This window comes from Pseudoalteromonas sp. M58 (genome assembly GCF_042604605.1).
GTDB lineage: Bacteria > Pseudomonadota > Gammaproteobacteria > Enterobacterales > Alteromonadaceae > Pseudoalteromonas > Pseudoalteromonas tetraodonis.
This window is the reverse complement of sequence record NZ_CP152390.1, coordinates 979410-1094752: the sequence shown is the minus strand read 5'-3', so window position 1 is coordinate 1094752 and position 115343 is coordinate 979410. Positions and strand designations below refer to the sequence as shown.

Below are 115343 nucleotides of genomic sequence, written 5' to 3'. Positions count from 1 at the left end.
TTTATTAATAATTCATTTGATTGCTTTAATACCTCATGCTCTTCAAATACAAGCTGTTTCTCTTCTGATTTGAGCATTAATGCAGCCGCACAAATACCTGCAACTAAACAAATGCCAGAGATCAACAGTGATAACTTGACACTGAGTGAGTTTATTCCAAATCGAGATGGAGGGCGTCGATACACAAAAGGCCAACCTTATTTATAATTATTATTTTTGCGAGTAGTAGAAATATACCAGATCTCAAATCAGAATTATAAATTATTTGTAAAGTTTTTAAAAAACAATATGTTTTGTATATATATCAGGTAAAAAACCTATTTAATATAAGTGCTTGTTGACATTAGAGGTTACTCTTCATACATTAAGGGCATGAATATAAAATACTCGCTTACTTTCTTATCTTTTTTTAGCTTCTTTATATAGAAGAGGCTTCCCTGTTTGTGAGATAAAATCAATCGAATAGTAAAGCCTCCCAACTGGGAGGCTTTTTTGTTTACGCTGTTAAATACAGTGACATTTTTGGAATGAGGAAAACCAAATGAGCAATGATGTTTTAGACACGCTTAGGCACGATATAAATGAAATCGATTCTGACCTACTTGTGTTATTAGCGAAGCGACGCCGTATTAGCCATGGTGTTGTTGAATATAAGATAGCGAATAATAAACCAATTCGTGATGAAGCACGTGAATTAGCATTACTCGAAAAATTAATCGGTTATGGTAAATCTCTTGGTTTAGATGCCTACTATGTAAATAATGTTTTTCAAACCATATTAGAAGACTCAGTATTACATCAACAAGCTATGCTGCAAAAAAACCTCAACCCTGATGCGCTAAGTGAAACCCATCGGGTGACCTATTTAGGCGGACAAGGATCTTACAGTCAACTTGCGTGTCATAAGTACTTTAGTCGCCGACCAGGCAAATTAATTGAAATTGGCTGTAGTTCTTTTGATGAGATCACCGGTAAAGTAGAAAATGGCCAAGCCGACTTTGGCTTGTTACCTATTGAAAATACCAGCTCAGGCAGTATTAATGAAGTATTTGATTTACTCCAGCACGCGCAAGTCTCTATTGTCGGCGAAGTCACTCACAGCGTAGAGCATTGTTTATTAGCCGCCCCAGACACAGAACTTAACCAATTAACCAAAGTGTTTGCTCACCCGCAACCGTTTGCTCAATGTAGCCGTTTTTTACAAGGGCTTGGCGATTTGCAGCATGAGACCTGCGATTCAACATCGAGTGCATTAAAATCAGCACTTGAAACACCTAACAGTGCGGCTATTGGCTCTGCACAAGCAGGTAAAAATGTAGGGCTTGAAGTCATTAAGGCCAATCTTGCTAATCAAAAAGAAAACCATAGTCGCTTCATTGTGGTTGCACGTAAACCGCTACATGTATCTAAACAAATCCCCACTAAAACCAGTTTAATTATGGCAACTAAGCAACAAGCAGGCTCACTCGCCGATGCGCTGATGATTTTTAAACAGCATAATATAAATCTAGTAAAATTAGAGTCTCGCCCTGTACCAGGAAATCCATGGGAAGAAGTATTCTATGTGGATTTAGAAGCGAACCTTGCTGATAGCCAAGTGAAACATGCGTTAGAAGAGCTTAAAGAGCATACCCAGTACGTACGCGTATTAGGCTGTTATCAAAGCGAATCACTGCAAGCGGTGAGTGTACAAAGCTAGCCTAAAGCAACATTAAAAAAGGGCCTGCGGGCCCTTTTTCGTTTTAATTAATCTGTCACGTTTAATCGAGTACTTTGGCGTCGTTCGCTTTATTTAATAAACTGCGACTTTGTGTCAAAAAGTGCGCTGTGGAGTCAGAAAAGTAGGCTTTTGCATCAGCAAAGGCATCGATTAAGGCTGGCTTATCCCCTGCTTTTAACTTTTTAAGCGTCTCTGAGAACAAACACTGATACTGCGCTAATAAGCTTTCTACATTATCAAATTGCGCCAGCATAATATCAGTATACAACTCTGGCGATTGCGCAAAGAGACGACCGACCATCATCAGCTCTAACTGATAAATAGGTGATGAGCAACTACGCAGCTCTGCCAGTGTATGTCCTTGTTTTGCTAAAAACTGACCGTACACAAAGGTGGTTAAATGGCGCATAACCTGAATGATTTGCATCGCTTCATCGTGTTTTTTAGCATCAAGTTCTACTAACTGACAGCCCCAAATTTGTAGCTGCTTTAATAAACCTTGTGCCACTTCAGGATTACGCCCTTCACATACCACCACGGTTTGTTTCACCCAATGAGAAATATCAGGACCAAACATGGGGTGTAAGCCAACAACAGCGCCATTGTGAACTTTTTTGAGCACATTTAACGGCGCTTGTTTAACCGATGTAATATCAACCAGCAAACAATCATCATCGAGTTTAGGTAACGCGTTAACAACCGTTTCGAGGGCATTAATTGGCACACTGATCATCACCAGTTTTGCGCCTTTTAAAATCTCTGCTGCCTGTGATTGCTGGGCTTTATCTAAAACTTTAACTTCGTAACCCGAGCGCTGAAATTGTTTTGCAAATAGCTGCCCCATTGCCCCTTCACCACCAACAATGACAATCGGAGATAGTTGTGAGTCGGCACAAGCTAATTTGGCCTGTTGATTTTGATAAGCTTCACGCATCATGCGCCTGAGAATGTCTTCGACTAAATCAGGGTTTACACCTTGATTAATTGCCTCTTGGCGTCGTGCAGCTAATAAATCAGCTTCTCTATCGGGTGCATGTAGTGGCGCGCCAGTTTGTTGTTTTATTGCGCCAATTTGTTGAGTAATACCATTGCGCTTTGCAAGTAAGGCAACCAGTTGCGCATCGCATTCATCTATACCTTTTCTTAGCTGCGCTAAATCACTTATCTCTGCCACGTTCTCATTCCATCCAAAAAAAGCAAAATCGTAAATTAATAATTACAAAAAAGTAAACTAATCAATACGATAAATACTAACAGGATACGTTAGGGGTTAAAAGGCTAATTAGTGAAAAGATCAGTATGAGTCACTCAACTGCGACCAAGGTAGGATAATTAAATGAATAGAACACAGCTTGCGTAAAGTGAATTAAAAAGCATATAAAAATGTAAGTCTATGCCGAGTTTAAACAATGAAAATTAAAGTGGCTTAATAGCCACTTTAATTAGCACTTTTTATCTAATATTCCAATGCCATAGTCGCAAGCGACATAACACTTTCAAATGATTCTGCACCGGCGATAAATAGGCCATTATGGCAAAACATAGCATCATCTATACCGGTCACTGCTTGAAATTCACTATCAGATAATCCAGCCCACGGTGCAGGTAATGGCTTTCGGTCTTCAAACGAGCCTAGCTCTGCAGGTACCGTTTGCACTATCCACTTACCAGAATGCGATGGATACACTACATATAGCGCCTCTTCTGATAAGCTATGTACGGTTTTTTTCCACGGCGTATAACGCTCTAGTACGATTAATCGTGGATCGTCTGCCTGTTTAATTGCTTGAGCAACAATCTTTTTAGCATTTAAACCACCCTGCGCTGAGGCAACAAAACGAAGCAGCAAAGTGTGTGCAAATTCAACCGCTTGATCAAAAGCAGCATCAAAATTACTTTCCTCTTCCCATGTTGGGTTAAACATAGAAATTGTTTGGCTTAAACTAATTCCTGTGGCAACACCTTCAACATGACCACAATCAATGGCATCAATAGTTGATACAAGCCCTGCATCAACTGCATTCGCCACATCTTGATTATCATCACATATTGCTAAGCCATATTTTTTCCACACCAAGCCAAATGACGAAAAAGGAATCCCATTTTCGCGAGCACCGGCACCGCCGCGCTGATGATGATCAAACCGGTCAGTTTCTGGGTCATATTGGCCGCCAACATCAATAACCACATCAGCGTCATTAATAATCGCATTATCGCGTGTGCGGATCAGGGTAAAAGAAGGGAAAATAATTTTAAGCGCAGCGATACTAAAAACATCATCTGCATGAAAATTGCCGTTGTGCGTAACTATCGTTTTATCATTCATTTTTGTACATCATTTTTTGCAAGAAGTGAGAAGATATTGTGCTTTGAAGTGAACCACACTTTAACGCATGCTGGTTAAGGTGTGTATTGGTTTTTAAATGTAGCGATATAAAAATTGCAATAGCATTAAAACCAAAACGGGTTGCAACCCAAAGGTTGCAACCCGTTTTTTTGCGTTGATAAACAGCGCGTATTAGTTAAGTTTTTCTCTAATACGTGCAGATTTACCAGAACGCTCACGTAGATAGTAAAGCTTAGCACGACGAACCGCACCGCGACGCTTAACTGTTACGCTATCAATAAGAGGGCTGTGCGTTTGGAATACACGCTCAACACCTTCACCGTTCGAGATTTTACGAACTGTGAATGCTGAGTGAAGACCACGATTACGCTTAGCGATTACAACACCTTCAAAGGCCTGTAGACGCTCTTTAGCACCTTCTTTTACTTTTACCTGTACAACTACTGTATCACCAGCGCCGAATGCAGGTACGTCTGTTTTAAGCTGCTCATCTTCAAGCGCTTTAATAATATTTTGGTTTACTTTTGCCATTATGTTTCTCACTTTCCTAGGTGTAACTGTCTTCTAGCCACAAGCTTTTTGGTACTCTTGCTGAAATTTCGCGAGTAATACCGCTTGCTCCTCAGTCAGAGCTAGGTTATGCAACAAGTCAGGACGGCGAAGCCAAGTTCTACCTAATGACTGCATAAGCCGCCATTTTGCTATCTCTTGGTGGTTTCCGCTGAGTAATACAGCAGGCACCTGTTTGTCGTCCAATGTTTCTGGCCGTGTATAGTGAGGACAATCTAGCAAGCCATCCGAAAATGAATCTTGCTCTGCTGACTGGTTGTGTCCTAACACCCCTGGCACTAATCGCGCAACTGCGTCAATTAATGTCATGGCAGGTAGTTCACCCCCACTCAAAATAAAATCACCAATTGACCATTCTTCGTCAACGTACGACTCTATTATTCTCTCGTCTATACCTTCATAGCGACCGGCAATTAAAATCAGTTTTTCAGAGTTTGCGAGTTCGCTAGCCCCTTGCTGATCTAATTTGCGCCCTTGTGGCGACATATAAATTACTTTTGCACCATCACCTGCAGCCTGTTTGGCTTCAAGAATGGCTTGTTTTAATGGTTCAACCATCATTAACATGCCTGGCCCGCCCCCGTAAGGACGATCATCTACGGTTCTATGCTTATCAGTTGCATAGTCACGTGGATTCCAGCAGTTAAAATCGATTAAGCCATTTTTAACAGCACGACCGGTTACACCTTGCGTTGTAATTGCATCAAACATATCCGGGAAAAGGCTGATAACCCCTACCCACAACGAACTTGTTTGACTCATTAAAAGCTTGGATCCCAATCTACAGTAATTTCTTTCGCATCATATTTAACTTCTTGAATAACTGAATCAGTTAAAAAAGGAATTAAACGTTCTGCTTGGCCAAATGCATCTTTACTGTTTGCTTTCACAACCAGTACATCATTTGAGCCTGTCTCCATAAGGTCATCAACAATGCCTAAGTTATAACCTTTATCAGTTACAACCGACATGCCGATGAGATCTCGCCAATAGAATTCACCTTGCGGTAATTCTGGTAGCTGCGCTGAATCAACAGAAATTTCTACATTGGTATAAGCCATTGCTTGGTCTCTGTCATTTACTTGCGCAAACTTAGCGATAAAGCCTTTGTTGTGGCGACGCCAGTCGACCACTTCTAAGGATTGCCATTTACCTTGCTGCCCTATCAACCACGGGCTGAAATCGAAGATCCCTTGGGGATCATCAGTAAATGAATGCACCTTAAGCCAGCCCTTTATACCATATGGGGCGCCGAGCTTTCCTACGACAATTATTGATGAGGTGTTCTCTTGACTCATGGTTACACTTACGCCTATTAAGCCGCTTTACGAGCGTCTTTAACTAATTTAGCTACACGATCTGAAAGACCTGCGCCTTGACCTAACCAGTGTTCAACACGTGGTAAATCTAAACGAAGTTTTTCTTCTTGACCTGAAGCAATTGGGTTAAAGAAACCTACTTTCTCGATGAAGCGACCGTCACGCGAGAAACGGCTATCCGCAACCACAATTTGATAGAAAGGGCGTTTTTTAGCGCCACCACGTTGCAAACGAATAGTTACCATACCGTCCTCTAAATAGATTGACTGTTTTCATTAATAAGATTTACTCCCCAGTATGGGGAGCCGGTGAATTGTACGAGTTTTTAGCAACAATGCAAGTAAGAAGTGATGCAAAAAGGCAGTTTAGTAGATTAAACCGTGATCCAAGAAGGAAAAGCATGTGAACAAGCTATTCTTTGCATAGTTTATTCAACAATAAAGAGGCAATTTGCCTCTTTATTGATTGCTTTTTATCTTGTATCGGAGATATTAAAGGTTAAATTATTAAAATTTCGGGCCACCGCCGCCCATCATTCCCGGTGGTAACATCCCTTTCATGCCACGCATCATTTTTTGCATGCCACCTTTGCCTTTCATTTTTTTCATCATTTTTTGCATTTGGGTAAACTGCTTAAGCAGTTTATTGATCTCTTGTACTTGAGTACCAGAGCCCGCAGCAATACGCTTTTTACGCGAACCTTTGATGATCTCTGGGCGTGCACGTTCTTTTTTCGTCATAGAGCTAATAATTGCTTCCATTTGAATAAAGGTTTTATCACCCATTTGCCCTTTAACCGCATCTGGGATGTTTTGCATGCCAGGCAGTTTATCGAGCATCGACATCATGCCACCCATGTTTTTCATTTGCTTTAGTTGATCAGCAAAGTCATCCAGCGTAAAGCCATCACCTTTAAATACTTTTTGTGCTACTTTTGCCGCTTGTTCTTTGTCTACTTTCATCTCGACTTCTTCGATTAATGAAAGTACATCACCCATGCCTAAAATACGTGAAGCAATTCGGTCTGGGTGGAAAGGCTCAAGGGCATCAGTGCGCTCACCCACACCCATAAACTTAATTGGCTTACCAGTAATATGACGAATAGATAAAGCAGCACCACCTCGGGCATCACCATCTGTTTTAGTCAGTATCACACCGGTCAGCGGTAAAGCTTCGTCAAATGCTTTTGCTGTATTTGCCGCATCTTGACCTGTCATTGCATCAACAACGAATAGCGTTTCGATTGGATTAATTGCATGATGCAAGGCTTTAATTTCATCCATCATGTCGCTATCAACATGCAAACGACCCGCAGTATCGACTAATACAACATCAATAAATTTCTTTTTCGCATGAGAAATGGCGGCAGTTGCAATATCAACTGGTTTTTGCGAAATATCACTTGGGAAAAATTCTACATCAACTTCTGTTGCTAAGGTTTCTAATTGCTTAATTGCCGCTGGACGATACACATCGGCACTTACCACTAGCACAGACTTTTTCTTGCGCTCTTTTAAAAACTTAGCCAGCTTACCCACACTGGTGGTTTTACCCGCACCTTGAAGACCAGCCATCATCACTACCGCCGGTGGCTGTGCGTTAAGGCTTAGCTCTTCGTTGGCTTCACCCATGGCTTTTTCAAGTTCTTCACGAACAATTTTTATAAATACTTGGCCAGGGCTCAAGCTTTTGGTGACTTCAACACCAACCGCACGCTCTTTAACTTGCTTTACAAACTCGCGAACAACAGGCAACGCCACATCGGCTTCTAAAAATGCCATTCGCACTTCACGAAGTGTATCTTTAATGTTGTCTTCAGTTAAGCGACCACGGCCACTAATATTTTTTAGGGTTTTACCTAATCGTTCTTGGAGGTTCTCAAACATGTAACGGTTCCGAAAAGACGTTTATATCAACTCTATTAATAAGGTCGATGTTATTAAAATTCAATTGAAAATAGTATACCGTAAATGGTGGCATACAATACAGTGTTGAAGTGCTGCTTATTGAGTTTCTTTTTACAGGGTCTATGCATTTGCGTTGCTATAAAATACAATGACCAGATAACGAACACGAATTATTTGACTTCAATTAAGTGGCCAAAGCAAAATGCTGATTATTAGTTTAACTATTATTGCCAGTTTATTTTATGTGTTAGCAACGTCTCACGTGCTTTCGCGATTGTTTCATCGTCAGGGACCAAGCCAAAAAATTACCATAATACTGAGCACTGTCGCTATTTTGGCGCATATGCTGCTTTTAGTAAACTCGGTGTTTAGAGCCGATGGCCAAGATTTAAGTATTGTTAATGTTGCATTACTGACTTGTTGGGTAATAGTGCTTTGTGTCACCACCGTCTCTTTGAAGTTCCCTGCGACACTGCTATTACCTGTTGTATACGGCTTTGCTGCCCTGTTAACTATTGCTAGCCTGTTTATTCCTCATCACGTTTTACTTCATAGCATTAATGTAGAGCTTGCGTTAGTTGCGCATATTTCACTGTCGTTATTAGCCTACTGTATCTTAATTATTGCCACCCTTTACGGCGTACAATTTTACTTTATTGATAAACGTTTGAAACGTAAAGATTTAGCAATAGTACATAGCCATTTACCGCCACTAATGGTGGTAGAGCGTCAACTTTATCAACTATTAAATTTAGGCACAGTATTATTAAGCGTGGCGCTGATTACAGGGTTTGTATTTCTTGATGGCATGTTTGCCAAAGAGTTTATTCATAAAACAATCTTATCTTTAGTTGCTTGGGCTATTTTTGCCACGATTGCCGTTGGCCATGTAAAACGAGGTTGGCGAGGGAAAATGGTGGTAGTGAGTATTATGATTGCCGCATTTACACTCACACTCGCTTATTTTGGCAGCCGTTTTATACAAGAAGTGGTTCTAAATAAGTTTTAACTTGACTCTGAAAGCTCACTCTAGCTTAATACGCATTGGTTTATAAAAAAAGGATCCATCGTTGGACGACATATCGACAAGTACGCTGTTTATCATTTTAGGTTTATTGGTACTTTTTTCTGCTTACTTCTCCGGGTCAGAAACCGGAATCATGTCAATCAACCGTATTCGTTTACGACACCTCGCTAAAGAGAATCATCGTGCTGCGAAACGCGTTAGTAAATTACTCAGTCGACCTGACAGGTTGATAGGTCTTATCCTTATTGGTAATAACCTTGTCAATATTGCGGCTGCCCAAGTTGCCACCATTATTGGTATTCGTTTGTATGGTGATTTAGGTATTGCTATAGCAACAGGTGCATTAACACTTGTGGTGCTGATTTTCGCTGAAGTAACGCCAAAAACACTGGCCGCCCTCTATCCTGAGCGAGTCGCTTTTCCAAGTTCGGTGATACTCAAAGGGTTACTAAAAATTCTCTTCCCATTTGTTGTCGTTGTTAACTGGATGACCAATGGTATATTGCGCTTATTTGGTATTAGCGCTGCACAAATAGATGAGCACAGCATGAGTAAAGAAGAATTAAAAACCGTGCTAAATGAATCGGGGGCGCTGATCCCCGCTCGTCACCAAAGTATGTTGACCTCTATTTTAGATTTAGAGCAAGTTACCGTTGAAGATATTATGATCCCTCGCAATGAAATTGTGGCGATTGATATTAATGACGATTGGAAAATAATCAGTAAACAACTTACTCACGCTCAACATACTCGGGTGCTTTTATACCGCGACAATATTGATGATGCTGTTGGCTTTATTCACTCTCGTGATGCGCTTCGCCTTTTAACTAAAGAGCAGTTTGATAAGCCTTCGCTATTGCGTGCGGTACGTGAAATTTACTTTATCCCTGAGGGCACCTCGCTTAACACTCAGCTACTAAAATTTCAGTTATCAAAAGAACGTATTGGTATTGTTGTTGATGAATATGGCGACATTCAGGGCTTAGTCACTCTTGAAGATATTCTTGAAGAAGTTGTGGGTGATTTTACTACCACTCAAACTCGGACACCGAGTGAAGAAGTAACCACACAAAACGATGGCTCTTACATTGTCGACGGCGGTGCTAACGTTCGCGACTTAAATAAAGAAATGGGCTGGGAATTCCCATTAGACGGCCCTAAAACATTGAGTGGCTTGATTGTTGAGTACTTAGAAGATATCCCCGATGCTAATTTAAGTATTCGTATTGCAGGCTATCCGGTTGAAGTACTTGAGGTAAAAGAAAACATGATTAAACAAGTTAAAATTCAACCAAACAAACGTAAAAAATAAACCAATAAAAAAGGAGCCTGCTGGCTCCTTTTTAATCTAATCTAAAAGAACAATCGCTCTAACCAACCTTTATCTAAATCATCTTCGCAGCGTCTTAGCTGTGCGCCATAACGGCTTGCCCGATGTTTTACTTTATTGGCAACGCTCATTAGCCATTTTTTCTTACGATAGGTGCCTCGTTTATAACCGCCCCATCCCTCATGATAATTTAAATACTGTGCGTAGGCGTCCCACTTAGACACACCATTAACTTTATGGGTTTTATAAACAAACCACGCCATAAAATCAATCGCATCTTCAAATTCGTCTCTGTCGGCGCCACTGTTACCTGTTTCACGAATATAATCAGACCAAGTAGGCGTTTTAGCTTGAGAATAGCCATAGGCATCGCTTGCACGACCAGTAGGGATTATCCATAAGAAGTATTCCATAGGCGGTGCTGCATCGTGGCGAAAAGAACTTTCTTGATACATCATGCTCATTAACACATGTTTTGGGGAGCCCCACTTTTCCTGCGCGTCTTTGGCATCAAAATACCAGTCAGATTTCTCTTCGAAAATTTTACAAATATCTTCTGGTTGCTTTGGGGGAGCTGTTGCACACCCAGCTATAGTGAGCAGCAAAGATAAGGTAATAATATTTTTTTTCATTTTTTAAGATCTCACTGAACTTTTTAAAAAAGTGTGGGTCTGAATCTATGAATGCAGCAGTACAGCATTGTTTCATCCCTAAAGAATATTTACGCAGCTACTATGAGCTGCGTTTTTTTTTGCCTGCTACTTACTTGGGTCTGTTGACCTTTCAAGGTTGCATTTGCAGCAGTTTGTTTGGTATTTAGGCAAGGCAAAGCCTATGTGGTGTGGTTATTCCCCATAAATAGGCGATAACGCAGCATCAATGCCAAACAGGTGCTGCCCTTCGGGTTCTGCCTAGGAGCGATTTACTCTTTGTTGCTCGGTTTTTACTTAGCCCACTAGGTTACAAACCTCGCGCCGCGATTAAACCGCTCCTAGTTTGAACAAATTGTAATCCGCAAAGGTCAACAGACCCTGAAATACGTATCTAAAAATGCGGTAAATGATTGTTTATCAGCGTGTTCAATTGCCTTTTGGGCTTGGTACGACTCTGCAGCTTGTTGCTCTAGCCACGATTTTGAAAATTCAGTATAACTTGCTGTTTCATGGCTTTGTTTGTACTTCTGAGCAAGTGACAGTGCAAAGTGGCCATTATCTAACCCTGATGCTTTTAACTGCTCAACATAACGACCAGAATACGTTAATGCCGGATCATGAATCCAAGTCGCCATGCGCTTAATGGTGTTTGAGTAGTAGTCAACATCGTAAGCAATATCCATCCACTGAGCAACATCACTCAACTGACTAAATATTTCATCACCCCAAAGATTCTAGGCTGCGCTGCTCATTATTAAAATTAAGCATCAAGCCTTGTTCTCTACCTTGGTTAACCACAGTATCAAGATTTTCAGTGCTACGAGTTTGCTCTTGCCAATCCATAGGCGCTGAATCTTTTAATAAACAATAAGTTAAAAACACATCTAAAAAGTGTATTTGCTCTAAGTCAATGCCAACTTCACTAAACGGGTTAACATCCAATGCACGAATTTCAATATATTCTATACCCGCTCTTAGCAATGCATCGGTGGGCGTTTCACCATTTTTTGCATTACGTTTAGGACGAATTGGCGAGTAAAACTCGTTCTCTATTTGCAAAATGTTTTTATTTAATTGCTTTGGCGTAGCACTGGTGTAATCGTCAATACTGCCGTAAATATCTGAAGGCGTATTTATGGCTTTTTTAAGTCCTGCGACATATTCATCTAATGAGTTATACATTACTCGTAATGACGATTGTGCGCTATTGGTATAGCCTAAGTTGCCTAAACGTAATGCGGTGCCCACTTCCAAATATAAAGTGCCTTTACCGAGTTTTTTAAACGGTAAGTCGCTTTTACGCCCTTGTAAAAAAGAGCTACATAATGCCGGTGATGCGCCAAACATGTAGCTAATTAACCACAGTTCGCGTTTAAAGTTACGAATTAACGCCAAGTAACTATCCGATATAAAATCTTCAAGTTTCGCGTCACTTTGCTTTAATGAGTGCAGTGACTGCCATAGCGTTTGTGGAAAAGAAATATTGAAATGCACGCCAGCAATCGCTTGCATCATACTGCCGTAACGATTCTTCAAGCCTTCGCGATATAGGGTTTTCATTTTACCGACGTTAGAGTCGCCAAATTGTGCCAATACAATATCGTCTTGATGATTTATAAAGCACGGCATACTAATTGGCCACAATAATTCATCGCCCATATGTTCTAGGGTGAACTTTTGTAAATCTTTTAGCTGCTGTAAGGTTTGCGTTGATGACTCGCTAACCGGTGTAATGAACTCAAGTAAAGACTCAGAAAAATCAGTGGTAATATGCCCATTGGTGAGCGCGCAGCCCACCCCTTGAGGATGAGCCTGTTTTGAAATGGAACCATCGTGATTAATTCTTAATGATTCTCTCTCAATACCGCGCATAATGCCTTTAATAGCCTGTTGATTATCTGCATTAGATAGCGCGTTGAGCGTGTTCTTTAAATTATAAGTTGTCAAAAAAAAGTTTCCTCGAGCCAAGTGGCTTAATCATAAGGTTATGGGGTCTTTTTACCTTTACTCAAGATTAAACGATGAAAAAACTATATGAATTTATTAGATATAGTTTTTACTGGATTTTAAACACGCTTTGTTTCACGCTATAAAAGATAATCTTGCCATTGCCACTACGAATATACAATTTCTTTTACATATTATTTGCCATAACCCCCCGCTGACAACATGGCGTTTTAAAACACTTTGATAAGATAGAGTTAAACCCTAAAAGTTTGTCATAACTGAAAAATTCAATTACGCTTAATATTGATAAAGATCATATAAATATCAAAAAAAATGTCTTATTCCTGCTATTTTACACATATCACTAACGTACATTAGTTTTAGTAATTACAATAGCCGCCATAATAAAGAATGATAAAGAGTCACTATGCGTCGTAATCAAAGCTTAATAGATGAAGAAGTTAACTTCGAAGAACACCAAGAGTTGGTTTCAACCACTGACTTACGCGGTGTTATTACTTATGCCAATCATGAGTTTTGTAGTATCGCAGGCTACGAGATGGATGAACTGATCAATAAAAATCACAATATCGTTCGCCACCCTGATATGCCAAAAGCTGCATTTAAAGAAATGTGGGACACTTTAAAACAAGGCCATTCGTGGCGTGGCGCGGTAAAAAACTTATGTAAGGACGGCCGCTATTATTGGGTTGATGCATTTGTAACGCCTATTTTTGAGCATGGCCAACTTATTGGTTATCAGTCTGTACGAATAAAATTAGAGCAACGCGCAAAACGCAGAGCGCAAAAGCTCTATGCCAAAATTAACGCTAATAAATCATTATTCAGCTGGCGCGAACGCACATCATTGAGACAAGGTTTGAGCATTGCGGGTATTTTAATTTGGTTAGCCAGTGTCGCAATGTGGGGCTCTCTTTCGCTTGCCGCGATTAACTTATTAGTATGTATTGTTATTTTAGTTTTAAATTATGATGAGCTGGTAATCACACCTGCAACCCTCAAACAACAAAAAAACCAAGCAGACTCTGTATCTCGTTATGTGTTTAGTGGCTCGCACCCACACAGCATTAGTGAGTATAGAGAGCAGATGCTCAGTGCTAAATTAAGAACGGTACTAGGGCGGGTAAAAGATTCAACCTTGAGTTTTAATACGATTGCCCAAGGGTTAGATCAACAATCGACGTTGACCGAGCAAGGTATTTCTTCTCAAGGCACTCAGCTAGAACAAATTGCTTCAGCCATGTCACAAATGAGTACCACGATTGGTGAAATCTCTAACAATACCAATAACACGGCTGATAAAGTGGGCATTACTTATCAAAGCTGCTCTGATATCAAGAATCATATTGCAGATAACAGTAAAATGGTGTCTGACTTAGCTGTACAAGTTGAGCAAGCGGCCGCCACAGCAACGGGGCTTGCCTCTGAAGCGGATAAAATTGGCCAAGTCATGAGTGAAATAGAAGGGATTGCTGAACAAACTAACTTATTGGCACTCAATGCGGCTATTGAAGCGGCACGCGCCGGTGAGCATGGGCGTGGTTTTGCAGTCGTTGCCGATGAAGTAAGAGCGCTGTCGTCACGAACTCAAAACGCCACAGCACAAATTCATAGCTCAATTAAAGAAATTCAAGATACCTTGTTTAGCTGGTCTAAAATCATGCAGAGCACAAAACAACAAGCCGATGACTGTGTTAATACAACAGGACAAACACAACAAGAGCTTGATAGTATTTTTATTCAAATTAGTGAAATTTCACAGCTCGCCACGGATATTTCAGCCGCAGCAGAACAGCAGCAGGTTGTAAGTAAAGACATTGGTAGTAATGTTGAAAAGATTAAAGGCTTAGGGGATGACAATTTACAATTGAGTTTTAGCGTAGCGCACGGTGCGGCTGAACTAGTTGAAGGCTCAAGAAAAGTGAATGACTTATTACTGACTTTTAAAGTTTAACAAACGCCCTAAAATAGAAACAAAAAAGCCGCTGTAAACAGCGGCTTTTTGCTGTGCTCAGATTATCGACTCGTAAACACTAAGCCGTCTTCGTTAGCATCAATGACAATGATACAACCTGGTTGAAATTCATTATTAAGCAGTTTTTGTGCTAATGGATTTTCAATGGTTTGCTGTATTGCCCGTTTAAGTGGACGAGCGCCATAGACAGGATCAAAGCCACTGGCAGCAATTCGCTCAAGAGCAGCATCTGTCAACTCAAGTAAATACCCCATCTCTGTCAATCGTTGACGTAATTTGCTTAACTGAATATCTGCAATTTCTTTAATATGACTATGTGAAAGTGAGTGAAATACCACAGTTTCATCAATACGGTTAATGAACTCGGGTCTAAATTCATTATGTAAAACACCCATGACTTTTGCTTTAAGCTCGTCATAGTCATTACTTCCCGCTTGCTCTTGAATGATATCTGAGCCCAAGTTGGAGGTCATAATGATAACCGTATTTTTAAAATCAACCGTACGCCCTTGGCCATCCGTTAAACGCCCGTCATCAAGGACTTGTAATAAAATATTAAACACATCTGGATGCGCTTTTTCTATTTCATCAAGCAAAATAACCGAATAAGGTTTACGACGAACAGCTTCGGTTAAATAACCACCTTCTTCGTAACCTACGTACCCTGGAGGCGCACCGACTAAACGTGCGACTGAGTGTTTTTCCATAAACTCAGACATATCTATACGCACCATGGCACTTTCGGTATCAAACATATAGCCTGCTAGTGCCTTGGTAAGTTCTGTTTTACCAACCCCTGTAGGCCCTAAAAATAAGAACGAGCCAATTGGACGATTGGGATCAGCAAGCCCTGCACGCGAACGACGAATGGCATTAGCCACCGCAACGACGGCCTCATCTTGACCAATGACTTTGTTATGTAACTGCTCTTCCATTTGTAATAGTTTTTCACGTTCACCTTGGAGCATACGCGCCACTGGGATCCCGGTCCAACGTGATAAAATTTCTGCAATTTCATCTTCGCCTACCTGATTTTTAAGCAAGCTCATTTCTTGCATTTCTGCTTGTGATGCTAAATCGAGTTTGCGCTCAAGCTCAGGTATACGTCCATATTGCAGTTCAGACATACGCTGCAAGTCACTTGCTCTGCGAGCCACTTCTAAATCAAGTCGTGCCTGCTCTAGCTCAGCTTTAATAACCTGCGTGCCTTGTAATGACGCTTTTTCTGCATTCCATACTTCATCTAGTTCACGGTATTGCCCTTCAAGCTCAGTGATCAGCTCGACCATTTCTGTACGGCGCTTTTGACTTGCTTCATCTTTCTCTTTGGCCAATGCGTTATCTTCAATTTTTAATTGGATAATGCGACGCTCTAATTTATCTAAAGCTTCTGGCTTTGAATCAATTTGCAAGCGAATAGAAGAGCCCGCTTCGTCAATTAAATCGATTGCTTTATCAGGTAATTGGCGATCACTAATATAACGATGCGATAACTGCGCTGCGGCAACGATTGCAGGGTCGGTGATCTCCACTGAATGGTGTAATTCGTAACGCTCTTTCAAGCCACGCAGAATAGCAATGGTGTCTTCTACTGAAGGCTCTTCTATTAATACCTTTTGGAAACGGCGCTCAAGCGCAGCATCTTTTTCAATGTACTTACGGTATTCATCTAAAGTGGTTGCGCCTACGCAATGGAGTTCACCGCGTGCTAAGGCAGGTTTTAACATGTTACCCGCATCCATAGCGCCATCACTTTTACCCGCTCCAACAATGGTATGAATTTCATCAATAAATAAAATAACTTGGCCTTCTTCTTTAGCCAACTCATTAAGTACTGATTTTAAACGCTCTTCAAATTCACCTCGGTATTTTGCACCAGCAACTAATGCGCCTAAATCAAGTGATAATACGCGCTTGTTTTTTAAGCCCTCAGGCACTTCACCATTAATAATACGCTGTGCAAGCCCTTCAGCTATGGCTGTTTTACCCACCCCTGGCTCACCAATTAACACAGGGTTATTTTTGGTACGGCGTTGTAATACTTGAATAGTGCGGCGAATTTCATCATCACGACCGATTACAGGGTCAAGCTTACCTTGCTCTGCACGCTCAGTTAAATCGATGGTGTACTTTTCAAGTGCTTGACGTGTTTCTTCCGCATTAGGATCGTCAACTTTTTGGCCACCACGAATCGCTTCAATTGCCGTTTCAACCTTACTCGCCGTAATGTTAAGTGCTTTAAAAACACTGCCAAGCGGGCCTTTATCTTCACACGCAACTAATAATACAAACAACAACTCACTTGAAATGTATTTATCTTTACGTTTTTGGGCGTATTTATCACATAGGTTTATCAGTGAAACCATGTTATTTGACAACTGTACATCGCCACCAACACCTTCCACTTTAAATAACTTTTCTATCTCTTGTGATAATTTAGTGTTGAGTTCATCAACGCTGATGCTCATTTGTGCAAATAGTGCACGTACACTTGAGCCACTTTGTTTTAACAAAGCGTACATTAGATGCACAGGTTCAATAAATTGATGATCGCGACCTAGCGCTAATGATTGCGCATCTGAAAGCGCAGACTGAAATTTACTTGTAAATCTATCTAAACGCATGGGGGTTTACCTATAAAAAAACGAATTACTTAATAGATGGGTATGTTAGCGGGTTTGTTCAAGGTATTGTGGGAAAAATAATCACCTAATGATTATTTACTTGCGCCAGATCAAACTTGCCATACGACCGGTTTGGCCATCGCGCCGATAAGAAAAAAACAAGGTAGCTTGAGTTACAGTGCAATATTCACCCCCGCTAATGTTTATAACGCCCTGTTGATTAAGTAAAATAGTTGCTATTAGATAGATATCAGCTAAATACTTTTCATTATTTTGAGCTTTGAACGCGCTGTGCATTAGTGGGTTATTTGCTGTAAATAACTCGACCACCTCTTGGCCTACTTGAAATTGATTAGCCCCTATTGCAGGACCTAACCAAGCATGTATATTCTCCGAGGCATTTTTAAAACATGCCAGCGTATTGTTGATCACCCCTTGCTCTAACCCTCGCCAACCAGCATGAATTGCGGCCACTTCTTGCCCGTCACTCGATGAGAGTAAAATAGGTAAACAATCAGCGGTCATTATGGCTAAAGGTTGATTGCGTAATTGCGTATATAGCGCATCGGCTGTGAGTGTTTGGTTGGGGTCAAATCGCTCATCCACTGTAATTACATCAGCGCTATGAACCTGATTTAACCAAATTGCCGGTTTAGGCAAATGAGCATTTACACGTGCTCTGTTATTTAATACATCTTGGCTGTTATCACCTACATGCAACCCTAAATTCAAACTATCGAATGGAGGCTTAGATACGCCCCCTTCACGTGTAGTACTCAATGTATCTACACCATGAAGAGATTGCCATGTAGCTGATAAGCCAAACATTGTTAAACTCGCTATATCAGGGTTTGCTTTTGTGTCTTCACGCAGTGCTTGAGTCATTTGGACCATATCATCAGGGATAGGCGCTTGCCAGGTCATCATTTCACCGGTGATTGGATGCGCAATACTTAATTTAACGGCATGAAGCGCTTGGCGTTTAAAGCTACGCAGTAACTCAAATAACTCAGGCGTTGCCCCTTTTGGTGGACGAGGACGACCGCCATAAGATTGATCGCCAATTAATGGGTGGTTTAAGTACGCCATATGCACACGAATTTGGTGTGTACGACCTGTTTCAAGACGTAAACGCAAACGAGTATGGGCGCGGAATTTTTCGGCAACACGGTAATGCGTAATAGCTGGTTTACCCATTTCATGAACTGCCATATGCGTACGCTGCGTAGCATGACGACCAATTGGTTTTTCAACCATACCACCGGCTGTCATAGTGCCATTACATAACGCTTCATATTCACGTGTGAAGTTTTCGCGCTTTTGCAGTGCTTTAACTAAATGTGTTTGTGCCTGAATCGTTTTAGCAACAACCATTAAACCTGTTGTGTCTTTGTCTAAACGATGCACAATACCCGCTCGTGGTACGTTAATAATTTCTGGGTAGTAGTGTAGTAAAGCATTTAACACCGTACCATCAGGGTTACCTGCGCCAGGATGAACCACTAATCCCATTGGTTTGTTGATCACTAAAATATCATCGTCTTCATAAACGATGTTTAATTTGATATCTTGTGCTTCGTATTCACGAGGTGCTTCTATTGTTGTTTCAACAGCTACAACTTCACCACCGAGTAGTTTTTCACGCGGGGTGTTGAAAATTTCACATCAACGGTGATTTTATCATCTAAAATCCACGTTTTTATCCGTGATCGTGAATAATCAGGGAACAATTGTGCTAATACTTGGTCTAGACGTTTACCACCTAAGTCTGTTGGGACCTCGGCTTGGAGAGATATTTGCTCTGACATTAGTAACTTTACCCAATTTACCAGTGCAAGCTTTGCTTGACTGGGTTAGAATCGCTTTTAATAAAAGCATAACATAATACGCATAGTTTACTCGGTTTTACCCACTTGGCCTAGCCGAAGACATCGAAGGTAACAAATAAAATGATAAATAAAATAGGGAAACGTGCATTCGCCATTGTTTTTTCAGTTTCAGTGCTTAGTTTAGGGGCCTGCTCGTCTGCACCTGACCAAGAAGATATTCAACGCGTACCCAACAGATCGGCACAAGCACTATACGAAGATGCAAAACAAACGCTTGATTCTGGTTTATACGCTCGTGCAATTGAATTATTAACGGCAATTGATTCTCGCTACCCGTTTGGTCCGTTTTCAAAACAAGTCCAAATGGATTTAGTGTATGCACATTACCAATCAGGTAATACAGAGCAAGCGCTTGCTACAATCGACCGTTTTATTCGCTTAAACCCAAACCACAAAGATTTAGATTACATGTACTACATGCGTGGCTTGGTTAATATTAAGGCGGATAAAAATGCTTTCCAAGAATACTTTGGCGTAGACAGAGCCGACAGAGATGCTAAACGCACCCGTGTTGCTTATACCGACTTATCAACTTTGGTTAAACGTTTTCCAGAAAGTGATTATGCGCCAGAAGCAAAACGTCGTTTAGTTTGGTTATTAAACCGCATGGCACGTTATGAGCTAAAAGTGGCAACTTACTATTACGAACGTGAAGCCTATTTAGCAGCCGCAAATCGCGGTAAATATGTGGTAGAGCACTACTCACAAAGTAGTTATCTTGATGCGGCACTCGCCATGATGGAAAAAAGTTACGAGAAGCTTGGCTTGACTGAACTAAGTCAGCATGCAGAGCAAACGCGTAAATTTAATAGCAGAAATAAATAACACGAAAAAGGCGCTAGTTATAAAATTAGCGCCTTTTTTTACGAGGTTTACTCGACTATATAGCCTCTTCATCCTCTTCTGCAGTACGAATTCGAACCACACGTTCTACGTCAGTGACAAATATTTTACCATCACCAATTTTGCCAGTTTGTGCTGTTTTAACAATAACATCAATAGCACGTTCTACGTCTTCATCACCGAGCACAATATCTAGTTTTACTTTAGGTAAAAAGTCAACCATGTACTCAGCACCACGGTATAGCTCTGTGTGGCCTTTTTGACGCCCAAACCCTTTTACTTCACTTACTGTCATACCCGTAATGCCTACATCAGATAATGCTTCACGCACATCATCGAGCTTAAACGGTTTAATGATTGCTTCTATTTTTTTCATAGTAATTACTTTTGAAAGCTTCAGTTGCCTCGATTTTAGACAATCATGAGGTTCATAGCAAACAAAGAGATTGAATAGCACCGGTGAAAAATAATCATGGTATGATTATTTTAATAAAAATAACTATACTAAAACATCACCGAGTTAATGAGATTTATATGAAAACTAAGCACCGTGGATTTACCTTATTAGAGTTAATGGTCACCGTGGCCATTGTTGGCATTATAGCCACTATTGCGTTGTGGAACAGTAGCGATATGCTGGAAGAAAACCGAGGTGAAAATTTTTTATTAGAACTTAAACGTAATATTAGCTTTGCACGCTCACAAGCGGCTAGTACCGATGAGATCGTAATTGTGTGCGCTGCTCCAGGTACAAAAGTAAAAAGTAGTGATAAAACCCTAACTTGCTCAAGTAAATGGGATGTTGATCAAGTAATTATTACCTTTATAGATGCTAATAATAATGGCCAATATAATAATGAAACAGATAGCTTGATCAGAGTCATGGAGGAAATTAGTCCTAATGATCGCGTTTCATTTACAGATACCCGTATACGATTTAATACCAGCGGACGTATAACTACAAATCCTGGGAACTTCATATTTTGTCCTAACGGCGACAACAAAAACCAAAAAGCGTTAACATTAACGCAATCAGGCACCGCTTTTTATTTAGGGGATACCACAGAGAGCTGTGGTTAAAAGCCATTTCATACTTTGTCGTTTTTTTGATTGTTTACTAAACTAATATAATGGACTGTTCAATGAAAGGCTTCAGGGATGAAGTTAATTATAAGTGTTCACAAAAATGGTGGCGTTACATTATTAGAATTACTAGTAACCATTTCAGTTATAGCGATACTAAGCCAACTTTCTTTATGGTTTTTTCCTGATTTCTTGGCGCTCAATCGCGCAGATAACCAGATTAATCTATTACACAGAAACATTAATTATGCACGTCTTTATGCAATAGAAAATAATAGCTACGTCACTCTATGTGCCTTGAAAAATAATGAGTGTTTAGAAGATGATTGGGACAATCAGGTGTCACTTTTTATTGATAACGACAAGTCAACCTCTTTGGATGATGACGAGCGCCTTATTAGTACCTTTGAACATACCCATCCCTCTGATAGCTTAGAGTATCCTCGGGATGCCATCACTTTTAGACCCGACGGCTCTTTAAACGGCTTTCAAAACGGTACTTTTATCTATTGCCCAAATAACGAAAAAGCAAGCCTTGAGGGGCTTGCTCTGTCAATAAGTCAAACTGGGCGAATACGAATAAAATCTACCAACAAATGCCAAAAATAACTAATGTTATCTACCCCAGCAATAGTTGATGTCGGTATTGCCTTTACTACCCGTTGCTCCTTTTAAGCCAACGTCATTAATGGTTAATGACGTGCAATCAGCATCCCCTTTCACGGCACCAGCAATGGGTTTAGCAGTGATTGTAAATTCATTGCTATTAACCACATTAATTGTTAGCTCAAAATGACCGTTTTCAGTTTTACTTTGAATACCTAAGTCGCTAAACGAAGTTGAATATGCTCGGTTATCCACAAAGTATTGCTCTTGCTTGTTTGCCGCATCTAAAAGCGCAGAAGCGGCTTCTGCGCGTGATGCCCTTTTTATATATTCACTGTAATTAGGCACTGCAATGGCGGCAATGATGCCAACAATCGCAACGGTGATCATTAACTCAATTAATGTAAATCCTTGTTGTGTCTTATTCATATACAGCCCTTAATTGTTGATCTCATCGTTTTCTTCACGCTTATAAATATATGTTTGCTGCGTTTTAAAACCAAAGCCAATGGGTTGTTTATCATTCACTAGCTTAATTTTACCATCTACCACTTTTAAGCCAGGTCCTGTAATTTCTATTGGCTTAAGTGGATTTTCAGCTTGTTCCCCTTTGATCCCAGGGCCAATTAGAAAAAACTGGCTCTCTTCGATAACATCTTCCTCTGGATTATCATCACATTTTCCATCATTGTTAGAATCAGCACAGGAATTAGTCGCACCAAAATAAAGCTGTGGTGTATCTGGCACATCATAACTGGTTGCAAATTTTAGTTGTTCATACACTTTAGTACCGTAATGCAAATGAAAAGCATAAAGTGCGCCGCCACCGCCACTTAAAGAACATTGATTCTCTACAACTTCATCAGATGCTGGCGTGAAAGAGGTAAAATAAGCAACCCCACCAACAACGGTAGCTGCAGCTAATGACTTTTCACCTTTCGCTAGCTCATAACGCCACCCTTTCTTTTTCGCCAGTTCAGCTTCAACAAGGGTGAAACCATCTAAGTCATCTAAAGTATTACCAAAGGGGTCACTATTCATCACCATTAAATCTGCAGGCACAATTGGCGCAGGAGCATTAGTTTTAAATGAACGCGTCAGAGTATTCTCATCACGGATCATAAACAATTGATCTTGCTCGTTTGTATTCGTTGGTTTTGAACGGTTACCGCTGCCAATAACAACTGCATCATAAGGAGTATCTAAACGAGTAATGACTTTATTACCATTAACCGTGGTCTCTGTTACTTTACTAAACAAAGTACGCGCAACCAATGGTTTATAAAAGAAGCGTCTATCTTGAGTATCTTGATTACTACCTAGCTCTGCAAGTTTGAAATGGCTAAACTCACTGCTATCTTCTCCAGGCATATCAATTCGCCAAATATTACCACCGGTATCTGAGGCATAAATTCTGTCAATATAGCCATCATAATCTGAATCAAGCGTAGTTAAATCAGCAGCAATACTGTGTTTACCTTTAAAGCCATTACTGTCTGGGGTTAACGCCCAAACTAAGCTGCCTGTTTTTGCCTCAACAATATAAATACCACGCCCTTTTGAGTCCTCTGCTCTTATTGCCGCATCTTTATTTGTATCGTAACCCGCGCCAAACACAAGCAAAGGCTTATTACCAAAAGCTTTAATATAAGCTATTTGTGGCTTTGACCACGTTTGTGCCAATTCAGTAAAGTCGCCTTTACCCCCTTCAATTGGTTTGCTCCAAAGACGTTTTGGCTGATTAGGATTTGTAATATCTAAACCATAGTAGTTTTTACCACCACGGCGCATTCCTGCAAAAGCCCATACCTCGTCTCCTTTGCTAGCATCTATAATACCGTCATTCAAACCTTCACTATTTAAGCTTTTATTACTAAAGTAGACACTGATAGGGCCATCCATACCATATACTTTACTATCTGCTTGTTTATTTCTAAGTGGTTTAATAATGTCAAACAGTGCTGAAGGTATAAATGCCCAACTTTCACTTACAGTCTCACCGGCATCTTTAAACATATGTAAGAAGCCAGCATTTGTCCCTATGAGGATGCGAATATCATCATTACCATAATCAATTGCAATTGGTTTTGAATGCAAAGGATCACCAAATATATCAGCGCGTTGGTCTTGTGATGAGCCATCTTTGTCCTCATCATCAACATCTACTCCTCTTGCCCAATTAACATCTTGAGTGGATAAGGTCAGCGGGTTATTAACAATGCCACTGAGAATGTCACTAACACCGAAGTATCAAAACTAACAATCGAGCCTTGATTCTCCGTAAATAAATTACGAGCAAGCGGATCTATCGTGCTTAAATAATGATTCACACCACCTTGTGCAACCGCATTACCATCAGCGGGTTGGCCCGCAGGTAACCAAAATGTTTTTGCATCTTTTGAAATTAAACCTTCGCTATTAAGAGCAGGCTTGTTAGTTGCGTCAACAATCTGACTACCTGAAACTTTTAACTTTTTTAGGTTGCCACGCCAGCGCGCACCTGTTTCTGGATAAAACATTGCAAAATAAATAGCATCGCGGCTTCGAGTTTGATCTACGTTATTACTGGCCACTGATGGCGATGAAAAACTATCGTTTACTTCACGAATACGAGAAATCGTATTTTTAAGTGCATCAGATAGTTGCGCAGCTGTATTCGCATGTAAGTATTGCCCACCACCGTAATCTGCAGTCTCAGTAAGTAAGTTTTTACCTGAGTCACTCATACCCGTACCAAAACCGATAGGAAATACACGTCCTATATCAAGTACGTTCTTAGTTTTGCTATACAAATCAACTTTTACATCATCTGTACCGTGAATAATTTTTGCTAGCGCCGCCAAATAGCTGTTACTAACAGCAGGCGGATTACCAGAGAAATAACTATTATGAAGGTTGTATATATCATTATTTCTATTTGAATCGTTGGTTGGATCGCCGTCTGTCATTAAAATAATATTAATACTGTTATCACACCTAAGTGGCTCGCCAGTAACAGGCGCAAAGGGTGATTTATATATCCCTGATGACTCTGCTGTAAAATCTCGTTCATTAGTATTTCCCCCGTAATATACGTTTTGTCCCGTGATATACAGGTAGGCTTCCCAGAGTGTTTCTGTTAATGGAGTTGAACCACTTGCAGGTAACTCTTCTACTTTATTTAGTAAAAATGACTTTTCAGCCCCTACTCTGGCTAAAACATACCCACCATTACTACCATTAAAGCGCATTAAACCAAATTCAATATCATCGTTATCGTTCACTAATTGGGTGATAGCATTTTGCGCAACTCTTAAGCGGCTATCACTACATGTGGGTTCATAATTGTAGTAACTAGTTCTTTTATAACATTGCTCATTTCGTTTATAACTGTCTTTACTTTCAAAGCAATCAACCTCGTAATAACTATTACCGCTTCTTTTATAACAGGCATCACCATCATTTACATCCCATGCCATACTTCCCGATGTATCAAAAATCATGATTACGCGAGGCTTTTCATTGGTTTGTACATTATGATTAACATACAGCTCTATATCTTCAGCGCCTGCTGACATGCTAAGCATTATTCCTATTAAAGAAATGAGTGCTTTATTTAGTATCAGTTTCATTTTAAATCCCCTTGCTTAGGCTAGCCATCTCTTGGGCTACGCCTGTCACAATTGTTAGTTGGTGCTTACTTTTAGAGCCATACTCAATAGTTGTTGAAACTTGTACCATGTTGCATGAGATCCCAGCTGTAAAACTAAAACGACGAGGACATTCTAAATCAAGCACGCCTTTATTTAAGTTAATCATTCTACTTTGCATATCATTATGTTCGGCTATAACCATGCCTTTTTCATTGCCAGACGCCATGGTAGTTACTTCCTCTGGCGTTAAGAAAAATTGATTTGTTGCACCATTGCTCGCTTCATCGGCAATCATGCGCTGCACTTCGCCGATAAGTTCATTTTCGGCAACTTCTCGCTCTTGTGCTGAATTAGTAATTTTAATATCTATACTACTGCTACTCATTAACGTCACTGCAATACCTGTAACGGCTATGACCATTATTAGTGCAGTGATAAGCACCACACCTTGCTGTTTATTTTTCATCGGGATTAAATACGCCATAAATTTGCTCCCACGTTATTTAAACGGATAGTTGTTGTGAATACAGTACGTCTAAAGTTATCTGAAAAAGTAAGGGTGCGTTTATTAGCATCTTCCCCTAATACATAGGTTTGGTTTTTGAGTGTAATACCTGGGTCCGGTTGCAGTGCTCTAATCAATAAAAAAACTTGTACCGTTAAAATACCTTTGCGGTTTTCCCAGTCTGTGGCTGTCATGTTATTAATGCTTTTATAGGTATCCACGCGACTGTCGGTGGTGGTATCTAAACCAAACACAAAACGCATATTCTCCACGCCTTCCATTATAGTTTCTGTATTCATAGAACCAGCTACTAAACGTTTTCGCATGAGTGCGGGTACAGTAATACTTTTATTATTGACTGTATAAGTTTGCTCAGCAATATAATAACTATGATGGCTATAAGGCCAAACACTGGCATTAACATTTAAACTATCAGGGTCGATAACACCTCGAACAAAGCGTGCATTTTCTTGCTCAGCAATAAAGTAATTCTCATCACTTTGCGTTTCATTAACACCTGCGGCATCAACTTCTAGTTGGTGACCTTGTAAAAACTTAACCTGTAAAATATCAGTACCCGCTAAAGGGTTATTAACACAATTAAGTTCACTTGAACTTGCCGCTGTTTTTGCATAAAGGGTTTTAAAATTACTGCTGCTGGTTAAATCAGGAAAGCTGCCATTGTTGAGACCTTCAAAGCAATCACCCGTAGGATTTGTTAATGATGATGTATTTATTGCAGTAAACGAATCATCATAAAATGTTCCCCAAAAGCCTACTTGTTCTATATCGCGTTGCATAATATTAATGGCTAATCGACCAGACTCTTGCAGCTCACCTATTGTCATCGTATCGCGGGTCGTCACTTTCATACCAATATAGGTAAACATTACGCCACCCAAAATTAATCCCCCTATAAATAAAGAGATCATCATTTCAATGAGTGTAAAACCGGCTTGCTTCATCTTAGCTCCTAACGTAAATATAGCTAGTAAGTACAACTAAACGGCGCCTTTTATCTGCTACACCACAGCTAATTTTGCCTGTTGCCTCACTCGCCTTAAATTCTTGACGACCCTGCCAAGAAACAATGACCTCAATATTAAACGCCTTACCGCCAGAGCCTGCTACCGACTCTGGATTAATACATACGGTGGCACCATCAAGTGATCCCGTATTTTCGCGGGCACGAATAGCACGCTTCCACTGCTCTATATCTAAACTCGCAATTTGTGCATTACTGCATGAACTTGTAAAACAGGTTGTAGAGGAATTAATACTTGTCTCGCTGGTAAACTCAAGGTCGTATAATGTAGCTAGTTGCGATGTATCGTTAGCCCGAATACGTTGGATAATATCATTACCAAGCGCAACAGCAGCAGCACGTTGCATTGAATCAAAGCTTGCTTGTTTTGCTTTTGCTTGCAGGGCTACAGCCCCCAATAAACCAAAGCTAAGAATAATAAACGCAATCAGGACCTCAATAAGGGTAAAACCTTTTTGCAATTTAAACGTGCTCAAAGACATAGTAAAACCAAATAATAATTATCTGATACTAAGTGTATGCAATAAAAAAATAGATTCAACTAGGACCACGACCAACGGTTAATTATGTTGATAAGCGGTTAATAGGTCGGTGTGCTAAAGTACGCTTTTTACGCTTTTGAGCGCTCGACGACTAACAGCTAAAAAAGGTGAACACCCTTTGAGTTCAATAACATGTTGATGGTTTTTAAGTGTATGGAGTGCCAAAATTTTATTTTTATTCACTAAGGTATTTCGATGAATTCGCAATAAGTGACGAGGATATTGCATTTCAAGTTGCTTTAAACTGTCTTCAATTAGAGCCTCCCCACCATCGAACACGACTTTGGTATACTTTTCCTGTGCATAAAAATAAAAAACATTTTCTATTTTTATACTTCTTACGGTGCCTGCTAATTGATAGGTTATTTTTTCTGTTTGTTGTTGTTGCAGGTGTACTCTGTTTAAACGTCCTAGCTGTTGTAATGCATGTTGCAAACTTTTTTCTGATATAGGTTTTACCAAATATCCGGCTGCATTTAACTGCATCGCATCAAGTGCATGCTCAGGATGAGCGGTTATAAAAATAATCGCCGGAGGTACCGCTAGATCATTGAGTTGATTGGCCACTTCGATGCCATTTAAGCCTGGCATATCAATATCTAAAAACACTAAATCAGGCTGCTGCTTTTTCATTTGTGTTAAAGCGTCATTGCCATTACTAGCCTCTCCTTGCACATGAATGGATGTATGGTTCTCAGCGAGTAAACGCTTCAATCGTGCCCTTGCTAAGGGTTCATCATCTACAATCAATACATTCATAACGTATTCTCTGCTTGTTTTGGGATGACTACTTTGACTCTAAATTGATTATCTTTGTTGGTTATTGTCAGTTGCGCCCGACCTTTATAATAAATACTTAAACGAGAACGAATATTATCAAGAGCCATACCGTTATGCTCTCTAGTATTTTCAGTTTCAGTAGGTACAGGATTAGTTACAATTAAGGTTAAATAATGTGTTGTCACATGCAGTTCAATACTTATAGTAGCACCACTTTGGCTTGGCTCAATGCCATGACATACTGCGTTCTCTACCAAAGGTTGTAATGTTAGATATGGAATATATAGCGCAGGGAGATGTTCTGGTAATAACCACTCAACCTTTAAGCGCTCTGCAAAGCGCCATGATTCAAGCGCAATATACTGTTTAGTTAATGTTATTTCATCACTGAGTAATACACTTTGACCTGAACGCATTGCAGCTTGAGACAGCGCTGCTAGTGCTAAAATTGCATGCTCTGCAGCCTCAACGTCATGATGCGTTAATTCTGCCGCCGTATTCAAGCTATTATATAAAAAGTGGGGTCGGATCCGTGCCTGTAAAGCATCAAGTTCTGCACGAGAAAGTGCTTTGGTTTGCTGCTCTTTTTCAAAATGAATAAGCAAAAATTGTACAAACAGTAAGGTAAGCAAAAATACAATAATGCAATTACGCAGCACAAAAAACGTCAGTTGTTTTTCGTTTTCAATATCAAAAGCAATATGAGAAAACACCAGACTAAATACAGCAGTACTGAGACTATATGAAGCAATAAAAAAACTGATCTGAATAAACTGAGTCTGTTTTGCGAGTAATCGACGACAAAGATATAAAAAAGAGGTACTGACCAGCACAGTTACATGGAGAAACAAACTGATCGCCCCCAAATGCAGCCATATGTCATCGCCAGCATTAGGAGCAAAAGCTAATATAATAGCCACAACCTGTGTTACTACGAGGGATGCAAGCACACCACGCTCATTAAAAAGGGCCGAAAAAAGTAACGCATCTGGTGACAGTTGCTTACCCATTCGACCCTCCTTTTATGATTTATCTCTAAATTAACGCAGCTCTACTGGTACAGCAAAAACAATGTTTTCTTCTTCACCAGGGTTTTCTGTTACTTGGTTACCACCGAGCTCTTTTAAGCGGGTAATCACTTGCTGCACTAGCACTTCAGGTGCTGACGCGCCTGCGGTAACCCCCACACTATTGATACCATCAAACCATGACGCTTCAACATTGCTGGCATCGTCAATTAAGTACGCACGCGTGCCCATTTTATCAGCTAGTTCTCGTAAACGATTGGAGTTAGAGCTATTTTTAGCGCCTACAACCAATAGCACATCGACTTTGTCTGCTAAATCACGAACCGCATCTTGACGGTTTTGAGTTGCATAACAAATATCATCTTTACGCGGACCATCAATAGCAGGAAACTTGCTGCGTAAGGCATCAATCACATCCGCAGTATCATCTACCGATAAGGTTGTTTGGCTGCAATAAAAAAGATTATCTGCATTCTTAACATCAAGCTTTAACACGTCATCAACGGTTTCAACTAGGTAAATGCCACCTTGTTGATTGTCGTATTGACCCATAGTGCCCTCAACCTCGGGGTGTCCATGGTGACCAATTAAAATGCATTCAATGCCTTTTCTGCTGGCACGGGTAACTTCCATATGCACTTTAGTCACTAACGGGCAGGTTGCATCAAATACTTTAAGCTCACGGCGTTTTGCTTCACTGCGTACAGCCTGTGATACACCATGAGCACTAAATATAACAATACTGTCATCCGGTACCTGATCAAGCTCTTCAACAAACACGGCGCCGCGATTTTTTAAGCCATCAACCACATAACGATTGTGTACCACTTCATGGCGCACATAGATTGGTTTTTCAAAAATATCTAAAGCGCGCTCAACAATGCTAATTGCGCGGTCAACACCGGCGCAAAAGCCTCGTGGATTAGCTAATAATATTTCCATTAACCTTGCACCTCAATAATATCAACTTCAAACGTTAAGCGCTGGCCCGCTAATGGGTGATTAAAATCGATAGTAACTGACTCGCCTTGCACTTCACGAACCAAACCCGGAAGCTCGGTGCCATCAGGTTGAGTAAACGCAATAATAGCGCCTACTTTAGCCGGCGTTTCTACACCAAACTTACTACGGTCCACATAATAAATATTATCTGGGTTTGGTTGACCAAAGGCATCTTCCGGCTCAAGTTCAAATGTTTTGCTCTCACCGGCCGTTAGGCCAAGTAAACATTTTTCAAAATTAGCGGTTAAGCTGCCATCACCCATAGTGAGCTTAGCAGGCTTGTTATGCACTTTCGTTGAGTCAGCGGCAGAGCCATCTTCTAGTTTAATAGAAAAATGAAAAATAACGTCTGAGTTTTTACCAATTACAGCTTGGCTCATGCTTTATGCTCCTTTGGATTTTCGCCGGTAAAGGCGTCAAATAGTAATAATGCAGCACCAATACAAATAGCGCAGTCTGCAATATTAAATACGGGAAAATGTGAGTCTTCGTAAAACACATGTAAAAAATCAATAACGTAACCATAAGCAATGCGGTCGTACAAGTTACCAATAGCACCGGCTAAAACTAACGAGTAAGCACCACATAATACTTTATTAGACGCTGGAAGACGTTTTAACCACCACACCAACAAACAACTAATCGCGATTGCTATTGCACTTAAAAACCAACGCTGCCAGCCACCCGCTTCGCTTAAAAAGCTATAGGCTGCACCGTAGTTATGCACATAAGTAATGCTAAAAACAGGCAGTAAATTAATTGACTCACCATACGCAATGGTGTTTACAACCAGTGTTTTACTGGCAAAGTCTATTACAAGCAGTAATAGACTCAACCAAAGCCACACTAAACCACTTTTTTGGGTTAGTTTGCTCACTAAAAACAACTCCTAAGCGAATTGACGCTTTTCACCTTCACCGTCAACGTTACTTACACAACGACCACAAATTTCAGGATGAGCAGGCTCAACACCTACATCTTCACTGTAATGCCAACAACGCTCACACTTTTTAGCATCTGTTGCTGATACGCTAATGTATAAACCATCAATTTCAGTAGTTTGTGAATCTGCAGGTTGACTGTCTACCTCGGTAACGTTAACCGCAGAGGTTAACAACACAAAACGTAGCTCATCGCCTAACGCCGCAAGTTTTGCTGCAAGCTCTTTGCTGGCAAACAGGTTTACGGTTGCTTGTAATGTTGCGCCAATCACTTCTTCTTTACGTGCAGCTTCTAACAGACGGTTCACTTCGTCACGCACATTTAAAATAGCTTGCCAGTCTTCATTACTAAACTTGGTCGTTGTTGGTGCTTGTAATCCCTCATACCATGTTGAAGTAAATACATAGTCACTGCGCTCACCCGGCAGTGCTTCCCAAATTTCTTGCGCTGTAAAGCTCATGATTGGTGCCATCCAACGCGTCATTGCTTCAGCAATATGATAAAGCGCTGTTTGACAAGAACGACGTGCATGGCTGTCGCTTTTTGCCGTGTACTGACGGTCTTTTATAACGTCTAAGTAGAACGAACCAAGCTCACCGGTACAGAAGTTCATTAGCTTTTGCGTTACTAATAGCATTTGGTAGCTATCGTAAGCCGCTAAAATATCATCTTGTAACTGTGCTGCGCGCCCTACAATCCACTTATCAAGCTCAACCATATCATCAACAGCAACTTGATCCGTTTTTGGATCAAAACCACTTAGGTTAGCAAGTAAGTAACGGCTGGTGTTACGAATACGACGGTAACGATCTGCCGAACGTTTGAATATTTCATCGGATACAGTCATTTTCTGCCGTGTAATCAGTTGATGCTACCCATAAACGTAAAATATCAGCGCCCAGTTTATTCATCACATTTTGTGGCGAAATAACATTGCCTAATGACTTAGACATTTTTGCGGCCGTTTTCATCAACCGTAAAGCCATGCGTAAGCACTTGCTTGTATGGTGCATGACCATTAATTGCCACTGAAGTCATCATTGATGACATAAACCAACCACGGTGTTGATCAGAACCTTCAAGGTATAAATCTGCAGGACCAACTAAATCTTCACGCGCATCAACAACACAGGCATGAGTCACACCTGAGTCAAACCACACATCTAGCGTGTCTTGTACTTTCATGTACTGTTTAGCGTCTTCTTCACCTAGCAAAGTAGCAGGCTCTAGGTCATACCATGCTTGAATACCTGATTTTTCCACAAGTACTGCAGCTTGTTCAATCAGCTCTTGAGTATTTGGGTGTAATGCACCCGTGTCTTTATCAACAAACAATGCAATAGGTACACCCCACGTACGTTGACGCGAAATACACCAATCAGGGCGGCCTTCAACCATGTTGGCAATACGGCTTTCGCCCCATTCAGGTAACCATTGAGTATTTTTAATTTCAGCCAGTGAATCTTTGCGTAAGTTAGCCTGCTCCATGCTAACAAACCATTGTGGTGTGGCACGGAAGATAATAGGCGTTTTATGGCGCCAACAATGTGGGTAGCTGTGAGTTAATGCATGATGATGCATTAGGGCATTATTTTCTTTTAATACCTCAATTACACTCACATTGGCTTTAAACACATGCTGACCGGCAAATAATTCAGTGTCAGGTAAGTACACTCCGTTTGCGCCAACTGGGTTAGCTACTTCAAGATTATACTCAAGGCCTGCCACGAAATCTTCTTGACCATGACCAGGTGCAGTATGTACAACACCCGTACCAGAATCTGTGGTTACGTGTTCAGCTACAATAACCGGTACGTTAAAGTCATAAAATGGGTGTGCAACGTTTAAGTTTTCAAGTGCTGCACCTTTAACATAGCCAAGGATATGGAAGTGGTTAAAGCCAAAACGATCCATCGCATCTTTAACAAGCTCAGAACCTAAAATCAGACGCTGCTGAGCACCTTCATCGTCTACTTGTACTAGCGCGTATTCTAAATCAGCATGCACAGCAACCGCACGGTTAGCTGGCAAAGTCCACGTGTCGTAGTCCAAATAACAGTCCCTACACTGCCAGTGCCTTGATGACCATCAGCTAAGTTAAACGCATTTACTACTGCGTCTTGATCAGCAAAAGTTAAAACGTACATCGATAGCTGGCGATTGTTTGTCTTGATATTCAACTTCTGCTTCTGCTAATGCAGAGCCACAATCTGTACACCAATGCACAGGTTTTGCGCCTTTGTGTAGATGGCCATTTTTTTATAATGCGACCTAGTACACGAATTGCATTGGCTTCAAAGTCAAAGTTCATGGTTAGGTAAGGCTTATCCCAATCACCAAAAACGCCTTTATTACTACCGGTGCTAATTTATTAGCATCAAGTAGTGATAGCGCAAAGTTAGATGCTCAAGTACTACTGCTTAATATTTTACAAAAGCCACGTAGTTATTTATTTACTTGGCCAGAAAAACAATTAACGATGAGCAATCACAAGCGTTTGAGCGTGCATGTGAGCGTCGTTTAAACGGCGAGCCTGTTTCGCACATTACAGGGTATCGTGAGTTTTGGAGTTTACAGCTTGAAGTAAATCCAACAACACTCATTCCTCGCCCTGATACAGAAACCTTAGTTGAGCTTGCGCTTGCATGTAATGTACCAAATGACGCCAAAGTGCTCGATTTGGGCACAGGCACTGGAGCAATTGCACTTGCGCTTGGAAGTGAAATGCCTACATGGGATATTATTGCCGTTGATCGTATTGATGATGCGGTGGCACTGGCCAAACGTAATCAAAAACGATTAGCGATAAATAATGTGTGTGTTGAACAAAGCAATTGGTTTAGCGCGTTAAATAATAAAAAATTTGATCTAATTGTAACCAACCCTCCCTATATAGAATATAACGATAAACACTTGCACCAAGGTGATGTGCGCTTTGAGCCTTTGTCTGCATTGGTTGCAGATGATGCTGGATTAGCTGATATTAAACAAATAATTACACAATCACGTGACTATTTACATTCTAATGGCTATCTTTTAATTGAACACGGATTTGAGCAAAGTGCAGCTGTTCGCCATATATTCAACCAAATGGCGTTTATAAATGTAAGCACAGTGAAAGATCTTGGTAATAACGACCGCGTAACTTTCGGACAATGGCCTTAACTTATTAAAAATAGCCCCGTTGTTTGTTTGCATATGTTTTAAGGAACTCTTTGTGATGGAAGATTTTTTATTTTCAAATGAACAACCACCTGAAGTAAAAGTTCTAATTGTTGATGATGAACCCGAGGTTCATGCTGTTACGCGTTTAGCGTTGAGTGATTTTAAGTTTCAAGATAGACGCTTGGAGTTTATTAGTGCTTATTCAGGCGCAGAAGCGAAAAAGTTGATTGATGATCATCCTGATGCGGCCATCATCCTACTCGATGTTGTTATGGAAACAGACGATGCGGGTTTGCAAGTAGCAAAATACATTCGTGATACCGTTAAAAATAATTATATTCGCATTATTCTACGAACCGGGCAGCCAGGCCAAGCACCCGAGCGCCAAGTAATCGTAAATTACGATATTAATGACTATAAATCTAAAACAGAACTTACCGCACAAAAACTATTCACCGTTATGATGGCAAGTCTTCGCTCGTATCGCGATATTATTTCGATTGAGCAATCGCGTGAGGGGCTAGAAAAAATAATCACCGCTTCGCGCAATATTTTTGCAACCCATTCAATGGATAACTTTATTGAAGGCGTGATGCAGCAGCTTACTTCTTTACTAAACGTTGCTGATGAAGCCATGTATGCCACCACCTTAGTTGCACAAAATCCGTCAGAGGAGATGAATAAAAAACTGATTGTTTGCTCTGGTACCGGCGATTTTGCTAAGCGCGAGGGAGAAGAGCTAGAAACCGTACTAGCAGAAGATCAATTACAAGCGTGCCAAGAGGCCCTTGCTAACAAAGCAATTGTGTACAGAGATGATTATTTGTTTGCTTATTGCAGCAGTAAATTTAACCATAATTCAATGTTGTTTGTATCAGGTGTGCCGTCAAAGTTGACGGATACACAACGAAACCTAATTGAAATCTTTTCTCAAAATGTGCAGTTGGCATTTGAAAATGTGCAGTTACATACTGAAGTTGAAGCCACACAACAAGAGCTTGTTTATCGTTTAAGTGAAGCCGTTGAACAGCGCTCGTGCGAAACGGGTAATCATGTAAAACGGGTTGCTTATATTTGCTATGAATTAGCATTAGCCTACGGGTTATCTGAAGAGCAAGCGAATTTAATTCGCTTTGCATCGCCTTTACATGATGTGGGTAAAATAGGTATTCCGGATGCAATTTTAAATAAGCCTGGCAAGTTAAATAGCGAAGAGTGGGAAGTTATGAAAACTCATGCTGGAAAAGGCTATGCTATTTTGAAAGATTCACCGCGTAAAATAGTCAGCGCAGGGGCATTAATCGCACAGCAGCACCACGAAAAGTGGGATGGTTCTGGTTACCCTAGTGGATTAAAGGGGGAGAGTATTGATATTTTTGCCAGAATAGTGGCATTGGCTGATGTGTATGATGCACTGCGCCATAAACGTTGCTATAAAGGTGCGTGGACACTTGAAGAAGCGGTTGCGGAGATCAACGCAAATAAAGGAACGCATTTTGATCCTAAACTTGTTGATGTATTTAATGATAAACTTGAAGACCTCGAAGCGGTACTTTTACGCTTTCCTGACAAAACACATAACTAAACAGAAGTAACAATACATATGGATTATTTAGCATTAAAACACTCACACATGGCCATTGCGCTAGTGAGTATTATTTTATTTTACGTACGTTCTTTTTCTCGCATGGGCAGTGGCAGCCTTGCCAAAAATAAATTGGTTTTTATTGGTAGCCACAGTATAGACACTTTATTAATTGTCTCAGCCATCGGCTTAATGGCAATGGCTAAAATAAACCCATTAGAGCAGCTTTGGTTATTAGAAAAAATTATTCTAGTTATCGTTTATATTGTTGTGGGTATTATTAGCGCTAAACAAACGACAACCGTTCCAAAAGTCGTATTTTTAGTACTTAACACCGCTGTTATTTTAGCTATTGGTTACTTAGCAACAGCGAAAGCACCGCTGTTGTTATAATTAACAATGCCTATTTAAGCTTTGCACACCAAAGGTGTAAAGCTTACCTCTTCAATTCATTTCTGATTATTGGTATCTAGCTTTAAAATTAGGTAAACTACGTCCTCGTTTTCTAGAATGTTGTAGTATGAATGACCACCCTCGGGTTTGATGAACACGATGAATCTTATATAGAAGATGCTTACGATGATTTTTTGCCGCCGGCTATATATCGTTGTATAAAAGCGGAAGCTAAATGGGACCCTCAAATAGACTTAACACCAAGTCTTGAAATACTCACTGCGTTTGAGCAGCAAATAGAGTCTATTTGTCAGCAGATGCCGGACGAACACGATCGCCTAGATAAACTACTTGATAGCTTTTATAGTGAGTGGCTATTTAGTGCATCAAGCTTGAAAGTTCCTGAGTATAAGTTAAATAGCATCAGCTACACCTTGTCTATGCGCAGTGGCACACCGACAACCTTAGCTATTTTGTTATGCCACTTTTTACAGCATGCTAAACTCGATGCCAGTGTAAGCATAACTCAAGGCGAAGTGGGCATTCACGTCGCAATGAGTGATGAAGAGGGTTATCTTGTCGACCCTAGCAGTGGCCAACAAAGTTGGTACATCATTCCTGAAAATATTGATGAAGAAAACCCTCAAGAACAAGAGCCTTTAGAGCTTATTTTTGAAGACGAAGTGTATAAATTATTTTTAGCGCAGCAAAAATGGTCTTTCATTAGTGAAAATAAATTTGGTCATGCATTAACTTGCGTCGATTTATTAATGGAAATGTTAGGTGATGATCCCTATGAGCGACGCGACAGAGGTTATTTACTAAATCAGCTTGGCTGCCCTAAAATGGCACGAGATGATTTACAGTTTTTTGTTGATGAATGTCCTGATGATCCTGCTATTGAAATCATTCTACATCAAATTGAAGAACTTGAAGACAATCATAAAACTCACCACTAAGAATAAAAAATAGGAAATGTTATGGCTGATCCCCAAACTGCATTAATTACCAATGATGCCGTTGTACTTGGTTTATTGGCGATTATTTTAGGGTTTATTTTCAAAACCTCAAATAGTCAACGCCCAGGTCTTGTGGCATTTTATAAATATGTACCGGCATTATTGCTGTGTTATTTTTTGCCGTCATTGTTAAATACCTTTGGTATTGTTGATGGTTCTCAATCTAACGTATATTACGTCGCTTCGCGATATTTACTGCCAGCGTGTTTAATTTTGCTTACTATCAGTATTGATTTAAAAGCGATTATTAATTTAGGTCCTAAAGCATTAATTATGTTTTTAACCGGCACCGCAGGTATTGTGATTGGCGGCCCATTAGCTATTTTAATAATGAGTGCTGTTTATCCAGAAGCGGTAGGGGGACATGGCCCTGACGCTGTTTGGCGTGGTATGACAACCATTGCAGGTAGCTGGATTGGTGGCGGTGCAAACCAAGCATCTATGAAAGAAATGTTTGAAGTGGGTGGCGATATTTTCTCAGCCATGGTCACCGTGGATGTGATAGTGGCTAATTTATGGATGGCAGTATTATTATTAATGGCAGCTAATCATAAAGCGATTGACGCTAAAGCCGGTGCAGATACCACCGCGATTGAAGACTTAAAGCAACGTGTTGAAAAATACCATGCAGAGCATGCGCGTATGCCAACGCTAAATGATTACATGATGATTATTGCTATTGCCTTTGGTATTACCGGTTTAGCGCACTTTTGTGCAGATATTTTAGGGCCCTTCTTTGCCAATAATTATGCGTGGGCAAAAGAATACAGTTTAAACAGTAAGTTCTTTTGGCTTATTGTTATATCAACGACGATAGGTATTTGCTTATCGTTTACCAAAGTACGCCATATTGAGGCGTTTGGTTCATCGAAAGTGGCGTCAGCCTTTTTGTATATTTTAGTGGCATCGATTGGCCTGCATATGAATGTAATGGCGATTTTTGATTCACCGATGTATTTTGTTATTGGTGCAATTTGGATGTTAACTCACGCAAGCTTAATGCTCATTGTGGCTAAATTAATTAAAGCGCCGTTATTTTATATGGCTGTTGGCTCACAGGCCAATGTAGGTGGCGCAGCGTCTGCCCCTGTTGTGGCTGCTGCGTTTCATCCGTCACTGGCACCGGTCGGCGTATTATTAGCTGTACTTGGCTATGGTGTAGGTACATATATGGCGTATATTTGTGGATTAATGATGCAAGCAGTTGCACCATAAGGAATTAAAATGAATAACCAAGTTATTAATATCAATGAAATAGAACTGGCAAATAATAAACCTTTTGTTTTATTTGGTGGCATGAATGTGCTTGAATCACGCGACTTAGCGATGCGTATTGCCGAGCATTATGTTGAAGTGACCACTAAATTAAATATTCCTTATGTATTCAAGGCGTCATTTGATAAAGCCAATCGCTCGTCCATCAATTCTTACCGTGGTCCAGGCATGGAAGAAGGCTTAAAGATATTTGAAGAGATTAAAAATACCTTTAATATTCCGCTTATCACCGATGTACATGAACCTCATCAAGCAGCACCGGTTGCAGAGGTTGTTGATGTTATTCAGCTACCGGCGTTTTTGGCTCGTCAAACAGACTTGGTGGTTGCAATGGCTAAAACAGGCGCGATTATTAATGTGAAAAAGCCACAGTTTTTAGCTCCGCATGAAATGCGTCATATCATTACTAAATTTAATGAAGCCGGAAATAATAATGTGGCCTTATGTGAACGTGGTTCAAGCTTTGGCTATAATAACCTAGTGGTTGATATGCTAGGTATGGATGATATGAAAACCATGGCTCCCGTTATATTTGATGCAACTCATGCATTGCAGCGTCCTGGCGGTCGAGCTGACTCAGCCGATGGTCGTCGTGCTCAAGCTGCCGAACTTGCTCGTAGCGGCATGGCATTGGGTATTGCAGGCTTATTTATTGAAGCGCACCCCAATCCAAATGAAGCAAAATGTGATGGCCCCTGTGCATTAGCATTGAGCAAGTTAGAAGGGTACTTATCGCAAATGAAAGCGGTTGATGATTTAATCAAGAGCTTTGCCCCTCTTGATACCAGTGCTAGCGATTTATAAAGTTGATTAGCACTTTAAAAAGCGACTTAGGTCGCTTTTTTTATGGCTTGAATATACTCTTTCCTAGCATAGGTATATAATTCACCGCATAAGAAAAACTAATTCTAAGCTTGGTTGCCATGTCAAGACGAGTTCCTCCATTAAACGCGCTGAAAGCTTTTGAAGCTGCAGCACGTCATTTAAGCTTTACTAAAGCCGCAGAAGAGTTGTATGTCACGCAAGCTGCGGTGAGTCATCAAATAAAAACGCTTGAAGAGCATTTAGGCTTAAAGCTGTTTTTACGTAAAAATCGCTCGTTATTATTAACCGAAGAAGGCCAAGGTTACTTTTTAGATATTAAAGAGATTTTTACTCAGCTAATAGATGCAACTGAAAAGCTATTAGCTCGTGGTGCCAAAGGCTCGTTAACCGTAAGTTTAACCCCCAGTTTTGCGATTCAATGGCTCATTCCTCGATTGAGCTTATTTAACGAATTACACCCAGAAATTGATGTGCGAATTAAAGCCCAAGATCAGGATGAAAACTCGTTAACAGACGATGTTGATATCTCAATTTATTATGGTCGCGGTCATTGGAGTGGGGTGCAAGCCTATAAACTGCACACTGAGTATTTAGTGCCGTTATGTAGCCCGTTACTGTTAAATGGCCCCAGAGCGCTTAACCAACCCAGTGATTTAGCAAACCATACCTTGCTACATGACACCACCCGTAAAAACTGGAAAACCTGGATGAAAACCGCCGGCGTACGTAATGTACAAGTTAACCAAGGACCTATATTTAGTCATTCTTCTATGGTGTTACAAGCTGCGGTACATGGCCAAGGTGTTGCAATTGGTAACAGCGTACTAGCAAAACCAGATATTGATGCAGGACGTTTAGTGATCCCGTTCAATCACAGTTTAGAGAGTAAAAATGCCTATTACTTAGTGATCCGTGAGTCACAAAATGAGTTAGGCAAAATTGTATCGTTTAAAGACTGGATGTTAAGTTTAGTTGAGCAGGAGCAAGAATATTAATGAGCATCGAATGGGTTAGAAGTAGTCAGCAACCGGCAATCGCACAGTTTATATTTGCTCATGGCGCAGGGGCTGGCAGTGATTCTGAGTTTATGCAAATCATGGCTAAACAACTTAGTGAGTACAGTATTGACGTTGGCTTGTTTGATTTTGAATATATGCAAATTGCTAAACAAACTAACAAACGTCGCCCACCAGAGCGAGCGCCTAAACTACTTACTTATTTTGAACATATAGTGACTCAAGCTGATGCAAATTTACCGCTATTTATAGGGGGTAAATCAATGGGCGGGCGCATGGCATCGATGCTTGCCTGTTCGACCTCTCATCCTGTTTTAGGTGTGCTTGCGTTTGGTTATCCGTTTCATCCTCCGGGCAAGCCAGAAAAACTGCGTACAGATCATTTTGCAGAAATACCGTGTCCTTTTTTAGTATTACAGGGGGAAAGGGATACCTTTGGCACCCGCGAAGAGCTTGCCACAATGGCCATGCCAAAGCAGCCAAAGTATGTATGGTTAACGGATGGTGACCACTCACTAAAACCGCGTAAAAAAAGTGGCGTGACTGAGCAGGAAAACCTGAATGCTGCGGCAATACAGGCAGCAAGCTTTATAAAGAATACGCTTGAAAATTTAAAAGAGGATAAACATGATTAAACTATTTTTATTAGCAGGCAGCTTTTTTTGCATGCTTTCAGTGATACTGGGCGCATTTGCTGCTCATGGTCTGAAAAATCGTTTATCAGAGTACTCCATTGGTATTTTTAAAACCGCCGCTGAATATCAAATGGTGCATGGGCTGGCGTTAATTGCAGTGGCTATTTTAATTAAGTGGGGTATGCACCTCAGTATGGCGGGTGGTTTTTTTATTGCCGGTACATTGTTATTTAGTGGCAGCTTATACTTATTGGCCTTAACAGGGTTGAAGTGGCTGGGCCCAATTACCCCATTGGGTGGGCTGTGCTTTATTATTGGTTGGATAGTTATTTTAGTGCAAGTTGCACGATTTAAGTTTTAAAGAGTTTAAGGGTTAATATGTCTAGTGTTGTGATTTACTGTCGTAGTGGTTTTGAAAACGATGCCGCTGCTGAAATAACGTTTCACGCTGCCGAACAAGGATTTGCTGGGTATGTAAAAGCAAAACCAAATACCGGTTATGTTATTTATGAATGTTTTGAAGCGCAGCACAGCGACGAAATAATCAAAAAAGTTGATTTTAAAAATATGGTGTTTGCACGCCAATGGTTTGCCGGTAACCTAATTGAAAATATGCCCGTAGAAGATAGAGTAGGCGCTATTGTAGATGCCGCAAAAGATTTTACTTTGTGTTCTGAGCTTCGTGTCGAAACACCCGATACCAACGAGGGCAAAGAGTTACTGACTTTTTGTAAAAAAATATCGACCCCGCTTAAAAAAGCCCTCGAGAAACAAAACACTGTATTGCGTGAGCCAAAAGCAAATCGCCCAGTAATGCATGTGCTGTTTTTAGCTAATAATACTGCGTATGTGGGTTACTCATATAGTTATAACAACTCTCCTTTTTTTATGGGGATCTTACGTTTACGTATGCCAAGCGATGGCCCAAGTCGTTCAACGCTTAAGTTAGATGAAGCGTTTAATGTGTTTATTCCTGAGCAACAGCGTGAGTCACGCGTACAAGCTGGGATGCGCAGCGTTGATTTAGGTGCATGCCCAGGTGGCTGGACTTATCAGTTAGTTCGCCGTGGTATGTTTGTTAGCGCGATAGATAACGGCCCAATGAACGAAAGTTTAATGGAAACGGGTCAGGTAAAGCATTTTAGAGAAGATGGTTTTAAATACCGTCCAGAAAAAAGAAATATCACTTGGTTGGTTTGCGATATGGTAGAAAAGCCGACTAAAGTGACTAACTTGATGATTGACTGGGCAGTAAATGCTTATGCAAAAGAGCTTATTTTTAATCTGAAATTACCGATGAAAAAACGCTTTGATAGTGTGTATGAATGTTTAAAAATGATCAGAGAAGAAATGGCGAAGTACGGCATAAGCTATGAACTTCAAGCTAAGCATTTATACCATGATCGTGAAGAAATAACGGTGCACTTAAATGTCACTAAAGTGCCACAGAGCTTATATAGTTAATCTATTAGCGAGTATAAAAAATGGGCCAAGTGGCCCATTTTTTATTTTAACTACGGTATTGTGGTCGGTAATTTTCAACCCATAATCGTGTGGCACCACATACCGCCACAGGCATAACAATTAAATTTACAAATGGGATAGCGGTTAGCAGCATCACGGCAAAGCCAAACCCATAAGATAACCCTTGTTTGCTTTTTAAATCATTTTTCATTTGTGTAAAGCTAATTTTGTGATTATCAAAAGCATAATCTTTATATTGCACCGCATACATCCAGCAGGTAAAAAGCACCCATAGCACTTGGCCTATTACAGGTAGTACCCACAATAAAATAAAAAAGCCGATAGCGCGTGGGAGGTAGTAGCAAAGCTTAGTCCATTCCCGGCCCAGCATTCGCGGAACATCTTTAACTAAATCAGCTAATCCGTCGTCGTTAATTTTTTGACCAGTTAAGTAAAGCTCTACCTTTTCACTTAGTAAGCCATTAAAAGGTGCGGCGATAAAGTTAGTAATAACGGTAAATAACATACTGTAACTAAACAGCACCACCAGCACAGCAATTGGCCACATTAACCATTCGAGCCAACTTAGCCATTCTGGGAGCATGGCGTTTACGGCATTAAAGCCATCACTAAGCCAGCCAAATAAAAAGAATAAGGAGCTACCAAATAATAAAATATTAATAAGTAGGGGTATAAGTACAAAGCGTTTTAGCCCTTTTTGACTAATTAACTTAAACCCTGAAATAAAATATTCCATACCTTGTGTTATTTGCACACTAACCTCATCGATTATTACTATTTTAGCTATTATAAATAGCTTGATGATTTTAAACAGTACTTTTAAGTAACAAAGTATTTAATAAAGGGTATTTACAGATGGTATGTAAATAAATGATTTGTTGATAAGTACATTTCAAATCGCCACCTTGTATTGAATGGCAAACGCTCGTGAAATAGACGAAAATAGCATAGATGCTGATTTCAATATTATGTATAGTCAAAAGACTATAATAAATTATTATAAACAGGCCCTAAAATAGAGCGACGCATTTAGCGTTAGTGATTGTTGAGGAATATAATTTGATTGAAATAATGAGAGTCAGAAAGCTGCTTTCTCAGCAACAAAGTATATTATCGAAAATAGCACTCGGTGCGCCACTTGATGAGGTACTGGAAAATATTTGTTTATCTATTGAGGAGCTTATTGAAGACTCCTCTGCAAAGTGCTCTATATTAACGCTCAAAGGAGAGCAGCTATTTCATAGCGCGGCACCTAATATTGCACAGGGTTACTGCCAAGCAATTAATGGTGTGAAAATAGGGCCAACTGTCGGTTCATGCGGTACTGCAGCCTATGAAAAAAAACGCATTATAGCCGCAGATATTTCAACATCGCCATTATGGGATGATTATAGAGTATTGGCGTTAAGTTATGGTTTAAGGTCATGTTGGTCTACCCCCATTATTTCAACAAAATCAGACATATTAGGCACTTTTGCAATTTATCATGACAGCGCAAAGTCACCGACACCACAAGATTTAGAATTAATAGATTTTTTTGTTGATTTCACCAGTATTGCTCTTGAAAAGCACACCGAGTCACTAAGATTAAACGCGTTGCTTTTTGAATTACAGCAAAGTAATGAAAAGTTTAAAGCCTTTACAAAAGTGCTTCCTGATCTAACCCTCATTTTGAGTGAAGAGGGGGAGTATACCAATGTTTACGGCACAGCTAATGAAAGTTTATATTTAAGCCAAGAGCACGTTAAAATCAAAATGTCAGAGATATTATGCCTCCTGAAGATGCAAATCCTATTCTGGCGGTGATTGACAAAACGTTGCAAACTAATGAAGTTCAAGTGTTTGAATATCAGCTCAATATAAAAGGTAAGCAGCTTACATTTGAAGGGCGAACAGCTCCCCTTGAAAGTTACCAGCCTAATAACCCGTCACTGAGACATGTGGTGTGGATGGCCAGAGATATCTCTAATCGCAAAGCTGCCGAAGAAGAAGTACAACGGTTAGCATTTTTCGATCCGCTCACTAACCTTCCTAATCGCAGAATGCTCAATGATAGGCTCAGTATGTATGTGGAGCGAATTAAGCAGTCTGATCATTCTGGCGCACTCTTATTTTTAGATTTAGATAATTTTAAACGCATAAATGACTCACTAGGTCATAATGCAGGCGATGAAATACTGGTTGAGTTATCACAACGATTAACAGCTATTTTGAACCCGGCAGATACCCTCGCACGAGTCGGTGGTGATGAATTTATTATTCTTATCGAGCATGTCGGTGATAGCCACATGCAAGCTAATAGTGAATCTGAGTTGATTGCTAAAAAAGTACAAAGTGTCTTTTATGAAAAATTTGAAGTGGGCGATTTAGCGTTTCAGGTCAGTTGTAGTATTGGTATTTGTTTGATTAACACGAGCAATGCCATAACCGCTAATATTTTAAAATTTGCAGATACCGCTATGTATCGCTCTAAAATGAAAGGCGGTAATAGTAGTAGCTTTTACGACCCCGCACTGCAAACCTTACTGGAAAATCAAACTGAGCTTGAAACTGACATTGTTAGGGCTATCGCGTGCGATGAGTTTTGTGCTTATTTTCAGCCACAATTAGCAATTGATGGAACCCTTGTGGGTGCTGAGGCATTAATAAGGTGGAATCATCCAACCAAAGGACTTATCCCCCCTAATGCATTTATTCCAATTGCCGAGCAATTTGGCTTAATTCAAAAGTTACAAAATATTGTATTAAGAGATATTTGTATTTTACTTGAAACACTTCGAGATAATAACTTACTCGATGACAGTTTTAGCGTATCAATTAACATTAGCCAGTGTCAGTTTAATTCTTCCACTTTAAAAGGTGAGCTATTTAAAGCAATTGAAGCGTTTGACGTCTCGCCAACTCGAATTAAATTAGAGATCACTGAATCAATGTTAGCGGGTGACTTGATGGGGACCGTAAAGCAAATGGAAGAATTAAAATCGCAGGGATTTGTGTTTTCAATTGATGACTTTGGTACGGGCTACTCGTGTTTAAAACATTTAAGCGTTTTTCCTATTGATGAGTTAAAAATTGATAAAAGCTTTATTGATAAAGTGCTCAATAGCGCATCGGGTCAAAGTATTGTGCAATCTATTATTGGCTTAGGTCATAGCTTAAATATTAACATTGTGGCCGAAGGGGTCGAAAGTGCTGAGCAACTAACAATATTAAAGTCGATGGGCGTGAATGCAGTGCAGGGTTATTTATTTGCAAAACCATTAACGTACAGCAACTATTTAACATGGCATAAACAGCATCAATAACCCTGTATTTATCACTAACAGAGCGACAGGTTTAGTTGCCCTAATCGATAAGCCGCGTTGTTTGCGTACCCACTGCGCAGCAACGTTTAATAACGTACCGCGCTTTTGCTAAAGCAAAAATGTATATTTTTTGTTTGTTTGATACCGTGATGTAATTTATCTTTTATTATTGTGTAACTACTACACAAATCATTCCTGAGGCATTGGTTTAGCGTTTTTAACGCGTTAAACTAGTCAGGAATTGGCAATAAGTCTACTTGTTGTGACATTACCTAAACGTGAACATGACAAGTACTTAAAACTCGCTTTTGAGTTGCTTTGTCGTTTGTTGAAACTAGGGTTTAGTGTGATGTCATGGTGTGTCGCTATGTCGGTAACTTTAAAGAACCATTAGGAGCGATAAATGAATACCACTAAAGCAACTTTAAAGTCGGGTGAAACACATTCTTCCCGAGTTAAGTTTCTTGATGGGGTTGATATACCCGTATTTTTAATCAGTGGCGGTATATTAGTTTTATTTGCCGCGCTGGCCCTTTACGACATTAAACTGATGTCTGATTGGATAAATACGGCCTTTGCCTTCTCAACCAAAATATTTGGCGCCTTTTGGCAAGTCCTACTTTTATTAACCTTTGTGATTGGCATTTTCTTAGCTATCGGCCGCACTGGCTCAGTGGTACTGGGTGGCTTAAAAACCCTGAAATTTCTACCTTTAAGTGGATAAGTATTATTATGTGTACTTTGCTTGCTGGTGGCGGCGTATTTTGGGCCGCAGCAGAGCCAATGGCACATTTTATTTCTCCGCCACCGCTATTTGGTGGTGAAACAGGCACTAACGATGCCGCTTATAACGCACTTGCACAAAGCTTTATGCACTGGGGATTTTAGCCTGGGCTATATTAGGCAGCTTAACGGGCATTGTTTATATGCATCTTCATTACGAAAAAGGCTTACCGCTTAAACCTCGTACTTTGCTTTATCCCGTATTTGGCGATCGTGTTATGAAAGGGGCGCTTGGTACAATTGTTGATGCATGTTGTGTACTCGCTGTGGTTGCTGGCACTGTAGGTCCAATTGGTTTTTTAGGCTTACAGGTGAGTTTTGGCCTAGATAAATTGTTTGGTATTCCTGACACCTACACCACACAAGTAGTTATTTTATTTAGTTTAATTGGCATTTACACACTTTCAGCGGTAAGTGGCGTTACTAAAGGTATTCAGCTGTTAAGTCGTTTTAATGTTGTTTTGGCTGTAGTGCTGATGTTGTTTATATTACTGATGGGGCCCACTGCGTTTATTATTGATAGCTACATCCAATCGTTTGGCTTGTACTTAGATAACTTTATTCCTATGGCTACGTTTCGTGCCGATAAACCATGGTTAGACTGGTGGACCGTATTCTTTTGGGGCTGGTTTTTAGGTTATGGCCCTTTAATGGCGATGTTTGTTGCGCGTATATCGCGTGGCCGAACTATCCGTGAAATGATTTTACTCATCTCTGTGGTTGCGCCAGTGATCACCTGCTTTTGGTTTACCATTGTGGGTGGCTCAGGCATATTTTTTGAGTTAAATAATCCAGGTGTTATATCAGAACCTTTCGCAGGGCTTAATTTACCAGCGGCATTGTTAGCCATTACTGAGCAGTTACCCATGGGGTTTGTTGTGTCGGTATTATTTTTAGTGCTGACCACTATTTTTGTGGCAACAACCGGTGACTCAATGACGTACTCGGTATCTATGGTGATGACCGGTACCGATCATCCGCAAACATCAATTCGTGTGTTTTGGGGAGTTATGATGGGGGTAATGGCTGCATTACTCATCTCAATTGGCGAGGGCGGAATTTCAGCGCTACAGTCCTTTATTGTGGTGACCGCGGTGCCAGTTTCCTTTGTGTTACTACCGTCACTGTGGACAGCACCACAAATAGTTAAAAAAATGGCAGATGAGCAAGGGCTCTAATAGCACATAAAAAAGGCGCTCGTTAGCGCCTTTTTCTATTTTATACATCGCTTAAATTTTAACAAAAAACAGCCACATTTCTTCAGGCCACACAGACTCTACCGGATTAAAATAATTCACTAACAAACAGTTTAATTTGTTGATTGAGCAAAAACGTTTAAAGTCTACTTTTTGGCCTTCCACTTGCTTTTTAGCATAGGCACGACATTTTTCGCGAAATTCTGCAGCAGTTACCTTAACACCGGGTTTACCGACTTTTTTCTCAACCATTAACTCAATTGGTAAACCATGACAGTCCCAACCCGGTACGTATGGCGCATCGAAGTCTGATAAGGTTTTAGACTTAACAATAATATCTTTTAATATTTTATTTACTGAATGGCCTAAATGGATATCGCCGTTTGCATACGGAGGGCCGTCATGCAAAATGAAAGTTTTTTTACCTTTCTTTGCGCTGCGAATTTGACCATACAGGTCGTCTTCATACCATGCTTTAAGCATTTTTGGTTCACGTTGTGCCAAATTGCCACGCATTGGAAACATTGTTTCCGGTAAATTCAAAGTATGTTTGTAGTCGCTCATTAATCCTACTTTCCGTCTCTATCGGCTACCTAATTTAAACCAAAACACTGCTTAGCGGCGGCAACATCGGTTGCTATTTGTGCCGTCAGTTGTGTTAATGTCTCGAATTTTTTCTCGTTGCGGAGTTTTTCAATCAACTCCACATGCATAAATTGTCCATAAATATCTTGTGCAAAATCAAAAAGGTGTACTTCTAATAAGGCACGAGTTCCATTAAATGTGGGTTTGTTTCCAATGTTAGCTACCCCAAAAACGTGTTTCCCAGCGATCATTACTTGAACCGCAAATACGCCATTAACCGGACAAACTTGACGCTTTAGCGCAATATTTGCCGTTCTAAAGCCTAGTTCCCGGCCTTTTTTCCAGCCGTGAATAACTCGCCCAGATATCGCATAATTATGCCCAAGCATGACTTTTGCACTAACCAAGTCACCCTCGGCAAGCGCTTCTCGTATTAAGGTACTGCTTACTCTAGCATTTAATTGCCTAAAGCTGGCAGTGCTTTTAACACTCATTCCCGCTTGAGTACCCATATTAGCCAATAGGCTAAAATTTCCTTGGCGCTGTTTACCAAATCTAAAATCATCGCCAACCGTTAATGCTTTAACGCCCAGCTTTTTAATTAAAATATCGCTCACAAACTGCTCTGCATGCATATTTGCAAACGCTTGATTAAAGCTAATACAAATAACGCGCTCAATCCCCAAGTTACTCAATAGACGAAGTTTATCACGCAGTCGAGTAAGCCTAGCCGGGGCATTGTTTTTTGCAAAAAACTCTTGTGGCTGAGGCTCAAATAACATTACAGTGCTGGGTAAATTATTTTCTTTGGCATCCGCTAACAGCCCTTTTAATACGGCAGCATGACCCAAATGAACACCATCAAAATTACCAATGGTTAGCACACAACCAAAGTGTTGTGGGCGTATATTGTGTATACCTCTAATTAACTCCATGCCACCTAATGCCTTTTTCAGCGAGCGATAAAATGCGACCTTGGGTCGCAGAGTGTCCGATTATAATCTTTTTTTTAATTTGATTCAGTAATTGCTACACTTTTTATCGTATTTAGTCTAACGCCCATCAAAAACAACATAAAAAAGTAACTAACAACCGCAATAATTAATAACACAACCAACAACATAACTTGTTCACTAAAGTGCCAGCTAGCCCAATCATAGTGTCTACTGGTAAACCACACTAGTGCACCCATCGTCACACTCGCCAGCAAACACTTCAAAGTGAAGTAGCCACTCATGCTGGAAAACTGATAAACATTCTCTTTTTTAAGCTGTCGGTACAGTAAGTAGGCATTACAACTAGCCGACATAGAGGTTGCCAGGGCTAAGCCTAAATAGCCAATAAAGGGCGCCAGCATAATATTAAACACCATGTTAAGCACCAAAGTGACAATACCAATGCGCACCGGTGTTTTCGTATCTTGGCGAGAATAAAACCCAGGCGCCAACACTTTAATTAACATAAAGCTGACTAATCCCACCGAGTAGGCAATCACCCCTAAGCTCACAGCCTTAACGTGATCAATACCAGCCTCTTTAAACGCGCCGTGATCAAACAGCACAGTAATAATCAGCGGGCTTATAATCATCAACCCTATCATGGCAGGGAGCCCTAAAAAAATCACAAATCGCACTCCCCAATCTAGGGTATGTTGAAAGTCGCTACTTTTTTTACTGCTGTGTAATTTTGATAGCGCAGGTAAAATAACCGTCGCAATACCAATACCAAATAAACCAAGTGGGAATTCAATCAGTCTATCTGAGTAATACAGCCAAGCGATAGAGCCTGTCATCAATAATGAAGCTATTACCGTATCGAGTAATAAGTTAATTTGACTAATTGATACACCAAATAACGCTGGGAGCATTAATTTACGCACTTTTTTAACATTTTCGTCTTGCCAACCCCATCGCGGGCGGGCCAACATTTTTGCTTTATATAAAAACGGCAGTTGAAATAATAGCTGTACCACGCCCCCTAAAAATACGCCTATTGCTAATGCATATGCACCAACAGAAAATTTGTCATGCAATAAAATGGCACAACCAATAATAGAAACATTAAGTAATACAGGAGTAAATGCGGCAACTGCAAAACGGTTGTACACATTCATTACTGCGCCACTAAGCGCCACTAAGCTTACAAAAAATAAATAAGGAAAGGTCAGCTTTAATAGTGAACTGGCAAGCTCAAACTTTTCTGCGTCAGGGCCACCTTGCCACCAATCAATAAACCAACCAGTACCAAATAAAGCGGCGATAACGGGGGATGCCACAACACCAAAAAGCGTAACGAGTAGTAAAATTGTGCCGAGTGTACCTGCCGCCTGTGCAACAAATATTCTGACTTTATCATCGCCTTGTTGTTCTTTGATTTCACTTAATACAGGTACAAACGCCTGTGCAAAAGCCCCTTCAGCAAATAAACGGCGTAAAAAATTAGGAATACGGTTTGCAAATAAAAACACATCGGCAGCAGCCCCTGCCCCCAACAAGTTAGCAACAACAGCATCACGCACTAGCCCTAAAATACGCGAGATCATTGTCATTGCACTTACAATCATCCCGGAACGAAACAAACCTTTTGACACTATAAATCCATATTAAAAATCAGCAATTAAGTTAATTATGCCATAGTCTTTTTTATAAATCGCTTTAAAGCACTAGGCTCGAACCCCTTGCTTTGTTACAATAGCGGCATTAACTGCTAAAGCGGCAAATTGATGTTCGTTATAAGGAGCAGTTTTTCTTGGATTGTTAAAATTAAATTGACATTCATGATAAAAACAGGCATATTCCACGGCCTTTAATTTAAGCTTTATTTAAGATTGTTAGGAGCAAACCTTGGCTAACATCAAGTCTGCAAAAAAACGCGCTATCACAAGCGAAAAAAACCGTCAGCACAACGCAAGCCGTCGTTCAATGATGCGTACTTACTTCAAAAAAGTAATCGTAGCTATTGAAGCTGGCGATAAAGAAGCTGCACAGCAAGCTTTTTCTGTTGCTACACCTATCCTAGACCGTTACGCAACTAAGGGTCTAATCCACAAAAACAAAGCTGCTCGTCATAAGAGCCGTTTAGCTGCTAAAATTAAAGCGCTATAATTTGTTTTTGCAAGATTAAAAAAACCGGCTTTTGCCGGTTTTTTTTTACCCAAAATAAATACGCTTTTTAAACGTTATCGAGCTCTGGATAAAACTTTTTCAGCATCGCCGCAATTTTCTTCGGTGAAAATGGCTTAACCACAAATCCTTTTGCCCCTCTATCTATTGCATCCTTCACATTTTCAACGCCTGAATGCGCCGACACCATCACCACGTTTGTCTCTGGTGATAACTCATTTATCTGCGCAATAAGCTCTTTACCATCGCCGTCAGGTAGCTCTATATCTAAAAATATAATGTTAAAGTTTGCTGCACGGCATTCACTTATGCACTGCGCGGCCGTAGACGCTTCTTTTACATTCTCTATCCCTAAATGCATCAATGTTTGACTTAGAAAGCTACGCACCGTGCTAACATCATCAACTATTAAAATAGATAGCTGCGTATTCATATATAATCCTTATAGGCTAAAAGCCGTGTCTGCGAAATTGGTGATTTGCTTAAAATACAAATATTTACTTTATTATAGAGAGCTAAGCCAAAAAGGCCAGATTTGCTTTATGTCGAAAAATACAAAAAAGAGTCGTCGCAAAAAAAATAAAGCGGCCTATGTTAAACCAATACTTAGTAACAAGCCTGCAAACCTTGGCTCACAATCAAACCCGCGCGTAGTAAGTGTAAAACGTGGCGCCAAACTAACCGCATTTTTTATTTTCACGATATTATTACTTATATTTGTTTTAGCGCCAAAGCCTAGTTTACTCACCTATAAAAAATCAGCCATGGTTAGCAAAAGTATTTATTGGCCAGGGCTATTTGCCAATAAACCAAAGCTACTGGATTCAACGCTGCACCCTAGACTAGATAAGCATCGCAGAACACTATACCTCTGTGTAGATCTTCAGCAACCACAAAGCTGCCAAAAATATCATGTTATTGCTGAAGAGGGATTATTTTCGGTATTAATGACCTACTTTTAGCATTAAAAAAACTAATCTGAAAATTTAAAATTACTTGGTTGAAAGCTGTGCAAAAGATCAACATAATGGCGCTCCTTTTTTCAACAACTGAACTATTGAAACGACCATGCTAAACGAGCTAGATTGGCTTTTAAATACATTACTACTTGCACTAGGTTTAGGTGCATTCTTTATCAACCAACTGACACTGCTTCGCGTTGCTGCGATTAGTGCGTGTGGTTTGTTATTCCTATCATTTAGCTTAGATCTTATGTCGTCGAGTATTATTTCAAATATGAGTTTAGTGTTGATCAACACATTTTACTTGTTCAAAGTTTATACGTTTGGGCAATTTAGCGTATCTCAGCATTAATTACTTCCCCTTAGAATATTTTATAGCCCAGTTTTTCTGGGCTTTTTTATATCTCACTGTTAAAAATCTTGGGTCTGGGTTTGAACTAAGTTAAAATTTATCTCGTAATAGGGTCTGTTGACCTTTCAAGGTTAAATTTGCAGCAGTCTGTTTGGTATTTAGGCAAGGCTGAGCCTATGTGGTGTGGTTATTCCCCATAGATAGGTGATAACGCAGCATCAATGCCAAACAGGCGCTGCCCTTTGGGTTCTACCTAGGGGCGATTTACTCTTTGTTGCTCGGTTTTTACTTAGCCCACTAGGTTACAAACCTCGCGCCGCGATTAAACCGCCCCTAGCTTGAACAAATTTTAATCCGCAAAGGTCAACAGACCCTTGCCTAATTTGAGATAAGCCCATGCCGTTGTCAGATTTCGATTTATTCTTATCCTCTATGGAAGATGTTACCCCCATAACGCATGACACTGTGACCTTACCATCTAAAAGCCATAAAACGGTCATCGCCCAGCAAGAAAAAAACAAAGCTGCACAATTAAACTTAAACAGTGAACAATTTAATCCGTTAGATGAACCACTTGAATTACTCGATCCACTTGCCATATTAAGCTTTAAAAAAGAGGGCGTACAAAGCGCGGTTTTTAAAAATGTAAGATTAGCGAAATATCAGCTTGATGCGACGCTTGATTTACATGGGCAACTTTTAAAAAATGCACACGCATCATTATTAGCCTTTGTTCAAGACTGCCATCAGCGAAATATAAGAATGGTACTCGTTCGCCATGGCATAGGTATTAAAAATAAAACCAAGCCAGGGATATTAAAAAGTTACGTAAATCAGTGGTTACAAACAATTCCATGCGTTTTAGCGTTTCATACTGCACTTAGGCAGCATGGAGGAAGTGGTGCGACGTATGTTTTATTGAAGAAAAGTGATGATAAAAAGCATCAAAACAGAGAAATACACAGCAAGCGTAGCTAAATCTTGCTGTGAAAATAAGGGTCAGATCAGCAGCGCTGCCGCATTGGCTTGATTAAACCAGGCAGATATTCCTAATATAATGATAGATACAACCACGATGCTAATTTTTGCGCCCCCTTGATTGGGTTTCATAATTCATCCTATTTTTTTATTATTGTTAGAACTGTTTTTAACAATAATAAAAATTACAAATGTTAACAAGCTGTTTCTGTTAAAAATTAAATAAATTTTAATCCTTGAAGGCCAACAACTGCCAATTAATAACCTTGCTGCTTATCAATGCAATTTATTAATGGCTGTTTCGCTTTTAAACGCAAAATGTTTTCTGCTATTTGTTCAATAACACTATCCAGATCTGACAACGCAGCACAGTGCGGTGTTAAAGTAATACCTGGATGCAACCAATAAGGGTGTTCGCTTGGTAGTGGTTCACTGGCAAACACATCAAGCGTTGCTGCGCGTATACGTGTATTGTTAAGTGCATCAAGTAAATCAGCTTCTACTATATGCCCACCTCTGGCCACATTAATCACCACAGCATGTTCAGGCAGTTGCTCAAGTAACTGTTTATTAATAATGCCTTGGGTACTGCTGGTAAGCGGTAATAAACATACTAAATAACCGGTTTGCGCAAGCATCTGTGTTAAGCCGTCATCACCATGATAGAGTGTCGCAATGTTTGATGTTTTAGGGCTTCGGCTCCAAGCATTTACGTTAAAACCGTTATTAACCAGCCTATGTGCACATGCTTGACCTAGTTCGCCAAACCCTAAAATGCTTACTTGATTATGTTTATGCGCTCTTTTAGGTTTCCATATACTTTGCTGTTGCTTTATTGCATATTCTTTTAATCGCAATTTTTGTGCTAATACATGGGTAAGTACGTATTCAGCCATATCGTTGGCTAACTGTTTATCAACAATACGCACGACCTCTACATCCGCAGGTAATAAACTTAAATCAATGCTATCAACGCCAGCGCCAAATGATGACACAGCCTTTAGGTTTGGTAACGTGGGCCACAGTGATGCAGGCGCATTCCACGCTAAAACGAACTCTACACTCTCTAAATTTTGGCAATCATCAAGTTCTTCAATTCGAATACTAGGCAATCGTGATTGCATTTTTGCTATTAATTTTGTGTTGTCTCGGCCTGTTATAGCCACCAAAACTGACATGATGATTCCTTAAAAAGTAACCCTGAATAGTAGTACTGATATGGTTCAATTCAATAGTATGTAAACGGTTTTAAAAAGTCACACAACTGACCGCGTATTGTCATATCCGCACTCTAAGCTAAACATATTGGCTTTAGCCTAGTATAAAAAAGAGGTGCGTATGATCAGTGTAGATAAAGTAATTGCGACTAACTTACCACAGTTAACTAACTCATTTAAAATAAAAAAACTGGTAAAAAAGAGCCTTAGCTACTTATTACATGAACAAGAGTTTACAAACTTTGCAACAACTTATCCCCATCTTCAAGGAATAGAATTTGTCGAGCAAGTACTTGATGAACTTGATTTTGACACTCGATACAAAGCAAAACAAATAGAAAATATTCCCAGTGAAGGGAAAATTGTCATTATTGCTAATCATCCAATTGGATCCTTAGATGCGCTTGCATTAATTAATGTGTTATCGACGGTGCGTGCCGATTTAAAAGTCGTGGCTAACCGAATGCTAATGACCGTTGATGCAATGCATTCATTATTACTACCCGTTGATAATTTGTCGGGGCAAAGTAAAAAACAAGAGCTTAGTAATATCCACCAGCATTTAAAAAATGAAGGAGCATTACTTATTTTCCCTGCGGGTGAAGTTTCTCGACTTCGACCAACAGGGATCAAAGACTGTAAATGGAACAGCGGGTTTTTACGTATCGCTAAAAAAGCCAATAGCCCAATTTTACCCATACATATAAAAGCCAGAAACAGCCCGCTTTTTTACGGTGCCTCTATGCTATATAAACCGCTTGCCAGTTTATTACTAGTCAAAGAAATGTTTAAACAGCGCCAAAAATCGCTCGAATTTGAAATAGGCGCCTCCATTGCTCCTGAATCTTATTTAATACCCGATTTAAAAGACAAGGAAGTGGTCGAGCTTATACGAAAACAGCTGTACCGTTTAACCACTAAAAAAACACTGCCACTAAAAACTCATGCCCCTATTGCCTCACCAGAGTGTAAAAAAGAATTAAAAAAAGCCATCGAAAGCTGTGAACATTTAGGTAAAACCAGTGATGGCATGGTTATTTATTTATACCAATACCAAGGCAGCTCACCGTTATTTCGTGAACTGGGTCGCTTACGGGAAATTGCCTTTCGTGCAGTAGGTGAAGGCAGTGGCAATCGCCGTGATATAGACAAATACGACATGCATTATCAACACTTAGTCTTATGGGATGCACAATCACTCGAACTAGTTGGCGCTTACAGATTAGCCTGCGCGCAGGATGTGATTGAACAGCACTCTCAACGTGGGCTTTATACCGATAGCTTATTTAATTATACCCAAGAGATGACGCCATACTTCAAGCAAGGCATAGAATTAGGCCGTAGTTTTGTACAACCCAAATACTGGGGCAGAAAAAGCCTCGACTATTTATGGTATGGCATTGGTGCTTTTATTAATCGCTACCCTCAGTATCGTTACTTATTTGGTGCAGTGAGTGTGTCAAACGCACTGCCAGAGCAAGCAAAATCCTTACTGGTGCATTATTATCAGCACTATTATGGCTCTGAAAAGTCACTCGCAACGCCTAACAATGCTTTTCGTCATACCCGTGAGCAGCAGATTCAATGCACTAATTTGTTTATGGGTAACAACATCAAAGAAGACTTTGTAGAACTTAAACACATACTGGCTAATATGGGCACCCATGTACCCACACTATTTAAACAATACACCGAGCTATGTGAGCCAAATGGGGTAACGTTTTTAAGTTTTAGTATTGATCCGCAATTTAATAATTGTATTGATGGATTGGTATTGGTCGACCTTGAGAAAGTAAAACCGAGTAAAGCAAAACGCTATTTGGGAGCGCAAGACACCGCCTCAATAAACTGAGTTTTGCCGTTAAAATATTAACTTAAGCGCCTAAGCTTGGGCGCTTAAACTTAAATACTTAAACTTAGGCAATTTCATATTTATCAAATCCCCTGATTATTAGACTGGCTAAATATATGTACTAATAGTTGGGTGTATATTTTCTCTATTTGTAACAAGTCGCTAATGGGCACATGTTCATTAACTTGATGAATGGTCTGGTTTAAAACCCCGCACTCTATCACTTGCGTGTTTTTACTTGCAAAAAACCGCCCATCTGAAGTCCCGCCGCTGGTACTAAGTACTGGATAGCTTCCGGTCACGTTAAATATTGCCTGCTCTAGCTGGGCGAGTAAGCAGCGCTCTGCCCTATGGCTTGTATAATAAGGCTCACATGGGCGCTCCCATTGCACCGTTAAATATTCGTTTAAATCATTCAGTGCAGTAAGTACCAGCTGTTTCACATCTGTACTTTTATACCCATGGCTGTAGCGAATATTAAACGTAATATCACATTGAGCAGGCACTAAATTATCAAGCACGTTATCAATATTAATACCGGTAACTTGCAAGCTTGTTTTTGAGCTTGGCTCATCTAAAAGCCAATCAATTTGGGTTAATCTATTCACTACTTCAGCGCTGATATGCGCAGCATTGATGGTATTTTCAGGATAGGCCACGTGTCCTGCTTTTCCTTGAATGGTTAAACGTGCTGACAGCGCGCCACGTCGGCCATTTTTTATGGTGTCGCCCACTTGCAAATGACTTGTAGGCTCACCAACAATACAGCCATCAAGTACAACACCTTGTTGTGCTAGGCGTTTCGCAATCAACACTGAGCCATGCTCTGCCTCACCTTCTTCATCAGAGGTGATCAACCAATACAAGGTGCCCTGCTTTTGCTGCGCACTATGTATTAGCGACTGCGTTGCGCTAAGCATGGCTGCAATGCCTCCTTTCATATCGGCGGCACCACGCCCATAAATCGCATCATTAATTATTTTTCCATCAAACGGATCAGCTAACCAGCCACCTTGCGCAGCAGGGACCACATCAATATGACCAGAAAATGCCACCACAGGGCCTGCTCCAAAAGATATTTTAGCAATTAAATTAGTGACATTATGGGCACTAAACTGCTCAATGCTAAAACCTAAATCAGTTAGCTGATGTGCCAGCCACTCAATACCACCAGCGGAATTAGGCGTAATTGACTTAAATTGGATCAGCGTTTGTAAGTGACTGAGCGTTTTTAACTGTGCAATAGTTAAGTACGGCGCGGGTACTTTTTTGTTGATAGCTTTTGTCATAATAAACACACCTCGTTTTAGCAGTGTATTTATTACAACGACTTTTTATGACCGCATTATGAAAGTACAGGCTAACGTGTGCCCTCTTCTATTAATGTTTCTCGTGTCACCTGCACAATGTGTTTATCTTCTTTGGTTAATCTGGTTTTTTTCCATGCGCCACGCATAAACCAAGCGAACGCTATCAGTGCGATGGTTATGTTCGTAATTGCAAACGAATACCATATTCCCTGATCGCCAAGCAAAGTGTGATTAGAAAGAATATAAGCGGCAGGAAACTGCACCACGCATTGTGATAATAACGCGATAATCATGGCATTAAGCATATTCCCAGAGGCACGAAAAGCAGCAACAATACAAAGCTGAACACCAATTCCCCCCCAGCTTAAACACATCACTTGAACAAACTGCGCGCCTTTATTTATTACACTGTTATCTTCGGGAATAAAAAATGCCACCAGCGTATCAGCATACAAGTAAGCAATGCCCCCAACAAAAGAAAGGCCTATTAATCCCCACATACTGGCAAGCTTCGTTATTTGCTCAGCCCGTTTAATATTTCCGGCGCCCATATTTTGCCCCACCAAGGTTGATACCGCCATTGATAAACCCATGGCAGGGATCATCACCATTTGCAAAATATTAGAGCCCACGCCATAAGCCGCAATGGTAACGGTTCCAAAGCTTGCCACTAAAAATGACATGATGATCAAGCCAAAAGCACGTGTTGATAATTCAATAGAGCCAGGCGCCCCTAAGAAAAAAGCCCGTTTCATATATTGCCAATCGGGATAAAAACTTTTTAGCTGTAATTGAATGCCATGGCGACCGCGTAAAAATATAATAATTCCCGCAAGCGCCGCTAAACTTTGTGTAACCAAAGTCGCCAGCGCAGCGCCCATAACGCCAAGCCCTTCAAAACGGCCATAACCAAAAATAAATAGCGGGTCGAGTATAAAATTAAGCAATACAGTGGTGCTAACTATGATTAAAGGCACTTTAGTTTGCCCAATACCCCGCATTAGCGATTGAAACATGGCGTAAATAAACACAAAAATAACGCCAATAAAGGACACATGCATAAACTTAAGCGCATCACTGTAAACCGCCTGCTCAACGCCTAGCAGTTTTAAAAAGTATGGGGAAAGTACATAACCTAAGAGCCCTAACACTAAGGCGGTAAATGCAACCATTAACACCGTTTGCGCTGCAACATGGTTCACTTTATCTTGCTGACCTGCCCCCATGTATTGCGCCGATAAAATAGCACCGGCCATTGCAAGCCCAGAGCCTATAGCAATGACTAAAAAAGTGATCGGGGTACTAATAGACACTGCAGCGACTTGAGTTGCTCCTAATCGCCCAACCCAAAATGCATCCGTAAGCTGATAAGCCGACTGCAATATATTAATGAGGATAATAGGAATACCTAATTTCAACAGCGCTTTAGCAATGGAGCCTTGAAGAAATAGTTGACCAGAGGGATTCATGAGGTCGCTTACTTTTATTAAACCGTGAATATAGCCTTAGTTTAACAAAACTAGCTGATTATATTCTGAATACTTCGTTTGCGGCTTGTATTTAAGTGATCAGTCAATAACTTTTAAGCACTAATTAAGTAAAAGTTTAATCTAAATCAATAAATAGAGGCTCTTTACTCATCCGCTTTTGAAACTTTGATCTAGAACAGGTTTTTATTTTTAACCTCGAGCAATAATAGCCTCAATCAACAAATAGTCACACAGTAGTTCACGGAGAACAACATGAAAACTAAACTAAGCATTGCAATACTTACTTCTTTACTGGCTCTTTCTCCTGCAGCACACGCTAACTTTAGTGTTAATGTTGGCGCAATTAATGTTAATCCAGATAACGATGGTTCAAAAATCAACGAAGCACCCACTCTAGGCTTAAAAGGCGACTCAGATACTCAGTTAGGTATTACTGTAGATTACGCATTTAACGACCAATGGGTATTAGAGCTTATTGCAGCAACGCCGTTTTCTCATGATGTAGAAGGTACTGGTGGTTTAGCTGGTAATAAAATTGCTGATATTAAACATTTACCACCATCACTGGTTGCACAGTACCACTTTTTAGATAGCAGCTATGCACTTCGTCCGTTTGTAGGTGTGGGAATTAACTATACGACGTTCTTTGACGAACAGCCTTCTGCAGCACTTAAAGCAACGTTAGGAACTAACGATGTAGAAGTAAAACTAGATGATTCATTTGGTTTTGTTGCTCAAGTAGGTGCTAACTACAAGATTGATGAAAAATGGGGCCTACACGCTATGGTATCTATCATGGATATTGATACTGATGCGACTGTTTATGCTAATGGCGCAAAAGCATTAACATCAACCGTGTCACTTGACCCTGTTGTTGCCATGTTTGGTCTTAAATACTCGTTTTAATAACGTTTATGTGTGTGTTAAAAAGGCCGTTAGGCCTTTTTTTTTGCCTGTGTTTAGCGAGGTAAGTTATTTACTTTTTTTTGCTCAAGCATTTCTTTCCAGTGAATTATTTCAGCCGGTAAAATGGGGGCAACCCCGTCAAAGCCTGCAACCTCGAGCATATGCTCAACACTGACCACCCCTTTCTTACTTTTAAACACGCCGCGCACATAAGCAATGGCATGTAAGCCACGCTCTGAATGAAACTTTTGTTCAATGTAAAAGTATTTATGATCCCAGCCAACCAAACGCGTACTAATAGTAAAACGTTGCATTGGCTTAATATCGCGGATGTAGGTAATAGCTGTCGCATTAACAATAGGAAACCAACGACGTTTCATTATTTGCTTAAGCAAACCAACCCGTTCAGTCATCCAGGTACGCGATAAATCCATCATCGCTAAATAGCGTGAATTGGTTAAATGCAAATTAATATCGCAGTCACTTGGTAATGCTTTGTAGTCTATATCAACCGTATCTAACAACGATTGATAGTCACGATTACGTTTAATTTTAAAAAATAACAGCAGTAGTCTAAAATATAAGTTCACAGTAGAGGTCTTACCAGTTGAGTTTTTATCAGTGTATCATAGCGATTGACTCCTTTGGTTGTTTTTGAACCAAGGAATCAATCACTAAATGAGGATGTTTGGGTATCTATCTTTAAACTTTAACCGTTTTGCGGTTAATGCCGTAATCACGCAATTTATTAGCCACAGCAGTATGACTCAGTCCCAAGCGTTTAGCTAACTGACGAGAGCTAGGATAGGCAGGATAAAGCTTACGCAGTAAGGTGGCTTCAAAACGCTTAACCGCTTGATCAAGCGAGCCCTCAAAATCAGACTCTAAATAGCCTAAATCATGGGTAAACGTAGGTAACTGTAAATGTTCAACGCGCAGTTCACTGTCTTCTAACAACGATACCGCACGGTAAATCGCATTTTCTAATTGGCGTACATTGCCAGGCCATGGGTAATCTTGTAAAAACGTTAAACATTCTTCAGATAACTCGGGGACTGTATGGCCATTTTGCTGCGCATATTTTTGAATAAAGTGTTCAGCAAGTGGCCCAACATCCGCTTTACGATCTCTAAGCGGCGCAATTTCCAGTGTTAATACATTAATTCGGTAGTATAAATCTTCTCTAAATACGCCCTCTTGAACCATTGCTGGTAAATCTTTTTGCGTGGCAGCAATAATACGCACGTTCACTTTAACTTCGTTTTCGTCGCCAACTTTTCTAAATGTACCGTCTTGTAAAAAACGTAGCAATTTAGTTTGTAGCTGCGTCGACATTTCACCTACTTCATCTAAAAATACCGTTCCACCATCCGCTTGTTCGAGTACACCACGTTTAGGCGCTGCGTTTTCTTCATACCCGGCATAACCGAATAGTTCGGACTCAGCAACATCATCTGGTAACGAGGCACACGATAAAGCAATAAATGGTTTTACTGAGCGGTTAGATGCATAGTGACAAGCTCGTGCTAGCAACTCTTTACCCGTCCCCGTTTCACCCGTAATAAGAATGGGAGCTTCAAGTTGCGCCATTTTTCGCGCTTCGCGAACCACACGGCGCATCGCCGTGCTAAAGTTATGAATAGTCGCGAAGCTTTCTTGGCCATAACGCCTAAAAGCACTCACTTGCTGACCTAAACGGCTTTGCGATTTTATATTAATTACCGCACCCGCTAATACATCGCCTTCGCTGCCTTGAGGGACCGCAATAGGCAGAATATCAGCAATAAAATCTTCACCAGCTACTTCAACACGCGTGGTTTGCCCCAGTACTTCTTTGCCCTCTAACCAACGGGTAAAGTTAAAGCCTTTGAGCAAATTATTAATATTAGCACCGGTGACTTCTTTTTCTGTTAATTGTAAATCTTTGCAGGCTGCGTCGTTACACAGGCGTACCCACCCTTTAGCATCAATAGATATAACGCCATCAGGAAGTGCTCTTAATAAGGTGTTAAGTTCGTTGTGCTCACGTTCAGACGGTAAAAACGCGGTTGTGCGTACATCATGTACACCATCGATTAAGCGAATAGACGGCATGATTTTTTGAAATTGTTCAAATTCAATCTCAGGAAAACTCACATACATACGACAATTTACTGAGTCGACTTCAATCCCTTTTAAGTCAACATTGTAGCTAACTAAAATATTAAGAATCTCTTGAGCAATACCAACTCGGTCTGCACAGTGAATATCTAAACGCATACACCCTCAGGTAAGGAAAAACTAGTTGGCGTGAATAATACGCTAACTCTGTTTACGAGCATAGTTTATTGTAAAGAAATTTGGACGAAAAAATGTTTTTTTACTAACTAGAGGGCTTTTTCAAGCACTTAACGAATTCAAGCTTGGCTGTTCACTAAAAGTCGGGGTTATTGCAACTCAATTTAGTCAAGCTGGCCTTGTATAAATTATATACTGAAATGAGCGAATCATTACTGTCCATACGCCAATATTCGCTCATGTTTAATCTAAGCGGTGATTATTAAATTAAAGTAGTAAAGGTTAACTATTATTGAAAAATTTGGTAGCTGTAACTACCCGTAAAACAAAGCTTTTATTTGTTTTTTAAGGCGTGTTCAAACAATATAAAAGGTAACTTTGCAATGACAATGTTACCTATGATGTTAAAGATATTTTTTGATAAGTTTAGGTGTTTACTGCAGCAAATAGGGGTTCACACACTGGTATTTAACAATTACATAACCGATGTATGATAGCGCGCTCAACGCTTCCCCTCGCACAAAGGTCTATGTATACTTAGGCGCAATTGTAACTAGGATAAGGGTGTGACTCTTACCTAAACGTATAGCTGCGTTTAGCAAACCATTACCTTAGCTGCATAAAAACACTGATGATCGAGCATTTATTATACTTTTTATGAGTAAAAATTTAGCTAAATAAAAAACCACAAGGTCATCAAAACAATAATGAATTAGGAAGTAAATATGAGTTCAAATTCTGACAGTGGCTGGTTTGGTCACCCTAAAGGACTTTCAACCCTGTTTTTCACAGAAATGTGGGAACGAATGAGTTACTACGGTATGCGAGCGATGCTCGTATTATTTATGACAGCAAGTTTACAACAAGAAGGCCTAGGATTTACCGTTGCTTCTGCTGCTGCAATTTATGGCTTATACACAGGTTCAGTATACTTTTTAGGTTTACCTGGTGGTTGGTTAGCAGATAGATTATTTGGTGGTCAAAAAGCAGTATGGTATGGCGGTATTATTATCATGTGTGGCCATATTATTTTAGCCGTGCCACATGAATATTCATTTTTCATTGGTTTGATCTTTGTTGCAACAGGTACTGGTTTACTAAAACCTAATATCAGTGCCATGGTTGGTCAGCTTTATACTGACGAAGATGAGCGCCGTGATGGTGGTTTCGCTATTTACTACATGGGTATTAACTTAGGTTCTTTAATTGGTTACTACGTGTGTGGTTACTTTATGGAAAACGTAGGTTGGCACTGGGCATTTGGTGCCGCGGCTGTCGGTATGGGTATTGGTTTAATTCAATACAAGCGTACACTTAAAAACTTACCAGATCACAGCGCCTTACCTGCTAACCCATTAAGTCCTAAAGGTACTTCGCGCGCATGGGGTGGTATTGCTGCATTTGTTATCGCGACCGCCGGTGTTACCGCTGCTGCGATGACGGGTGCTATTGTCATTAACCCATCGATTGTTGCAGGATACACCGCAGTTATATTTACTGTTATCTTTTTCGTTTACTTTGGCCTTATATACTTCAAAGGCAAACTAACCGATGCTGAAAAACAAAGAATGTGGGCGCTATTTTTAGTCTGTGTCGCTTCAGCCTGTTTTTGGTCTGGCTTTGAACAAGCCGGTTCTTCATTAAATCTGTTTGCTCGTGACTATACAGACCGTCTGGTTGGCACATTTGAAATTCCAACGACCTGGTTCCAATCTCTAAATTCATTGTTCATTATTGCGCTATCACCATTCTTTGCCGCTTTTTGGATTAATTTATCTAAAAAAATGGTCTCGCCTACTTACAGCGTAAAATGTGCGTTGGGCCTCGTTATTATGGCTTCAGGCTTTTTAGTAATGTTTATGGCAGCACACTATGCCGCTGAAGGCTTAAAAGTAGCACCTTATTGGCTTGTTACTACGTATTTCTTACACACAGTGGGTGAGCTTTGTTTAAGCCCAGTTGCATTGAGCGCTGTAAGTAAGTTATCGCCTCGCCGCTTTACTGGTCAAATGATGGGGGTATTCGTACTTACATACTCTATCGGTAACGTTATTTCAGGATTACTTGCTGGTAACTTTGATCCTAACAATGTTGAAGAAATCCCGAACCTTTACCTACAAATTGCCTTATTTAGTATCGGTGTAGGTATCATCTTAGTACTGATGAGTTTTAAAGCTAAAATATGGGAAAAACAAGGTTTAGAACAAACCGCACCAACACAATAATTTAGATTTATCACACGCATAATTATGAGCTTTGATAAATGATATCAAATACCTCCTGTAGTTAACTGCAGGGGGTATTTTTATGGCCGCTAGATTAAACCACACAATTTTTACATTCAGCCGTTTATTATTTATACCTCATCACTGTGCACAAACGAGTTTATAGCAGCAAACCATCAATACTCTTTGATTTTATATATATCGCAGCTAACCAAACTCATTAAAAGTGTAAATAATAAAATACAAAAACCGCACTTTTTTTAGCGCAAAAAAACTAAAAACACATATAAATAAATTAAATTAAACTATTAATAATCAAAAACTTAATAAGAAAACCTGTACTTTTATCTCGCTACCTAATTTTTACTTTCACCTGCTCGTATGTAAATAACCAACATACTTTGATAACCGTCTCGTAAAATTTACACACGCGCTATTTACTAAATAACAACACCCTCTTCCCCAAAACACCAATCTGGTTAATCATGCAGGCAATACGATAACTAATAATCGCAGTGCTTAATTGCGGGAGTAATTATAATGAGTGAAGTAAATAACCCTTTAGGTTTGGTTGGTATTGAATTTACCGAGTACGCAACACCCGATGCCGATTACATGGATAAAGTGTTTACCGATTTTGGTTTTTCAAAGTTAAAAAAATTCAAAGGTAAAGACATTGTTTATTACAACCAAAACGATATTCATTTTTTACTAAATAATGAACGCGATGGTTTTTCAGCTGAATTTGCTAAAAATCATGGCCCAGCAATTTGTTCTATGGGTTGGCGCGTAGAGAACGCTCAAGCGGCGTTTGAAGCAGCGGTGGAGCGTGGCGCTAAGCCTGCTACTGATGCAGCAAATAAAGACTTACCGTACCCTGCCATTTACGGCATTGGCGACAGCTTAATATACTTTATTGAACAGTTTGGCGATAAAGGCTCTATCTACGCAAACGACTTTGAAGATTTAGCTGAGCAAAACGTCGTTAATGATAAAGGGTTCTTACGTATCGACCACTTAACTAACAACGTTTATAAAGGCACAATGGAAACATGGGCTAACTTTTATAAAGACGTGTTTGGTTTTACCGAAGTGCGCTACTTTGATATTAAAGGCCAAAAAACAGCCTTACTCTCTTATGCATTAAAATCACCTTGTGGCACTTTCTCTATTCCAATCAATGAAGGTAAAGGTAACGACAATAACCAAATTGATGAATACCTAGGCGAATACAATGGCCCAGGTGTACAGCATTTAGCCTTTTTAACTGATGACTTAGTGAGCTCACTTGATAAGTTAGATAAATCAACTATCGCCACTTTAGATATTATCCCTGAGTACTACGATACTATTTTTGACCGTGTACCATGGGTTAAAGAAGACAAAGAAAAGATTCGTGAGCATCAAATCCTGGTTGATAGCCAAAGCGAAGATTGCTACTTATTGCAAATTTTCTCTAAAAACTTATTTGGCCCTATCTTCATTGAGATGATTCAACGTGTTGACGATGGTGGCTTTGGTGAAGGTAACTTCCAAGCGCTGTTCGAATCAATCGAGCGAGATCAAGAACGCCGCGGCGTTTTATAATTAAAATTATGACTCTAAAAAGCAGCGTATTTCGCTGCTTTTTGTCGTTTAATCGTAACTAAGAGAGCTTATCTCTCTTTGCGTGTTTAAATCGCGCTTTTCATCACCATATAACTAGTAGATATTTAAAATTTGCTGGTGCTATGTTCTTATCTAATAAATTGATATGCGCGACCAACTAAACCAAAGGAAATGTAATGAGTTTAATTAACGAAACCCATGATATAAATTTAACTAGCTGGGTTGCATCAGCAAATGATGCACAATGTGACTTCCCTATCCAAAATCTACCTTTTGCCGAAGTACGTCGCAAAAATAGCAACGAAGCTTTCCGAGGCGCGGTTGCCATTGGCGATCAGGTTATTGATTTAGCAAAAGTAAATGAACTCGCTATTTTTAGTGGCGATGCTCAAGTCGCCATTGCTGCAGCAAGTAAACCTACACTAAATGAGTTTATGGGTCTGGGTGAGCAATATTGGTCAGCCCTACGTTTAGCATTATCGAAAGCATTACGTGAAGGTTCTGAGCATCAAGAACAACTTACACACGCACTTATTGCGCAAAGCGAGATTGAATTTGCTCTGCCGTGTCGCATTGGCGATTACACCGACTTTTACACCTCGATTTATCATGCTACGGCCGTAGGTAGTTTATTCCGCCCTGATAACCCACTGCTACCGAATTACAAGTGGGTACCGATTGGTTATCACGGTCGTTCGTCATCTATTGGCGTATCTGGTCAGCAGTTCCATCGCCCTAAAGGACAAACTAAAGCGCCAGACGCAGAAGTACCTTCATTTGGTCCGTGTAAGCGTCTTGATTACGAGCTTGAACTGGGTATTTACTTGGGTAAGGGTAATGAGCTGGGTGATGCTATTGCCATTGAAAATGCTGAAAAACATGTGTTTGGCTTTTGTGTTTTCAACGATTGGTCAGCACGTGATTTACAAGCATGGGAATACCAACCGCTTGGTCCATTTTTAGCAAAAAACTTTGCATCAACCGTGTCACCATGGATTGTAACTACCGAAGCACTTGCACCATTTAGAACAAGCTGGACGCGTGATGAAAATGATCCGCAACCATTGGAATATTTAGAATCAACGGCTAACCGTGATCAAGGCGCATTTGATATTCAAATGGATGTTAAAATTCAAACGCAAAAAATGCGTGATGAAGGCTACAATCCAACACAAGTATCTAAATCTAGCTTTAAGCATTCTTACTGGACTGTGGCACAAATGGTGACTCACCATACGGTAAACGGTTGTAACTTTATGCCAGGTGACATGCTGGGCTCTGGAACGCAATCAGGCCCAACTCATGAAGAAGCTGGTTCATTACTTGAGCTTTCTCGTGGTGGTAAAGAAAAAATCACCTTAAGCAACGGCGAACAGCGTAGCTTCTTGGAAGACGGCGACAACGTGATAATGCGTGGCTGGTGTGAAAAAGAAGGTTTTGCACGTATTGGCTTCGGCTGCGTAGAGAGTACGGTACTGCCAGCAAAATAATTGCAAAATCAATAAACTAGTAAAAAAGGGTGGCCGAATAAGCCGCCCTTTTTTATTAATTAAGCCATAGTTACAATTTTTTTCTGGCTTTTTTAGTTGAAATTGCTATCTTGAATCCGTTAATAGTCAGTAAATATGTGACATGCCTGTATTCATAAAATCTTTTTTTCATAAAAACTTCCCAGCTCGCCAGCTGCTTATTCGCCAAAATGGCGAAGTAAAGCATGTGGTTTTGGCGCCATGGTTACAAGTTTCTGTACTCGCTATTATTATCACCGCTATTGTGTGGATGAGTGTCTCTAGTATTCGTGTGTATATGCAAACACACCAAATATCTCATATCGAACAAACTCAACTTGATAAGCAAGCGCAGTGGCAACAAAAAGTAAAGCAGCAGCAGCAACGCTATGCATTACAACAAGAACAGTTAGCTGAACTAGAACAAAAACAAGCTTTATTACAAGGTATGATTGAATCATTGCCTGCTTCTATTAGCAAAGACGCCATTAAATTAGAGGGTGAGCTTGACTCCTCCCCTATAAATGAGAGTGAGAGCGAATTCCATGAGCCGCTCGAAGATGACAAGTCACAAAACAAACATGCCCATAATAGCGCCACCAGTTTTGAGCAGCGCTATACTTTACTAAATCAGCAATACGATACTAATTTTACCTTATTAGCTGCGCAAATTAATCAACGCCACGACGCTATTTTAGAAATATTGCAAGACACAGGTCTTGAAAATGCACTTGCACAGCACCTCGCCTTAGCGGCACAAACAACGGCGCAAGGTGGCCCGCTGGACATACTTGATGAAAGTAAAATACCCAATACATTTTTAGCAATTGCCGATAAGTTGCTTGTTTTAAATCAGCTAGAAAACTTTTTAACCGCCTTGCCGAACACATTACCCTTACCTGCCGCAAAATATTATATTTCGAGCAACTTTGGGCTTCGAAAAGATCCCATGAATAAAAGACGCGCATTTCATAAAGGCGTTGATTTAGCTGGCTGGCATAAAACAGAAATTTTTGCCCCTGCCGATGCAACGGTACGTCGAGCTGGCCGCAATGGTGGTTATGGTAACTTTATTGAATTAGAACATAAAAATGGCGTTGTAACGCGCTTTGGTCACTTAAACAAAGTTAATGTTAAGAAAGGCCAAGTTGTTGCAAAGCACGATGTCATTGGTTTAATGGGCAGTACCGGAAGAAGTACAAGTACTCATTTACACTATGAAGTATTAATAGACGACAAGCATGTCAATCCACTAAAAATAACAAAGGCGCTTTCTCGTGTTTGGTAAAAATAAACAAGCAAAAACGGACTCATCAATCAAGCGAGTGAGTCATACTCCCTCAATTATTTCTAACGATGTGCGTATTACGGGCTCTTTAGTTAGCCAAGGTGAAGTGCAACTCGATGGACGTATTGACGGTGATATTAAAGCTGAGCATTTAGTTATCGGCTCCTCCGGTGTTGTTGAAGGCGTTGTTGAGGCTAGCAGCGTTGTTGTTAAAGGTAAAATCATAGGCTCTTTAAATGCAAGCGAAGTGAAGATCGAAAATAATGCCCATGTCCTTGGCGATATTTTTCATGACACACTAAGCATAGAAGCCGGTGCGATTATTGAAGGTAGTTTAAAGCAGCGCTTTGAAAAAGAAGTCATTGAGCATGCTAAAGATAAACCAAAACCGGTTAACGATGTAAAAGCCATTGTTGACAATGAAGACAGTGGCCTTTCGTTTGTAAACAAGTCGTCTACTGCAAAAAGTTAAACCTGAACAAAAAATGGTTTAGTCAATAAACTAAACCATTGTTTTTAATACTTTATATAAAAATATAATTTAGCAATTACTTCTTCTTTGTGATGTACATGGTTATATCTGCAGTAAACACCAACTCATTTCGGGTATTATAAAGCTTTACCGGCACCACTAAATCTTCTTTATCAATCCATTGATGAGGCAACTCAATTTCAGCAATCGCGGTAACGTCTGTGTCTACTTTAGCTAAATATTGTACTGTCATACCTTTAGGTATCCAGCGGTGTGTTTTATACGGTACCGTCGCATCCACCATCACTCCCGCACACAGCTCAGCCAAATTACATTGAGCAATCGCATGAATTGTTCCAATGTGATTATGTACACGGCGTGTGTTTTTAACCACAGCACTACAGTGCCCTGCTTTTAAATCTAAAATAGTGGGTTTCATAGAGCCAAAATAAGGTGCCTTGAAACACACTGCTTTACTGAAAAGCCAGTTACCGCATGGCCACTTTTTAAATTTATGCCATGTTTTTATTAATGCAGACTCATTACTCATTATTATTTTTCCATTGTCTTTGCTTAAAAAGCAAATTAACACATCGGATCAGTTTAAAGAAGTGTGATACTTAAACAAAAATAATCATAATAAGGTTAAAAGTAGGTAAGTTGGCTGATACATCGGCCATAAGCCCTTTCTTTTTCATCAGTCGCCACTTAAAATACCGACAAAAGGAGACCTGATGCATACACAGCCCGCTAAACCCAATTTTACTTTATTACTTATCTTAGCGTTACTCGTCATTTTTTGTCCGATGGGCATTGATATTTACCTGCCTGCCTTTCCCACTATCGCAGAGCAATTCTCAGTGAGCGAAAAGCAAGTACAGCAAACGGTGGCTATTTTTATGCTTACTGTTGGTTTGGGGCAGTTAATTGCAGGTCCACTCGCTGATCGTTTTGGCAGAAAGCCCGTCGCCTTAACTGGGGTCGCTTTGTATGGACTGGCGGCATTGGGTGCATATTATGCCCCTAGCTTTTTAGTACTGATGTTTGCTCGTGCTATTCAAGGATTAGGCGCGTGCGCTACCTTTGTTGTCGCTTTTGCAATAGTAAGAGATAAGTTTGGTAGTGAACGCAGTGGCCAAATAATTACCTATCTAAACGGTATAGTTTGCTTTATTCCAGCATTAGCGCCTATTTTAGGTGCTTGGCTAACCGTACAGTTTGGTTGGCAAATGAACTTTCTATTTTTAACCGGTTTTGCATTACTGGGGTTTATTGTCACCTTATTCTTGTTTAGGGAAACACGACCAGCAGACAGTCATTACCAGGGGCATATTTTAGATTTAAGACGCTTTTTTCCCATCATTTCAACCCCATTATTTTTATTTAATAGCTTGTTATGTATGGTCACTATGTCAGCCATATTGGTGTTTGTAACACTGGCTCCCGGTTGGCTCATTACTGAATTAGGTGGCAGCGTAGCCGACTTTACCTTTTGGTTCTCGCTCAATGCAGTGCTTAGTATTCTTGCTAGTTTTATTATGCCTATTTACATTAAACGCCAACCTAAAAGAGCCTTAAAAATAGGCCTTTTAGTGCTAGTGAGTGCCGGCTTACTTATGTTGTTATTAAGCCAATATAAAACGCCATTGGCATTAATGATCCCTATGTTCATTGCAGCATTTGGTTTTGCTTTAACACTTGGCTCTGCCGCTGGGCGTGCTTTGAGTTTATTTCCTAAACAAGCTGGCACCGCCTCTGCTCTTTTGGGAGCAATGCAAATGAGTGGAGCAAGCTTATTGGTTTTTATTACTCAATACTTAAACTTATCAACCCCAGAGCTTATTGGTACGCACTTTCTATTATTAATTCCTTTTTGTTATTTACTGTTTCGTTATGCTAAATATGCTTAGCCACTAACGCATTTTCAATACTTCTCTCATTTTGGCTAATTCAGGTGCTACTTGATTAGCCGCCCCTAATCCAAACAAAACATATATTTTTTGTTTAAAAATAATTAATTTTTAGTTAAATAATTTCGTTTTTGTAGATAAAACACCTTGTTTTTTGCTTTTTATTATTTTAATGTCGGTTTAAGTTAACAGAAAATTAACCAATTAATTCTAGGATATTATAATATGAAAAAGAATAAACTCGCCTTAGCATTAGTTCTTACTGGTATTTTTGCAGCCGGAACTGCCCATGCTGCAAACGATCGCTTCATCATTCAAGTTGATAATAATAAAAAAGGTGTTGTTAAAGCGCTTACTAAAAAACTAGGTGGTGAGATTAAAGTAGATGGTAATGGATTTATTGCCGCAAAATTTACTGGTCAAGATTTAAGTAGCTTAAAAGGCCTACTCAACAACCCACATATTAAACTCATTGAAGAAGATCATAAGCGTGTACCTATGTCATTATTTAACGATGATGTAGGCGATGCAATGCAGCAGCAAATTACGCCTTATGCCGTTTATCAATCACAGGTTGATCAAGTAACTTTTGATGCCAATGCAGGCATGAAAGTCTGTGTTATCGATTCCGGCTTAGATAGCTCAAACCCTGACTTTATTTGGGGCAACATCACCGGTGATAACGACAGTGGCACCGGTAATTGGTTTGATAATGGTGGCCCACATGGTACTCACGTAGCCGGTACAATTGGTGCTGCAGACAACAACCTTGGTGTGGTGGGTATGGCACCGGGTGTGGCAATGCACATTATTAAAGTATTTAACGAATCAGGCTGGGGTTACTCATCTGACTTGGCTCAAGCAGCAGATTTATGTTCTCAAGCAGGTGCGAACATTATTAGTATGAGCTTAGGGGGCGGCGGCTCAAACAGTACAGAATCAAATGCGTTTGCTAACTTTACCAATGCAGGCGGCCTTGTTGTTGCTGCCGCGGGTAATGATGGTAATAACGTACGTTCTTATCCTGCAGGCTACCCGTCAGTTATGATGGTTGGTGCTAATGATGCCAATAATCAAATTGCTGATTTTTCACAATTCCCAAGTTGTTCATCAGGTCGTGGTAAACGTGCAACAAACGATGAAACCATTTGTGTAGAAGTAACAGCCGGTGGTGTTGATACGCTATCAACCTACCCTGCAGGTATGGCTACAGCAGCGAGTATGTCAGCCGATGGCACAGCATATAATTCATCAGCAATGGAAAATGCAGGTCAAGTTACGGCGAGTGCCTACTTTATGGGGACCGGCGAAACCGTTGATCCAGGTGCCGCTGGTAAAGTATGTATGATTGATCGTGGTGTTATTTCATTTTATGACAAAGTTGCTAACTGTGAAAACTCAGGCGGTTTAGGTGCGGTTATTATCAACAATGAAGCCGGCATGTTATACGCAACACTAGGTGATACCAACGATACTTCAATTCCTGCTGTAGGCGCTGCATTTGAAGATCGTAGCGCATTAGTTGCTAGTACAAACGTGACAATTAATATTGGCGCAACTGATTATGGTTTTATGAGTGGAACGTCAATGGCAACGCCTGCAGTTTCAGGTATTGCTGCGCTAGTATGGTCTAACCATAGAGACTGTACAGGCACAGAAATTCGCGATGCGTTAAAAGCAACAGCGCAAGATCAAGGGGCTGCTGGTCGTGATGATTACTTTGGCTATGGTATTGTAAAAGCGGCAGACGCTGATGCTTACCTTACAGCAAACGGCTGTGCGGGTGGCGGCACGGGTGGCGTTGATCCCGAGCCAGGCGTAGATGATATCTCTCTTAGCGCTTCAGGTTACAAATCAAAAGGCACTAAATTTGTTGATTTAAGTTGGAATGGCGCAGCAACAAGCCAAGTTGATATCTACCGCAATGGTAGCAAAGTCATTACCACTGCAAATAATAATGTCTACACCGACAGCATTAATACTAAAGGTGGCGGCACCTATACATATCAAGTATGTGAAGCGCTGAGCACTACGGTGTGTTCAAATAATATCACCGTTAGTTTTTAATAAATTTAGCACTTCGTTATGTTTAAAAGTATAACGGCTAGTTTTATAACAACTTAGTATCCTCAACTTAGCGGGCAATATGCCCGCTTTTTATTTTTGTATTTGCTTGATAAAATCACTCATCACTTCTTTTTTGTACTGTTTAATGATCAACCCTGACTTTTTGCTCTCATTTTTACTCGCCAGCTTTTTAATGGCCGTTGCGCCAGGGCCATCAAACGCGTTTTTAATGGCGCAAACATTTGCTAACGGGCGAAAAGCAGGTATGCAAAGTGCTTTTGGCTTTGCTTTAGGTGGCGTAGTACATACATTTTTTGCGGTTGTTGGTTTAAGTGCTATTTTAAAAGCCTCTGAAACAGCCTATGCCAGCGTACAATATGCAGGTGCAGCCTATTTATGTTACTTAGGTTTTATGATGCTTAAAGGCACGTTTATGCCACCATCTTGTGAGCAAAGCGATAAACCGCATGTTACAACCAATAAAAACAAAAATGTCATGTTTCAAGCCATGATGACAGAAGTGCTTAATCCTAAGGTGGCTTTGTTTTTTATTGCTTTTATCCCACAATTTGTTGACCCTAGCTTGTCATCTGCAACCTTTCAGCTGGCATTTTTTGGGCTACTTTATCCAATCTTTGCTTTTCCGATTGACTGCACGTATATTTATTTCGGCGATAAAATAGCTCAATTTTTTAGAAATCACCCAAATAGCCAGCTCTGGATTGATAGGTTCACAGGCATTGTATTTATTGCCTTGGCGATCAATTTATTACTCTAACTAATAAGAATCAGCATGGATCAAAAAATACAATCTCTACCTGCGCAAAAAAATATAGCCTTAGTAGCACATGACGGCAAAAAAGCCGCGCTTAAGTTATGGTGCGAAAAACATAAGGCCACTCTAAGTAAACACACTTTATATGGCACAGGGACTACTGGGCATTTAATTGAGAAAACAACAGGGCTTGATGTTATTCAATTATTAAGTGGCCCTATGGGCGGCGATCAACAACTCGGGGCGAAAATAGCGGAGCATGAAATACATGTATTAGTCTTTTTTTGGGACCCTTTAGCCTCGCAACCTCATGATCCTGATGTTAAAGCTCTTCTCCGTTTAGCTGCTGTGTGGAATATTCCTGTGGCGTGTAATGAAGTGAGTGCCGATATGCTACTTAGCTCACCACTAATGGATATAGAGCTTGAGCGAACACTGCCAGATTACGAAAAGTACCTCGCAACCCGACAAATATCTCTATAGTAGCTTACTTATAAAGCATGCTGGCCCATTTAGTAAGGCCAGCAGTTACACTACCAAAGTGATCACCGTTCACCATTTTTATGTCGCCTAAATGTTCACTCAGCGCCGCTTTAATTAATGGAGACTGTGCACTCCCCCCAGTTAAATAAATCACATCGGGAGTGGTATTCGCATCAGTAATTGCCTGTTTAGCCAAGGTCACAATGTGGCTAATGCTATCGTCAACAGCAAGCGCTAAATCAGCGACTGAAATATCTTTGCTTAATGAGTTATCTAAAAAGGCTAAATCACAATTAAAACTATTTGCGGATGTTAATGCAATTTTAGCCGCTTCAGCTTGTTGAACTAATTGGTGACCTTGCTTATTTTGCTGTAAGTGAATAAGTCGTTTGTAAAGTTCAGGGGCGCTGACATCGCGTAACTGCGCACTGAGTTCACGATAATGCTGAGCACTATAAAACTGGCTCTGTAAATTCACATCGTTAATTTTACAAGCTTGCCAAAATGGTTGATTAGGTAGCGGTAAACCTGATTTAAACGTACTGCCAAGCCCGAGTAACGGCATTAAACCATGGTAGCTCAAAGCAATATCTAAATCGTTTCCGCCAACACGTTTACCACTATGTGCTAAAAAGTCTGCATCTCGCTGGCTATTTCCTCTAAAGCTTGGCCCCATTTGTACAAATGAGCAGTCACTGGTACCACCGCCAATATCAATCACCAATACTTTTTGGTCTTGCGTTAAATCACTTTCATAATCAATACCAGCGGCGAGTGGCTCATATAAAAACTCAACATCTTTAAAGCCTGCTCGGTTTGCTGCGCGTGTTAAAATGCCCACAGCTTGTTGGTTTGACTGCTCACCGCCAACCGCTTGAAAATTCACTGGGCGACCAATAACAGTTTGGCTCAGCGTATACCCTAACGATAATTCAGCACGTTGTTTTATTTTTAAAATCATTGCTGTGGCAATATCTTCAAAAAAATTGATTTGCCCTTGCTTTAAGCCCGTTGCGCCAAAAAATGATTTAGGGGATTTTACAAAATAACCTTCTTCAGGAAATTGCACATATTCACTAATCGCCTCTCGGCCAATAAATAGAGTGTCGTCGCCGGCTTGTAAGTCTAGGTCTGATTTAATTCGCGGGAGCGTATTAAGCAAGGGTTGGCGCGCGGTTTTATAGGCATGCTCATGCTCTGAGCCCTGCAAATACTGCGCAACAAAATCAACGACTAAGGCGCTATGATGTGTGTATAAAGTTGATGGAAGATAATGTTTGCCTTGCTCTAAAGGAATGAGCTGAACACGCTCTTCGTTTAAAATACCCATAGCACAATTAGAACTACCATAATCAAAACCAACAAACATAGATCACCAAACATTACCAAAAAGGCCGCGCAATTTAGCATAATTGCTAAAAAATATATACTGAATTGGCCTACACTCTTTATTTTTCGGGTCTTTCTCGCAAAAAGCTAGCAAAACGCGGTAAACCATTTTTAGTGTATCCGTGGTATCGATAAGTGATTGTTGAACCAATGGCTGGCGGACGCTTGCGTTCTTCATCACTAAAGCCCGTGCCAATAGAAAAGGTTACGCCTTGCTTGGTTTGCACTCGTAATGCCCCGAGCATACCTGTGTATTTACCTTTACCTGGTAAATATTCAATAACTAGCGCTTCAGCATCCAAATAAGGTTTGAGTTTTAACAATGCACTAGAGCGACCACTCGTATGCTTAGCCTCTGCTAAATGAAGCATAACGCCCTCCCCGCCTTGTTTGGTGACCTCATTAAAGTAATCACTTAGTTGCTGATTGTCGCTAAATTGATATTGCTTAACCGCATTAATATGTGAGCTATTTAACTTAGTAATGAGTGACAGGTAATTTTGATAGCGACGATGAAAAGGCGTGTTTGTATCTGGCATATCAAATACTTGATAAGTCACTGTTTGCCAGAGTAAGTCGTCGGGTATTTTTGTTCTAACAATACCACTGAGAACAGAAAATTGACCCCGCTTGGTCCATAATTCACCATCTAACCAAACATCAGGCAAAGGGGCGGTAAACCACTTTGGAGGATTAATTGGATTACCTTGGCGGGTAACAAATTGTTTCCCCGTCCATATTGCTCTAACGCCGTCAAACTTTTCACTCACCAAATATTGGCGAATATCGTTATGCTTAGTTTCATCATAAACATCAGCGAGTTGCACCTGCGGCAATTGCGCTAATAAACTCGCACTAAAAAGCGTTAAAAAAATAAATAGGTATCTTTGAATAGTAACCATAACTGCATCCTTGCAAATTTAAATATGGCTTAAACTATAGTTGAGATTGAAGCCATTGCCAAAATTCTTCAAGGTTATCCATTTGCTGTGTTGCTTTACTGAAGTCGTGCTGCTCGGTGTGCTTATTAGCAATCGCTACAACGGCTAAGGCTGCATTATTTGCTGCTGTTACGCCAGTGAAGGTATCTTCAACGGCAATCGCATTTTTTGCAGCGACCTGCATATTTTTAAGTGCTAATAAATAAGGATCACCGGCAGGCTTTGGATTGGTTACATCGTCTTTTGTAACCACCGTATCAAATAAATCATAAAACCCTAATCCTTTTAGTATTGGCTCAGCTTCATGGCGTGCGCTGCCTGTTACTAACGCCATTTTTAAGCCTTGCTCTTTAACTGCGAATAAAATATCTGCAGCATAAGGCATTAAAGGCGGTAAATTGGTTTTAACGTATTTGCTAAACAAACGGTATTTTTCATCCGCTAAATAGCGACTACTCACAGACAAGTTATGGGTTTGTTTTATTTCCTTTGCAGCGTCAATTGTGGGGCGCCCAGAAAAGCGCTGGCAAAAATCATCTTCGTCATAACGCACACCAAAAGACGCAAGTAATTGGCTCCAGCAGGTATAATGAACACTTTCAGAATCAACTAACGTGCCATCCATATCAAATAATACCGCTTCAATAGACATACTTTCTCCTTGTTGTTTAGCTGTTTAGCTGTTTAGCTGTTTAGCTGTTTAGCTAATCAGCCTATGCTCTGAATAATAAAAAAGGTGCCTAAGCACCTTTAATTAATTTATGTTACTCGGTCAAGCCTGCTGGTGGCTCAGCATAAGCGTCTTCACCTGTGTCTACATCAACTAACTCGTAACCACGGGCTTTGCGCATCACTTTAAGTACGGGTTTTTCAAATGCGGTTTTTAAGCGCTCAGCATCATCTTTTAGCTCATCTAAAGTGGTACCAAACGGCGCTGCCCCCGTTTCTGACCAGTTAGTTACTTTACCATTTAGGTTATATTCCACTTCATGTATTTGATATTGCGCCGCTTCATCTTTGGTTGCTTCACAAAAAATTACACGGTAATTCCAAAATCCAGCCATTACTTTTTCTCTTTAATAAACATATGAGCGCTACTTTAGCAGCTCTACAAAAATAAAAAAGCCTGCACTAGGCAGGCTTTTATCAATAATTACAATTTAACGTTAAATTTTTCGATTAGAAAAAGTTAACTTTAAATTCAGCACCAATGTAACGCTCTTCGTTAACCATTGCTGTGTTGTTGTTGAAATCAACACCACCAATTGCTTGTTGCTCGTCAAATAGGTTACGCACGAATGCTGATACTTCATATTCGTAGTCGCCTTGTGCCCATGCATAACCAGCACGTAGGCCTACTTCTGTTAATGGCTTACCTTCAAACTCAACTGATTCATATAAGAAAAAGTCAATTTCACTGCGGTACGACACATCAGCGTAAGTGAAGAATTCACCTTCAGCGAGTTCTTTAGTGTAACGAAGTGTGATGTTAGAGATCCACTCTGGTGCATGCGGTAAGCTGTTGCCATCAAGCATAGCTTGACCATTGATGATTGGATCTAAAAGCTCCAATCGACTTGGTGCAGCAATACTAAGAGTATCGTCTTTAAGCTCGGTTTTGTTGTAGCTTAAGTTAAATGTGGCATTTAGCTCATCCGTTAACACCCACTCAGAATCAATTTCGAAACCGTAGCCAGTTGTTTTATCAGCATTTAATAAGCGGTTAAAGTTAGCACCACCACCTACAGCCGTTAGCTGTTGGTCGTCCATGGTGTAATAAAATACCGTTGCGTTAACACGGCCTTGACCATCTAACACATCAGATTTAATACCTGTCTCGTATGACGTAACAGTCTCTGAATCAGCAACGGTTACTTCACTACCAAATAAGATACGACCTTGAAGACTCGGTGCGCGGAAACTGTTAGCAATGCGGCCATACCAATTTACATCATCATTGATTTTATAGTTAGCCGATAAATCCCAGCTTACGTGATCATCACTTACATCACGCTCAATAAATAATGGAGCACCTGCCTCACCTGGTAATGGACCAAATGTACGATTTGCTGAGAACTCTTTCTCATCATCTGAATAACGAAGGCCCGCGGTTACTTTCAAATCATCAGTAATGGTGTAATCAACTGAGCCGAATACTGCCCACGCTTTAGTGTCTTGCTGCTGACTAACAAACCCATTCAATACGCCATTATTGGCTGTATCATAGCTAAAGTTTTCAATTGTTAATGCTTCGTCGAAGTAAAAAACACCCACTTGATAGTTAACATCACCGGCAAAGTTACTTGATAAGCGAAGTTCTTGTGTATATTGGTCTTGGTCTGGAATACCATCAGCACTTTCTGAAGAAAAAGGAGTAGAACCTGGACCCATATAACCAGGAATACCAGATGAATCAAAACCACCATCGATGTCAGCACGAGAGTAAATTTCTGCACTTTCCCAACCAGAGATTGACGTTACTGTATGGTTAGCTAAGTCCCACTCAAGCTTAAGGCTTGCACCTTGCGATTCCACTTGCTGCGTCGCACGAGATGCGGCATCGTGATACACCACGTCATTTTCAAAACCATCAACTAAATCGTTAGTACCAGGCTTGATAGTATTGGCACGAAAGGCAATTGGAGAGCCATCTAAATCACGAACATGGTAGTTTAATAATCCAGTGAAATCGTCACCTTCATATAAAAATTGAATACGGGCTGCTTGTTCAGTGTAACCACCTAAGGCATCTTTTTGCTCAAAACCTGGTGCACGATTATCAATGTAATCGTCTTTATCTTGCCAAAGTACTGAAACACGTGTTGATAAACGGTCTGTTAGTGAACCACCAACTGCGCCTTCAAAATCAACTGCGCCACGGCTACCGTATGATACAGAGCCATAACCTTCAAATTCTTGACTTGGTTTAACGGTATCAAATTTAACTAGACCAGCAGGCGTATTACGGCCGAACAACGTACCTTGTGGGCCACGCAGCACTTCAACACGGGCTACGTCAAATACAGGGAAACCTTTTAAAATGGCATTTTCTTGTACAATTTCATCAACCACCAGTGACACAGGCTGTGAAGCATTCAAATCGAAATCAGTGTTACCTAAACCACGTACATAAAAGCGTGGGAATGAACGACCAAATGAAGATTCAATAGACAAACTTGGGATTTTCGCATTCATAAAACGAATATCCATACCAGCTGAGCTATAAGCATCTAAACTGTCGCCTTGCAGGGCTGAAACAGCAACGGGTACTTCTTGGGCATTTTCTACTCGTTTACGAGCAGTAACTTGAATAACTTCTAGTTGGTTCTTCTTAGCAGTGGGCTCTTGCTCAGCGGCTACAGCTGAAATTGAAGTACCTGCTACGGCAGAGAACAACGTTGCATTGATAAGGGTTGCTAACGTAGATCTTTTCATTGCTTTCATGTCGGGGTTAACCTTTTTAGTGCACTCTTGTTCAACGGTTGATGTGTTGCGCAATTAAATAATTACGGATTCAGTCAATTTTTCGCGACTTGCTCTATGCGGCGCGGACCTTATTACCGAGAGTACAAAAACGGCATAAATAAGGCTGACTGAATGCGCGAGATTATACCATGCTGTAATTAATTTACCGCATGCTGAGTGTTAAAAATATAAACTTATTTTTAACACTTAAGCGCACTATCCCGACTTTTAGTGTACTTTTAGCAACTAAAAAACCAAAAAGCGGACATATGTCCTTACAATGAATTGTTAAAAAATATAGCTAAATAAAGCGGTACTTTCTAGATACTACTTTTTCACTAAAGAACGCGTCAGTGCAATTTCACCATCAATATGAATATCTCGCTGCGGGAATGCAATCACCACATCGTGTTGTTCAAACACTTCATAAATACTAAAGCGAATATCACTGCGCACTTGTCTTAATCGAGTTTCTGATTCAGCGCACACCCAAAAAATAGCATTAAAGACCAGCGAGCTGTCGGCAAAGTCATCAAACAATACGGTTGATTGAGGCGTTGCCAATATTGCCTCATGTTCATCCAATACTTGCTGAATTAACTTTTTAACCAGTAATACATCAGAGCCATAAGCTACGCCTACGCTTACCGACGAGCGTGCATTGCCATCAATGAGCGTCCAGTTTGTAACCGTATTTTCTAATAACTGGCTATTAGGGATCAACATATGCACCCCGTCGTTCCTGCGAATACGAGTAGAGCGAGTATTAATGGTTTCAACCACCCCTTTTGCAGTGCCAACCTCTAAAAAGTCACCAATACGGATTGGCCGCTCCCACATTAATATCCAGCCACTAATAAAGTTATTAATAATATTTTGTGCACCGAACCCTACACCAATGGCAATAGCACCCGATACAAAGGCAAATGCGGTTAGTGGAATGTTGAGCACCTCAAGGGAGGTAAAAAGTAAAATCGCAATACTTAAAATAAAATAAAAACGCGTGAATAAATGTACTGCATCTGGGCTCATTTTTCGTGCAAGTAATGACTTTTTAATTAACTTGCCAATCTGAGTCACCACAACCCACATAGTAAACAAAATTAGCGGCACTTGAATTACTTTTGCCACGGTAATGTGAATGTCGTTGTAGCTAAACAATACGAAGGCGAGAATGTGATTAATTTGTTCTAAGTTCATTGATTTTCCATGTGTAAGGTCGCACACAAACGATTATTTTTATGCGCTAATAATACCCCAAGTTTAGCATGCGGTTAGCTTAAATACGCAGCAACAAATTTAAAGCTAATTGCATAATTGCTGTATTTTTCTACTTTTTTATTTACATACCGAGTTTTTATCACCTAATTTGCGTTTAAATCCTGCTTTAAATCGATAAACTTTGTTGTATATAAGTCAAAATTTGGTAAGTTAACTGTGTTTTCGACTCACTAAGCCTATTTCGGCTATTTTTTCTATGGAGTTATTATGCGTAAAACACTGATTGCCACTACGATTGCTAGTGCACTTTTATTATCTGCCTGCTCTTCTGAGAGCACTAAAGAAACAACACAAGAAACCGCAGCGCAAGTTCAAGACATTAACGCAAGCAATGTATTGTTCAAACCAAGTCCACTTCAATACATGGCACCTGAGTTTGATAAGTTTGGTACGACTGAATACGAAGCCGCATTTGATGCAGGTATTGCACAGCACAATGCAGAAATACTGGCAATTGCCAACAACCCAGCGCCAGCCACTTTTGAAAACACCTTAGTTGAAATGGAGCTGGCAGGCGAGCTACTAAACCGCGCATCAGCTGCGTTTTATAACCTATCAGGCCTTATTTCAAACGATGAATACCAACGTATTGATAAAAAAATGGCGCCAGTTTTCTCGGCTCACTCTGATGACATTTATTTAAATGGTGCATTGTTTAAACGTGTACAAACGGTATACGACAATAAAGATAAGTTAAGCGCTGAAGATCAACGCCTAGTCGATTTTTACTACAAACAGTTTGTAAAAGCCGGTGCAAAATTAAACGATGCTGAAAAAGCAAAAATGCGTGAAATCAACGCAGAGCTTGCAAAACTATCAACTGAGTTTTCTCAAAACGTATTAAAATCGTTTAAAGAAGATGTCATTTTAGTAACAGATAAAAGCAAATTAGCGGGTTTATCTGAAGGTGAAATTGCCGGTCTTGCAGCCGCTGCTGAAAAAGCAGGCAAAGATGGCTACATGATCACCTTAGTTAACACCACGCAACAACCTATTTTAGCAAGCCTTGAAAATCGCGAACTACGTGAGCAAATTTTTAAAGCATCAACCAATCGTGCTGCTAAAACAAATGGCCCTATCATTATTAAAGAAACTAACCTGCGCGCACAAAAAGCAGAACTGTTAGGCTTTAAAGATTGGGCTTCTTATGTAATGACTTCACGCATGGCGCAAACTACTGATAACGTGTACGGCATTTTAGATGACTTAGCGCCAAAAGCCGTTGAAAAAGCGAAAGCAGAAGCACAAGCAATTCAAAAAGTAATTAATGATTCGGGTGAAAACTTTGAACTTAAACCATGGGATTGGTCTTTCTACGCAGAAAAAGTACGCGCTGAAAAATACGACCTAGATCCAGCCTTAGTTAAGCCTTATTTTGAAATGCAGTCGGTTATCCATAACGGCCTGTTCTTCGCTATGGAAAAACTTTACGGTATTACCTTTAAAGAGCGTAAAGACCTGCCGGTTTACCACGACGATGTAATGGCATTTGAAGTATTTAACGCCGATGGCAGCGCAATTGGTTTATTTTACATGGACCCATATGCACGTGAAGGTAAGCGTGGCGGTGCATGGATGAGTGCATACGTAAGCCAAAGCGGCTTAAAAGGCACTAAACCTGTTATTTACAACGCACAAAACATTCCAAAGCCGGCTGAAGGCGAGCCAACGCTCATGACGTTTGACGAAGTATCAACTATGTTCCACGAGTTTGGTCATGCGGCACACGGTTTATTCTCTGACGTTAAATACCCAAGCCTAGCAGGTACTGCAACAGCACGTGACTTTGTTGAATTTCCATCACAAGCACACGAAGATTGGATGATTGAACCAACGGTACTTGCTAACTACGCTAAACATTACAAAACTGGAGAGCCAATTCCTCAAGCACTACTTGATAAAGTACTTGAGTCGCAAAAGTTCAACCAAGGTTTTGGTACCACTGAATATTTAGCAGCAGCACTACTGGATATGGAATGGCACTCATTTGGTTCTGATAAGAAAATAACTGACGTACAGCAGTTTGAAAGTGACGCATTAAAGGCACATGGTATTGATTACTACCCTGTTCCACCGCGTTATAAATCAAACTACTTTAGCCATACGTTTGCAGGTGGTTACTCAGCGGGTTACTACGCCTACCTGTGGACTGAAGTATTTGCAGCCGATGCGTTTGCTCACATGGAAAACAACGGTGGCTTAACGCGCGAAAATGGCGATAAGTTCCGTAAAGAGATCCTATCAAAAGGTAATAGCCGTGACTTAATGCAAAGCTACATTGAGTTTAGAGGCCAAAAACCAACCACTGACGCCCTGCTTAAGCGCCGTGGTTTAGTTGATTAATTAATATTTTTAATCAACTGATATAAAAGCCCGCTTGCGGGCTTTTATTGTTTATAGAACAATACATAACAGATAAACTGACACCATTACTTAAGACAAGATGAGTGTTATGGGCTATTTATTTGCAGTTACCCTTCTTTGGGCGTTTTCGTTTAGTTTAATTGGTGTGTATTTAGCAGGCCAAGTTGACGCATGGTTTAGTGTGTTAATTCGTGTGGCTTTAGCAGCGTTAGTATTTTTGCCTTTTTTAAAGAAAACCCCCACCCCGCTTGCATGTAAACTCATGCTGATAGGCGCACTGCAACTGGGGGTTATGTATGGCTTTTATTACCACTCATTTTTGTTTTTAAGTGTGCCAGAAGTGCTGTTATTTACTGTAATGACCCCGCTTTACATTACGCTTTTAAACGATGCGCTAAATAAACAGTTTAATCCGCAGTTTTTTATCGTTGCGTTTATTGCCGTACTAGGTGCTATTACCATTCGTTATGAAAACTTAGACAGTAACTTTTTAGTCGGATTACTACTGGTTCAAGGCGCTAATATTAGTTTTGCCATCGGCCAAGTAACCTACAAACGATTAATGCTTAATAAACAACTCGATGATAAAACCGTATTTGGTTGGTTTTTTATTGGCGCACTAATTGTTGCAAGCGCCTGTTACGTCTTATTTGGTGATCTTAACAAATTACCAAGTACCTCAACTCAATGGGGCATACTGATTTATTTAGGTATTGTGGCCTCTGGTTTAGGCTACTTTATGTGGAATAAAGGCGCGACGCTTGTCAATGTTGGTGCGCTGGCGGTGATGAACAACTTACTTATTCCTGCCGGTATTATTGTTAATGTGCTTATTTGGAATAGAGACGCTGACCTACTTAGATTAAGCATTGGCGGGGGAGTGATGCTGGTTGCCTTAGTGGTAAACCAAATAATGACTAAATCAGCAAATTAATCACTCTGTAGTGAAATTGTCATTAATAATTAGTAAGGTAGCGTCCACTTTTATTTTTAAGGACAAATAATGAAGCGCATACCTTTTCTAACAACTTTTTTATTATTAAGCTCACTTACTGGCTGTGATGACGATGTAAAAATAGTCGAAAAAGAAGTGGTTGTTACCAACACTGACGTTGAAATTGTTGAAGTACCTACCCCGGTTATTGTTGAAGTAGCACAAGGCACCAATACGCAACTAGGTACTCGCCCCGACTACTTAATTGACGATATGGCTGACAGCGCACTAAAAACAAAATTAGAATCGTGCAAAGAAGGTCCTTTTTATCGTACTGATTTTTCAATTGGTCACCGCGGTGCTCCAATGCAATACCCAGAACACACTAAAGAATCTTATATTGCAGCCGCTCGCATGGGAGCAGGTGTTGTCGAATGCGATGTAACCTTTACCAATGATAAAGAGCTAGTATGTCGTCATTCTCAGTGCGACTTGCACACCACCACCAATATTTTAGCCATTCCAACATTGGCTGCTAAATGTAGTGAGCCATTTACCCCAGCAAACTCTAACAGTGGCACGCCTGCTTCAGCTAAATGTTGTACCAGTGATATTAGTTTGGCAGAATTTTTAACTCTTGAGGGCAAGATGGATGGCGCGAACACCAGTGCCACCAATGTTAGCGATTACATGAAAGGTACACCCAGTTGGCGCACTGACTTATACGCCACCTCTGGTACACTCATGACCCACAAACAAAGTATTGCACTCTTTAAAGAGCTGGGAGTAAAAATGACCCCAGAGCTTAAATCCCCTCAAGTAAGTATGCCTTTTAACGGTATGACCCAAACGCAATACGCACAAAAAATGCTGGATGAATACACGCAAATGGAGGTACCCGCCTCGCGAGTGTATCCGCAATCATTTAATTTAGCCGACGTAGAATATTGGATTAATACTAATCCTGAATTTGCAGCGCAGAGTGTCTATTTAGATGGGCGCGACAGCAATGCAGGGTTTGATCCAAACAACGCAGCAACATGGCAGCCAAGTATGGCAGAGCTCGTAAACGACGGCGTTAAAATTATTGCGCCACCCATATGGATGCTATTAAGCATAGATAACAACAGTAATATTGTCCCCTCACAGTACGCTATTGACGCTAAAGCCGCGGGGCTTAATATCATTGCATGGAGTCTTGAGCGCTCAGGCCCTCTAAATCAAGGCGGCGGTTATTATTATCAGTCTATTAGTGATGTTATAGATAACGATGGCGATATGTTCACTGTGGTTGATGTGTTAGCGCAAGACGTAGGTGTAATGGGTATCTTTTCCGATTGGCCTGCAACCGTAAGCTACTATGCTAGCTGTAATAACATGCCTGCAAGTATTTAAACTTTAAGGCGTGTTTATTTTATCGCGCTCAGTTACCATATATTTTATATATTATTTAATTGAGCGCTTTTATGATCATCCAACACCACCATGCTGACTTGCCTACCCCAACGGGGTTAATGCGCACTACAGTTTATCGCCCACACGCTCACGGGCAATTCCCAGCCATTATTTTTTACTCTGAGATTTTTCAGCAAACCGCGCCTATTGCTCGCAGCGCTGCTATTTTAGCAAGCCATGGCTTTGTAGTACTTGTGCCAGAAGTATTTCATGAACTTAACCCTATCGGGACAGTGCTTGCTTATGATGATGCGGGTAAAGATAAAGGCAATAACGATAAATGGGCAAAACCGCTTGAATCCCACGACAGCGATACCCAAGCGTTAATCGACTTTGTACAAACACACGATTACTGTACTGGCTCTGTGGGTGCAATGGGTGTTTGTATTGGTGGGCATTTAGCGTATAGAGCCGCATTAAACCCAGCAATAAAAGCCGCTTTTTGCTTATATGCCACTGATATTCATAGCGACACACTTCCCGCACAAAAAGGGAATAATTCATTTGAACGTATGGCTGATATACAAGGTGAAATCCACTTTATTTGGGGAAAGCAAGACCCCCATGTGCCACAACAAGGTCGCGACAAAATTTATCAACAAGCGGTTAGTACGGGTATTAATTACAAATGGCAAGAAGTGAACGCGCAACATGCCTTTATGCGTGATGAAGGCGAGCGGTACGATGCAGCACTTGCTATCACCATGTATCAGCAAGCCGTTGCTTTGTTTAACCGAGTGCTTTAAGCGCTATTATTTAAGCATACCTAATGCGGTATGTTGCTTTACAAAATACGCTTTTAAATAATCAATAAACAAACGCAGTTTTTTAGAGCCCGCCGCCCCAGGCGGGAACACCCCATAAAGTTCAATGTCTTTGCTTTTATAATCATCGAGTATAATTTGCAGCAAACCCGCTTGTACTTTTGGCCATGCATCGTAAAGTGGAATACGGCCAATACCATGCCCCGCCTCTACAAACGCAGTGCGTGCAGCAGCGTTATTGGTGCTTAAACTACCTTGCATTGTAATATCGACCTTTTTGCCTTCTTTTTGTAAGGTCAGCGTTTTACTGCCTAATTGATAAACCACCCATTGATGCTTTGCCAACTCATCGGGTGTGGTGGGTTTACCAAAATGCGCAAAATAATCGGGCGCACCACAAATACAGGTACTCATAGTAGTGAGCTTAGTGGCTTGTAAGTTCGAATCGCGCAGTGCAACCCCTCTAATTGCAAAATCAAACCCGTGCTTAATAATATCCACCACATCATCAGTTAGCTGTAAATCTATATCAATTTTAGGGTACTGGCGCTTAAAGGTATTTATTGCCGGTACAATCAACTGCATCCCCACATTTACGGGGCAGCTTATTTTTAATAGCCCTTGGGGTTCGCTTTTTATATTTTCTATTTGCTGATTAGCGGCATTAGCTTGCTCTGTAATAACACGGCAACGCTCATAATAGGCCATTCCGGCTTCGGTTAGCGCCATGGTGCGGGTAGAACGGTTAAGTAGCGTCACTTCGAGCTGTGTTTCTAATTTTTTTAAGTGATAACTCGCTACAGCACGGGTCAGCCCTAATTGTTTTGCCGCTGCAGTTAAGCTGCCCTGCTCTACAATTTGTGCAAATACCACCATGCTTTTTAACTGTTCAAACGAGACTTTCATAGGTGCTCCAATGCGGTTTTAACTTCAACCCTCTTATTGTATCAATTATTGAATCAATTAAGTTAAATTTATCATCGTTGTTTAAAGCTCTCTTAGTGCATATAGTATTTATCAAGCAAGATTAATTAATTTAAATCATCATAAGGAATACCTTACATGGCTAAAAAAATACTAATGGTTCTTACATCACATGCAGAGCTTGGTAACACAGGCGAAAAAACTGGTTTTTGGGTAGAAGAATTTGCAGCCCCTTATTACGCATTTGTTGATGCAGGTATTGAAGTAACATTGGCTTCTCCAAACGGCGGTCAGCCACCGATTGACCCAACTAGTACACTTGCTGATTTTCAAACTGAGGCAACCAAACGTTACGATGCAGACAGTGGTGCACAAACACTGATGGCAAATACCAAAGTTTTAAGCGAAGTAAACTCTTCTGATTACGACGCCGTATTTTACCCTGGTGGTCACGGCCCTTTATGGGATTTAGTCGATAACACCGATTCAGTATCGCTCATTGAAAGCTTTATTAAAGAGCAAAAACCAGTCGCTGGCGTGTGTCATGCAAGTGCGGTATTTTTAAATGTTAAAGACGCTGATGGCAATGCATTAGTCGCCGGTAAAAAAGTAACGGGCTTTACTAACAGCGAAGAAGCTGCTGTACAACTTACTGACATTGTTCCATTTTTAGTTGAAGACGAACTTATCAAAAAAGGTGGCGATTACCAAAAAACCGACGATTGGGGCGTGCTTGCTCTTGAAGATGGTTTATTGATCACCGGTCAAAACCCGGCAAGCTCAGAACTTGCAGCTAAAAAGCTATTAACTAAACTAGGTTAATAGCAGCCAACAACTCAAATCAGCACAGCATTTTATGCTGTGCTTTTTTAATTGCTTTTCATTACCTTATACAATTCCTATACTGGCAACACTTTCGGTAAATTAGGATCACACTATGGCCACTAAACCAAACACGCTTTCACTTATTACCAGTACCCGTTTTGCTATTTTTAGCATTATTATTATTTGTTTTGTATTGCAGCTTATTAATAGCCTACCTGGCATTAATTTAAACGGTTTAGGTATTTATCCAAGAAGTATTCAAGGGTTGGTTGGTATTCTTTGTGCTCCCTTTTTACACGGTAGCTGGTGGCATTTTGCCAGTAATATGTTGCCATTTGCTGTATTAAGCTGGTTAATTTGCCAGTACAGCGTACAGCGCTTTTATAGTGTATTTATATTCACCGCTTTAGTAGGTGGCTTATTCGTTTGGATGTTTGCCCGCAGTAATATTCATGTGGGTCTAAGCGGTGTCATCTATGGTTTGTGGGGATTTATTTTATGCTATGGCATTGTAAGGCGTTCATTTAAATCGATTTCCATCGCTGTTATCGTAGCATTTTTATACAGTGGCTTTATCTGGGGCGTATTACCGCAGCGTTTTCATATCTCGTTTGAGAGCCATTTTTTTGGTGCATTAAGTGGATTGTTTTTAGGTTATAAACTAGCAAAAGCAGATAAATTAAAAAATCAGCAAGCAACAACTAAAACACGCGTTTAATATAGATAGAGGTTATTTATGAGTGAAAACAACGAATACATCCCGCCTAAAGTATGGACATGGGACAGTGAAAGTGGTGGTAAATTTGCTAGTATAAATCGCCCCATTGCAGGCGCTACTCATGACAAAACATTACCGATTGGCGAACATCTATTTCAGCTTTATTCGCTGGCAACACCCAATGGCCAAAAAGTTAGTATTATGTTTGAAGAGCTTTTAGAGCTTGGCTTAACCGATGCCGAATACGATGCGTATTTAATTAATATTGGTGAAGGCGATCAGTTTGGCTCTGACTTTGTTGATATAAACCCGAACTCAAAAATACCCGCGCTGATGGATCATTCAACCACACCGCCAACACGCATATTTGAGTCAGGTGCTATTTTACAATACTTAGGCGAAAAATTTGATGCCTTTATTCCTAATGATCTCAAAGCCAAAACAGAGTGTCGTAACTGGCTATTTTGGCAAATGGGCTCAGCACCTTACTTAGGCGGTGGGTTTGGCCACTTTTACAGTTATGCACCGAGTAAAATGCAATACCCGATTGACCGCTTTACCATGGAAACTAAGCGCCAGCTTGATGTACTAAACCGCCATTTAAGTGACAATGAATACATGGCAGGCAGTGAATATTCAATTGCCGACATTGCTATTTGGCCGTGGTATGGCTCACTGGTTTTAGGTGACCTATACGACGCGGCAGAGTTTTTAGATGTTGCATCTTATACCCATGTGGTTCGTTGGGCTAAACAAGTGGCTGCACGCCCAGGCGTAAAACGAGGTCGTCGCGTTAATCGTACGTGGGGCCCGGAAGAAGAGCAAATGGCAGAGCGCCACACGGCCCAAGACTTTAAATAAAAGTCAAAACAGTTCAATAAGCCAGCTGCTTAGCTGGCTTTTTTATGTCCATTAATAAAAAATATGAATCATATTTCAGTTTTATATTTTATAAAAAATTAAATAATTTCCTTTTAAAACAGGAAAACACGCCAAAATGGACTAACTTTAATAAAAATTACTAATATAAAGTTTATTATGCAATCTTTGGTTTGTGTACTCCTCTTAAGTGTACTTTATATTGCAGCATTTCCTTTAAGTGCACGCAGCGAAGATGTAAAAACATTAACGCTCTACCATGACTCAGACTATTCAAACCATTACGAATCGGCCTATGCAATGAAGATGGGGGTGCTGACTGCTTTAGCAGAGATTAATAATAACGTACAAGATTATCAGCTCACACTGATTGAAAAAGACAACCGAGGTAATGCGAATCGCAGCTTATTGCACATGCAGCAGTTTCTAAAAGACCCCAATGCACTGGTTTTTATTGGTGGATTGCACTCCCCGCCATATATAAAAAACAGAGAGTTCATCAATAAAAACAAACTATTACTATTACTGCCTTGGGCTGCCGGAGGGTCTATTACGCGCTACCCTAGTGATGATAACTGGGTATTTAGGCTCTCGGTAGATGATACAAAAGCCGGTTATAGAATGGCCCAATTTGCAACGCAAACTCTAAATTGCAAAAATCCGCTCTTACTTTTAGAAGACACGCCATGGGGAAAATCAAACAACAACACCATGCTTGAGGCCTTTGGTGATATAAAACCACAAGTAGAATGGTTTAACTGGAACACAAAAATAAATAACGCCAAATTAATGCTGCATCAAATAAAAAATACACCTGCAGAGTGTATTTTATTTGTTGGAAATGCCATTGAGGGGGCTGTATTTATAAATGCGATGGCAAGTTTTACCAAAAATGAACGCCTTCCTATTGTTAGTCATTGGGGAATAACGGGTGGGGATTTTTTTGCCAACGTTGAGCAAGCCATAAAATCAAACTTGAGCTTACATTTTATACAAAGCTGTTTTTCATTTTTAAAAACGCCGCAAACCGCTTTAACTAAAAATGTTATAGCACAAAGCTTATCCCTCAAGCCTACCCCTGTAGCACCCACTGAGTTAATTTCTCCGGCTGGATTTATTCATGCCTACGACTTAACAAAACTATTGTTACAGGGCATATCACAAATAACTTTAACCGATAATACAGAGCACAACAGAGCAAAAATCAAACATGCACTTGAAAACTTAACCATGCCAGTTAATGGCTTAATAAAACAATACCAACGTCCTTTTGCTGTTTGGTCAGCTAATAATATTGATGCCCACGAAGCACTTGGTTTTGACGATTTATGCATGGCAAATTATCAGCCAGATGGAAAAATACACATTATCGAAAACCCAATAGGCAATGTTGAGTAATGCGAGCATTAATAAATAAAAAACTTAAGCTCTCAACAAATAATGCTTTTTATACTTTTTTAGCATTGAGCTTAATATTATCAGTGACTATTTCTTTACTGTTTGTTGGTCATCGCGCAAATACAGCTATTTATGATTTGCAAAGTAAAAGTCTTGAGATTGAATCTAAACTCACCACCAGCTACCTCACACTATTTTTAGAAACAAGAACACAAATTCTTAATGACCTTGCTCGTCAACCTATTTTATCTAACGCCATAATGGGGTCAGACACCTCAAAAGCGCTACTCCAAGATTACCTTTTTCAATATAAAATAATGGGTAGCACCGAAAAAATAACGATTATAAACGTATTAAAAGAGGTGGTTTTTAGTAACGACCCTTCGATTAACGAGTTGAGTATAATTGAGCAACCATGGATAAATAGCTTACTTGAAGAGCAAACAGAAAAGGCGGTGATATTAAATAAGCCAACCAATACCGACCTATTCACCATTGCGGTGCCTATAAAATATAATAACTTTACTGAGGGCGTGCTTATGGTGCAATTTAATACGCCAATGACCCAGTTACTACCGACCGACTTTGACCGTGAAAGCCATGGACTGACTTTAGCAGGCCCATGGGTTTATTATTCTAATTTAAATCAAGATGACGAGTATGTCAGTATTAACCAAAACCTCATTGGCAATACAGATATAACATTAAACTACTACATTACTGCCAATTTAATTGCTGCTAAAACTACTCGCTTCATAATCGATATTGCTATATCAATTATTGTAAGTATGGCTTTATCGTCGTTATTCCTGTTTGTATTTGGTCGGCACTTACTACTAAACCCGTTTAAGCTTTTAGAATCCTCAAGAGAAGCGATAAAGCAAAGTGAAGCGCGTTACGAACTGGCGGTTAAGGGCAGTAATGATGGTATTTGGGATTGGGATATTGTTACAAATGAAGTATATTTTTCTCCCCGTATTAGCGTATTGCTTGGCTACGACGAAAACGATAAAAACGCTTTGCCTCACTGTGCTGATGCACTTTATAAGTTACTTCACCCTGATGATATAACCAAGCATAAAAAGCAAATAGCAAATCACTTAATTAGCAACATTCCCTTTAATTACGATTATAGATTAAAGACTAAATCAGGCGCTTATCGTTATTTTACAGTAAAAGGGATGGCACTGCGCAATGAGCATAATAAAGCAATTAGAATGGCAGGCTCTGTAACTGACATTACTGAGCAAAAACGTTCTCAAAAAGCATTAAAACAAGCAAAAGAGCAAAATGATTTATTAGCGCAGGCAATCGAATCGTGTAATGTGGGTATTTCTATAGCCGATGCGAGTGTGCAAGGCTTTCCTTTAGTCTTTTTAAACTCTGAATTTGAAAAAATAACAGGCTATAGTAAAGAGGAAATGCTAGGAATAAATTGCAGCTTACTTCAAGGGCCAAACACCGATAAGAACGCAATAGATATTATTACTAATGCAATAAAAACATTAAAAACTCAACGTATAGAAATACTAAATTATAAAAAAGATGGCACGGAATTTTGGAATAGCCTACAAATCTCGCCTGTTTTTAACGAGCAGCAACAGCTCACAGCTTACGTGGGAATTCAGCAAGATATCACTGAGCAAAAAGCAGCGAATCAATTATTAATTGAAGCAAAAGCGGCGGCTGAACAGGCTAACATTGCCAAAAGCGAGTTTTTAGCAGCAATGAGTCATGAAATTCGCACGCCTATGAATGGCGTATTAGGCATGCTTAATTTGATTTTAGATAGCTCATTAAATGAAAAACAACACCATCAGGTAAGCATTGCACTCAATAGTGCAAACTCCTTATTAAATATTATTAACGATATTTTAGACTTTTCAAAAGTGGATGCCGGTAAGCTTGAGCTTGAGGAGTTAGAGTTTAACCTTTGTAACATGCTCGACGATTTTATCGAAACAATAGCAATTCATGCCCACAGTAAAAATATTCCGTTAATGCTAGATATAGAGCACCTTGAATACGCTTTTGTCATTGGTGACGCCGGACGCCTCAAACAAATTTTAACAAACTTAGTAAATAATGCGCTTAAATTTACTCATAAAGGTGAAGTGCAAGTTATTGCTAAACTCACACCGATTAACAATAATCAAATGCGTTTTAACTGCCAAGTAATAGACTCTGGGATTGGTATTTCTGCAGCCCAACAAGCCAAGCTATTTAAATCATTCTCTCAAGTTGACTCTTCAACAACACGAAAATATGGAGGCACGGGCTTGGGCTTAGCGATTGTTAAAAAGTTATGCCACCTAATGGAAGGTGATATACAGGTACAATCTAAAGAAAATAAGGGCAGTAACTTTAGCTTTAATGTTGTTCTAAAACGCAGTAAAAACCCACAAAAAGTATTACCCCCTGTAGATATGTCATCGTTAAATATTTTAATTGTGTGCAGCAATCAAACTCAATCTTCTATCTTACACAAGCAGTTTACTAAATGGGGAGCAACAGCCGTAATCAGCCCATCCGCAAAGCAGGCTGTGCAAATATGTCAGCAATATATCGAAAAACAAAACCTTTGTTTTGATTTAATTATGATTGATATGCAGCTAAGTGACGGCGATGCTTTAACCTTAAGTAAAACCCTTGATAAAGAAGTAGATCTTATGGCTGCGCATGTTGTTTTAATGACCACGGGTGAGCTAAATAAACAGCGCGATTTATATCAAGCGTCTCGGTTTTCAGCCATTGTTACAAAGCCCATAATCACACAAAATCTTTTTAAGATGCTATCGACCTGCTTTAGCGATAAACAGCATAGTAATAGCAGCCTCATTACTGAGGATTTATCTGACACTCAGCCTTTGTCGAGCGATGATATTGTGTGGGACAAAAACATTCGTATTTTACTGGTTGAAGATAACAACATTAATCAAATCGTCGCCTCTACCACGCTTAAAAAAATAGGAATTAATAGCATTGATATTGCAGAAAATGGCCAGCACGCGCTCGAATATTTAAAACAAACAACTTCCCATAACCCGTACTCACTCATTTTAATGGATTGCCAAATGCCAGTGATGGATGGTTACCAAGCCACAACCCATATAAGAGTAAATGAAGCTGGAAGTAAAAATCCCCCAATTACTATTATTGCTATGACAGCAAACGCTATGGTGGGCGATAAAGCTAAGTGCTTACAGGTTGGAATGAACGACTATATTTCTAAGCCCATTGCGCAAGACATATTATTTAAAAAACTTCTAAAGTGGTTGCCATATGAGCTTAAAAACAATGAGTAAAGTAGATATGTTAACCATATCATCTTAATATATATAAATATTTGTACTTATACAGCGGTAAAATAGAGTGAAAAAACTAACAAAAGAGCAAATTTATAAACGCTTAAATAACGAAGAAGATGCTCGCGCGTGTAAGGCCATTGACGATAACGCATGCCAAGAAGTCCCCGGTAATTTTATTACTTTACTGCTAAGCCAACTGTTTAGTAAGTTTGCTGATGCGCTACTCAATCCCAAAATAACGCTGCCGTGGTTAATGCAAAGCTTAAACGTGCCAGCGAGTTTTATTGCTTGGCTAGTACCTATTAGAGAGTCGGGTTCACTGCTGCCACAGTTAGCTATTGCTGGCTTTATCCGCCAATTGCCTATTCGTAAATGGGTGTGGGTTATTGGCGCTATTGTGCAGTCTTTATGTATTTTGGCTATGGTTGGTGTCGCATTTACACTTGAGGGCAAGCTTGCGGGTTACGCCATTATTGGTTTATTAATTTTATTTAGCTTAGCTAGAGGGTTTAACTCGGTGGCCGCAAAAGATGTGCTTGGAAAAGTTATTCCTAAGCAACAGCGCGGTAATATTAGTGGCTTAGCTGCCAGTATTGCCGGTTTTGCCACCTTAACGTTTGGCTTGCTCATGTGGTTTTTTTCACAACAAAAAGATCAAAACACCGTCATTATAGCCTTAGCACTCGGTGCAATAATGTGGGTGATCGCGGCTTTTTTTTACAGCCAAATAAATGAATATAAAGGGGCAACCGATGGCGGTGAAAATGGCTTGCTGCATGCGTTTTCTAAACTTAAGCTGCTTTATAAAGATAAACAATTTGCCCATTTTGTTGTTACCCGTGCACTACTTTTATGCTCAGCTCTAAGTGCCCCTTTTTATATAGTTTTAGCCAGTAAACAGTCTTTTGAATTTTCTCTGCTTGCCACTTTTATTGCCGTTTCTGGCTTTGCTAGTTTAGTCTCGGCGCCTATTTGGGGCAGGCTCAGTGATTTATCTAGCCAGCGTGTTTTAGTGCTTAGCGCTATATTAGTCACATTTAATGGCTTAGCCGTATTTGTTATTGCCACTTGGTATAGCGCACTACTGCTAAATTGGTGGGTTATGCCTATATTGTATTTTTTACTCTCAGTTGCACACCAAGGCGTGCGTTTAGGGCGAAAAACTTACCTTGTTGATATGGCTGAGGGCAATAAACGCACCGATTATGTATCGGTAAGTAACACGGTAATTGGGGTGTTATTACTACTTCTGGGTAGTATAGGTTTACTCGAGGCTTTTTTATCAACCGCTGAGCTAATTTTACTTTACAGTACCCTTGGTTTTTTAGGTGCTATAAGTGCATTCTTTTTACCACAAACCGAATAATAGGTTACCCACATTGCTTTATAACTGTGGGCGCTTTAGTGCAAATTTGTCTTTCGTGGTACTAAAATAATCGCCGCCCATTTTACCCACCGCATCTAAACGCGTTGGATCAATATATCCGTTCACTAAAACGGTGTCGTCGAGGAAAATACCCACTACATCTAACAGCATCATTTGCCCACCGCTTGGCTCATCTGAAATAGTAATCACCTCTCGCAACTTACATTCGTAGCGTACTTTTGACGCAACAACACTTGGTACACTGACTAATTGGCTGGGGGTACGCTGTATATTTGCAGCATCAAATTCACTCACGTCACGTGGATAATTAGCGCAGCTTTGGTTCATTTGATCAACAAGCGAATGGCTAACAATATTAACTACGCACTCTTTGGTAGCGAGTAAATTATTTAACGTATCTTTATTTGCATTATCCCGAGGGTTTACCTGCGTTACGCTTAAAACCGGCGGGTTACAACTAGCAACAGTAAAAAACGAATAAGGCGCAATATTAGCAACCCCCTCCTCACTTAACGTGCTTACCCACGCAATCGGTCTTGGGCTTATACCGCCCACTAAGTAGCTATAAACAGAGTGATTGCTATTATCGGTTAAATCTAAAAACATGGTTTCTCACTTTTAATCTTAAAAAACTAAATCGGAAAATCGCTACGCTGCGTACAAGTTAAATAATTACTTCATAGCATTTTTAAATAATACATTGAATCCATGCGCATAAAAATAAACATAGTCTGGTTTAAACGTGACTTACGCCTAAGCGATCATCAGCCTTTAAAAAATGCGTTTAGTAACGGCCTGCCTACCCTCTTAATTTATAATTTCGAACCTTTACTGCTTAACGATGCGCATTACAACGAGCGGCATTGGCGCTTTGTATATCAATCTATTTGCGACTTAAACACTCAGTTGGATCGCTTTAACAGCCGCGTATATATATTTAATGAAGATATGCAAACCTTGCTTGAATCGCTTCACTCGCAGTTTGAAATCACAAACCTCTTTAGCCACCAAGAAATAGGGCTAAACAATACCTTTGAGCGTGACATAGCAATTAAAGCCTGGTGCCAACACCATCACATTAACTGGTTAGAGTCGCCAACGGGGGCTGTGATACGTGGCAAAAGAAATCGCAGTAATTGGAACGAGCGCTGGCAACAAACCATGCAAGCACCTATTGCTATACCTAATTGGAAGCAAATAAAACCACTTACTCTTACTGATTATCAAGCACCTATACTGCCGAGCGCCTACACGCAAGATAATGAACATTTTCAGCACGGGGGCCCTCGACTTGCCCGTGAAGTAATGCAAAGCTTTTTTGCTGAACGCGGTAAGAGTTATCAAAAAGGAATATCCAGCCCAAGCTTAAGCCGTACGCATTGCTCTAGGTTATCGCCCTATTTAGCGTGGGGAAATATCAGCCTGAGGCAAGTGTATCAAATGGCGATTGACGCATACCATAGCACTTCTGCTGATAAAAAAGGCTGGAAGCGCCCACTTGCCGCGTTTGTATCGCGCTTGCATTGGCATTGCCATTTTATGCAAAAGTTTGAAAGCGAATGCACCATGGAATTTAAAGCGCTAAATCCGGGTTACCATGCATTTCCGTATCGTGATGACGCCCAGGTTACTAGCGATATTGAACGCTGGGCACAGGGGCAAACTGGTATTCCTATTATTGATGCCTGCATGCGCTGTTTAAAAGCCACCGGTTATATTAATTTTAGAATGCGCGCTATGCTAGTTAGCTTTGTAACGCATCATTTAAACATCAGCTGGCAACAAGCAAGTTTTCCGCTGGCTAATTACTTTTTAGACTTTGAACCGGGAATTCATTACCCACAAATTCAAATGCAAGCCTCTGTCACCGGTATTAATACTATTCGTCATTACAACCCAATAAAGCAATCGGAGGATCAAGACCCAACCGGTGCGTTTATAAAAAAATGGTGCCCTGAACTTGAAAAGCTCCCCATTGAATATTTACATCAACCTTGGGAGCAAACGCCCATGGAAGCGCTATTTAACGACTTTAAACTAGGTGAAGACTACCCTGAGCCGATGCTTGATTTAACCACCGCCTCAAAAGAAGCCCGCGAACGGCTATGGCAATACCGAGAGCGGCCCGATGTAAAACGCGCCATAGGTAAAATTCTTAAAAAACACGTAGCTCCGACTCAAAAAATCACCCGTGTAAAACGCAAAACTCGCAGTAACAGCAATAAAGAGAACACCTAATTATGGCGCACAAAAAACTTAACTTACCGCAAAAAATTTGCCCAGTATGCAATAAGCCGTTTGCGTGGCGTAAAAAGTGGCAACGAGATTGGGATAACGTTATTTATTGCTCAGAGCGGTGCAAACGCAGCAAATAGCCGCTTATAAAAACCAATACACGCATATTCGCTTTAATCTCACTTTATATCTTACATAGCTGTTATAGTGGTTAACGTTTCAACTTGTTATTCAATGCAAGTTAACACTCTACCCTCTGCCTGCTCAACATTCATTACACCTAGCACAGCTAATTAAAAGAACACCCTTTACCAAGCCTTATTTTACAGCCATGGCGTGAGCTTGCCTGTAAAACCCCTCTTTGTTTGTTAGCGATGTAGCATTATTCGTTTATAAACTCAGCATACTTTAATCAAGGATATAGCATGAGTGAATTAACTATTGGCGTAATTGGAACATCACGTAAAACAGATGAAAGACGCTACCCTATTCATCCTGCGCATTTAATGCGTATACCTGAAAAACTCAGAAAAAATATGATTTTTGAGCAAGGTTATGGCGCGGCATTTAATATGAGCGACGAAGAAATTGCAGCACTGACAGGCGGCATTGCCACCCGCAGTGATATTTTAACCCAATTAGGCACCGTCATTATTGCCAAACCAGTGCTTGCTGATTTACAAGAACTTAAAGAAGGCGGCACAATTTGGGGCTATGTACATTGCGTACAACAACAAGCAATTACCCAAGCTGCCCTTGATAGAAAGCTTACTCTTATTGCCTTTGAAGACATGTTTGTATGGTCACCACAGGGGAATGTGGGCCGTCATACTTTTTATAAAAACAATGAAATGGCTGGTTATTGTGCGGTGTTACATGCTCTGCAACTAAAAGGCATTGATGGCCATTACGGTAATCAACGTAAAACCATTATTTTTAGCTTTGGCGCTGTTAGCCGAGGTGCTATTTATGCATTAAAAGCTCATGGTTTTAGAGATATTACAATTTGTATACAGCGCCCCGATCATGAAGTGCGTGAAGAAGTACTTGATTGTCATTATGTTAAAGTACGCCCAGGCATTGAAGGCGAAGCTCGTATGATAGTGGTTGAGCACGATGGGTCGCAGCGCCCGCTTACTGAGCTTATTAGCGAAGCTGACATTATTGTTAATGGCACCTACCAAGAAACCGCAAACCCCGTCAATTTTGTGATTGAATCTGAAGCCGATTGCTTAAAACCCAATAGCCTTATAATAGATGTAAGTTGTGATGAAGGAATGGGATTCTTTTTTGCAAAGCCAACAACATTTAAACACCCAATGTTTAGCTATAAAACCACGGATTATTACGCGGTTGATCATACCCCTAGCTACTTATGGGAAAGTGCAACGCGCTCTATTTCTGCCGCGCTCATTGTATACTTGCCAACTGTTTTAGCCGGCCCAGAGCAATGGCAAAAAGACGAAACCATTCGCCGCGCTATCAATATTGAACACGGAATAATTAAAAACAACGCTATTTTAGCGTTTCAAAACCGTGAAAGCGCCCCGCCTTATCACCTGCAAATAGCTGACATAACCTAAATTCGGGATAATAAATAATCCCAAACGTAACGTGAACCTTGTTTATTCAATTATTTGGCTTCTATTTTGCAACTATCTATGTAAATAACGCTTTTTAGCTGTTTTACCGTGTAGTGTTTACAACGTATTGTAAACACTACACGGTATGACTAATTAACCTAAAAAGCCTACCCCCTCAACAAGGAGAACATAATGACGATTAAAAAATCTGCAAGTTCAACATGGTCTGGTGATATTAAAAAAGGGAAAGGTTATATCTCAACGCAAAGTGGCGCATTAGATAACCAGCCGTATGGGTTTAATACCCGCTTTGAAGATAAGCCAGGATCAAACCCTGAGGAATTAGTGGGTGCAGCACATAGTGCCTGTTTTGGTATGGCTTTATCGCTGGCACTTGGTGAAGCGGGCTTTACCGCTGAGAACATAAACACCGAAGCAGTGGTTAGTTTAGATGAAGTGGATGATGGCTTTGCCGTGACGCACATTGCCCTTGAAGTAAATGCAACCATTGCAGATATTTCAAATGAGCAATTTCAAGCATTGTGCGAACAAACCAAAAAAGGCTGCCCTATCTCAAAATTATTAAATACTGAGATTTCGCTTAACGCCACACTTAAGTAAATACCGAGTGTATTAAGCTAGGCGCAAAGCGCTTAAAGCTCATGAAAAGTAAGGTTATGCGCATGTAAAAAAGCCATAACCTTATTGCTACTTTTTCATTAATCATAGAAATAAAGGCACTGTTTAATCGCAGTGAGTTACAAAAAGGTTAAACAAAAACAGTTAAATAGATTATGTAAAATATCAATACTTTGTTAGGATTAAGGGCAGGCTTAACCACACCTTATTTTGTAGGTTAAAACAAAGGGTACGATGAATGAATGATAAATCACTAAATTGCGAAAAAGTATCTTGTAGCAATTGCGTTGATTCGAATGAACTAGATTTTGACTTTACCATGGCATTTCAGCCTATTGTAAATTGTCAAAATAATACTATTTTTGGATATGAAGCACTTGTCCGTGGTTTAAATAATGAATCGGCCTACTCTATTATTTCTCGTGTTAACGATACTAACCGCTATACGTTTGATCAGTTATGCAGAATTAAAGCGATTGCACTTGCATCAAAGCTAGGTGTAGATTCGATGCTTAGTATTAACTTTTTACCAAACGCTATCTACAAGCCAGAGCGTTGTATTCGTACCACCCTAGAAGCCGCTAAAAAGTATAACTTCCCTACAACAAATATTATGTTTGAATTTACAGAAGTCGAAAAAATAGAAGACAGCGCACATGTAAAACGTGTTGTGAGCTATTACCAAGAATTAGGCTTTAAAACAGCCACCGATGACTTTGGTTCAGGCTATTCTGGATTAAACCTATTAGCCGATTTTCAAACTGATATTATCAAGCTTGATATGGCGCTGATCAGAGATATCGACAAAGATAAAAATCGCCAGGCAATCGTAACTCACTGTTTAAACATGTTTAGCGCGCTAAATGTTACAGCTCTGGCTGAAGGCATTGAAACCGTTGAAGAATATCAGTGGTTAAAACACGCAGGTATTGAGCTAATGCAAGGTTACTTATTTGCAAAACCAGGGTTTGAATGCTTGCCAGAAGTTGATTTTCAATAGCACACCGTTGCTATAAAAAAACCGCCGTTACGGCGGTTTTTTCGTATTAGATATAGGTTATATATCCAAAATTACATATTCCCCAGCTCTATCATCATTGCGGTATACATACGTAAATTAAGTGCTAATTGCTCAAGGGTAATAAACTCATGTTCTGAGTGCCCGGTGTAGCGTTTGCCCGGCATAGATGGGCCAAACGACACGGCATTATCAAATAGCTTGGCATTTGTACCGCCCCCTATTGAAACAAAATCAGCGTTTTTATCACCCGTATAATGCTTAAAAATATCAAGTAGCTTTTGCGCATGGGGTGCGCTATCTAAAAGCATGGGCGTACCAATGGTGGTTTTAATGTTAGCTAACGTAACCTGATTAGCCGTTTGCCAATTAGCAAGCGCAGTATCAATTTGTTGTTTAAGTAACGTCTCATCTTTACCAACCGGACGGCGAGCATTGACCGCTAAAGTAAGCGCATTACCCTCACGTTCAATAACCGTAGGCGCTACGGTCATTGGCCCCATAAAGTCATGTTCATAAGCAATTTCGCCAAACTGTTTACCGTGAATATCTAAACCAATAAGCTGATTAACAAAATCAATGAGCTGGCCATCACTATTGTTTTCAAGCTCAACGTTTTTAAATATTTCAGCTAAATAAGCAATGGCGTTAACGCCTGATTCCGGTTCAGATGAGTGAGCCGACATGCCTTTAACACTTATGGCCAGCGCGTTATTTTGCTCTGTAAAATTAAATTCAACTTGCTTAAGTGTGTTAGCTTTTGCTTTTAATTGATTAATTAATGTTTCGTTGGCGTTATGTAGTAATAGGCTGGCATCTTCAGGGATTTGACTGGCAAATGCGCCGCCGGTTACATCACTGACATACACACCTGTTTGTGGTGATGTTGCATCAAATGTTGGCGCAATTAAGCTCCAGCCTTTTTCAGCAACCACTACTGGGTATGAGGCATCAATGGTTACCGCATACTTTGGTTGCTGATAAGTTTTCATAAACTCAGTTAACGGCCCCCAGTCAGACTCCTCCGCTAGGTAAATCATTAATTCAATACGGTTATCAAGCGCTATGCCTTTATCTTTTATCGCCTTCATGGCGTACATTGCAGTCGCAATAGCGCCTTTGTCGTCTTCGGTACCACGGCCAATTAATTTATCCGGCTCTGAGGTGTCAATAATAAAAGGGCTTTGCTTCCATTTGCTGGCATTAGCAGGTTGTACATCGCCATGAGTTACTATGGTTACCTTATCAGTTTGTTGCCCCATACCAATAAGTACGGTGTAACCTAAATCTTGATAATCAAAACCAAGCTCAGCCGCTTTCATTTTTAGTAACGCTTTAAAGCCAATAAAGTCGGGATTTTGTGGTGCGCTAACATCACTTTTATTAACCGTTGGAAAAGACACCAAATTTGTGAGTGTATGTACTTGCGCACTTTGGTAGGTATTTACAGCGTAATCAGCCACGCTGTCATTAATTTTATTTAATTGTGCATGAGTATTAAAGGCCAATAAAGCGATACTAGCTAAAGCTAACTTTTTCAAAACAAATCCCATTTAATTAACAACCAAGAACCATAATTATAACGCCCTTGTTTAATAACAAACAACGCTTTGCGACAGAGCGTAAAACCGCCACTATATTTATCTAACAGCTTTACTAAAGATGCCTGTATAATGCGCACCTTAAAATTACGGGGTTAATCATGAATCGCAGAAAAAAGATCATTACAAAGTTTAATAACAAAGATAAGCGCGCAAATGCAAAATTACATAAAAGTAATAAACCTGCTTATGTGTCTAAAGCTGAACGTGAAAAATTAGCATTACTGGCTCAAGAACAGCTAACAGAGTCTATAAACGATGAAACATGTTTATAAATCAATAAAAACAAAAGCTTGGAACAAAAGTAAAATAAAAGTTAATAAATAGTTGCAAGTTGAACGCCTAACTGTAATATTGAACATTCAGCAGCAATGCTGAAACACACCAATAATCACTTAGGAGGCATAAATGAACAAACTATTTATTATCACTCCTAGTGCTCCTCAAGAATGTTCTGTCGACTATCATTTAAGTGAATGGTTCGACGAATAAAAAAACCTGAATAATTTAAAAGCAATAATGCCTCGCAGTAGGAAGGCTTCTATGTAATTAAAATTCAGGTAACAATAATGAAAAGAAAACTCTCAATTCTTAATGGATCACTAGCCGCGTGCATGTTTTTTTCGTTTGCAAGTAATGCTTGTTTAACAAACGAGGTTGAATCAAACGACACTGAAAGCAATGCAAATTCCCCACTTTGTAGTAATACCGCCGTTGCAGGCTCGTTGAGTCGAAATGATACTGATTGGTTTAGATTCGAACTAACGCAAACCGGACCTATTGAAGTTAATCTTGATCATCATACTCGTGATGACTTTGACTGGGCATTATATCAAGAAACGGGGTCGGCCCTAGCCGAAGGGGCGACCAGTAATGTGCCAGAAACAGGCAGTTATAACGCGCAATCAACGGGTACTTATTATGTAAAAGTAACGCGTTACTCGGGTACAGGTTGGTACGATCTAACAGTCAATTTTGGTGAAGGTAGTAACACCGGTGGCGGAAGTGGTAACGATGATTGTGGCTATAGTTCTCGCCCTGCAAAACCAGGTTCATTACAAGCATATTTACAAGGTGGCAGTGCTGATTCATGCAGCACATTAACAGCTGATCAAGGTGCTGTATTACTGATGGGTGGTGGCAGCGATGTTGATCAAGCATTTAGTAATCGCGTTGCCAACCATGTTGGCAGCGGTGCCGATGTTGTTGTGCTTAGAACCTCAGGTACTGACGCCTACAACGATTATTTACTGAACTTAATGAATGCCGACTCAGTAGAAACACTGATCATTGATACTCGCAACAAAGCGAATGATGACTATGTTGACTGGGCTATCCGCAGTGCTGAATTTGTATGGATTGCAGGCGGTGACCAATCTGATTATCTTAATCAATGGCAAGGTACAAAAGTACAAACCGCTGTGCAACACGTTTTTGATAAGGGCGGTGTCGTTGGCGGAACGTCTGCAGGCATGGCATTAATGGCAAACAGCGTGTACGACCCAGATGGCGTTGCTGGTGCAGTATCCGATGAAGTAGTCACTGACTTTTGCCATGAGACACTTAACTTCAGCAGTCGCTTTATTAATGTGCCTGTATTAAACAACAGCTTAACCGATACGCACTTCCAAGAACGTGACAGAATGGGGCGCGCCATCGTGTCTTTAGGCCATCACAGCAATCAGTACTTTTCTATTGCAGCCAGTGAGGCAACCTCACTGTTCATCGATGCCTCTGGTACAGGTGTTGTTGACGGCAGCAATGAAGTTTACATCTTTAAAGAAACGGCTAATACGCAAAGAGTGACATTGCAATGTGGCAGTGCTGTTAACTATCAAAATATTAATAGAGTAAAGCTACTACCTGGTGATAATTACAATGTGGTTAGCCACGCTCATAATGGTATGCAACTAGACGTGAGCATTAATGGTAATAACAACAACTTCTACTCCCCTATCAATCCTTATTAATCCCCCAGTTAAGAGCCCTTTGGGCTCTTTTTTAACTGTCGCAAAAATAATAACTAAATAAACAAAAACCTGATAATTACCTATTCGTTTTATATTCAAGCCACTTTGAAGCCAAAGGGTTAAAATAATGCGTATAACGGATCGCTACATAGCCAACCACAGCGCTTGCTACTAGCAGCTCAAATATCGCTAAGTAATGTATTTGATTTATAAACTGCATATCCACGTTCATCGTTAGCATCCAATCCGCGAGTTTAAATAACGCTGTAGCACCAATGACCATGGGAAAGGTAAATGCAGCAAACCCTGGGCAAAACCTGCGGCGTAGTAATTTAAAAAATGCCGTATAAATAATGAGTGTCATTAGTAAGGCAATACCAAATAATCCCCCAATGATCACTGGTGACGGTTGGGTCACCACAGTGAAATACCCCGCTAACGATAAACTTGCTGGCGCCGCTAAAATAGCCAGTGTAGGCTGTGCTGCATCAGGAATTTGCTCAGCAAATATTATCCGGTAAATCATTATCGGCAACATAACTGCGTACATTAACATGCCAAAATAAAGTGCCCCTTGTGCTAAAAATAGCAGTGCTGGGTTACCCGAGAACGCGACATCGGCAACAATAATCCCCACCGGTGGTACAAACCAACTTGGCACCATGTGTTCAATTTTAAATTCACGAACACGATGAATAATAAAGCTCAGTAAAAATCCCAAATGCAATAAAAATGCGCCTACCCAAAGCACATCCCCTGCTAATGGATTAACGTGCCCTAACGAATTAGATACCACCAACGTTGCCATAGCAAAAGTAGGCACCACACTGCCTACGACAGGGTGCGCTAAGTCGGCTTTTAGTAATTGCGGGTGCAGTAAAAATTTTAAGCCAAGTATTAATAATAATACGCTTGCAATTGCCGCCCCAGTGTATTGCGCTGCGCCATTTACATTGAACATATTTTCCCAAGCCCAACCAAGGCTGGCTATGCCTAATGCTAATCCGCCCATTGGGGTAGGTGCGGTTATTACTTTGGCTTTTATATAATTAAACATGTTTATACTCCACTCTCACTGTTTATCTTATAAAGAAGTTTAACCTTGCATTTTGTTTAGTTAAATCTAATTATATAGAACACACGTTCAGAAAAACTAAACACCAAGCTCATGAATATTTCTCTTAAACAACTTAAAGTGTTTGTAGGTATTACCCAGCATACAACGCTTAGCGCAGCCTCAGAGCGACTTTACTTGTCTAAAGCGGCACTCAGTATGTCTCTTAGCGAGCTTGAAAAACAATTAGGCCATCCACTGTTTGATCGGGTAAATCATCGCTTAATTTTAAATCAAGAAGGGCAAAAATTACTGCCCTTGGCAGATGAATTACTGCACAGAGCAAATGATATTAATACGCTTTTTTCGTCCCACGCAAAAGCCAGCGGCACGTTAAAAATAGGTGCCAGCGATACCATTGGTAATCATGTGTTACCCTCTATACTCAGTGGATTTCGCCAACAACAGCAGCATTATTCTCAGCAGGTTTTTATTTCAAATTCTGAGCTTATTTGTCAAAAACTGCGCGACTTTGAACTCGACATTGCATTAATAGAAGGCCATGCCCAGCAAAGTGACTTAGTCTCAACCGTGTTTAGTCAAGACACCATGTGCATAATTACGCCGCCATCCCACCCTTTAGCTAAAAAACCACAGCTTAGTTTTAATGACTTAGCAAACAGTCAATGGGTATTAAGAGAGACCGGCTCTGGCTCACGCTCATTCTTTTTACAAAACCTTGCTACGCATATCGATAATTGGAGCCAAAGCTTTGAGCTCAATACCACAGAGGCATTGATCAACAGCGTTGCAGAAGGGTTAGGACTGGGATGTTTATCGTCACTCGCGGCACAGTACGCTTTAAACGATGGCCGCGTTACGCAGCTTAACTTAAACCACTCCATGCAAAGACAGTTTTGGTTAGTGATGCATAAAGACAAATACAAAAATCCGCTGCTAACGCAGTTTATAGATTTTTGTCACAAGCAGAATTAAAAAATTAATAGTCATTAACTGTCAGATTCGATTAACCAAAAATCGAATCAGACGGCTCATACTAACTTACTCTCTCATCTTAAAACGCGTAACTCATAGCCAAATTAATAGAACGACCCTGTCCTGCTAATTGATTGAACCCCTGCGTTGAATCTTGTTTAAACTCAGCAATGCTTACGCCGCCCAGTGGTAATTCATAATACTCATCAAGCAGGTTGGTAATATCAACACTCACAGTCAATGCATCCCAACTGGCTTTTGAGCTTAAATTAAGTAAATGATACTGCTCGGTTTGGTTTTCTAGGCGGTTGCTATCTACGCGGGTTTTACTATCGACCCACTGCCACGTGAGTGCGTTTTCAAAGCGGCCTATTTGCTGGTTAATCGCAAAGTAGGTTTGCAGTGGCTTAATTTGATAAAGCGGCTGATTGGTATCGTCGCGCTTACCACGGGTATTGGTAATGTTAGCTTTTAACGACCAACTACCATACTGCTTAGACTCGTGCAGAGTAGCAACCGCATCTAGCTTTACTCCATAAAGCGTGGCATCTACGTTATTAAACATAAGTACATTACGAGTATTGGCAGCAAGCGCTGTGCGGTTAAAGCTTCTTACTCTGTTGACGTCAATATAATCATTTACATCGCTCACCCACGCATTAGCACTGATACGCCAGCTGTCGTCTTTAGCCATACGGGTATACGTAGTGCTAAGCGTATGTGCGGTTTCAGGTTTAAGGGCAATGTTACCAATATAGCCATTACCATCGCCGTACCAACCTATCATGGTGGTGGCCATATTTCCCACCCCCCAACTGTAACGTTCGTATAAATTAGGTGCGCGATTTTTACGAGCTAAACCAATTTGTAACTCGTCATTATTGCTTAGTTGATAGTTAATCAGCACGTTTGCATCGACTAGGTTGTCTGTTTGTTTTTTGTTCTGACCATTAAACTCTTTAGCGGCCATTGCATCACTTGGCATCGCCATGGCCATCGCACTCATAGCGACCATACCTGCGTTATATGCTTGTACATCGTCGGTATTGGTCATTACATTTTCAAATCGAACGCCTGCATTTAACCACCAGCGAGTATCTAATTGGCTTTCATATTCAGCAAGCAAGGCAATACGCTGACGCCGGCCGTTATTAATATTGTTGTAGTCATTTGGCCCCATCATCATTGAGCCTTCAACCGCAGGCCACCAATCATCAATATTCATATAATGGTACTCTTGGGCGAGTAATAACTGGCTGTTGTTATCAAGCGCTAATCGCCATTTTAACTGAGTGCTTATATCTTCGGCGTCGGTTTTCATTGGCATTTTTCCGGTTTTTTCTGCGCTGAAAAAGCCCATTTCATGCTTTACGCTATGCCAATTTAACTGCGCTTCAAGCTCACTGTTTGTAAAAGCACGCTTATACTGGGCAACAGCGCCATAGCTGGTGTTATCTGTCATATCCATATATTGGTTAGCAAAGCCTTGATAGGGTATTTTTTGATGGCTTAGCTTAACAACTAATTGTTGCTTATCATCGCGCATGGCAGCACTTAAACTATGGTTTTGCGCGCGGTACAGGGTATCGAGCACTAAATCGCCGTTACCATCTTCATAACTGTTAGCATCGCTAAACGCACCTTGATAATTAAAACTGAATACGTCGCTGGCAATGCGCATGCCCGCGCCTACCTTTTTGCCGTTATCTAGCGTATTGTATTGGGCTGATACGTAGCCAGAGTGCCAGCCAAGTTGCTTGCTTTCACTGTACTGAGGTGAAATAGAATTAACCGCGATCACCCCTGCAATATTATCGCCTCCCGCGCTTACCGGAGAAATACCTGCAACCACTTTGTAGCTACTAATTTGATTGGCTGAAATATACGACAGTGGCGGGTTCATTTGATTGGCACAGGCGGCGGTGATTTGCGCTCCATCGACCAGTACCGCCACTCTATCGCCCATTAAACCATTTAAAACAGGTAAGTTAGCCATGCCACCGGCGGCTGAAAAGTCCACACCTAAATCAGTTAATAACGATTCAGATGAACCTAACGATAGGTGTTTGTTTTGTGCTTGACCGTGTACTTCAATCACTTCAATTGAGGCGTCATCTGCAAAGGCAACAGGCGATAATACGCCACTTATAACAAGTGCCAAAGGCGATACTAAATAGGAGGTTAGGGGATTTTTTTTATCAGTCATTATTGATTTACCACAAAAATTTTGTGGGTAAATTATACGTGCTGCGGCAAGTTAAAAAGCGCGACATATTGTCGCACTTTGTTAATTTTTAACCCTGTTCGTCATCAAAAATGTCTTCTATTTTAAGTTTAAACAACCTTGCGGCCTTAAAAGCCAGTGGCAAGCTGGGATCGAACTTGCCCTTTTCAATGGCATTAATCGTTTGGCGCGATACATCCAACAGCTCGGCCAACTTTGCTTGAGTGAAATTATGCTCGGCTCTTAACACTTTTAATCTATTTTTCATTCATCACCTGCGCAATAGTGTTTATTAAGCACATACACACTAATTAAATACACCGCCCCCATTAAAAACATTAAGTCGGGTATTTGCGCTTTAAAATCAATTAAACCACTCAATTGTAAATTGGTGTATGCCAGCCCGCCTACTAACACTGCACCTAAGGTAAACCCCATGGCACTGAGATGTATTTTTTGCATTAATTCATCCATGCCTTGCAAATAGCGCTTGTTGGCTAAAATCATCCCTACGCCAGCAGCCAAATTTATAATAATAAAAAAGCCACTAATTAGCGCTGAACGATCCCAGATTAAAGTGGGGCCAAAGCTGCAAATAGCTAAAGTAAAAAGCCATATTAAGGTCCATTTAGCTAGGTAACTGGTATTTTTAATTTGGCGTTGTTTTAAATTTAATTCTGCTTTCATTGCCTTTATCCTGTTTTTAAAAGTAATGTTTACTTTACAAATATCATTCATGTCTTACAAAAAGTCAAGTTAACATTACACTTTAAATTTAACACTGCTTATTTTTGATTGCGTTAATACTTTGCTGAACTTACTTAACCGTCCTTTGGTTGGCTTAAGTTAAATTTTATTCATCTTAAATTATGGTTTAGTCCATGACGAAAGAGAGCTTTTAATTTAAAATGCACGCCTCTTTACTCCTCATTTCCACATTCAACTAAATAAGCGTGTGTGCTTTATTTTTAAACGCACTGACGTTTAGTTTGTTATTAAATTTTATTTATTATCTTCAAGGATTTATATGGCCGTTGATACTACATCGCCGTCGGGTCAGCCCAATAGAACCGCTATTTTAATTGTGCTGGCGTTGGGTACTTTTATTTTAGGGTTATCTGAATTTTCTATGATGCCTATGTTGCCATTAATTAGTGAGGCTTTTGGCAGTACCCCGTCACAAAGTGGTTATGCTATTAGTGCTTATGCTCTTGGGGTGGTGGTTGGCGCACCCATTTTAATGCTGGCAACGGCAAATATGCGAAAACGACGAGCGCTATTATTATTTTTAAGCTTAATGTGTATTTCAAACAGTTTAAGTGCATTAGCGACCTCGTTAGAACAACTGGTGCTGTTTAGGTTTTTAAGTGGCCTTCCCCATGGCGCTTATTTTGGTGCCGCGTTATTACTGGCCTCTGATATAGCACCGCAAGGAAAACGCGCTAGCTTTATGTCAAAAGTGTTTATGGGCTTAACCATAGCCACTATCGTTGGTGTGCCGGTGGTGACATTGGTTGGGCAAAATCTTAGTTGGCGTTATTGCCTCGCTGCGGCTGGGGTGTTGGCGTTTATTGCCTTTATTTTTGTGTATAACGTGGTGCCTAATGTTAAAAACACCCATACTTCTAACTTACTCAACGAATTAGGGGTGCTAAAAAACAAACTGGTTTGGTCAATATTAGGGATTGTTATTATTGGCTTTGGTGGCGTATTTTGTATTTATACCTATGTGGCCGATACGATCTTAGAGGTCACTCAGAGCGCGCCCTATACAATTTCAATTGCTATGGTGATGTTTGGTGTTGGCTCTACGCTCGGTAATTACGTACTAGGTAAAGCTGCCGATAAATCAGCGATAAAAACCACCGGATTTACGCTTGCCTCTACCATTGTTTTTGCATTTGCATATGTCAGTGCCAGCTATAATATTTATCTGCTGTATGCGGTTATATTTTTTATTGGCTGCAGCTTAGGGCTATCAACCTTAGTGCAAACGCTATTAATGGATGTATCACCTGACGGCCACGCCATGATTGGGGCATTAGTGCAGTGTGCGTTTAATATTGCAAATGCTATTGGCCCTTGGGTTGGCGGCATTGCTATTGCAAAAGGGGCAGCGCCAAATCAAACAGGCTATGTTGCTGCGGCTTTATTTTTAGGTGGGCTGTTAATGTGGCTGCTTAGTTATATACAAATTAGCGGCAACAAAACTAAACAGGCACAGCCTTGTTAATAAAAACAAAAAGAGCCGCTAAGCGGCTCTTTTTACATTTTACTCTTTAGCGTATTAAACGCTAATAGATGACATATCAATAACAAAACGGTATCGCACATCAGAGCGTTCCATACGCTCATAAGCGGTGTTAATTTCGTCTATGTTGATCATTTCACACTCTGGCAGTACGTTGTGCTCACCACAAAAATCAAGCATTTGCTGTGTTTCTGCAATGCCGCCAATTAACGAACCAGCCACACGACGACGACCCATTAAAAGAGGAACTGTGTTTAGCTCATCTACTGGGCCTACTTGGCCAACAATAACCAAGGTACCATCGATATCAAGTAGTGGTGTGTAAATTGATAAGTCATGCTTTACAGGCACGGTATCAATAATGACATCAAACGCTGACTGCGCATTTTTCATTTCATCATCATTGTTTGATACTAAATAATGCTGTGCGCCGAGCTTTATTGCATCTTCTTTTTTAGACTCTGTACGACCAATAACAGTAACGGTTGCACCCATTGCTACTGCATTTTTAACCGCCATATGACCTAATCCACCAAGGCCTACCACTGCAACACGGCTACCTGTTTTTACACCCCATTTATGTAACGGTGAATAAGTAGTAATACCGGCGCAAAGTAACGGTGCCACGCGCGATAATTCTAAGTTTTCAGGCACTGATAATACAAACTCTTCACGTACTACAACGTGTTTAGAGTAACCACCTTGAGTCATTTCGCCGTTAACTCTATCGGTCCCGCTGTAAGTACCGACCATGCCTTCACGACAAAATTGCTCTTCGTGATTATCACATTGGTCACAGCTTTGGCAGGAGTCAACCATACACCCTACGGCAACGGTATCGCCTTGTTTGTATTTTTTTACATCACTACCGACTGATATTACTTTACCTACAATTTCGTGCCCAGGAACTAATGGGTAATTACTACCCCCCCAGTCGTTACGCACTGCGTGTAAGTCTGAATGGCACACACCACAATATAAAATTTCTATTGCTACATCGTTATTTCGTAAATCGCGGCGCTCAAAAGAAAACTCTGTAAGCTCAGAACCTTGGCTTTTTGCTGCATATCCGACTGTTTTCATAATAACTCCATAGTTTATTAAAAATCATACACAGTATACACTGTCAGCTATGAACATAAGCTGATCATGTGCAACTGCAAATAGCCCCGCAAAGTGCAGGGCTGTTTTTCTGTTATCAATTATTCCACAACAACGGCATTTAACTCGTCAATCAGTGTTTTAATACGCTGCGCATTTTTACCTAAATCACTTTTACCAATGCGTGATTTACTGCGTATATCGACCACGCGTTTACTGCCTTTATCGTTAATACGAACCACAACATCGTCTTTAAAACCAAACCATGTTGTGGTGTCTGTTGCTTCAACAATGCCATTATTAACATCACTATTAACCAGTTCCCAGCCTAAGTTTTCCATTGCTTTAGTGATTGCTGCCACCAGCTCTGTTTGGGTTTGGTTGTACTCGAGCGGTTTTAGCTCTGGGTACGCTTTACGTTGCTGCGCTGCCGTTTCTTCACCCGCGTAAGCAACCGGGTTTGGCGAATCTGCACGCAAAGGCACAACCGCAACAAACTTAGGTGGGTTAATTAAATCGGTAGAAATATCATGAATTGGCGGAACACTTTTTGCTGTATTCATCATGTTAATCGGCATTGCAATCGCAACAGCTGCAAAAATAACCGTGACCACTGCACTGGTTAGGCTCACTGTTTTACGCATGAATAGCACTTGAACTAATAATAAGGCTAATGCTGCCCCACCAACATAAACGCCTAATCTAAAACCAGCAAAGGCAGTACCTAACTCAACCATATTAAATTTATAAAGGGGTCCCGGTAGTACCACCATTAAAAAAGCGATAAGCCCAACTAAGGTCACTAAATGTTTCATTGCCTACTCCGTTATTGTTATATGGTTATTGTTTTTTAAACAGCTTTATACTGTTAACACTCCAATTTAGATTACTATGACCGATAAGTATCTATAAAGTCATAATTTATTGCCCTTTTAAAGTAGATAACTTGACTCCTTGGTAAAAATCAACAAACTACGGGGGTAAAATTATCAGGGTATTATTATTTATGAAGACAGAGATTAGTTATCGATTTGAATCATCCCAAGTTGCAAACCGTTTTTTACACGAATTAAAAGATTGGCCAGTCAATGACGTAAAAACACGTCTTTTTAATGGCGGCGACAGCGTTAAAGTAAGCTACGAATATGATGAAAGCGGATTTGATTATACGGTTGCCGAACTTGATGATTTAGCCGAGCAACACGGCGGACAAGAAGTATCGAGTTAAGATAC

At 40.3% G+C, this 115343-nt stretch carries 99 protein-coding genes, 7 pseudogenes and 1 other annotated feature (1 of these 107 only partly in view); of the genes and pseudogenes, 55 read left to right on the top strand and 51 right to left on the bottom strand.

Annotation, left to right across the window (positions count from 1 at the left end):
- Positions 1-185, bottom strand: partial view of an EAL domain-containing protein gene (locus AAGD16_RS05085; protein WP_033103858.1) — the start only. It extends 2818 nt beyond the left edge of the window; the window shows 185 of its 3003 coding nt (coding positions 1-185); its start codon is at positions 183-185; the stop codon falls past the left edge of the window.
- 189 nt (positions 186-374) lie between these two features.
- Positions 375-497, top strand: a sequence feature (Phe leader region).
- Between the two features lie 44 nt (positions 498-541).
- On the opposite strand from AAGD16_RS05085, the gene AAGD16_RS05080 reads away from it, so the two are divergent.
- Positions 542-1699, top strand: a complete 1158-nt coding sequence (locus AAGD16_RS05080; protein WP_013464497.1) for a chorismate mutase — start codon at positions 542-544, stop codon at positions 1697-1699.
- A gap of 61 nt (positions 1700-1760) precedes the next feature.
- On the opposite strand, the gene tyrA is transcribed toward AAGD16_RS05080, so the two are convergent.
- The 7 genes from tyrA to ffh form a co-directional block, all read right to left on the bottom strand.
- Positions 1761-2894, bottom strand: a complete 1134-nt coding sequence (gene tyrA, locus AAGD16_RS05075; protein WP_013464496.1) for a bifunctional chorismate mutase/prephenate dehydrogenase — start codon at positions 2892-2894, stop codon at positions 1761-1763.
- A 282-nt stretch (positions 2895-3176) separates the two neighbouring features.
- Positions 3177-4046 (bottom strand): MYG1 family protein, encoded by an 870-nt coding sequence (locus AAGD16_RS05070; RefSeq protein ID WP_013464495.1) that lies wholly within the window; start codon positions 4044-4046, stop codon positions 3177-3179.
- A 192-nt stretch (positions 4047-4238) separates the two neighbouring features.
- Positions 4239-4598: a 50S ribosomal protein L19 gene (gene rplS, locus AAGD16_RS05065; RefSeq protein ID WP_011327636.1), complete on the bottom strand. Its 360-nt coding sequence runs from the start codon at positions 4596-4598 to the stop codon at positions 4239-4241.
- 33 nt (positions 4599-4631) lie between these two features.
- A complete protein-coding gene (trmD, locus tag AAGD16_RS05060) occupies positions 4632-5399 on the bottom strand; it encodes a tRNA (guanosine(37)-N1)-methyltransferase TrmD (protein WP_008114471.1) in 768 nt (255 codons plus the stop codon).
- Positions 5399-5935: a ribosome maturation factor RimM gene (gene rimM / locus AAGD16_RS05055; protein ID WP_008114470.1), complete on the bottom strand. Its 537-nt coding sequence runs from the start codon at positions 5933-5935 to the stop codon at positions 5399-5401. Before rimM ends, trmD begins: the two co-directional genes overlap by 1 nt.
- Positions 5936-5952: 17 nt before the next feature.
- Positions 5953-6201 carry a 30S ribosomal protein S16 gene (gene rpsP / locus AAGD16_RS05050; protein WP_008114468.1) on the bottom strand — a complete coding sequence of 83 codons (249 nt, stop codon included), beginning with the start codon at positions 6199-6201 and terminating at the stop codon, positions 5953-5955.
- Positions 6202-6462: 261 nt separating this feature from the next.
- A complete protein-coding gene (ffh, locus tag AAGD16_RS05045; RefSeq protein ID WP_008464738.1) occupies positions 6463-7842 on the bottom strand; it encodes a signal recognition particle protein in 1380 nt (459 codons plus the stop codon).
- Between the two features lie 223 nt (positions 7843-8065).
- Between ffh and AAGD16_RS05040 the strand changes: the two genes are divergently transcribed.
- The gene (locus AAGD16_RS05040) at positions 8066-8872 is read left to right on the top strand and encodes an inner membrane protein YpjD (RefSeq protein ID WP_013464492.1); all 807 of its coding nucleotides are present in this window, start codon (positions 8066-8068) and stop codon (positions 8870-8872) included.
- Positions 8873-8933: 61 nt separating this feature from the next.
- On the top strand, positions 8934-10202 hold the full coding sequence (locus tag AAGD16_RS05035; RefSeq protein WP_013464491.1) for an HlyC/CorC family transporter: 1269 nt from the start codon (positions 8934-8936) through the stop codon (positions 10200-10202).
- Between the two features lie 41 nt (positions 10203-10243).
- Here AAGD16_RS05035 and AAGD16_RS05030 read toward each other — a convergent pair whose 3' ends face one another.
- Both AAGD16_RS05030 and gshA read right to left on the bottom strand, forming a co-directional pair.
- Entirely contained in the window at positions 10244-10852 is a 609-nt protein-coding gene (locus AAGD16_RS05030; RefSeq protein WP_013464490.1) for a transglycosylase SLT domain-containing protein, read from the bottom strand.
- Positions 10853-11241: 389 nt separating this feature from the next.
- Positions 11242-12820, bottom strand: a pseudogene (gene gshA / locus AAGD16_RS05025) (glutamate--cysteine ligase).
- 427 nt (positions 12821-13247) lie between these two features.
- Between gshA and AAGD16_RS05020 the strand changes: the two are divergent.
- Complete coding sequence (locus AAGD16_RS05020) at positions 13248-14795, top strand: methyl-accepting chemotaxis protein (protein ID WP_377114032.1); 1548 nt, start codon at positions 13248-13250, stop codon at positions 14793-14795.
- A 62-nt stretch (positions 14796-14857) separates the two neighbouring features.
- On the opposite strand, the gene clpB is transcribed toward AAGD16_RS05020, so the two are convergent.
- The 3 genes and pseudogenes from clpB to rluD form a co-directional block, all read right to left on the bottom strand.
- Complete coding sequence (gene clpB / locus AAGD16_RS05015) at positions 14858-17440, bottom strand: ATP-dependent chaperone ClpB (RefSeq protein WP_377114029.1); 2583 nt, start codon at positions 17438-17440, stop codon at positions 14858-14860.
- Positions 17441-17536: 96 nt separating this feature from the next.
- The gene (gene pgeF / locus AAGD16_RS05010; RefSeq protein ID WP_377114785.1) at positions 17537-18268 is read right to left on the bottom strand and encodes a peptidoglycan editing factor PgeF; all 732 of its coding nucleotides are present in this window, start codon (positions 18266-18268) and stop codon (positions 17537-17539) included.
- A gap of 12 nt (positions 18269-18280) precedes the next feature.
- Positions 18281-19248 (bottom strand): annotated as a pseudogene (gene rluD, locus AAGD16_RS05005) (23S rRNA pseudouridine(1911/1915/1917) synthase RluD); the annotation flags it as partial.
- Positions 19249-19389: 141 nt separating this feature from the next.
- On the opposite strand from rluD, the gene AAGD16_RS05000 reads away from it, so the two are divergent.
- The gene (locus AAGD16_RS05000) at positions 19390-20154 is read left to right on the top strand and encodes an outer membrane protein assembly factor BamD (protein ID WP_013464484.1); all 765 of its coding nucleotides are present in this window, start codon (positions 19390-19392) and stop codon (positions 20152-20154) included.
- 55 nt (positions 20155-20209) lie between these two features.
- Here AAGD16_RS05000 and AAGD16_RS04995 read toward each other — a convergent pair whose 3' ends face one another.
- Positions 20210-20548 carry a P-II family nitrogen regulator gene (locus tag AAGD16_RS04995; protein ID WP_013464483.1) on the bottom strand — a complete coding sequence of 113 codons (339 nt, stop codon included), beginning with the start codon at positions 20546-20548 and terminating at the stop codon, positions 20210-20212.
- A 158-nt stretch (positions 20549-20706) separates the two neighbouring features.
- Between AAGD16_RS04995 and AAGD16_RS04990 the strand changes: the two genes are divergently transcribed.
- Together AAGD16_RS04990 and AAGD16_RS04985 are read left to right on the top strand one after the other, a co-directional pair.
- Positions 20707-21252 (top strand): GspH/FimT family pseudopilin, encoded by a 546-nt coding sequence (locus tag AAGD16_RS04990; RefSeq protein ID WP_064663579.1) that lies wholly within the window; start codon positions 20707-20709, stop codon positions 21250-21252.
- A gap of 78 nt (positions 21253-21330) precedes the next feature.
- On the top strand, positions 21331-21864 hold the full coding sequence (locus tag AAGD16_RS04985; RefSeq protein ID WP_028835385.1) for a GspH/FimT family pseudopilin: 534 nt from the start codon (positions 21331-21333) through the stop codon (positions 21862-21864).
- Between the two features lie 6 nt (positions 21865-21870).
- Here AAGD16_RS04985 and AAGD16_RS04980 read toward each other — a convergent pair whose 3' ends face one another.
- The 11 genes and pseudogenes from AAGD16_RS04980 to ileS form a co-directional block, all read right to left on the bottom strand.
- Entirely contained in the window at positions 21871-22290 is a 420-nt protein-coding gene (locus AAGD16_RS04980; RefSeq protein ID WP_013464480.1) for a type IV pilin protein, read from the bottom strand.
- A 9-nt stretch (positions 22291-22299) separates the two neighbouring features.
- Positions 22300-25472, bottom strand: a pseudogene (locus AAGD16_RS04975) (pilus assembly protein).
- A gap of 1 nt (position 25473) precedes the next feature.
- Positions 25474-25977, bottom strand: coding sequence for a hypothetical protein (locus tag AAGD16_RS04970; RefSeq protein WP_016899436.1), 504 nt, complete (start codon positions 25975-25977; stop codon positions 25474-25476).
- Complete coding sequence (locus AAGD16_RS04965) at positions 25965-26963, bottom strand: PilW family protein (RefSeq protein WP_013464477.1); 999 nt, start codon at positions 26961-26963, stop codon at positions 25965-25967. Before AAGD16_RS04965 ends, AAGD16_RS04970 begins: the two co-directional genes overlap by 13 nt.
- A 1-nt stretch (position 26964) precedes the next feature.
- Entirely contained in the window at positions 26965-27525 is a 561-nt protein-coding gene (gene pilV / locus AAGD16_RS04960) for a type IV pilus modification protein PilV (RefSeq protein ID WP_024602830.1), read from the bottom strand.
- A 114-nt stretch (positions 27526-27639) separates the two neighbouring features.
- A complete protein-coding gene (locus tag AAGD16_RS04955; protein WP_024602831.1) occupies positions 27640-28344 on the bottom strand; it encodes a LytTR family DNA-binding domain-containing protein in 705 nt (234 codons plus the stop codon).
- Positions 28341-29375 carry a sensor histidine kinase gene (locus AAGD16_RS04950; RefSeq protein WP_013464474.1) on the bottom strand — a complete coding sequence of 345 codons (1035 nt, stop codon included), beginning with the start codon at positions 29373-29375 and terminating at the stop codon, positions 28341-28343. Before AAGD16_RS04950 ends, AAGD16_RS04955 begins: the two co-directional genes overlap by 4 nt.
- A 30-nt stretch (positions 29376-29405) precedes the next feature.
- Positions 29406-30335, bottom strand: a complete 930-nt coding sequence (gene ispH / locus AAGD16_RS04945) for a 4-hydroxy-3-methylbut-2-enyl diphosphate reductase (RefSeq protein WP_013464473.1) — start codon at positions 30333-30335, stop codon at positions 29406-29408.
- The gene (gene fkpB, locus AAGD16_RS04940) at positions 30335-30775 is read right to left on the bottom strand and encodes an FKBP-type peptidyl-prolyl cis-trans isomerase (RefSeq protein ID WP_377114018.1); all 441 of its coding nucleotides are present in this window, start codon (positions 30773-30775) and stop codon (positions 30335-30337) included. The genes ispH and fkpB overlap by 1 nt, the downstream gene beginning before the upstream one ends.
- Entirely contained in the window at positions 30772-31272 is a 501-nt protein-coding gene (gene lspA / locus AAGD16_RS04935; protein ID WP_377114016.1) for a signal peptidase II, read from the bottom strand. The genes fkpB and lspA overlap by 4 nt, the downstream gene beginning before the upstream one ends.
- Positions 31273-31284: 12 nt before the next feature.
- Positions 31285-33684, bottom strand: a pseudogene (ileS, locus tag AAGD16_RS04930) (isoleucine--tRNA ligase); the annotation flags it as partial.
- Here ileS and AAGD16_RS04925 point away from each other — a divergent pair.
- The 11 genes from AAGD16_RS04925 to rlmM all read left to right on the top strand — a co-directional run bounded on the left by AAGD16_RS04925 (position 33664) and on the right by rlmM (position 42714).
- On the top strand, positions 33664-33861 hold the full coding sequence (locus AAGD16_RS04925) for a hypothetical protein (RefSeq protein WP_377114782.1): 198 nt from the start codon (positions 33664-33666) through the stop codon (positions 33859-33861). The pseudogene ileS and the gene AAGD16_RS04925 sit on opposite strands and share 21 nt — an antisense overlap.
- A complete protein-coding gene (gene prmC / locus AAGD16_RS04920; protein ID WP_377114013.1) occupies positions 33795-34502 on the top strand; it encodes a peptide chain release factor N(5)-glutamine methyltransferase in 708 nt (235 codons plus the stop codon). The genes AAGD16_RS04925 and prmC overlap by 67 nt, the downstream gene beginning before the upstream one ends.
- Before the next feature lie 55 nt (positions 34503-34557).
- Positions 34558-36087, top strand: coding sequence for a DUF3369 domain-containing protein (locus tag AAGD16_RS04915; RefSeq protein WP_377114779.1), 1530 nt, complete (start codon positions 34558-34560; stop codon positions 36085-36087).
- Between the two features lie 18 nt (positions 36088-36105).
- Positions 36106-36480 (top strand): SirB2 family protein, encoded by a 375-nt coding sequence (locus tag AAGD16_RS04910; protein ID WP_024602655.1) that lies wholly within the window; start codon positions 36106-36108, stop codon positions 36478-36480.
- 131 nt (positions 36481-36611) lie between these two features.
- Positions 36612-37439 (top strand): tetratricopeptide repeat protein, encoded by an 828-nt coding sequence (locus tag AAGD16_RS04905; protein ID WP_013465324.1) that lies wholly within the window; start codon positions 36612-36614, stop codon positions 37437-37439.
- Between the two features lie 21 nt (positions 37440-37460).
- Positions 37461-38714 carry a DUF819 domain-containing protein gene (locus AAGD16_RS04900; RefSeq protein WP_036982079.1) on the top strand — a complete coding sequence of 418 codons (1254 nt, stop codon included), beginning with the start codon at positions 37461-37463 and terminating at the stop codon, positions 38712-38714.
- Between the two features lie 9 nt (positions 38715-38723).
- Positions 38724-39578, top strand: coding sequence for a 3-deoxy-8-phosphooctulonate synthase (kdsA, locus tag AAGD16_RS04895; protein ID WP_013465322.1), 855 nt, complete (start codon positions 38724-38726; stop codon positions 39576-39578).
- A gap of 119 nt (positions 39579-39697) precedes the next feature.
- Positions 39698-40594: a transcriptional regulator GcvA gene (locus tag AAGD16_RS04890; protein ID WP_013465321.1), complete on the top strand. Its 897-nt coding sequence runs from the start codon at positions 39698-39700 to the stop codon at positions 40592-40594.
- Complete coding sequence (locus tag AAGD16_RS04885; RefSeq protein WP_377111434.1) at positions 40594-41250, top strand: alpha/beta family hydrolase; 657 nt, start codon at positions 40594-40596, stop codon at positions 41248-41250. The genes AAGD16_RS04890 and AAGD16_RS04885 overlap by 1 nt, the downstream gene beginning before the upstream one ends.
- Positions 41243-41611, top strand: a complete 369-nt coding sequence (locus tag AAGD16_RS04880; protein ID WP_377111431.1) for a DUF423 domain-containing protein — start codon at positions 41243-41245, stop codon at positions 41609-41611. The genes AAGD16_RS04885 and AAGD16_RS04880 overlap by 8 nt, the downstream gene beginning before the upstream one ends.
- Positions 41612-41628: 17 nt before the next feature.
- Positions 41629-42714: a 23S rRNA (cytidine(2498)-2'-O)-methyltransferase RlmM gene (gene rlmM / locus AAGD16_RS04875; protein ID WP_028834960.1), complete on the top strand. Its 1086-nt coding sequence runs from the start codon at positions 41629-41631 to the stop codon at positions 42712-42714.
- Positions 42715-42760: 46 nt separating this feature from the next.
- On the opposite strand, the gene cysZ is transcribed toward rlmM, so the two are convergent.
- Positions 42761-43471 (bottom strand): sulfate transporter CysZ, encoded by a 711-nt coding sequence (gene cysZ, locus AAGD16_RS04870; RefSeq protein WP_377114776.1) that lies wholly within the window; start codon positions 43469-43471, stop codon positions 42761-42763.
- Positions 43472-43794: 323 nt separating this feature from the next.
- Here cysZ and AAGD16_RS04865 point away from each other — a divergent pair.
- Positions 43795-46040: pseudogene (locus tag AAGD16_RS04865) on the top strand (putative bifunctional diguanylate cyclase/phosphodiesterase).
- A gap of 403 nt (positions 46041-46443) precedes the next feature.
- Positions 46444-48001, top strand: a pseudogene (locus AAGD16_RS04860) (BCCT family transporter).
- A gap of 153 nt (positions 48002-48154) precedes the next feature.
- Here the strand turns inward: AAGD16_RS04860 and AAGD16_RS04855 are convergent.
- The 3 genes and pseudogenes from AAGD16_RS04855 to murJ form a co-directional block, all read right to left on the bottom strand.
- Positions 48155-48583, bottom strand: a pseudogene (locus tag AAGD16_RS04855) (class I tRNA ligase family protein); the annotation flags it as partial.
- A gap of 29 nt (positions 48584-48612) precedes the next feature.
- A complete protein-coding gene (ribF, locus tag AAGD16_RS04850; protein ID WP_024602833.1) occupies positions 48613-49539 on the bottom strand; it encodes a bifunctional riboflavin kinase/FAD synthetase in 927 nt (308 codons plus the stop codon).
- 74 nt (positions 49540-49613) lie between these two features.
- Positions 49614-51152, bottom strand: a complete 1539-nt coding sequence (gene murJ / locus AAGD16_RS04845; protein ID WP_377114773.1) for a murein biosynthesis integral membrane protein MurJ — start codon at positions 51150-51152, stop codon at positions 49614-49616.
- Between the two features lie 295 nt (positions 51153-51447).
- Between murJ and rpsT the strand changes: the two genes are divergently transcribed.
- Positions 51448-51708 (top strand): 30S ribosomal protein S20, encoded by a 261-nt coding sequence (rpsT, locus tag AAGD16_RS04840; protein WP_008114420.1) that lies wholly within the window; start codon positions 51448-51450, stop codon positions 51706-51708.
- Between the two features lie 67 nt (positions 51709-51775).
- Here the strand turns inward: rpsT and AAGD16_RS04835 are convergent, their stop codons facing one another.
- Positions 51776-52159: a response regulator gene (locus AAGD16_RS04835; RefSeq protein WP_008114419.1), complete on the bottom strand. Its 384-nt coding sequence runs from the start codon at positions 52157-52159 to the stop codon at positions 51776-51778.
- A gap of 109 nt (positions 52160-52268) precedes the next feature.
- Between AAGD16_RS04835 and AAGD16_RS04830 the strand changes: the two genes are divergently transcribed.
- The 3 genes from AAGD16_RS04830 to smrA all read left to right on the top strand — a co-directional run bounded on the left by AAGD16_RS04830 (position 52269) and on the right by smrA (position 54018).
- Positions 52269-52688, top strand: coding sequence for a hypothetical protein (locus tag AAGD16_RS04830; RefSeq protein WP_377114006.1), 420 nt, complete (start codon positions 52269-52271; stop codon positions 52686-52688).
- A gap of 106 nt (positions 52689-52794) precedes the next feature.
- Positions 52795-53040 carry a hypothetical protein gene (locus AAGD16_RS04825; RefSeq protein ID WP_013464466.1) on the top strand — a complete coding sequence of 82 codons (246 nt, stop codon included), beginning with the start codon at positions 52795-52797 and terminating at the stop codon, positions 53038-53040.
- A gap of 396 nt (positions 53041-53436) precedes the next feature.
- A complete protein-coding gene (smrA, locus tag AAGD16_RS04820; RefSeq protein WP_377114001.1) occupies positions 53437-54018 on the top strand; it encodes a DNA endonuclease SmrA in 582 nt (193 codons plus the stop codon).
- Positions 54019-54275: 257 nt separating this feature from the next.
- Here the strand turns inward: smrA and AAGD16_RS04815 are convergent, their stop codons facing one another.
- A complete protein-coding gene (locus tag AAGD16_RS04815) occupies positions 54276-55196 on the bottom strand; it encodes a 2-hydroxyacid dehydrogenase (RefSeq protein ID WP_377113998.1) in 921 nt (306 codons plus the stop codon).
- Between the two features lie 160 nt (positions 55197-55356).
- On the opposite strand from AAGD16_RS04815, the gene AAGD16_RS04810 reads away from it, so the two are divergent.
- Positions 55357-57087, top strand: a complete 1731-nt coding sequence (locus AAGD16_RS04810; protein WP_024602838.1) for a lysophospholipid acyltransferase family protein — start codon at positions 55357-55359, stop codon at positions 57085-57087.
- Positions 57088-57170: 83 nt separating this feature from the next.
- On the opposite strand, the gene dapE is transcribed toward AAGD16_RS04810, so the two are convergent.
- A complete protein-coding gene (dapE, locus tag AAGD16_RS04805) occupies positions 57171-58376 on the bottom strand; it encodes a succinyl-diaminopimelate desuccinylase (RefSeq protein ID WP_377113994.1) in 1206 nt (401 codons plus the stop codon).
- A gap of 71 nt (positions 58377-58447) precedes the next feature.
- Positions 58448-59866, bottom strand: coding sequence for an MATE family efflux transporter (locus AAGD16_RS04800; protein ID WP_013464459.1), 1419 nt, complete (start codon positions 59864-59866; stop codon positions 58448-58450).
- 273 nt (positions 59867-60139) lie between these two features.
- Here AAGD16_RS04800 and AAGD16_RS04795 point away from each other — a divergent pair, with 273 nt between their 5' ends.
- Positions 60140-60793 (top strand): OmpW family protein, encoded by a 654-nt coding sequence (locus AAGD16_RS04795; protein WP_013464458.1) that lies wholly within the window; start codon positions 60140-60142, stop codon positions 60791-60793.
- Positions 60794-60846: 53 nt separating this feature from the next.
- Here the strand turns inward: AAGD16_RS04795 and AAGD16_RS04790 are convergent, their stop codons facing one another.
- Together AAGD16_RS04790 and tyrR are read right to left on the bottom strand one after the other, a co-directional pair.
- Entirely contained in the window at positions 60847-61383 is a 537-nt protein-coding gene (locus AAGD16_RS04790; protein WP_016899430.1) for a thioesterase family protein, read from the bottom strand.
- A gap of 112 nt (positions 61384-61495) precedes the next feature.
- Complete coding sequence (gene tyrR / locus AAGD16_RS04785; protein WP_013464456.1) at positions 61496-63052, bottom strand: transcriptional regulator TyrR; 1557 nt, start codon at positions 63050-63052, stop codon at positions 61496-61498.
- A 743-nt stretch (positions 63053-63795) separates the two neighbouring features.
- Here tyrR and AAGD16_RS04780 point away from each other — a divergent pair.
- The 5 genes from AAGD16_RS04780 to AAGD16_RS04760 all read left to right on the top strand — a co-directional run bounded on the left by AAGD16_RS04780 (position 63796) and on the right by AAGD16_RS04760 (position 70171).
- A complete protein-coding gene (locus AAGD16_RS04780) occupies positions 63796-65295 on the top strand; it encodes a peptide MFS transporter (protein ID WP_013464455.1) in 1500 nt (499 codons plus the stop codon).
- A gap of 540 nt (positions 65296-65835) precedes the next feature.
- Positions 65836-66882 (top strand): 4-hydroxyphenylpyruvate dioxygenase, encoded by a 1047-nt coding sequence (hppD, locus tag AAGD16_RS04775; RefSeq protein WP_016899429.1) that lies wholly within the window; start codon positions 65836-65838, stop codon positions 66880-66882.
- A 197-nt stretch (positions 66883-67079) separates the two neighbouring features.
- Positions 67080-68393: a fumarylacetoacetase gene (fahA, locus tag AAGD16_RS04770; protein ID WP_028835398.1), complete on the top strand. Its 1314-nt coding sequence runs from the start codon at positions 67080-67082 to the stop codon at positions 68391-68393.
- Positions 68394-68535: 142 nt separating this feature from the next.
- Positions 68536-69699: a M23 family metallopeptidase gene (locus tag AAGD16_RS04765; protein ID WP_377113986.1), complete on the top strand. Its 1164-nt coding sequence runs from the start codon at positions 68536-68538 to the stop codon at positions 69697-69699.
- Positions 69689-70171: a polymer-forming cytoskeletal protein gene (locus AAGD16_RS04760; protein WP_013464451.1), complete on the top strand. Its 483-nt coding sequence runs from the start codon at positions 69689-69691 to the stop codon at positions 70169-70171. The genes AAGD16_RS04765 and AAGD16_RS04760 overlap by 11 nt, the downstream gene beginning before the upstream one ends.
- Positions 70172-70247: 76 nt before the next feature.
- Here the strand turns inward: AAGD16_RS04760 and AAGD16_RS04755 are convergent, their stop codons facing one another.
- Positions 70248-70721: a hotdog fold domain-containing protein gene (locus AAGD16_RS04755; RefSeq protein WP_016899426.1), complete on the bottom strand. Its 474-nt coding sequence runs from the start codon at positions 70719-70721 to the stop codon at positions 70248-70250.
- 184 nt (positions 70722-70905) lie between these two features.
- On the opposite strand from AAGD16_RS04755, the gene AAGD16_RS04750 reads away from it, so the two are divergent.
- From AAGD16_RS04750 to AAGD16_RS04735, 4 genes are all read left to right on the top strand, one after another.
- Positions 70906-72081 (top strand): multidrug effflux MFS transporter, encoded by a 1176-nt coding sequence (locus AAGD16_RS04750; protein WP_013464448.1) that lies wholly within the window; start codon positions 70906-70908, stop codon positions 72079-72081.
- Positions 72082-72306: 225 nt separating this feature from the next.
- Positions 72307-74148 (top strand): S8 family serine peptidase, encoded by a 1842-nt coding sequence (locus tag AAGD16_RS04745; RefSeq protein ID WP_028835400.1) that lies wholly within the window; start codon positions 72307-72309, stop codon positions 74146-74148.
- Between the two features lie 145 nt (positions 74149-74293).
- The gene (locus AAGD16_RS04740) at positions 74294-74926 is read left to right on the top strand and encodes a LysE family translocator (protein WP_024602846.1); all 633 of its coding nucleotides are present in this window, start codon (positions 74294-74296) and stop codon (positions 74924-74926) included.
- Between the two features lie 15 nt (positions 74927-74941).
- Complete coding sequence (locus tag AAGD16_RS04735; protein WP_013464445.1) at positions 74942-75406, top strand: methylglyoxal synthase; 465 nt, start codon at positions 74942-74944, stop codon at positions 75404-75406.
- Between the two features lie 4 nt (positions 75407-75410).
- On the opposite strand, the gene yegD is transcribed toward AAGD16_RS04735, so the two are convergent.
- From yegD to AAGD16_RS04705, 6 genes are all read right to left on the bottom strand, one after another.
- The gene (gene yegD / locus AAGD16_RS04730; RefSeq protein ID WP_377113979.1) at positions 75411-76775 is read right to left on the bottom strand and encodes a molecular chaperone; all 1365 of its coding nucleotides are present in this window, start codon (positions 76773-76775) and stop codon (positions 75411-75413) included.
- 79 nt (positions 76776-76854) lie between these two features.
- Positions 76855-77697, bottom strand: coding sequence for a DNA ligase (locus AAGD16_RS04725; RefSeq protein ID WP_377113976.1), 843 nt, complete (start codon positions 77695-77697; stop codon positions 76855-76857).
- A 34-nt stretch (positions 77698-77731) separates the two neighbouring features.
- Positions 77732-78388: an HAD family hydrolase gene (locus AAGD16_RS04720; protein WP_377113973.1), complete on the bottom strand. Its 657-nt coding sequence runs from the start codon at positions 78386-78388 to the stop codon at positions 77732-77734.
- A 112-nt stretch (positions 78389-78500) separates the two neighbouring features.
- Complete coding sequence (locus tag AAGD16_RS04715; RefSeq protein ID WP_024602851.1) at positions 78501-78800, bottom strand: hypothetical protein; 300 nt, start codon at positions 78798-78800, stop codon at positions 78501-78503.
- A gap of 115 nt (positions 78801-78915) precedes the next feature.
- A complete protein-coding gene (locus AAGD16_RS04710) occupies positions 78916-81180 on the bottom strand; it encodes a TonB-dependent receptor (protein WP_377113970.1) in 2265 nt (754 codons plus the stop codon).
- A gap of 348 nt (positions 81181-81528) precedes the next feature.
- Positions 81529-82401, bottom strand: a complete 873-nt coding sequence (locus tag AAGD16_RS04705; protein ID WP_016899418.1) for a mechanosensitive ion channel family protein — start codon at positions 82399-82401, stop codon at positions 81529-81531.
- A 288-nt stretch (positions 82402-82689) separates the two neighbouring features.
- Between AAGD16_RS04705 and AAGD16_RS04700 the strand changes: the two genes are divergently transcribed.
- The 4 genes from AAGD16_RS04700 (at position 82690) to AAGD16_RS04685 (ending at position 87981) form a co-directional block, all read left to right on the top strand.
- Entirely contained in the window at positions 82690-84825 is a 2136-nt protein-coding gene (locus tag AAGD16_RS04700; protein ID WP_036956833.1) for a M3 family metallopeptidase, read from the top strand.
- 109 nt (positions 84826-84934) lie between these two features.
- Positions 84935-85780 carry a carboxylate/amino acid/amine transporter gene (locus AAGD16_RS04695; protein ID WP_377113966.1) on the top strand — a complete coding sequence of 282 codons (846 nt, stop codon included), beginning with the start codon at positions 84935-84937 and terminating at the stop codon, positions 85778-85780.
- 69 nt (positions 85781-85849) lie between these two features.
- Entirely contained in the window at positions 85850-87175 is a 1326-nt protein-coding gene (locus AAGD16_RS04690; RefSeq protein ID WP_377113963.1) for a glycerophosphodiester phosphodiesterase family protein, read from the top strand.
- A gap of 71 nt (positions 87176-87246) precedes the next feature.
- The gene (locus AAGD16_RS04685) at positions 87247-87981 is read left to right on the top strand and encodes a dienelactone hydrolase family protein (RefSeq protein ID WP_377113960.1); all 735 of its coding nucleotides are present in this window, start codon (positions 87247-87249) and stop codon (positions 87979-87981) included.
- A 6-nt stretch (positions 87982-87987) separates the two neighbouring features.
- On the opposite strand, the gene AAGD16_RS04680 is transcribed toward AAGD16_RS04685, so the two are convergent.
- Positions 87988-88905: a LysR family transcriptional regulator gene (locus AAGD16_RS04680; protein ID WP_033103835.1), complete on the bottom strand. Its 918-nt coding sequence runs from the start codon at positions 88903-88905 to the stop codon at positions 87988-87990.
- Positions 88906-89061: 156 nt separating this feature from the next.
- On the opposite strand from AAGD16_RS04680, the gene AAGD16_RS04675 reads away from it, so the two are divergent.
- The 6 genes from AAGD16_RS04675 (at position 89062) to AAGD16_RS04650 (ending at position 97417) form a co-directional block, all read left to right on the top strand.
- On the top strand, positions 89062-89745 hold the full coding sequence (locus AAGD16_RS04675) for a type 1 glutamine amidotransferase domain-containing protein (protein WP_024602858.1): 684 nt from the start codon (positions 89062-89064) through the stop codon (positions 89743-89745).
- Between the two features lie 115 nt (positions 89746-89860).
- Positions 89861-90466 carry a rhomboid family intramembrane serine protease gene (locus tag AAGD16_RS04670; RefSeq protein ID WP_013464432.1) on the top strand — a complete coding sequence of 202 codons (606 nt, stop codon included), beginning with the start codon at positions 89861-89863 and terminating at the stop codon, positions 90464-90466.
- Between the two features lie 18 nt (positions 90467-90484).
- Positions 90485-91327: a glutathione-dependent disulfide-bond oxidoreductase gene (gene yghU, locus AAGD16_RS04665; RefSeq protein WP_013464431.1), complete on the top strand. Its 843-nt coding sequence runs from the start codon at positions 90485-90487 to the stop codon at positions 91325-91327.
- Positions 91328-91504: 177 nt separating this feature from the next.
- Positions 91505-92743: an ABC transporter substrate-binding protein gene (locus AAGD16_RS04660; protein ID WP_013464430.1), complete on the top strand. Its 1239-nt coding sequence runs from the start codon at positions 91505-91507 to the stop codon at positions 92741-92743.
- Positions 92743-96048 (top strand): PAS domain S-box protein, encoded by a 3306-nt coding sequence (locus AAGD16_RS04655; protein ID WP_013464429.1) that lies wholly within the window; start codon positions 92743-92745, stop codon positions 96046-96048. The genes AAGD16_RS04660 and AAGD16_RS04655 overlap by 1 nt, the downstream gene beginning before the upstream one ends.
- 67 nt (positions 96049-96115) lie before the next feature.
- On the top strand, positions 96116-97417 hold the full coding sequence (locus AAGD16_RS04650) for an MFS transporter (RefSeq protein ID WP_013464428.1): 1302 nt from the start codon (positions 96116-96118) through the stop codon (positions 97415-97417).
- Between the two features lie 18 nt (positions 97418-97435).
- Here the strand turns inward: AAGD16_RS04650 and AAGD16_RS04645 are convergent, their stop codons facing one another.
- The gene (locus tag AAGD16_RS04645; protein WP_377113953.1) at positions 97436-98044 is read right to left on the bottom strand and encodes a flavin reductase family protein; all 609 of its coding nucleotides are present in this window, start codon (positions 98042-98044) and stop codon (positions 97436-97438) included.
- A 102-nt stretch (positions 98045-98146) separates the two neighbouring features.
- On the opposite strand from AAGD16_RS04645, the gene AAGD16_RS04640 reads away from it, so the two are divergent.
- From AAGD16_RS04640 to AAGD16_RS04620, 5 genes are all read left to right on the top strand, one after another.
- Positions 98147-99676, top strand: a complete 1530-nt coding sequence (locus AAGD16_RS04640) for a cryptochrome/deoxyribodipyrimidine photo-lyase family protein (protein ID WP_058154343.1) — start codon at positions 98147-98149, stop codon at positions 99674-99676.
- Positions 99677-99678: 2 nt separating this feature from the next.
- Positions 99679-99813, top strand: a complete 135-nt coding sequence (locus tag AAGD16_RS04635; protein ID WP_010391223.1) for a DUF2256 domain-containing protein — start codon at positions 99679-99681, stop codon at positions 99811-99813.
- 285 nt (positions 99814-100098) lie between these two features.
- Complete coding sequence (locus AAGD16_RS04630) at positions 100099-101256, top strand: N(5)-(carboxyethyl)ornithine synthase (RefSeq protein WP_064663139.1); 1158 nt, start codon at positions 100099-100101, stop codon at positions 101254-101256.
- A 192-nt stretch (positions 101257-101448) separates the two neighbouring features.
- Positions 101449-101877, top strand: a complete 429-nt coding sequence (locus AAGD16_RS04625; protein ID WP_013464424.1) for an OsmC family protein — start codon at positions 101449-101451, stop codon at positions 101875-101877.
- A gap of 256 nt (positions 101878-102133) precedes the next feature.
- The gene (locus tag AAGD16_RS04620; RefSeq protein WP_058154340.1) at positions 102134-102895 is read left to right on the top strand and encodes an EAL domain-containing protein; all 762 of its coding nucleotides are present in this window, start codon (positions 102134-102136) and stop codon (positions 102893-102895) included.
- Between the two features lie 71 nt (positions 102896-102966).
- On the opposite strand, the gene AAGD16_RS04615 is transcribed toward AAGD16_RS04620, so the two are convergent.
- Positions 102967-104454, bottom strand: coding sequence for a dipeptidase (locus tag AAGD16_RS04615; RefSeq protein WP_041695847.1), 1488 nt, complete (start codon positions 104452-104454; stop codon positions 102967-102969).
- A gap of 161 nt (positions 104455-104615) precedes the next feature.
- On the opposite strand from AAGD16_RS04615, the gene AAGD16_RS04610 reads away from it, so the two are divergent.
- Both AAGD16_RS04610 and AAGD16_RS04605 read left to right on the top strand, forming a co-directional pair.
- Positions 104616-104789: a DUF2986 domain-containing protein gene (locus tag AAGD16_RS04610; RefSeq protein WP_064663140.1), complete on the top strand. Its 174-nt coding sequence runs from the start codon at positions 104616-104618 to the stop codon at positions 104787-104789.
- A gap of 294 nt (positions 104790-105083) precedes the next feature.
- Positions 105084-106484, top strand: coding sequence for a pre-peptidase C-terminal domain-containing protein (locus AAGD16_RS04605; protein WP_377113945.1), 1401 nt, complete (start codon positions 105084-105086; stop codon positions 106482-106484).
- A 76-nt stretch (positions 106485-106560) separates the two neighbouring features.
- Here AAGD16_RS04605 and AAGD16_RS04600 read toward each other — a convergent pair whose 3' ends face one another.
- Positions 106561-107541, bottom strand: coding sequence for a TDT family transporter (locus AAGD16_RS04600; protein ID WP_377113942.1), 981 nt, complete (start codon positions 107539-107541; stop codon positions 106561-106563).
- Positions 107542-107652: 111 nt separating this feature from the next.
- On the opposite strand from AAGD16_RS04600, the gene AAGD16_RS04595 reads away from it, so the two are divergent.
- On the top strand, positions 107653-108534 hold the full coding sequence (locus tag AAGD16_RS04595) for a LysR family transcriptional regulator (RefSeq protein ID WP_368485423.1): 882 nt from the start codon (positions 107653-107655) through the stop codon (positions 108532-108534).
- A 79-nt stretch (positions 108535-108613) separates the two neighbouring features.
- On the opposite strand, the gene AAGD16_RS04590 is transcribed toward AAGD16_RS04595, so the two are convergent.
- From AAGD16_RS04590 to AAGD16_RS04580, 3 genes are all read right to left on the bottom strand, one after another.
- A complete protein-coding gene (locus AAGD16_RS04590) occupies positions 108614-110740 on the bottom strand; it encodes a TonB-dependent receptor plug domain-containing protein (protein ID WP_368485422.1) in 2127 nt (708 codons plus the stop codon).
- An 88-nt stretch (positions 110741-110828) separates the two neighbouring features.
- The gene (locus AAGD16_RS04585) at positions 110829-111026 is read right to left on the bottom strand and encodes a helix-turn-helix transcriptional regulator (RefSeq protein WP_013464415.1); all 198 of its coding nucleotides are present in this window, start codon (positions 111024-111026) and stop codon (positions 110829-110831) included.
- Positions 111023-111445: a hypothetical protein gene (locus AAGD16_RS04580; protein WP_028835426.1), complete on the bottom strand. Its 423-nt coding sequence runs from the start codon at positions 111443-111445 to the stop codon at positions 111023-111025. Before AAGD16_RS04580 ends, AAGD16_RS04585 begins: the two co-directional genes overlap by 4 nt.
- A 340-nt stretch (positions 111446-111785) precedes the next feature.
- Between AAGD16_RS04580 and AAGD16_RS04575 the strand changes: the two genes are divergently transcribed.
- Entirely contained in the window at positions 111786-112991 is a 1206-nt protein-coding gene (locus AAGD16_RS04575; protein ID WP_368485421.1) for an MFS transporter, read from the top strand.
- A 54-nt stretch (positions 112992-113045) separates the two neighbouring features.
- Here AAGD16_RS04575 and AAGD16_RS04570 read toward each other — a convergent pair whose 3' ends face one another.
- Positions 113046-114092: an NAD(P)-dependent alcohol dehydrogenase gene (locus AAGD16_RS04570; protein ID WP_013464412.1), complete on the bottom strand. Its 1047-nt coding sequence runs from the start codon at positions 114090-114092 to the stop codon at positions 113046-113048.
- Positions 114093-114211: 119 nt separating this feature from the next.
- A complete protein-coding gene (locus AAGD16_RS04565; RefSeq protein ID WP_368485420.1) occupies positions 114212-114925 on the bottom strand; it encodes a DUF1499 domain-containing protein in 714 nt (237 codons plus the stop codon).
- A 191-nt stretch (positions 114926-115116) separates the two neighbouring features.
- Between AAGD16_RS04565 and AAGD16_RS04560 the strand changes: the two genes are divergently transcribed.
- A complete protein-coding gene (locus AAGD16_RS04560) occupies positions 115117-115338 on the top strand; it encodes a hypothetical protein (RefSeq protein WP_008108632.1) in 222 nt (73 codons plus the stop codon).
- Positions 115339-115343: the final 5 nt, after the last annotated feature.

Excerpts from the sequence above, each read along its gene's own strand:
- AAGD16_RS04715 (WP_024602851.1), bottom strand. The coding sequence starts at position 78,800 with ATGGCTGGATTTTGGAATTACCGTGTAATTTTTTGTGAAGCAACCAAA.
- AAGD16_RS04690 (WP_377113963.1), top strand. The coding sequence starts at position 85,850 with ATGAAGCGCATACCTTTTCTAACAACTTTTTTATTATTAAGCTCACTT.
- AAGD16_RS04595 (WP_368485423.1), top strand. The coding sequence starts at position 107,653 with ATGAATATTTCTCTTAAACAACTTAAAGTGTTTGTAGGTATTACCCAG.
- AAGD16_RS05040 (WP_013464492.1), top strand. The coding sequence starts at position 8,066 with ATGCTGATTATTAGTTTAACTATTATTGCCAGTTTATTTTATGTGTTA.
- AAGD16_RS04635 (WP_010391223.1), top strand. The coding sequence starts at position 99,679 with ATGGCGCACAAAAAACTTAACTTACCGCAAAAAATTTGCCCAGTATGC.
- yghU (WP_013464431.1), top strand. The coding sequence starts at position 90,485 with ATGAGTGAAAACAACGAATACATCCCGCCTAAAGTATGGACATGGGAC.
- AAGD16_RS04970 (WP_016899436.1), bottom strand. The coding sequence starts at position 25,977 with ATGGCGTATTTAATCCCGATGAAAAATAAACAGCAAGGTGTGGTGCTT.
- AAGD16_RS04695 (WP_377113966.1), top strand. The coding sequence starts at position 84,935 with ATGGGCTATTTATTTGCAGTTACCCTTCTTTGGGCGTTTTCGTTTAGT.
- hppD (WP_016899429.1), top strand. The coding sequence starts at position 65,836 with ATGAGTGAAGTAAATAACCCTTTAGGTTTGGTTGGTATTGAATTTACC.
- AAGD16_RS04705 (WP_016899418.1), bottom strand. The coding sequence starts at position 82,401 with ATGAACTTAGAACAAATTAATCACATTCTCGCCTTCGTATTGTTTAGC.
- ffh (WP_008464738.1), bottom strand. The coding sequence starts at position 7,842 with ATGTTTGAGAACCTCCAAGAACGATTAGGTAAAACCCTAAAAAATATT.
- AAGD16_RS04885 (WP_377111434.1), top strand. The coding sequence starts at position 40,594 with ATGAGCATCGAATGGGTTAGAAGTAGTCAGCAACCGGCAATCGCACAG.
- AAGD16_RS04675 (WP_024602858.1), top strand. The coding sequence starts at position 89,062 with ATGGCTAAAAAAATACTAATGGTTCTTACATCACATGCAGAGCTTGGT.
- dapE (WP_377113994.1), bottom strand. The coding sequence starts at position 58,376 with ATGACAAAAGCTATCAACAAAAAAGTACCCGCGCCGTACTTAACTATT.
- rplS (WP_011327636.1), bottom strand. The coding sequence starts at position 4,598 with ATGGCAAAAGTAAACCAAAATATTATTAAAGCGCTTGAAGATGAGCAG.
- kdsA (WP_013465322.1), top strand. The coding sequence starts at position 38,724 with ATGAATAACCAAGTTATTAATATCAATGAAATAGAACTGGCAAATAAT.
- AAGD16_RS04575 (WP_368485421.1), top strand. The coding sequence starts at position 111,786 with ATGGCCGTTGATACTACATCGCCGTCGGGTCAGCCCAATAGAACCGCT.
- AAGD16_RS05020 (WP_377114032.1), top strand. The coding sequence starts at position 13,248 with ATGCGTCGTAATCAAAGCTTAATAGATGAAGAAGTTAACTTCGAAGAA.
- AAGD16_RS04600 (WP_377113942.1), bottom strand. The coding sequence starts at position 107,541 with ATGTTTAATTATATAAAAGCCAAAGTAATAACCGCACCTACCCCAATG.
- AAGD16_RS04750 (WP_013464448.1), top strand. The coding sequence starts at position 70,906 with ATGCATACACAGCCCGCTAAACCCAATTTTACTTTATTACTTATCTTA.
- AAGD16_RS04560 (WP_008108632.1), top strand. The coding sequence starts at position 115,117 with ATGAAGACAGAGATTAGTTATCGATTTGAATCATCCCAAGTTGCAAAC.
- AAGD16_RS04625 (WP_013464424.1), top strand. The coding sequence starts at position 101,449 with ATGACGATTAAAAAATCTGCAAGTTCAACATGGTCTGGTGATATTAAA.
- AAGD16_RS04880 (WP_377111431.1), top strand. The coding sequence starts at position 41,243 with ATGATTAAACTATTTTTATTAGCAGGCAGCTTTTTTTGCATGCTTTCA.
- trmD (WP_008114471.1), bottom strand. The coding sequence starts at position 5,399 with ATGAGTCAAACAAGTTCGTTGTGGGTAGGGGTTATCAGCCTTTTCCCG.
- AAGD16_RS04915 (WP_377114779.1), top strand. The coding sequence starts at position 34,558 with ATGGAAGATTTTTTATTTTCAAATGAACAACCACCTGAAGTAAAAGTT.
- AAGD16_RS04800 (WP_013464459.1), bottom strand. The coding sequence starts at position 59,866 with ATGAATCCCTCTGGTCAACTATTTCTTCAAGGCTCCATTGCTAAAGCG.
- AAGD16_RS04580 (WP_028835426.1), bottom strand. The coding sequence starts at position 111,445 with ATGAAAGCAGAATTAAATTTAAAACAACGCCAAATTAAAAATACCAGT.
- cysZ (WP_377114776.1), bottom strand. The coding sequence starts at position 43,471 with ATGGAATATTTTATTTCAGGGTTTAAGTTAATTAGTCAAAAAGGGCTA.
- AAGD16_RS04980 (WP_013464480.1), bottom strand. The coding sequence starts at position 22,290 with ATGAATAAGACACAACAAGGATTTACATTAATTGAGTTAATGATCACC.
- AAGD16_RS04830 (WP_377114006.1), top strand. The coding sequence starts at position 52,269 with ATGTCGAAAAATACAAAAAAGAGTCGTCGCAAAAAAAATAAAGCGGCC.
- smrA (WP_377114001.1), top strand. The coding sequence starts at position 53,437 with ATGCCGTTGTCAGATTTCGATTTATTCTTATCCTCTATGGAAGATGTT.
- AAGD16_RS04620 (WP_058154340.1), top strand. The coding sequence starts at position 102,134 with ATGAATGATAAATCACTAAATTGCGAAAAAGTATCTTGTAGCAATTGC.
- AAGD16_RS05000 (WP_013464484.1), top strand. The coding sequence starts at position 19,390 with ATGATAAATAAAATAGGGAAACGTGCATTCGCCATTGTTTTTTCAGTT.
- AAGD16_RS04630 (WP_064663139.1), top strand. The coding sequence starts at position 100,099 with ATGAGTGAATTAACTATTGGCGTAATTGGAACATCACGTAAAACAGAT.
- clpB (WP_377114029.1), bottom strand. The coding sequence starts at position 17,440 with ATGCGTTTAGATAGATTTACAAGTAAATTTCAGTCTGCGCTTTCAGAT.
- AAGD16_RS05070 (WP_013464495.1), bottom strand. The coding sequence starts at position 4,046 with ATGAATGATAAAACGATAGTTACGCACAACGGCAATTTTCATGCAGAT.
- AAGD16_RS04955 (WP_024602831.1), bottom strand. The coding sequence starts at position 28,344 with ATGAATGTATTGATTGTAGATGATGAACCCTTAGCAAGGGCACGATTG.
- AAGD16_RS04990 (WP_064663579.1), top strand. The coding sequence starts at position 20,707 with ATGAAAACTAAGCACCGTGGATTTACCTTATTAGAGTTAATGGTCACC.
- AAGD16_RS04745 (WP_028835400.1), top strand. The coding sequence starts at position 72,307 with ATGAAAAAGAATAAACTCGCCTTAGCATTAGTTCTTACTGGTATTTTT.
- AAGD16_RS04720 (WP_377113973.1), bottom strand. The coding sequence starts at position 78,388 with ATGTCTATTGAAGCGGTATTATTTGATATGGATGGCACGTTAGTTGAT.
- rpsP (WP_008114468.1), bottom strand. The coding sequence starts at position 6,201 with ATGGTAACTATTCGTTTGCAACGTGGTGGCGCTAAAAAACGCCCTTTC.
- AAGD16_RS04725 (WP_377113976.1), bottom strand. The coding sequence starts at position 77,697 with ATGGTTACTATTCAAAGATACCTATTTATTTTTTTAACGCTTTTTAGT.
- AAGD16_RS04585 (WP_013464415.1), bottom strand. The coding sequence starts at position 111,026 with ATGAAAAATAGATTAAAAGTGTTAAGAGCCGAGCATAATTTCACTCAA.
- ispH (WP_013464473.1), bottom strand. The coding sequence starts at position 30,335 with ATGGAAATATTATTAGCTAATCCACGAGGCTTTTGCGCCGGTGTTGAC.
- fahA (WP_028835398.1), top strand. The coding sequence starts at position 67,080 with ATGAGTTTAATTAACGAAACCCATGATATAAATTTAACTAGCTGGGTT.
- AAGD16_RS04985 (WP_028835385.1), top strand. The coding sequence starts at position 21,331 with ATGAAGTTAATTATAAGTGTTCACAAAAATGGTGGCGTTACATTATTA.
- AAGD16_RS04640 (WP_058154343.1), top strand. The coding sequence starts at position 98,147 with ATGCGCATAAAAATAAACATAGTCTGGTTTAAACGTGACTTACGCCTA.
- AAGD16_RS04765 (WP_377113986.1), top strand. The coding sequence starts at position 68,536 with ATGCCTGTATTCATAAAATCTTTTTTTCATAAAAACTTCCCAGCTCGC.
- AAGD16_RS04815 (WP_377113998.1), bottom strand. The coding sequence starts at position 55,196 with ATGTCAGTTTTGGTGGCTATAACAGGCCGAGACAACACAAAATTAATA.
- fkpB (WP_377114018.1), bottom strand. The coding sequence starts at position 30,775 with ATGAGCCAAGCTGTAATTGGTAAAAACTCAGACGTTATTTTTCATTTT.
- AAGD16_RS04660 (WP_013464430.1), top strand. The coding sequence starts at position 91,505 with ATGCAATCTTTGGTTTGTGTACTCCTCTTAAGTGTACTTTATATTGCA.
- AAGD16_RS04670 (WP_013464432.1), top strand. The coding sequence starts at position 89,861 with ATGGCCACTAAACCAAACACGCTTTCACTTATTACCAGTACCCGTTTT.
- AAGD16_RS04645 (WP_377113953.1), bottom strand. The coding sequence starts at position 98,044 with ATGTTTTTAGATTTAACCGATAATAGCAATCACTCTGTTTATAGCTAC.
- AAGD16_RS04825 (WP_013464466.1), top strand. The coding sequence starts at position 52,795 with ATGCTAAACGAGCTAGATTGGCTTTTAAATACATTACTACTTGCACTA.
- AAGD16_RS04680 (WP_033103835.1), bottom strand. The coding sequence starts at position 88,905 with ATGAAAGTCTCGTTTGAACAGTTAAAAAGCATGGTGGTATTTGCACAA.
- AAGD16_RS04890 (WP_013465321.1), top strand. The coding sequence starts at position 39,698 with ATGTCAAGACGAGTTCCTCCATTAAACGCGCTGAAAGCTTTTGAAGCT.
- AAGD16_RS04795 (WP_013464458.1), top strand. The coding sequence starts at position 60,140 with ATGAAAACTAAACTAAGCATTGCAATACTTACTTCTTTACTGGCTCTT.
- AAGD16_RS04700 (WP_036956833.1), top strand. The coding sequence starts at position 82,690 with ATGCGTAAAACACTGATTGCCACTACGATTGCTAGTGCACTTTTATTA.
- AAGD16_RS04995 (WP_013464483.1), bottom strand. The coding sequence starts at position 20,548 with ATGAAAAAAATAGAAGCAATCATTAAACCGTTTAAGCTCGATGATGTG.
- pgeF (WP_377114785.1), bottom strand. The coding sequence starts at position 18,268 with ATGTTTGGCTTATCAGCTACATGGCAATCTCTTCATGGTGTAGATACA.
- AAGD16_RS04685 (WP_377113960.1), top strand. The coding sequence starts at position 87,247 with ATGATCATCCAACACCACCATGCTGACTTGCCTACCCCAACGGGGTTA.
- AAGD16_RS04735 (WP_013464445.1), top strand. The coding sequence starts at position 74,942 with ATGGATCAAAAAATACAATCTCTACCTGCGCAAAAAAATATAGCCTTA.
- rimM (WP_008114470.1), bottom strand. The coding sequence starts at position 5,935 with ATGAGTCAAGAGAACACCTCATCAATAATTGTCGTAGGAAAGCTCGGC.
- AAGD16_RS04810 (WP_024602838.1), top strand. The coding sequence starts at position 55,357 with ATGATCAGTGTAGATAAAGTAATTGCGACTAACTTACCACAGTTAACT.
- AAGD16_RS04590 (WP_368485422.1), bottom strand. The coding sequence starts at position 110,740 with ATGACTGATAAAAAAAATCCCCTAACCTCCTATTTAGTATCGCCTTTG.
- rlmM (WP_028834960.1), top strand. The coding sequence starts at position 41,629 with ATGTCTAGTGTTGTGATTTACTGTCGTAGTGGTTTTGAAAACGATGCC.
- AAGD16_RS04950 (WP_013464474.1), bottom strand. The coding sequence starts at position 29,375 with ATGGGTAAGCAACTGTCACCAGATGCGTTACTTTTTTCGGCCCTTTTT.
- AAGD16_RS04740 (WP_024602846.1), top strand. The coding sequence starts at position 74,294 with ATGATCAACCCTGACTTTTTGCTCTCATTTTTACTCGCCAGCTTTTTA.
- AAGD16_RS04910 (WP_024602655.1), top strand. The coding sequence starts at position 36,106 with ATGGATTATTTAGCATTAAAACACTCACACATGGCCATTGCGCTAGTG.
- AAGD16_RS04610 (WP_064663140.1), top strand. The coding sequence starts at position 104,616 with ATGAATCGCAGAAAAAAGATCATTACAAAGTTTAATAACAAAGATAAG.
- AAGD16_RS04780 (WP_013464455.1), top strand. The coding sequence starts at position 63,796 with ATGAGTTCAAATTCTGACAGTGGCTGGTTTGGTCACCCTAAAGGACTT.
- AAGD16_RS04900 (WP_036982079.1), top strand. The coding sequence starts at position 37,461 with ATGGCTGATCCCCAAACTGCATTAATTACCAATGATGCCGTTGTACTT.
- yegD (WP_377113979.1), bottom strand. The coding sequence starts at position 76,775 with ATGTTTGTTGGTTTTGATTATGGTAGTTCTAATTGTGCTATGGGTATT.
- AAGD16_RS04905 (WP_013465324.1), top strand. The coding sequence starts at position 36,612 with ATGACCACCCTCGGGTTTGATGAACACGATGAATCTTATATAGAAGAT.
- tyrR (WP_013464456.1), bottom strand. The coding sequence starts at position 63,052 with ATGCGTTTAGATATTCACTGTGCAGACCGAGTTGGTATTGCTCAAGAG.
- murJ (WP_377114773.1), bottom strand. The coding sequence starts at position 51,152 with ATGACAATGATCTCGCGTATTTTAGGGCTAGTGCGTGATGCTGTTGTT.
- AAGD16_RS04710 (WP_377113970.1), bottom strand. The coding sequence starts at position 81,180 with ATGAAAGCAATGAAAAGATCTACGTTAGCAACCCTTATCAATGCAACG.
- AAGD16_RS04565 (WP_368485420.1), bottom strand. The coding sequence starts at position 114,925 with ATGAAACATTTAGTGACCTTAGTTGGGCTTATCGCTTTTTTAATGGTG.
- AAGD16_RS05080 (WP_013464497.1), top strand. The coding sequence starts at position 542 with ATGAGCAATGATGTTTTAGACACGCTTAGGCACGATATAAATGAAATC.
- AAGD16_RS05030 (WP_013464490.1), bottom strand. The coding sequence starts at position 10,852 with ATGAAAAAAAATATTATTACCTTATCTTTGCTGCTCACTATAGCTGGG.
- AAGD16_RS04655 (WP_013464429.1), top strand. The coding sequence starts at position 92,743 with ATGCGAGCATTAATAAATAAAAAACTTAAGCTCTCAACAAATAATGCT.
- AAGD16_RS04570 (WP_013464412.1), bottom strand. The coding sequence starts at position 114,092 with ATGAAAACAGTCGGATATGCAGCAAAAAGCCAAGGTTCTGAGCTTACA.
- pilV (WP_024602830.1), bottom strand. The coding sequence starts at position 27,525 with ATGTCTTTGAGCACGTTTAAATTGCAAAAAGGTTTTACCCTTATTGAG.
- AAGD16_RS04965 (WP_013464477.1), bottom strand. The coding sequence starts at position 26,963 with ATGAAGCAAGCCGGTTTTACACTCATTGAAATGATGATCTCTTTATTT.
- ribF (WP_024602833.1), bottom strand. The coding sequence starts at position 49,539 with ATGGAGTTAATTAGAGGTATACACAATATACGCCCACAACACTTTGGT.
- AAGD16_RS04835 (WP_008114419.1), bottom strand. The coding sequence starts at position 52,159 with ATGAATACGCAGCTATCTATTTTAATAGTTGATGATGTTAGCACGGTG.
- AAGD16_RS04755 (WP_016899426.1), bottom strand. The coding sequence starts at position 70,721 with ATGAGTAATGAGTCTGCATTAATAAAAACATGGCATAAATTTAAAAAG.
- AAGD16_RS04605 (WP_377113945.1), top strand. The coding sequence starts at position 105,084 with ATGAAAAGAAAACTCTCAATTCTTAATGGATCACTAGCCGCGTGCATG.